This is a genomic window from Erwinia artemisiae (assembly GCF_051400835.1).
Lineage (GTDB): Bacteria > Pseudomonadota > Gammaproteobacteria > Enterobacterales > Enterobacteriaceae > Erwinia > Erwinia aeris.
Window position 1 is genome coordinate 56,397 of sequence record NZ_JBLFFM010000007.1, and the last position, 91,995, is coordinate 148,391.

Genomic DNA, 91,995 nt, shown 5'->3' on the forward strand with positions numbered 1-91,995 from the left:
GATCAGCTTTACCCAGCAGAACGAGCAGGAGGCTGACCGTATCGGCATTCAGGTCTTGCAGCGCGCGGGGTTCGATCCCCAGGCGATGCCCAACTTTCTGCAAAAGCTGTCCGACCAGTCCCGCTTCGCCTCTAAGCCGCCGGAAATTTTGCTGACCCATCCCCTGCCCGACAGCCGCCTGGCCGATGCCCGCAACCGCGCCAACCAGATGAAGCCCGTCGTGGTGCAGTCGTCACAGGATTTCTATATGGCGAAAGTGCGCGTGCTGGGCATGTACGCGACGGGAAAAAACCAGCTTGGTGACGATCTGCTGGAAACATTGAGTAAAGGCAACACGCGCGAGCAGACCGCCGCGCAGTACGGCAAGGCCGTTCAGTTCCTGCAGGCGAAAAGCTATGACAACGCCCGACGCATTATCGCGCCGCTGCTGGCCGCTCAGCCGAATAACGTCTGGTATCTGGATCTGATGACCGATATTGATATCGGCCTGAAGCAGCCGCAGCGCGCTATCGCCCTGCTGGAAAAAGCCAAAGCATCCAGCCCGGTGGTACAGCTCAACCTGGCTAACGCTTACGTCGAGGCGAAGCAGCCCGCCAGCGCCAGCAAAATCCTTTATCGCTATACCTGGACGCATAAAGACGATCCCAACGGCTGGGATCTGCTGGCGCAGGCGTCGTCCGCTCAGGGGCTGACGGATGAAGAAGAGGCGGCGCGGGCGGAAAGCCTGGCGCTGAACGGCCAGCTGGATCAGGCGATCCGCAGCCTGAGCGACGCCAGCGCCGCCGTGCCGCTGGGCAGCCTCAAGCAGGCCCGCTACGATGCCCGTATCGATCAGCTGCGCTATTTACAGCAGCGTTTCCGTCAGTATCAGAAAAGGTAAGCGAATGATGTCGAACGTTGAGATTTACCATAACCCACGCTGCTCCAAAAGCCGCGAAACGCTGGCGCTGTTGCAAAGTAAAGGGATTGAACCGGAAGTCGTGCTCTATCTGAAAAATCCGCCGACTGTCGCCACGCTGGAAAGACTGCTCCTTCAGGCGGGCTTCAGCTCTGCGCGCAAGCTGATGCGCAGCAAAGAGGCGCGCTATCAGGCGCTGAACCTGGACGATCCCACGCTTAGCGAAGCGGATTTGCTGGCGGCAATGGTCGCTTATCCGGAGCTGATTGAGCGCCCGATCGTGGTGGCTAACGGCAAGGCGCGGCTGGGCAGGCCGCCGGAGCAGGTGCTGGCTATCCTTTAAAGATCCAGCGCCTCTTTCACGAAGGGAATGGTCAGCTTGCGCTGGGCGCTGATCGAGGCGCGATCCAGCTTGTCCAGCGTCATAAACAGCGTGCGCATTTCCCGATCCAGCCTTTTTAGCAGAAAGCGGCCGACATCTTCTGGCAGTTCAAAACCGCGCAGCCGCGCCCGCAGCTGGAGCGCCTGAAGCTTGTCGTCATCCGACAGCGGCTGCAAACGATAGATTTGTCCCCAGTCCAGACGGGAAGCGAGATCGGGCAGCTTCAGGTTCAGCTGGCGCGGCGGGCGATCGCCGGTGATCAGCAGACGGGTGCGGCCCGTTTCCAGAATACGGTTATAGAGATCGAAAATCGCCATTTCCCAGGGTTCGTCGCCGGCGATGCACTCGATGTTGTCGATGCAGATCAGCGCCAGCTGTTCCATACCGTCTAGTACTTCAGGCACGAACCAGGTACGCTTGTCGAGCGGCACGTAGCCCACGGCTTCGCCACGCGCGGAGAGTTCCGCACAGGCCGCGTGGAGCAGATGGCTGCGCCCGCCGCCTTCACGCGACCAGAAATAGAGATAGCTGCCGTGCTCCTGCTGTAACGCCCCTTGCAGCGCGGCGATCAGCGACGGGTTATCCCCCGGCCAGAAGCTGGCGAAGGTTTCATCATCGGGCAAATAGAGCGGCAGTGAGAGCTGTGCCGGAGTGTTCAGAAGCACCTCAGTAATGGGTCGAAATCCGGCGGCAGTTTATCACAGTTCTTTAAGGATTATGAAACGGGCAGCGCCGCTGCCCGTCAGATCTTTACTCGCGATCCTGCGGATCCAGAATGACCTCTTCCGGGCGGATCAGCGTAATCAGCCGGAAGATCAGGCTCAGCCCGATGCCGACGATAGTCGCCAGCGCCATGCCTTTCAGCTCTGCCGCGCCAATATGCACCGTGGCGCCGCTGACGCCGATGATCAGGATCACCGAGGTCAGGATCAGGTTCTGCGCCTTGTTGTAATCCACTTTGGATTCAATCAGCACGCGGATACCGGAAGCGCCAATCACGCCGTACAGCAGCAGCGACACGCCGCCCATCACCGGCACCGGCACCGCCTGGATCGCGGCGGCCAGCTTGCCAACGCAGGAAAGCAGAATGGCAAGAATAGCCGCGCCGCCAATCACCCAGGTGCTGTAAACGCGGGTAATTGCCATCACGCCAATATTTTCGCCATAGGTGGTGTTAGGCGTAGAGCCGAACAGGCCGGAAAAAATCGTCGAGACGCCGTTGGCAAACATCGAGCGATGCAGGCCGGGATCTTTCAGCAGGTCTTTTTTAACGATGTTCGCCGTAACCACCAGATGCCCGACATGCTCGGCGATCACCACCAGCGCCGCAGGCAGAATGGTCAGCATTGCCGCCCACTCGAAGCGCGGCGTGTAGAAGGTCGGCAGCGCAAACCACGGTGCCGCTTCAACCGATGACCAGTTTACGATGCCCATAAACCAGGAAAGCGCATAGCCGACCAGCACGCCGATCAGGATAGGGATAATCGCCAGAAAGCCGCGGAACAGCACCGAGCCGAAAACGGTCACCGCCAGCGTCACCATGGAAATCAGAATGGTTTTGCCGTCGACCGCCGCGCCGTTAGCCGGCAGCAAACCGGCCATATTCGCCGCCACGCTGGCCAGCTCCAGCCCGATGACCGCCACGATAGCGCCCATCGCAGCCGGTGGAAACATCACGTCCAGCCAGCCCGTTCCGGCTTTTTTTACAATTAGCGCCACCAGGCAGAACAGCACGCCGCAAAGGATAAAGCCGCCCAGCGCCACCTCGTAGCCCAGCGGCAGCAGCAGCAGCACCGGCGAAATAAAGGCAAAGCTGGAGCCCAGATAGGCCGGGATTTTCCCTTTACAGATAAAAAGGTACAGCAGCGTGCCGATGCCGTTAAACAGCAGCACGGTGGCCGGATTGATATGAAACAGGATAGGCACCAGCACCGTCGCGCCAAACATGGCGAACAGATGCTGGAAGCTGAGTGGGATGGTTTGCAGCAGCGGTGGCCGCTCGCTTACGCCGATAGCGCGACGCGTCATGGTGAGTTACCCCTTATTTTTCACAATAAAAAACCGACTCTCTGGTCGGCTTGATCGCTGGCAGTCATGATAAAACGCGGGTTGCAGGCCGATGCCCGGCGCGGCCGTTGGGCAACGCGCGGCGATGCCGGACGCTGTCCGGCCCCGGACGGGCGGATAAAAGGCCTGCGGCTTTATCATTTCGTACCGAAGATCTTGTCGCCCGCGTCGCCAAGGCCCGGAATGATATAGCCTTTTTCGTTCAGTCCCTGATCGACGGAGGCGGTATACAGCTCCACGTCCGGATGCGCTTTTTCCAGCGCCGCGATGCCTTCCGGCGCGGCAACCAGCACCAGCACTTTAATACTGCTGCAGCCCGCTTTCTTCAGCAGGTCGATAGTGGCGATCATCGAGCCGCCGGTCGCCAGCATAGGGTCAACCACCAGCGCCATGCGCTCTTCGATATTGGAAACCAGCTTTTGAAAATAAGGCACCGGCTCCAGCGTCTCTTCGTCGCGATACACGCCCACGACGCTGATGCGCGCGCTGGGCACGTGCTCCAGCACGCCTTCCATCATGCCCAGGCCGGCACGCAGGATAGGCACAACGGTAATTTTTTTGCCTTTGATCTGGTCGATTTCCACCGGGCCGTTCCAGCCTTCGATAGTGACCTTTTCCGTTTCTAAATCCGATGTGGCTTCATAAGTCAGCAGACTTCCCACCTCCGAGGCGAGTTCACGAAAACGTTTGGTGCTGACGTCCTGTTCACGCATCAGACCCAGTTTATGTTTGACCAGCGGGTGTTTGACTTCCACGATCTTCATTGTTTTACTCCCGGAGTGTATGGCTGCAAAAAAAAATCGCGAGATTATAGCGCCATTTAGCAGCCAGTACCTATTACTTAATCCGACTTCTGCCGGATCCCTGCCATCCCCTTAAGGATTAGCGCAAAGTGAGCGCGGCGCAATGGTGGCGAAGATGAGGCTCGCAAACGTTTGCCTGCGCTGTTAGAATTGCCGCGCTTTATTACCAACCACCAACCGCAAACCGCGTGGGGATTTCGCAGTGACCGACAAAACCTCTCTCAGCTATAAAGACGCCGGTGTAGATATCGATGCTGGCAATGCTTTAGTCGACCGTATCAAAGGCGTAGTGAAAAAGACTCGTCGCCCGGAAGTGATGGGCGGACTGGGCGGTTTCGGTGCGCTTTGTGCGCTGCCGCAAAAATACCGTGAACCGGTTCTGGTTTCCGGCACTGACGGCGTCGGCACCAAGCTGCGTCTGGCCATGGACCTGAAGCGCCACGATGCCATCGGTATCGACCTGGTTGCGATGTGCGTGAACGATTTGGTGGTCCAGGGCGCCGAGCCGCTGTTCTTCCTTGATTACTACGCCACCGGTAAGCTGGATGTGGAGACGGCCGCCAGCGTGATTACCGGTATTGCAGAAGGCTGCTTACAGTCCGGCTGCGCGCTGGTCGGCGGCGAAACGGCTGAAATGCCCGGCATGTATCACGGCGAAGATTACGACGTGGCGGGCTTCTGCGTTGGCGTGGTGGAAAAGTCGGAAATTATCGACGGCAGCAAAGTCAAAGACGGCGACGTGCTGATTGCGCTGGGTTCAAGCGGCCCGCACTCCAACGGCTATTCGCTGGTGCGCAAAATTCTGGCGTTCAGCAATACCGACCCGGAAACCACCCTGCTTGAAGGCAAGCCGCTGGCGGATCATCTGCTGGAGCCAACCCGCATTTACGTTAAAAATATTCTCAGCCTGATTGAGCAGGTTGACGTCCACGCTATCGCCCACCTGACCGGCGGCGGCTTCTGGGAAAACATCCCGCGCGTGCTGCCGGACAACACCCAGGCGGTGCTGTCGGAGTCAAGCTGGCAGTGGCCTGCCGTGTTCGGCTGGATGCAGGAAGCGGGCAACGTCAGCCGCTTTGAAATGTATCGCACCTTTAACTGCGGCGTCGGCATGGTGATTGCGCTGGACGCCAGCGAAGCGGATAAAGCGGTAGAGCTGATGACCGCCGCCGGCGAAAAAGCCTGGAAGATTGGCGTGATTAAAGCCTCCGATGCCGAAGAGCGCGTGGTGATTAACGCATGAAGCGGCTCGTCGTGCTGGTTTCCGGCCAGGGGAGCAATCTCCAGGCCATTCTGGACGCCTGCCGGCAGGGACGGATCCACGGCAGCGTTGCTGCCGTGTTCAGCAACAAAGCCGACGCTTACGGCCTGACGCGCGCGCGCGAGGCGGGCGTGCCCGCTCATGCGCTGGCGGCCGCGCAGTTTGCCGATCGCGACGCCTTCGATCGCCAGCTGATGCTGGAAATTGACGCCTACGCGCCCGACCTGGTGATCCTGGCAGGCTATATGCGTATTCTGAGTGCGGATTTCGTGGCGCGCTACGCGGGCAGGATGCTGAATATCCACCCTTCCCTGCTGCCGAAATATCCTGGCCTGCACACGCATCGCCAGGCGATTGAAAACGGCGACGAAGAGCACGGCACCTCGGTGCATTTCGTTACCGAAGAGCTGGACGGTGGCCCGGTGATCCTTCAGGCCAAAGTACCGGTTTTTTCCGGAGATACGATCGATGAGGTCGCGGCGCGCGTGCAGCATCAGGAGCACGCTATTTATCCGCTGGTGGTCGGCTGGTTTGCGGATGGCCGCCTGAAAATGCAGGACGGCGCGGCCTGGCTGGACGGCGAGCAACTGCCGCCGGAAGGCTACGCCTGGGGCTAAAAGGGAAACCGGCGTTTCCCTTTTTTATTCAGCCATAGCGTCCCGTAATATAATCCTCTGTGCGTCGCTGGCGCGGCGCGGTAAAAATCCTGTCCGTTTCGTCAAACTCCACCACGCTGCCGTGATGCATAAACGCGGTATAGTCGGATACGCGCGCGGCCTGCTGCATATTATGCGTGACCAGCACCAGCGTGAAATGCTGTTTCAGCGTGCTCATCAGTTCTTCAATCACCAGCGTGGAGATCGGATCGAGCGCCGAGGTCGGCTCGTCCAGCAGCAAAATTTCCGGTTCGATGGCGATGGCTCTGGCGATCACCAGCCGCTGCTGCTGGCCGCTGGAGAGCGTTAAGGCATTCTGCCAGAGGTTGTTTTTTACCTCTGACCAGAGCGCCGCCGCGCGCAGCGCGCTTTCCACCGCCTCGTCCAGCACGCGCCTGTCGCGTACGCCCTGAAGACGCAGCCCGTACACCACGTTTTCATAGATGGTTTTGGGGAACGGGTTTGGCCGCTGAAAAACCATGCCGACTCTTCTGCGCAGCGCCGCGAGATCCTCATTGCCGCCCAGAATCGACTGCTGCTGCAGGCGGATATCGCCCGTAACGCGACAGCCGTCAATCAGATCGTTCATGCGGTTAAAGCAGCGCAGCAGCGTCGATTTACCGCAGCCCGACGGGCCAATCAGCGCGGTAATGCGGTTTTTGGGCACGCGCAGATCGATTGCCTTCAGCGCCTGTTTCTCGCCATACCACAGCGAAAGGTTCTCCACCTTCAGCGCGGTGTCCTGCTCGTTTGGCATTACGCTCTTCTCCATTAATTAATCAGCGCGCGGTAGCGTTCGCGCAGCCGGTGGCGCAGCGCCATCGCCAGCAGGTTCAGCGCCAGAATAATCAGCACCAGCAGCAGCGCCGTGGCGAAAACCAGCGGCCTGTCCGCCTGCGCGTGGGGATTCTGAAACGCCAGATCGTAGATTTGGAAGCCAAGATGCATAAATTTGCGGTCAAGATGCAGATAGGGAAAAACCGCATCCACCGGCAGCTCCGGCACCATTTTCACCACGCCAACCAGCATCAGCGGCGCGGTTTCGCCTGCCGCTCGCGCCACCGCCAGGATCAGCCCGGTCAGCATCGCCGGGATCGACAGCGGCAAAACCACATGCCACAGCGTTTCCGCCTGGGTTGCGCCCAGCGCCAGCGATCCCTGCCGCAGCGTCTGCGGAATGCGCGACAGCCCCTCTTCCGTGGCGACAATCACCACCGGCAGCGTCAGCAGCGCCAGCGTCAGCGACGCCCAGAGCAGGCCCGGCGTGCCGAAAGTGGGATCGGGCAACGCGTGCGCGAAGAACAGCCGATCCAGGCTGCCGCCGACCAGCCAGACAAAAAAGCCCAGCCCGAACACGCCGTAAACGATGGAGGGCACGCCGGCAAGATTGACTACCGCGATGCGCACAAGACGCGTAAGAAAACCGTTGCCGGCATACTCATGCAGCCAGATCGCCGCCACCACGCCAAGCGGCATCACCACCACGGACATCAGCAGCACCATTAAAATCGTGCCGAAAATAGCCGGAAATACGCCATCTTCGCCCAGGCTGCCGCCGGAAGCGCCGCTGACAAAATGCCACAGCTGCGAGCCAAAATGGCGCCACTTTTCGCCGTAGCTCATGGCGTTGGGATACCAGGCCGCCAGGATCTGCGTCAGCGGAATAAGATGCTGCGATCCCGTGACGTCGCGCAGCACCAGCACGGTGCCTTCGTTCTCCTGGCTCAGTCCGGTCAGCGCCTGCGCCTGCTGGCGAAACTGCCGCTGAAGCTCGGCGCTGTCCGCCTGCCAGATGCTCTGCGCCTGCGGCGTATAGCGCTGCTCCTGCTCCAGGCGCTGCCGTTTACGATCCAGCTGCTCCATTTCGCTGTTCAGCCGCGCCAGCGCCACATGGCGAATTTTTTCTGCCTGCCGCTGGCGCTGCCGCGTCTCTTTAATCCGCTGCTGTAGCACGCGCATCATATCGGCAGCCACCAGCGGCCTTCCGTTTTCGCGCAGGCCGTCAAACCAGCCGTAGGCCATACCGCCGACGCGACGTTGCAGGGCGATAACGTTGCCTGGCCGCTCCGTCGCGATAATATCGCTGCTGAGCAGGCTGTGAAAATCACTGTCGCTGAAGTCGCGGTTGCCGGTTTTAATCAGGTAACGCGTCACGTGTTCCGGCAGATTATCCGGCAGCGGCGCGCCGCTGGCCTCGAGACGCTCGCGCGGGACGCCCTGAGAGCTGGCGATTTCACCCAGCGTCTGCGGCGCATGATCCACCGTAAACAGCGTCACTGGCTGCGGCCAGAAGTAGCGCATGGCCGACCAGCCGAGCAGCGCGATCAGCAACAGAAACGCCAACAGGCTCAGCGCCACCGCGCCGCCGGTCAGCCATCGCCAGCGATGATTGCGGCTAACGGCGCTCATCCCTGCATTTCCTGCTGGCTGAAGCGCTGACGCAACCGCTGACGCACCAGCTCCGCCAGGGTGTTGACCACCAGCGTAAAGACCAGCAGCACCAGCGCGCTCAGAAACAGCACCCGATAATGGCCGCTGCCTGCAGCGGCTTCCGGCATTTCTATCGCCACGTTAGCGGAGAGCGTGCGTACGCCCTGTAACAATCCGCCTTCCGTCACCGGCGTGTTGCCCGTTGCCATCAGCACGATCATGGTTTCTCCTATCGCCCGGCCAAAGCCGATCATCAGCGCCGCAAAAATACCGGCGGACGCGCCCGGCAGCACGACGCGCGTTAAGGTTTGCCACTGCGTCGCGCCCAGCGCCAGCGATCCCTGCCCCAGCGACGGCGGCACGCTGAAAATGGCGTCCTCGGCCAGGGTGAAGATCAGCGGCACCAGCGCAAAGCCCATCGCCACGCTGGCGATCAGCAGGTTACGCTGCTGATAGCCGCCGCACAGGCTGTCGGCCAGGCTGACGCCCAGCACGCGGTGTTCCAGCATCGGCAGCAGCCAGAGGCAGCCCAGCGTCACCAGCAGCAGTACCGGCAGTAAAATCCAGATTTCACGCCCTTCGCCGCACAGCCGCCTGCGCCATTTTTCCGGCAGCCGTTGTGAAACGTGGCTGCACAGCAGCAGCGCGGCGGCCAGCGCCAGCGGCCACAGCAGCACGCCCGCCAGGCGATCCGCCAGCTGCGGCGCCAGCCACAGCCCGGCAATCAGCCCGATCACCACGCTGGGCAGCGCGCCCATCATCTCTATCGCCGGTTTTACCCAGCGACGCAGCGCGGGCGCCATAAACCAGGCCGTATACATAGCGGCGGCCAGCGCCAGCGGCGTGGCGAACAGCATCGCCAGTCCCGCCGCCTTCAGCGTGCCGACCACCATTGGCACCAGGCTGAACTTGCCCTGGTAATCGTCGTTGGCCGACGTGGACTGCCAGACGTAGTCCGCCTGCGGATAGTGCTCATACCAGACTTTTTGCCACAGATTGCGCCAGCTGATATCCGGCCAGGGGTTGCTGAGGTGATAATGCTGCCAGCTGCCCTGTCGCTCCACCAGCAGCCCGTCGCCGCGCGGCGCAAAGGCCGCGTTCAGCACGCCGGGATCGAGCTGGCTGCGCAGCACCACGCCTTCTTGCTTGCTGGCGAACAGCTTAAATTCGCCCGCCGGGTTTAAGGTAGCGAACACGCGGCGATGCGCCTCGCTTAACAGCAAAGGCTGGTTGCTGGCGTGATGGAAAGCACGGATAGCGTTCAGATGCGGGCCGGTCGCGCTGGCGATATCAAACCACTGTGTGATGCTGTCGTGGTCAGCCATCAGCAGCGTGCTGCCCCCGCTGAGCTGGGCCAGCCGTTCCGGCTGTTGCAGTAAGGTGTGGGATTCGCGCAGCGTCAGACCGCCGTCGGTGATGCGCCAGACGCGCAGGCTGTTTTTGGCAAGGCCGTACAGCAGCCGTCCATCGGGCGAAATCATCAGCTGGCTGACGTCCGGCACGCTGACGCTGAAGCTTGCCGTCGCCTGTAGCGGCTGAAAGCGGTAAAGCGTGATCTGCGTGGCGCTGGCCTCGGCCACCAGCCAGCGGTTTTCCGCCGTCTGCGCCAGCGCAATAACCTTCGCGTCGGGATTGCCGCCCAGCGGCTGGTCGCCCAGCGGAAACTTCCAGCGCGGCTCCGCTTCGCTGAAGTCGGGCTGCACCAGCGTCAGGCCGGCGGCGCTTTTCAGCAGGACGCTGTCGTTATCCGTCGCAACGGCGACGCGGCCCTGCGCCAGCCATAGCGCAGGCACTTTCGACTGATTCATTAGCGAAAGGAATTCCGCCCTGCCCTGCGCGTCAATACGCCATCCCCACTGCTGCTGCGCGTCCATGCCCATTGCTACGGCCGGCTGGTCCTGATCCAGCGCAATGCGGCTAACGCTGCTGAGCGTCGGCGACGAAAAAAGCGGCACCACCACCCAGATCAGCCAGACGAACAGCAGCAGCATCACCAGCAGAATCGCCAGTCCGCAGGCCATCACCACGCGTCGGGTCAGCCGATCGATAAACTGCCGCCGCCGATCGTTATAATGTGCAGGAATGGGAATTGGGTTCATGCCAGTCTTCGCTATAAAATGCGCTTAAGCGCCTTATGTTGCCCGTATGTGGCTAATAAGACAATCGGGATTCGCCATAGACAGGGCTGTCATACTCTCGTCATAATGCCCCGAGACAATGCCTGGTTTTTTACAGGATCTGTGGAACGGAGTAAAAATGGGTCAGGAAAAGCTTTATATAGAGAAAGAACTAAGCTGGTTATCCTTTAATGAGCGCGTTTTACAGGAAGCGGCGGACAAATCCAATCCCCTGATTGAACGGATGCGGTTTTTGGGCATCTACTCCAATAATCTGGAAGAGTTTTATAAAGTCCGCTTCGCCGATCTGAAACGCCGCATTTTGATTGGGGAAGAACAGGGTTCGCCCGACACGCCGCGCCATCTGCTGAAAAAAATCCAGGCGCGCGTGCTGAAAGCCGATCAGGAATTTGACGGGTTGTATAACGATCTGCTGCTGGAAATGGCGCGCAACCAAATTTTTCTGATCAACGAACGTCAGCTCTCTCCCAATCAGCAAAGCTGGCTGCGGCACTATTTTAAACACGAGCTGCGGCAGCACATTACGCCGATCCTGGTTTATCCCGACACCGATCTGATTGAGTTTCTGAAAGACGACTACACCTATCTGGCGGTAGAGATTATTCGCGGCGAAAAGATTGACTATGCGCTGCTGGAGATCCCGTCTGATAAGGTGCCGCGCTTTGTCAACCTGCCGCCGGAAACGCCGCGCCGCCGCAAGCCGATGATCCTGCTGGATAACATTCTGCGCTACTGTCTGGGCGATATCTTCCGCGGCTTTTTTGATTACGATGCGCTGAACGCCTATTCGATGAAGATGACCCGCGATGCGGAATATGACCTGGTCACCGAAATGGAGTCCAGCCTGCTGGAGCTGATGTCTTCCAGCCTGAAGCAGCGCCTGACCGCCGAGCCGGTGCGCTTTGTCTATCAGCGCGATATGCCCGACGCGATGGTGGAGATGCTCAGCAAGAAGCTGAACATCAGCAACTATGACTCCATCGTGCCCGGCGGCCGCTACCATAACTTTAAAGACTTTATCGGCTTCCCGAACGTCGGCAAGGCCAATCTGGTCAACAAACCGCTGCCGCAGCTGCGCCACATCTGGTTTGACCGCTTCCGCAACGGCTTTGACGCCATCCGCAATCGCGACGTGCTGCTTTACTATCCTTATCACACCTTTGAGCACGTGCTGGAGCTGCTGCGCCAGGCTTCTTTCGACCCTGCCGTGCTGGCGATAAAGATCAACATTTACCGCGTGGCGAAGAATTCACGCATTATCGATGCGATGATCCACGCGGCCTATAACGGTAAAAAAGTCACCGTGGTGGTGGAGCTACAGGCGCGTTTCGACGAAGAGGCGAATATTCACTGGGCGAAACGCCTGACGGAAGCGGGCGTGCACGTGATTTTCTCCGCGCCGGGCCTGAAAATTCACGCCAAGCTGTTTTTAATTTCCCGTCGTGAAAACGGCGAGATCGTCCGCTACGCCCATATCGGCACCGGCAATTTCAACGAAAAAACGGCGCGGATTTACACCGACTACTCCTTACTGACCGCAGATGCCCGCATCACCAACGAGGTAAGACGCGTCTTTAACTTTATCGAAAATCCTTACCGTCCGGTGAGTTTCGAGCACCTGATGGTGTCGCCACAGAACTCGCGTCAGATGCTCTATCAGCTGATTGATAACGAAATAGCCAACGCGCAGAAAGGCATTCAGGCCGGCATCACGCTGAAGATCAACAATCTGGTCGATAAAGGCCTGGTGGATCGGCTTTACACCGCCTCCAGCGTCGGCGTGAAGGTTAACCTGCTGGTGCGCGGCATGTGCTCGCTGATCCCCAATCTGGAAGGCATCAGCGATAATATCCGCGTGATCAGCATTGTCGATCGCTATCTGGAGCACGATCGCGTCTATATTTTCGATAACGGCGGCGACAAAAAAGTGTTCCTCTCCTCCGCCGACTGGATGACACGCAATATCGATTACCGTATTGAAGTGGCCTGCTGCATCCTTGACCCTATTCTGAAACAGCGGGTGCTGGATATTATTGGCATCCTCTTCAGTGATACGCTTAAGGCGCGCTTCGTAGACAAAGAGCTTAGCAACCGTTACGTTCCGCGCGGCAACCGCCGTAAGGTGCGCGCGCAGCTGGCTATTTACGATTACATTAAATCTCTGGAACAACCTGACTAACCACTATGCCAATATCCCAGAAAAGTACGCCCAAACCCCAGGAATTCGCCGCCATCGACTTGGGCTCAAACAGTTTTCATATGGTGATTGCCCGCGTGGTGGACGGCGCCATGCAGGTGCTCGGCAGGTTGAAACAGCGGGTGCATCTGGCCGACGGTCTGGATCACAACAACGTGCTGGCCGAAGAGGCGATTGAACGCGGCCTGAGCTGTCTGGCGCTGTTCGCCGAGCGTTTGCAGGGCTTCAGCGCGGCCAACGTTACCATCGTCGGCACCCACACGCTGCGCCAGGCGGTGAATGCGGAAGACTTTTTACGGCGCGCGGCGGACGTCATCCCCTACCCGATTGAAGTTATTTCCGGGCAGGAAGAGGCGCGCCTGATTTTTATGGGCGTGGAGCACACCCAGCCTGAAAAAGGCCGCAAGCTGGTGATCGATATCGGCGGCGGCTCGACCGAACTGGTGATCGGTGAAGATTTCGAACCCAAACTGGTGGAAAGCCGCCGCATGGGCTGCGTCAGCTTCGCCAATCTCTATTTCCCCGGCGGCGCCATCAGCAAAGAGAATTTCCGCCGCGCGCGGCTGGCCGCCACGCAAAAGCTGGAAACGCTCTCCTGGCAGTATCGCCTGCACGGCTGGCAGTACGCGCTGGGCGCGTCCGGCACCATCAAAGCCACGGTGGAAGTGCTCCAGGCGATGGGCGAGAAAGACAAGCTGATTACGCCAGAGCGGCTGGAGAGTCTTTATGACGAGGTGATTAAGCATAAGTCTTTCGACAGCCTGAGCCTGCCGGGCCTTTCCGACGAGCGTAAGGTGGTGTTTGTGCCGGGCCTGGCGATTCTCTGCGGCGTCTTTGACGCGCTGGCTATCCGCGAGCTTCGGCTTTCCGACGGCGCGCTGCGCGAAGGCGTGCTTTATGAGATGGAGGGCCGCTTCCGCCATCAGGATATTCGCAGCCGTACCGCGCAGAGCATGGCGAACCATTACGCTATCGACAGCGACCAGGCGCGGCGCGTGCTGGACACCACCGAACAGCTCTACGTCCAGTGGCGGGATCAAAATCCTAAGCAGGCGAATCCGCAGCTGGCCGCGCTGCTGAAATGGGCGGCGATGCTGCATGAGGTGGGGCTGACCATCAACCATAGCGGCCTGCATCGCCATTCGTCCTATATCCTGCAAAACACCAATATGCCGGGCTTTAATCAGGATCAGCAAACGCTGCTGGCGACGCTGGTACGCTGGCATCGCAAAGCGGTGAAGGTGGACGAGCTGCCGCGCCTGACGCTGTACAAGAAAAAGCAGTTTCTGCCGCTGGTGTTTCTGCTGCGGCTGGGCACGCTGCTGAACAATCAGCGCCAGGCGACTTCGACGCCCGATTCGCTGCTGCTGGAGACGGACGACGGCCACTGGACGCTGACCTTCCCCCGCGATTACTTTAGCCAGAACAATCTGGTTCAGCTCGATCTGGAACGCGAACAGAGCTACTGGAAAGAGGTGACCGGCTGGCAGCTGACGATCAAAGAGTCCGATGAATGAACCAGAAGCCCGACCATTACTACACCGAAAAGTATCAGCTTACCGCCCCGCACTCTGAAGTGGTGGCGGCCGTTAGTCAGATAGCGCCCGGCGGTCGGGCGCTCGATCTGGGCTGCGGCAGCGGGCGGAATTCGCTTTATCTCCATCTGAAGGGATTTGAGGTAACCGCCTGGGATCGCAATCCGGCGCGTCTTGAGCAAATTATTGCGGAAGAGCAGCTGAGCGGCATTCACACGGCGGTTAAAGATCTTAATAACGTGAGGTTTAACGGCGCTTACGAGCTGGTGCTCTCTACCGTGGTGATGATGTTTTTACAGCCGGAAGCCATCCCGCAGCTGATTGCCGATATGCAGGCCAGCACGGTACGGGGCGGCTATAACCTGATTGTCTCGGCGATGGACACGGAGGACTATCCGTGTTCGCTGTTCCCCTTCACGTTTAAATCCGGCGAGCTGAGCGAGTACTATCGCAAATGGCGGATCGTGAAATATAACGAGCATGTCGGCCAGCTGCACCGCACGGACGAGCACGGCAACCGCATTTCGCTGCGTTTCGCCACGCTGCTGGCGCAAAAAGAACGGGTGAAAGAGTAGCGGCTAGTCGGGCAGCCTCTGCGGAGGCGCCTCGTCCTTCTCCACCAGCGAATACAGCGGCTTTGCTTCGCCGTACAGCGCGCCCTGAAGGTAATCCACGCCCAGCTTGCGCAGCAGAGTGTCTGCCTCCTGCGTTTCCACATCCGCCGCCACAATCTGCATCTTTTTCAGCCGGGCCATAATGCAGGTTGATTCAATGATTTGATAATCCAGGCTGTTATTAAACATATTGCGGACAAACTCGCCGTTAAGCCGCAGCATATCCGCTTCGATCTGCTTTAACAGCGCGTAGCTGCCGTAGCCGTGGCCAAAGTTGCTGATAGCGACGCGGCAACCCAGATAGCGCAGCTGGTCGATGGCCCGATAGCCACCGCCGTGCGGCGTCAGCATCGGCGACTCTTCCACGTAAAAGATCAGCTGCCACGGCTCAACGCAGTAATCCTGTAACATCGCCTGTATCTCTTTCGCCAGCCCCGGCCTGCACAGGCTAAGGGTGAAAAGCTCCGTCGCAATGCGGATCCCGGGCAGCCTTGTCCGATGCTGGTTGATAAAAGAGAGGATCTGGCGCAACCGCCAGCAGTCCAGCTCCCAGGTTAAGCCGAACTCGTTGATGACCGCATAAAACTCTGTTGCCGGTACCGGTTCGCGATGGTCGTTTTCCAAAGCAAGCCAGACCGCGTGATAGTCGTCGCCGCGCACGCCGCAAATTCTCTGCGCAATCAGCTGGAAACCGTTGGATTTTAGCGCCTGCTGGATGGTATTCAGCAGCGCGATTTTTTTGCTGATGCGGTACTGCACCGGCTGCGTCATTTTCTGCTGCAGGTTCTCCGTTATGCCGCTGGTCAGCGAGAGCTCCGCCATGCCGCTCAGCTCGCCGAGCAGCTCATAAAGATGATTGACCGGCGGCAGGACGCTGCAATAGCTGACGCCGATACCGGGATGCACCGGCAGGCCGTCCCAGCTCAGGCAGTAATCTTTCAGCCGGGCCGTGATCTTTTCAATCCGCGCCAGCTGCCCGCTCCCTTCCAGCCGCATCACTAAATCGAAGCCGGGGAGCTGATAAACGTCTTCCTCCGGCTGAAGTTCAGGCTTCAAATGGGCGGCCAGGCTGCTTTTATAATGAATACGCAGGCGCAGTCCATAGATACGGCTCAGGCGATCCAGATCGGGGATAGTCAGAAAGCAGAGCGTGGAGCCGGGGCTGTTTGCCAGCGCCAGGCTTAGCGCGCGCAGATTAGGCAGATTCATGACGGGATCGTTTAACGCCGCCGCTTTGGTTCTGGCCAGCGTGCGGCGCTGGCGCGTGGTGATAGCCGCCATCAGCAGCAGGCTAAGGCTGAACACCAGCAGGTTGGCTGAAATAACCGCCAGCTGATAAGGCCCGGTATCCGGATGAAGAAAACGATCGCGCAGCTGATAAAGCACCATCAGCAGCAGCGCCCAGAGCAGGCCGGTAAAAAGATAGCCGAAACGCATCGCTGCCCAGAGCATTAAAGGCAGCATCAGGGGCAAACCGTATTCGGTGGCCAACAGATTCTGCCGGCCAGGCGCGACCTGTAGCAGCATGGTCAACAGAAACGCCAACAGCAGCGTCCATACCACGCCTTCCGTTTTGCTGACCTCGGGTGAAAACTGCTGGCGAAGGCGAAAGATCGTCAGCCGCAGATAGCCCGGGCTGCGCAGGCTGCGGACAACCAGATAGCAGACCGGCACCATAGTGACGCAAGCCAGCAGCACGGACTGAAAATTCAGCAACGTATGCAGCGAAAACGGTTCCCAGGGGAAAATCGAGCCTTTTAGCGGCACAAGGCCTGCCGTCGCCAGCCCCTGCATCATAAAAACAAACAGCGAGGGGATAAAAAAAGCCAGCCAGAACAGCCTGTTGGGCATCAGGCGCAGCTCGCCATAGCTGACGCCCCAGCGCCGTTTCACCTGAAGCCGGTAGCCGCTCCAGCCGCTTAACAGCACCAACAGCCAGGTGGCGGCGATCGCCGCCGCAGGCCCGGGCGCATAGCGGTTAAAATAGTAGAGGCTCAGCCCTGTTGCTATCCCCGGAAAAGCCTTCCAGTCATACACCAGCAGCATCGCTATAATCATAGCCAGCGGCAGATAGATCAGATAAACGTAGCCATCCAGCATCCAAAGGCGCACCGAAAGCTGCGTGGTGAGCGGCATCAGAATAGCCGGCAGAATAAGGGCAAGCCCCCAAGGGCTTTGACGGAAGCGGTTAAGGCGGGCCGTGATGATCATGATACTCGCTGGATAACAGGGCGATCACGCCCGAACAGGATAGGCCGGAGCAGACCGGCGCTGGCGTATCCGCAATACTATGCATATTCCTCCGGCTAAAATTGATCTTCATCATTTTCAATGCTTTTCTCTGCCAGAATCTCGCTGCCGTCAGGGAAGCTGAGAGGTAAACCCGCCGCGCCGCGCGTCTGAACAAAGCCCTCTCCTTCGGGCGATCGGCATTGACCTGGCGGCCGCGCTGTGTCTAAATTGTGCAATTGCCTACGGGCTAACTTCAGGAAACTTGCGTGAACCGCGCCATGCCATTCAGAAAACAGCGTAAAACAAGCCGTATGACCCGGATCGTTTTGCTGGTCAGCTTTATTATCCTGGCAGCACGCCTGCTTTATGTGCTGCCCGGGGCTATCGAACACCATAAACAAAAACAGCAGGAAACGACGGTCTCTGCCCCCGGCGCTAAATAGCGGCCTGGCCGCCTGAAAAAGTGCAACTTATTCCGTTCATCCGCCCAAATTAAGCAATACTTACTTCTTTGTCCGCTTTTGCCAGACACAAGGGAATTTTTATGTCTGTAGCTCAGTCACATGCTCAGCAGCTTGCTGAAATCCGTAACCGTATACTTAATCTTCTGCTCAACGACAACGACCTCGTGGATACGCTGCTCCGCAAACCGCTGAAACAAAGCGAAGCCGAAGCTGCAGCGCATCAGGAGCAGGTGCAGGAGCTGAGAGACTATCTGCCGCTGCTGCACGCGGCGGATATCGCCGACCTGCTGGAAGCGCTGCCGGAAGAGGAACGCCAGGCGCTCTGGCAGCTGGTCGGTACCAACCGACGCGGCGAAGTGCTGGTCGAAGCGTCTGAAAACGTCTGGGAAAGCCTGATCGAGGAGATGAGCGATCGCGATCTGCTCCAGGCGATCGAACCGCTGGATATTGATGAACAGGTTTATCTCGCCAAGTATTTATCGCGTGATTTAACGGGCCGGCTGCTGACCTCGCTCGATCCGGCGCAGCGTTCACGCGTGCTGGAAGTGATGGATTTCGACCGCGACCGCGTCGGGCGCATCATGGATTTTAAGCTGGTTACCGTACCGGCCGACATCAAGCTTGCAACCGTACAGCGCTATCTGCGACGGAAGAAAGTGATGCCGGAAGGCACCGATAAGCTTTTTATTACCGACGAAAACAATATGCTGCTGGGCGAGCTGACGCTGATGGATATTCTGCTGAACAAGCCCGGCAAGCGGGTTTTCGAGGTGATGAACGACAGGCCGGTGACCTTTCGGCTGGATGACAAGGCTGAAGACGCGGCGGGCGCGTTTGAGCGTTACGATCTGATCTCTGCCGCCGTTATCGATGCCAAAGGCAAGCTGATGGGGCGCGTCACCATCGAAGACGTTATCGACCTGGTTAACGAGGCGAACGACAGCAATATTCGTAAGATGGGCGGCGTAAACCCTGACGAGGACGTTTTTGCCCCGGTCAGGAAAGCGGTACGCACTCGCTGGACATGGCTGGCGGTTAACCTCTGTACAGCCTTTGTCGCCTCACGCGTGATCGGCCTGTTTGAGGATACGATTTCCCAGCTGGTGGCGCTGGCGACGCTGATGCCGATTGTAGCCGGGATCGGCGGCAATACCGGCAATCAGACCATTACCATGATCGTGCGCGCGCTGGCGCTACATCAGGTCGAACCGGGTAACTTTTCGTTTTTGATCGCGCGCGAACTGGGCGTGGCATTGATTAACGGTCTTTGCTGGGGCGGTATTATGGGCGGCGTCACCTGGGCGATGTACGGCAATCCGGCGCTGGGCGGCGTCATGATGCTGGCGATGGTGCTGAATCTGCTGCTGGCGGCGCTGATGGGCGTCCTTATTCCGCTGATTATGACCAAACTAAAACGCGATCCGGCAGTCGGCTCCAGCGTTCTGATCACTGCGCTGACCGATACCGGCGGCTTTTTCATTTTCCTGGGCCTGGCGACGATTTTTTTACTGCATAAGTAACGGTATCATCCGGGGCGCGCGCACAAAGCCTGTTCACTTTGTACCCGCGCCCCACGGCCACTCTTTTATCCTCGCCCGACATCCTCTGAAAAGACGCCACGCTGCCAGGACTTTAAGATTTGTGGTTCGCTTACCTGAAGATTATCCGCGATACCTGGACGCCAAAGTCCGCGTTCGGATTGGTAACCGAGTCGCCAGCCCGCTCCTGGAAAACAGCAACGGCAAGATCTCTTCTTTTCGGCAGACGAGAGATATCGGCCTCGGCCAACGCCGCCGGGATCTCATCATAGTGCAAATCCGTGCAGTAAACCGGCGAGCCAGGCTGCTGACGCCAGGAATCCGCCAGGCTGCCGGCGTCAAAAGCATCGAAGCCGGTATCATTCACCAGACGCATAATCAGCTGCCGACTCGCCTCATCATCGCCGGCAACCGGTATCGCAATGCGATCCGCCGCGCCTTGCGGCATGCCCTTTTCGGCAAAAGATCCCGAGCCGATGGCGTTCCAGGCTTTGATCACGGGTCGACCGATCTGCTCTGACACCCACAGGCTTTCTGGCTGGCCATTTTCGATAGCGTCGATTTTCAGATCCCGGTGCGGATAATAATTGGAGGTATCCGCCACCACAACGCCGGAAGGCAGCGCGCGAATAAGCGGCGCCACGTCCGGAATGCGGACGAGCGGAATAGAAAGGATCAGGACGTCAATATCGTTAACGGCCTCTTCTGTTCTTACCGCCTGGGCGCCCGTGGCAAGCGTTTCTGCCTCGATGGTTTCCGGCCCGCGCGAGTTGGCGACCTTCACCTGGTGCCCGGCGGCGGCCAGCTTACGGACCAGGGTTTTGCCTATATGACCTGTACCGAGAATACCGATTTTCAAAGGGGATGAAGGGGTCATGGTTCTCTCCTGTCTTATTGGCTGCCGCTCGGGGCAGCGTTCTCCAATACGGCGTGTCTTTGGCGATATCTACAGCCCGAACGCCGTGATTATTGTCATTGTGCAAACGGCGTTATGCCGTCACTGCCCGGTTGCGGGCAACGATATGCTCGTGGGTCAGCGGTTCGCTGGCAGACATAAACTCTTTCAGCAGCGCCTCGCGGTTTACGGGGGCACGTTCTTTATCTGCCGCCAGCAGCGCCTTCTTCAGCGCCGCTGCGCTAAGTTCTGTACAGTAGGCTGGCGTACCGGGCTGCTGACGCCAGGACTCCGCGAGGCTACCGGCATCCACGGCATCAAACCCGGTATCGCTGACCAGCGCCATCGCGATGCGTTTGGCTGTTTCATCATCGCCAGCGACCGGAATGGCAATCCGTTCGGTTACGCCCACAGGCATCCCCTTGTCAGCCAGGGTAGCCGCCAGCACGGCATTCCAGGCTTTAATCAGCGGCCTGCCTGCCTGCTCGCTGGCCCAAACGCTTTCCGGCTTACCTTGCGCGAGAGCGGGAATAGCATCATCCCGAAACGGATAGTAGTTAGAGGTATCGATAACCGGTACGCTGGCCGGCACGGTTTTCAACAGTTCGGCCAGACCCTGGTGAGCGGTAAAGGGCGTTGACAGGATAACGGCGTCGGCGCCTTTGACGGCCTCTTCCCGCGTCACCGCCGTTGCGCCAGCCTTGCGGGCGACCTCGGCGATGGTTTCCGGCCCCCGTGAATTTGCCAGCCTGACGCTATGGCCGCAGGCAGAGAGTTTGGCTGCCAGTGTGGCGCCGATATTTCCCGCGCCAATAATGCCGATATTCATAAATGTCTCCTGATTGCTGAGGGGTTATTCGGCTGCCGGATGGGCAAAGTCATTGAGCGTGTCGCGTAGCTGAACCAGCCCTGCTTCCGTCAGTTTGCAGGCCGATCTGATTTGATCGGTCACGGCCCACAGGGTGTCACGCAGCGCCTCTCCGCTCTCTGTCAGCGTGACCAGCACCCGACGTTCGTCTTTTGGATCGCGTCGGCGGGATACTTTCCCCGCCGCTTCCAACCGCTTCAGGAGCGGCGTAATGGTGCCCGTATCCATCCCCAGCCTGCCGCCCAAATCCCCTACCGATCGGGGCGTTCCGTTAAACAATTCCAGCATCACCAGATACTGCGGGAAGGTCAGCCCCAGCGGATCGAGGAAAGGTTTATGCATCCGGTTCATCCTGTTTGCCGCCCCGTAAAGGGCAAAGGAAAGCTCGGTGCCTATTTCCCGGCGTTGTTTGTTAATGGTCATCTCGTAATATCTGTTGGTTGATTATCTAGTGCACTAGATAATCCTGGCAGATTTTCCTGTCGCTTGCAAAAGGATCGCCAGGTAATTTGTGCGCTGTTGCTTCAGAACGGCCATAGTTGTCGCGGTATTTGCTTGATAGTAAAGGCATAGTGCGCTGGAAAGGCAGGCTGATTCAGCTGCGATCCTGATCGAAACGCCCCGGCACACCCTCACTTTCAGGTTGGCCCAATCTCATCGCTTATTGACCATCGGGCTACTCACGCCTCGCTGTTTATCCTCCCTATACTGCTTCCGTACCTGCTTAAAAGCCTTTCGCTACGCGGAAAAAGACTACAGAAGGAAGAAACGATGAAACTGACGCAAATCCGTAACGCCACGCTTATTCTTGAATATGCGGGGAAAAAATTTCTTATCGATCCTATGCTGGCGGACAAAGAAGCCTGGCCGGGCTTTCCCGGAACGGCACGTCCGCATCTGCGTAACCCGCTGGTGGCGCTGCCGGTTGCCGTGGATACCCTGCTGAACGTCGATGCGGTGATCGTGACCCATACCCATCTCGACCACTGGGACGATGCGGCGCAGCAGCTTATTCCTGACGACAAGCTTATTTTTACCCAGCACGATGCTGATGCCACGCTGATCCGCAGCCAGGGCTTTACCAACGTTCGCGTGTTGACGACGGAAAACAGCTATGAAGGCATTACTATCATTAAAACGGGCGGGCAGCACGGCAGCAATGAAGCCTATGCAAACCCGGAAATGGCTGCCATGCTGGGTGATGCCTGCGGCCTGGTGTTCCGCCACGCCGATGAAAAAGTGCTGTATATCGCCGGCGATACTATCTGGGTGAAACCCTATGAGGAAAGCCTGCAAAGCCACCGGCCGGACGTCGTGGTGCTTAATGCCGGTTTTGCTCAGGTCGACGGTTATGGCGCCATTATTATGGGCACCGAAGATATCCTGTGTACTCACCAAATGCTGCCAGAGGCGACGATCGTGGCTTCGCATCTGGAAGCCGTTAATCACTGCGTGCTGACCCGCGCGGAAATCCGTGAGTTTGCTCAGCAAAAAGGTATGCAACAGAGCGTGCGCGCGCCTGAAGATGGCGAAACGCTGGTATTCTGATGCTTTTGGGGAACCTGCTCAGTTCGGCGGGTTCCCAGCCCAGTCAGGAGAAAAAACGTGACCGTTCCTGTTGTTGCCGTGATTGCCACTGCCGGAGTCAGCACCTTTCACTTTTCCGTCCCCTGTATCGTTTTCGGCAAGGCGCTGCCCGAGCCGGATCGCTTCGATCTGCAAATCTGTGCGGAAACGCCCGGCAACGTTCTGTCCGATATTGGCCTGTTTATTAACGTAAAACACGGGCTGGCGCTGCTGGAAAAGGCCGATATTATCGTGGTGCCTTTCTGGGATCGTCCGGAAGAGAAACCCTCTCCGGCGCTGCTCAGCGCGCTAAAAGCAGCCTGGCGGCGCGGCGCAGAGGTGGTGGGATTATGTCTGGGCACCTACGTGCTGGCCTATGCAGGACTGCTGGAAAACCGACGCGCGGCTACGCACTGGGAATATGAAAAAGACTTCACGGAACGCTTCCCGCAGGTGCATCTTGATACCAACGCGCTTTATATCACTGATGAACGCCTGACCACTTCCGCCGGGACGGCTGCCGGCATCGACTGCTGCCTGAGTATCGTGCGCGATCGTTATGGCAGCGTGTTAGCCAACAAGGTCGCCAGGCGCATGGTGATGCCGCCCTATCGGGAAGGCGGACAGGCGCAGTATATCGAGCGTCCCGTCCCGGAAACCACTCGCGATAATGCGATTAACGAACTGATCGGCTATCTGCGCAGAAACCTCGAAAGACCGCACACTATCGATTCGCTGGCGGCCTTTTGCAATATGAGCCGCCGCACCCTGACCCGCCACTTTTTTGCCGCTACCGGCCTGACGCTGAGCGACTGGCTGATCGGCGAGCGGCTTCAGCGCAGCCAGGTGCTGCTGGAGTCGACGGATCACAGTATTGAGGTGGTGGCAGCCATGTCGGGATTTCAGTCGCCGGTATCGTTCCGACAGAATTTTAAACACCGGTTTGCCGTCAGCCCCAGCGAATGGCGTCGGGCCTTCAGAGGGCCGGACGCGCTGCTGTAGAGAGCAGGATGCCGCTGATGAGAAGCTGTTGCGCGCGCCTGCAAAGCTCTGGTTATGGCAGCGATAACGGCGACTTTCCGCTACGCCAGCGGGTAGCCGATGGCGTTAGCAGTATGGCGCTACTCCCGCCCGGCAGGACAAGATAATAAAGTCCAAATTGGGTCAACGATATGGCCTGCAACTTATCCATGCCTTGTTTGTTCGTTAATTAAACGGTAACGTCAGGAATCAACACGTATAACCGTTGCTTTACTCATCCGCATCCACTAACCAACAGGTGCTTTATGGATCACACCACCCGGCAATATCGGGACGCTGTCCACCCTTATCAGCGTAGCGCGCGCTAACGCCTGCGCGTAAACCCCCTTTCCCGCCCGGCAGGGTTTGCAAGATAGCGGCTCACGCCATAGCCTGCGGGAATGGGCTTCCATCCGCGACACACTGGCCCACACCTCTATGCAAGGAATCAAACGATGACCAGTCCTGTAGAGTCCTTCCCCATTCACATTCCCCAGACGCAGCTTGACGATCTGGCCCAGCGCCTGGCGCAAACCCGGTGGCCAGATCCGGAAACCGTAAGCGACAACAGCCAGGGGCCGAAGCTTGAACGTCTTCGCGCTCTGGTAGCGCACTGGCAAAAAGACTATGACTGGCGCGCCACTGAAACCCAGCTCAACCAGTGGAACAGCAGCCGCACTGAGATCGACGGCCTCGGCATTCACTTTCTGCATATTCGCTCGCCCCATTCTGACGCCCTTCCCTTGCTGATGACCCACGGGTGGCCAGGCTCTGTTCTTGAATTCAGGGCAATGATCGGCCCGCTTACCGACCCTACGGCCTATGGGGGGCAAGCCAGCGATGCGTTCCATTTGGTTATCCCTGCGCTACCGGGTTTTGGTTTCAGTGATAAGCCAACTTCCCCGGGATGGGGCGTGGGTAAAACCGCCAGCGCCTGGGTGCAGCTAATGGCGCGTTTGGGCTATGGCCAGCGCTGGGCTGCCCAGGGTGGAGACTGGGGATCGGCCGTGACCACCGCTCTGGGGCATATGCGCCCGCCAGGCCTGGTCGGCATTCACCTGAACATGGTGATGTATCAGCCGACCCAGGATGAAATCGCGCAGGCCACCCCTGAAGAGCAGCGCATGCTGGCTGATGCGCAACGCTACGACCAGGAGCTTTCGGGCTATATGAAGGTGCAAAGCACCCGGCCGCAGTCGGTAGGTTTTGCCCTGGCAGACTCCCCCGTGGGCCTGGCCGCATGGATATACGCGCTATTTCAGGACGCCTCCGACAGCGGCGGCGAGCCTGAGCGGGCAATCGACATCAACGCCCTGATCGATGACATCATGCTGTACTGGCTGCCTAACGCCGGACCAGGCTCGGTCCGCTTCTACTGGGAAGGAATACGTGAAATGCAACAGCAAGGTCCCGCTTCTGCCATCCCCACCCCTGCGGGCGTGAGCATGTTTCCGGGCGAGCTGCTTCGTCTCTCACGGCGCTGGGCGCAGGCGCGTTTCGAGGATTTGAGGTTCTTTGCGGAAGCTGAGCACGGCGGCCACTTTGCCGCGATGGAAAACCCGGCAGTGCTTACCGACCATGTGCGTGAGACTTTTCGCTTGCTGCGTTGAGCGGACAAGCGTGCCTGATACCCTGTCAGCATTAACTAACTGAACAGGGTTTCGAGGGGCTTTTCTGATGAGGCCTGCACTGCGCACCAAAACGATTGATGACGCAGAAAAACCACCGCCTGTTTTTATTCCAGGTATAAAAACAGGCGGTTAACTACAGTACTATTCCCACTCGATCGTCGCCGGCGGCTTGCCGGAGATATCGTAAACCACGCGGGAAATACCGTTGATTTCATTGATGATGCGGTTAGAGACGCGGCCCAGGAACTCATAAGGCAGGTGCGCCCAGTGCGCGGTCATAAAGTCGATGGTTTCTACCGCACGCAGCGAAACCACCCAGTCATACTTACGCCCGTCGCCCATCACGCCTACTGAACGTACAGGCAGGAACACGGTGAACGCCTGGCTGACCTTGTTATACAGATCGGCCTTGTGCAGCTCTTCGATAAAGATCGCATCGGCGCGACGCAGCAGATCGCAATACTCTTTCTTTACTTCGCCCAGCACGCGCACGCCCAGACCCGGTCCAGGGAACGGATGACGGTAAAGCATGTTGTACGGCAGGCCAAGCTCCAGGCCGATTTTACGCACTTCGTCTTTGAACAGCTCACGCAGCGGTTCAACCAGGCCCATCTTCATCTCTTTCGGCAGGCCGCCCACGTTGTGGTGCGACTTGATAACGTGCGCTTTGCCGGTAGCAGAAGCGGCGGATTCGATCACGTCCGGATAGATGGTGCCCTGCGCCAGCCACTTCACGTCTTCCAGCTTCAGCGCCTCTTCATCGAACACTTCCACGAAGACGCGGCCGATGATTTTTCGCTTGGCTTCCGGCTCGTCGACGCCCGCCAGCGCGTCCAGGAAACGTTTTTCGCCTTCCACGTGGACAATGTTCAGGCCAAAGTGATCGCCGAACATCTCCAGCACCTGCTCCGCTTCGTTCAGGCGCAGCAGGCCGTTGTCGACGAATACGCAGGTCAGACGATCGCCGATGGCGCGGTGCAGCAGCATCGCGGTCACGGAAGAGTCCACGCCGCCGGACAGGCCCAGGATCACCCTGTCGTTGCCCACCTGCACGCGCAGACGCTCAACCGCGTCTTCGATGATTTTTGCCGGCGTCCACAGCGCTTCACACTGGCAGATATCCAGCACAAAACGCTCCAGCATCCGCTGGCCCTGACGCGTGTGCGTCACTTCCGGGTGGAACTGCACGCCGTACAGGCGCTTCTCTTCGTTAGCCATAATGGCGAAGGGGCAGCTTTCGGTGCTGGCAACGGTCACAAAATCGGACGGGATAGCGGTAACTTTGTCGCCGTGGCTCATCCAGACGTCCAGCAGCGGTTTGCCGTCCGCGCTCAGGGAATCTTCAATGCCGCGAGTCAGCGCGCTGTCCACGCCAACTTCTACCTGCGCATAGCCAAACTCGCGCTCGCTGGAGCCTTCCACCTTGCCGCCAAGCTGCAGCGCCATGGTCTGCATCCCGTAGCAAACGCCGAATACCGGCACGCCCGCGTTGAAAACGTATTCCGGCGCGCGCGGGCTGTTGTGTTCGGTGGTGCTTTCCGGGCCGCCGGAAAGAATGATGCCGTTTGGATTAAACTGGCGGATCTGCTCTTCAGTGACGTCCCACGCCCAAAGTTCACAGTAGACGCCCAGCTCGCGCACGCGGCGTGCCACCAGCTGCGTATACTGCGAGCCGAAATCAAGGATCAGGATGCGGTGTTTATGGATATTTTCCGTGGTCATTGGGCTATTCCAGAGCGATAAACAAATACAGGGATTAAGTAAAATGCCCGGTCAGCGCCGGGCATCGGGCCGGGTTATCAGGAACCCATGCGGTAGTTTGGCGACTCTTTGGTAATGGTGACGTCGTGCACGTGGCTTTCGGTGATGCCCGCGCCGCTGATGCGAACGAATTCCGCTTTGGTGCGCAGAGCTTCGATGGTGCCGCAGCCGGTCAGACCCATACAGGAGCGCAGGCCGCCCATCTGCTGATGTACGATCTCTTTCAGACGGCCTTTATAGGCCACGCGACCTTCGATACCTTCCGGCACCAGCTTGTCCGCCGCGTTATCGGTCTGGAAGTAACGGTCGGAAGAGCCTTTGGACATCGCGCCCAGCGAGCCCATGCCGCGATAGGATTTGAACGAGCGGCCCTGATACAGTTCGATTTCGCCCGGCGATTCTTCGGTGCCCGCCAGCATAGAGCCGACCATCACCGCGCTGGCGCCAGCCGCAATCGCCTTGGCGATGTCGCCGGAGAAGCGAATGCCGCCGTCGGCGATAACAGGAATACCGGTACCTTCCAGCGCGGCGACCGCGTCAGAAACTGCAGTGATCTGCGGCACGCCCACGCCGGTGACGATACGGGTGGTACAGATGGAGCCAGGGCCGATACCCACTTTCACCGCACTTACGCCAGCCTCAACCAGCGCCAGCGCGCCAGCGCCGGTCGCGACGTTGCCGCCGAGGATCTGCAGGTCAGGATATTTAGCACGGGTTTCACGGATACGCTGCAATACGCCTTCAGAGTGGCCGTGAGAAGAGTCAATCAGCAGCACGTCAACGCCAGCCGCGACCAGCGCGTCCACGCGCTCTTCGTTGCCCGCGCCCGCGCCTACCGCTGCGCCGACGCGCAGACGACCTTCCTGGTCTTTACAGGCGTTAGGCTTGCGTTCGGCTTTCTGGAAATCTTTAACGGTGATCATGCCCAGCAGATGGAAAGCATCGTCCACCACCAGCGCTTTTTCGATGCGTTTTTCGTGCATCTTTTGCAGCACGACTTCACGCGCTTCGCCTTCGCGTACGGTGACCAGACGCTCTTTTGGCGTCATGACCGCCGAAACCGGCAGGCTCATATCGGTGACGAAACGCACGTCGCGGCCGGTGATGATACCTACCAGCTCGTTGTCGCCGTTAACCACCGGATAGCCCGCAAAGCCGTTACGCTCGGTCAGCAGCTTCACTTCGCTCAGCGCCGTAGTGGGCAGCACGGTTTGCGGATCGGTCACCACGCCGCTTTCATGTTTCTTCACCTTGCGGACTTCTTCCGCCTGGCGCTCGATGGACATATTTTTATGAATAAAGCCCAGCCCGCCTTCCTGCGCCAGCGCAATAGCCAGGCCCGCTTCGGTCACGGTGTCCATAGCCGCAGAGAGCATAGGAATATTCAGGCGAATGGTTTTGGTAAGCTGGGTACTGAGGTCGGCCGTATTAGGCAACACAGTCGAATGAGCGGGAACGAGCAGCACGTCGTCAAATGTCAGGGCTTCTTTAGCGATTCTTAGCATGGCAATATCTCAACCTCAGGGTGAATGAGAACTTGTAAAATATTGCCGCGGCATTATACAGGGCGTAATCGATTGCCTCCAGCATTATTTACGAAAAACTCTTGATCCCTCCCGTCAGGCATGTAGTATCGGTTAATTAACCCTCTGATTTAAAGTTTGATCTCTATCACATGTCGCTACCGCCAACCGCCAATATTTTTACCGTCAGCCGCCTGAATACCACGGTGCGCAAGCTGCTGGAAATGGAGATGGGCCAGGTCTGGCTGAGCGCCGAGATCTCTAACTTTTCCCAGCCCTCTTCCGGCCACTGGTATTTTACGCTGAAGGACGACGGCGCACAGGTACGCTGCGCGATGTTCCGCAACAGTAACCGCCGCGTAACCTTTCGTCCGCAAAACGGCCAGCAGGTGCTGGTCAGGGCCACCATCACGCTTTATGAACCGCGCGGCGACTATCAGCTGATTGCTGAAAGTATGCAGCCTGCCGGCGACGGCCTGCTTCAGCAGCAGTTTGAACAGCTGAAGCAAAAGCTGGCGAGCGAAGGCCTGTTTGAACAGAGCCACAAGCAGCCGCTGCCCGATCCTGCACGCCAGGTAGGCGTGATCACCTCTGCCACCGGCGCGGCGCTGCACGATGTGCTGCGGGTTTTACACCGCCGCGACCCTTCCCTGCCGGTGGTGATTTATCCCACGCCGGTTCAAGGGGCGGATGCGCCAGCCAGCATCGTGCGCGCCATTGAGCTGGCCAACCAGCGCGCAGAGTGCGACGTGCTGATCGTCGGACGCGGCGGCGGCTCGCTGGAGGATCTGTGGAGCTTCAACGACGAGCGCGTAGCACGGGCAATTTTCGCCAGCCGCATTGCTATCGTCAGCGCCGTAGGGCACGAAACCGACGTGACTATCGCTGACTTTGTGGCGGATCTGCGCGCGCCAACGCCTTCTGCGGCAGCGGAGCTGGTCAGCCGCAACCAGCTTGAGCTGCTGCGCCAGCTTCAGTCGCAGCAGACAAGGCTGGAAATGGCGATGGACTACTATCTTGCGCAGCAGAACCGCACCTTTACCCGCCTGCACCACCGTTTACAGCAGCAGCATCCCCAGCTACGGCTGGCGCGCCAGCAGACGACGCTGATGCGGCTCCACCGCAGGCTGGATGACGCCATGCAGCTGCGACTGCGCCAGGCCGCTCGTCAGCAGGAACAGGCTACGCAGCGGCTTGCCGCCACGCAGCCGCAGAACCGGCTTTATCGCGCGCAGCAGCAGCTTCAGCAGTGGCGCTACCGTTTACAGCAGGCGATGCAGGCGCAGCTCAACGGCGGCAAACAGCAGTTCGCCACGCTGGCGGCCCAGCTGGAAGGCGTCAGCCCGTTGGCGACGCTGGCGCGCGGTTTCAGCGTCACTACGGCAGCCGACGGTCAGGCCATTAAAAAGGCCGCGCAGCTGAAGGCGGGCGACAGGCTGAAAACCCGGCTGAGCGACGGCTGGGTAGAGAGCGAAGTCACGGCGGTCACGCCCGTTAAAAAAGCCCGCGCTAAAAAGGCGTGAGGCTTTTGGCAGACATATCGCTTCGCCGCCTTCGGGTTTCTCACCTCAGGCGCTGCTGAAGATATCCTGATGCGTACCGGTTCTTGCGAGTTTGAGATCGTTACCTACGACTTTGTAAATCAAGATCCAGTCGCCTTCGATATGCGCATCGCGGTAGCCGCGCCAGGTGCCCTGCAAAGGATGATCTTCATATTCAGAGGGGATCTTCCTCCCCTCGGCCAACAACGTGATTAATATTTTCAGTCGGGTCATATCTTTGCCGCGTCGTTGCTGTCTTTTTATATCTCCTTTGAAGGCACTCGCCAGTACCGGTTTTAACATCAGATCCCTGTGTCCTTAAACAGAGCGTCAGCGGATTCAAAGCGTTCTCCGTGGCCATTATCCAGCTCTTCCATAGCAGCCTGGGTAGCCACATTTGGGGTTTTTACCTCAAAAGGAAGACGGCCTTCGTCCGCCACGCGGATCATTACCATGCGGATTACATCCGATGTGCTGAGGCCCATTTTGTTAAGGGCAGCGACGGCTCGTTCCTTGATATCTTGCGGGATACGAGCCTTTACCAGTGCATCTGCGTTCATATTTACTCCTTCGGTCAAGGCTAAATGGTCGGGGTAGCTCCGCCTGATATTGTGGACACAACAAGACCACATTTCAAGCGTCCTTTTCGCCATTCAGCGTTGCCGTAAACAAATCTACCCTCTGAAGAAACCAAAAGAAAATCGCTGTTTTAAAAATGCGGGACGCGCCGCAGGCTTGTTTATTCGGGTACGCAAAGGATATTTACGATGGACCAGGGAGCATGGTATGCATTATGGCGTCATCTCTCCCTATATTCTGCGCAAAATCATTGATAACGGCTCCGGCCTGCGGCAGAGTTGCGCGCGTCAGACTCTGGCGCACGTGCAGATGCTGATGGCGGCGCAGCTGAAGGGCGGAGATTGCTGATTTATTATCTGGATAATCGTTTTAAAAACGCGTCAACTTGCTTAATAAATTCTTCAATCATATCCTGATACTCAAGATACGTATCTACGATTTAAGGGTATATGTCTCCCCAGTCTGGATTAAATAAGATCCAAAAAAATCGGATGTTCAAAAAATCAGATGCCATCCCGCTTTTTTTTGAGGTAGGCTGATAACCAATCAAGAAAACCAATAAGCGTCGGAGTATATTCCCTTGTGTCACCTGCGGAACCTCGCGTTAATTCATTCAGCGCTACTGCGGCCGTTTCATTATCTGGATAAGTACGCCGAAAATCATCGATATTACGAATTAAATTATCAAGATAATGCGGGCCGTCTTCGAGATAAATTTTGAAAGCAGCGTCAACAATCTCTGGATAACTGTCGCCATATTCATCGCTGTCCTGGCCGAAAAAGACGACGAAGAAATTGCTGACAGGGGTGAAGTTTTTCATATTTCAAAGTACCGGATAAGCTGTGGCGATGTAATAAGGCTTGTTGTTATATTGCTTTTTCTTCATAACAACCTCGATCCTGGTCGCACTTGCCGCCTGGGTTGCATCATATTTAACCACAACTCCTATCCTGGATTTAACGTCATAGCTGAAGACAAGATAATTTTCACTATCAGCACCGTTGCTCTTTGCCCATTGACGAATTTTAACCCGGTTGGCCTTAACGGCCTTACTTATAGCCTTTTCAGCAATTTCCAGAGAAGTAAATGAGCTGGCAGAATGCCCTGCTTTAAACGTGCCAGACTGTTTCCCTCTTAAGACCTTTTCCATTAATTCCTGCGCAGTTTTGCCAACGTGCTTTTTAATGGTGTGTCCGCCGCCCATGATACCTTTAACGGCCTCCTGGCTTATCAGCTTAACCTGACCCATCGTCACAGAAGCGACCCGAGCCGCACCAGCCACGGCGAACGGAATGACCATATCGACAGCTATCCCAACCTGCTCAGCCGTTTTGTTTGAAGCGCCGAGTTCTCTGGCAATACCCGCTGTGGCACGAGCGGTCACTGATGCTGTCTTTTTGCCAGTGTATACCTGATAAGCCGATGAACCGATCCCGTCCAGGCTGTGAGCGCCCACAATAATACAACCCGCCTTGGTCAAACCTGTAGGCTCGGGCACCAGACACAGAGCAGTCGCGCTGGCAAGTTCGAGTACGCTCCCCAGAAATCCTACTCCGCCCCATATGCGGTTGCTGATTGCATCCCCTGTAGCGGTTTCATCTGCCATTACAGCCGCAAGCTGTACCGGCGTCATCGCAATAGTTAAACCGTTTTCCATAACATGTCATTGTTCAATAATTATCCGATCCCAATAGTAATGGCCCTGGCCACATCAGGAAAACCAGTTCCGGCACTAACTCTATTTTTTAAGAAAAAAGACTGGTTTTGCATAAAATAGCCTGTCCAAATTGGGATTTCTGGCTGCCTTATCGCTCTGACGTCCTGCATTACTTTGACGAGAACCCAGGCTGCGGCGGCTCCTGCAGACATAGTGCGACTATGCCGCAGGCCCGTTTATGCGCGTACGCAAAGCAGCCACTATACTTTTTGGACATTTACGATGGACCAAGGAGCATGGTATGCATTACGGCGTCATCCCTCCCTATATGCTGAGCAAAATCATTGATAACGGCTCCGGCCTGCAGCAGAGCTGCGCGCGCCAGACTCTGGCGCACGTGCAGACGCTGATGGCGGAAACCTGGGTCAAACCGGACGGGGCAAAAACTGCCGCGCCGGGTCAGGTCCAGCGGGAAATCTATGATTCAGAGCAGACCCAAAATCTTCCCGGCACGCTGGTGCGCAGCGAAGGCCAGTCAGGCAATAACGACGTTGCCGCCAATGAGGCTTACGACTATCTTGGCGTCACCTACGACTTTTTCTGGCAGGCCTATAAGCGTAATTCCCTGGATAATCAGGGGCTGACGCTGAAAGGCACCGTGCACTATGGCAAAGACTATCAGAACGCCTTCTGGAACGGTCAGCAGATGGTGTTCGGCGACGGCGACGGCGAAATTTTCAATCGTTTTACCATCGCGCTGGATGTGGTCGGCCACGAGCTGGCGCACGGCGTAACGGAAACCGAAGCCGGCCTGATCTATTTTGAGCAGGCGGGCGCGCTGAATGAATCGCTGTCGGACGTGTTTGGCTCGCTGGTTAAGCAGTTCAGCCGCAAGCAGACGGCCGATCAGGCGGACTGGCTAATCGGCGAAGGGCTGCTGGCCGAAGGCATTAACGGCAAAGGACTACGCTCTATGTCGGCGCCGGGAACGGCCTACGACGATCCGCTGCTGGGCAAAGATCCTCAGCCTGCGGATATGAAAGGCTATATCCAGACGCGCGAAGACAACGGCGGCGTGCATCTGAACTCCGGCATTCCCAATCGCGCTTTCTATCTGGCCGCGAAGACGCTCGGCGGCTACGCCTGGGAGCTGGCCGGCTACGCCTGGTACGATACGGTATGCGATAAAACGCTGCCGCAGAATGCCGACTTTAAAACTTTCGCGCAGTATACTGTTAATCACGGTCAGAAACGTTTTAATAAATCGGTAGGTCAGGCCATTGAAAATGCCTGGAAGGAGGTTGGCGTGTTATGAATTCACTTCCGGAACTGAGCGACGACGCGATCATCGACGTGGCGCGCGAAGGCGGTTTTGCTTTTATCCCTAAACTGTCCAGCCCAAGACGCATCGCGCTGGCCCAACTGGATCCTCCGCAGCGGGAACATGTGTGCAGCGTATTGCGCCACGCGCTGCGGCTGGGAGAGCCGCCGGGAGAGCAAAGCCGCGCCGGAAGAGGCGATCAGCGCTATTACCGTATCGAAATCAGCTATGCCACGCAGCAGCAGGTCGGCAATCTGGTGATCCTAATTCCTGAGGATCTGGCGCCGCCCGAGCTGGTGCAGCTCTGGCACGATGGCCAGTAGCCAGAAAAAAGCCCCGCCATTGCTGGCGGGGCTTTTTATTATCGCGCTTATTTATCCAGCGCGTAAGCAATTACGTAGTCGCCGCGATCCGGAGACTGACGCGCGCCGCCGGCTGAAATCAGGATGTACTGCTTGCCTGTTTTCGGCGACTTGTAGCTAATGGGGCCGCCCTGACTGCCAACCGGCAGACGTGCTTTCCACACCTCTTTACCGGTAGCCGTGTCAAACGCGCGCAGATAGTAATCCTGCGTGCCCGCGATAAACACCAGGCCGCCCTGCGTAGCCAGCGTGCCGCCCAGCGTCGGCATCCCTACCGGCATCTGCGCGTGCATTTTGATGCCGAACGGGCCGGTATCCTGCACCGTACCAACCGGAACCTGCCACACCAGCTTCTGCGTTTTCAGATCGATAGCAGAGAGCGTACCGAACGGCGGTTTCTGGCAAGGAATGCCCAGCGGCGACATAAAGCGGTTTTTGTTTACCGCATAAGGCGTGCCTTTCAGCGGCACCGCACCCATGCCGGTGTTGATCGCTTCCCCGCCGTTGCTGCCGCGAGCGGTAGCGCCGGTATTGGCCGGGATCATCTGCACCCACAGGCCAAGACGCATGTCGTTGACGAAGATGTAGTGATTGTTCGGATCGGTAGACAGGCTGCCCCAGTTCATGCCGCCCAGCGAGCCAGGGAAGCTCAGGGCTTTGTCGGTGCCCGGCACGGTGTACAGGCCATCGTAGCGCATGGATTTAAAGGCCACGCGGCAGGCAAGCTGATCGAACGGCGTAGCGCCCCACATATCAGACTCTTTCAGCGTTTCCGCGCCAATCTGCGGCATGCCGACAGACTTAGGCTGCGTCGGCGTATACTGCTCGTTCGGGATATTGCCTTTTTTAACCGGTACTTCTTTCACTTCGGTCAGCGGCTTGCCGGTCAGACGATCCAGCACGTAGATCTGGCCCGCTTTGGTGCCAATCACTACGGCCGGTTTGCTGGTGCCATCCTTCATCGGGAAGTCGATCAGGCTTGGCTGCATCGGCAGGTCAAAGTCCCACAGATCGTTGTGCACGGTCTGGTAAACCCACTTCTCTTTGCCGGTAGTCGCATCAACCGCCAGAATGGAAGCGCCATATTTATGGTTCAGCGCGGTACGCGTTGCGCCATACAGATCGACCGACGAACTACCCATTGGCATAAACACGGTATTCATCGCAGGATCGTAGGACATCGGCGCCCAGGAGTTAGGCGTGCTGCGGGCATAGCTCTGGCCCGGCTGCAATTTTGCATTCGGATCGTCATTGCCCGTATCAAAGGCCCAGCGCATCTGGCCGGTAATCACGTCAAAGCCACGGATCACGCCGCCAGGCATATCGGTCTGGACGTTATCCGCAACGCGGCCGCCGACCACAACGGTGGTGCCCGCAAGCGTTGGCGCAGAGGTCAGCTGATATTTTGGATCCTGCGCTTCGCCCAGGCCCGCTTTCAGGTCAACCACACCGTGGTCGCCAAAGTTCTGGCACAGTTCGCCGTTGTCGGCGTTGATAGCCATCAGGCGCGCATCGATGGTATTCATCAGCAGACGACGCTGGCAGCTGTCGCCCGCAGGCAGCACGGCCTGCGGCACCGGCGTAGAGCCAGGCACTGAAGGCTGTTTCAGTGGCTGAGTGGCGTCAAAGTAAGCCAGGCCGCGACAGCGGTTCCAGACCTCTGCCTGCGCATTCACCACGTGTTCCCACATCTTTTTCCCCGTGTCGGCGTTGACCGCGATCACGTTGTTGTGCGGCGTGCAAAGGTAGAGCACATCGCCAATCTGCAAAGGCGTTTGCTGATCTTCCGCGCCGTTGCCGGTTGGGCTGTCAGGAATATCGCCGGTACGGAAAGTCCAGGCTATCTTCAGGTCTTTCACGTTGTCGCGCGTGATCTGGTCCAGCGCCACAAAGCGGCTGCCGCCCGGCGTATTGCCGTAGTTGTCCCAGTTTTTCTGTTCGGTCGCTTTATTTACCGGCACCAGCGGCAGTTCGCTGCCGTCGGCAACCGGCGCGTGCGGCTGGAACATCTGTACAAAGGTCGCCACCAGGCCTACAACCAGCACGGCAGCAGAAATATAAGCAGGCTTAGCCGCAGCAGATTTCCCTTCGTGCCTGCGCAGCGCGGGCAGCGTAATCACGGCCAGCAGCATCAGCCCGGCGATGGTCATCAGGCGCGAAACCAGCGGCCAGAAATCCAGACCGACCTCCAGCAGCGCCCAGATTACCGTGCCGATAAAGACCAGCGCGTAAACCGCAACGGCGGAAGATTTGCGGCGGAAAAACTGGATAGCGGCAATCACGGTCAAAATACCGGCGATCATGAAATACCAGCTGCCGCCCAGCGACAGCAGTTTTCCGCCACCAACCACGAAGAACAGGCCGGTTGCCAGCAAGATCAGGCCCAGCAGAACGCACCACAGGCCCAGCCATTTCGACGACCGGGCATTTGTTTGAGACATGGAAAAACACTCCTGGAAAACAGCGTTTAGCGTAATCTCAGGCTGCTTCTGCACCCATTTTAAACGGGCGCGGCGTAAAGCAACTCAACATTATGCTATAGACGCTTAACAAGGCGATACGGGTTGACCCCGTCCTGCGTTGGCGGCCTGCCGACCGCTAACGGCAAAATTGTACCACGCGGTTCATAAATAACTACACACAAAATTAACAAACTTCACACTCGTGCGTATTAAGCACATTTATTGGTACGTTATTTTAACTTTTACTAAACAATTTCGCGGGATAATAGTTCACGCCAGCTTAATAAGCAGCACGCGGCGGTACGAAAAAAGAAAGGGTTAAAGCGGATTCAGGGCGGGGAAATAAAAGCAGAGTTGATGAAAATGGCCTCGCCACTTAGCAGCAACCTGCATTCAGAGCGAAGCATTATTTTAATACGCTTACAGCGATTCAATCAGCGGCCTGAAGACAACCCGCTTTCTGGATATTAAGCCGTCGCCGTTAGGGCAAAAATAGTCGGTAGCGCCACAGGCCTTGAGGAGCTGTAGCGGCCGATCGCAATCAGGGCAGATAGCTTTGGCGGCAAAATCACGCTGGCAGCTGGCGCAGTACAGCCGTTCATCCTGGATGACAAGGGGATGCTGGCAAATCGGGCAATGTTCACTCATCGTTTTCTCCTGTTTTATTTGATAAGTATAAAACAAAGTTGCACCGCCGCATTTAAGAAGCAGCCTTTGTCGGGCAATAAGAAAAGAGGTAACCGGCTGGCGGCCCGCAAAGAGAAAAGCCGCTCGCCGACATCAATTCCGACCCCAAAAAAGCGAGCCCGACAGAATGCCGGGCCCGGAAAACACCGTTGTCAGGGCGATAAGGCATCGCCCCGCAAATCAGCGTTTGTTCTTTTTCAGATGGCTCAGCAGGCGTTTGCGCTTGCGCTGCTGGTTAGGCGTCAGCAGGTTGCGTTTACCGGCAAAAGGGTTATCCCCTTCTTTAAACTGGATGCGAATAGGCGTACCCATCACTTCCAGCGAGCGGCGGAAGTAGTTCATCAGATAGCGCTTGTAGGAATCCGGCAGATCTTTCACCTGGTTGCCGTGGATCACCACAATCGGCGGGTTGTAGCCGCCGGCATGCGCATACTTCAGCTTCACGCGGCGACCGCGCACCAGCGGCGGCTGATGATCGTCGGCTGCCATATTCATGATACGGGTCAGCATTGAGGTATTCACGCGACGGGTTGAGCAGTCGTAAGCTTCGGTAACCGATTCGAACAGGTTGCCTACGCCGCTGCCGTGCAGCGCGGAGATAAAGTGCACGCGGGCAAAATCGATAAAGCCAAGACGGAAGTCGAGGGTTTCTTTAACTTCTTCGCGCACTTCCTGCGACAGGCCGTCCCATTTGTTCACCACAATCACCAGCGAGCGACCGCTGTTGAGGATAAAGCCGAGCAGTGACAGATCCTGATCGGAAATCCCTTCGTGGGCGTCGATCACCAGCATCACCACGTTAGCGTCTTCGATCGCCTGTAGCGTTTTGATCACCGAGAACTTCTCGACCGTTTCGGTAATTTTGCCGCGCTTGCGCACGCCTGCCGTGTCGATCAGGATATATTCGCGGCCGTCGCGTTCCATAGGGATATAGATGCTGTCGCGCGTGGTGCCCGGCATATCGTAAACCACAACGCGATCCTCACCGAGGATACGGTTAGTCAGCGTGGATTTACCCACGTTAGGCCGACCGACGATAGCCAGCTTGATCGGCAGATCCAGCGGGTTGAAGTCGTCTTCCTCTTCTTCCTGCTCTGCGCCGCTCTCTTTCGCCGCCAGCTCCGCCCAGTAGGCTTCGTTCTCTTCTTCTTCCGTCAGCTCCGCCTGCGGCGCAACCTCATCCATCCACGGCAGCAGCACCATTTCCAGCAGGCCGGTAACGCCACGACCGTGCGAAGCGGCGATAGCATGGATTTCACCCAGCCCCAGCGAATAGAAATCGACCACGGCGGAATCCGGATCCATGCCGTCGGTTTTGTTGGCTACCAGAAAAGTGGGTTTCTGGCGTGAGCGCAAATGTTGGGCAATGGCCTGATCGGCAGGCATCAGGCCCGCACGCGCATCAACCATAAACAGCACCACGTCGGCCTCTTCGATCGCCAGCAGCGACTGTTCGGCCATACGGGTTTCCACGCCCTCTTCATTGCCATCGATACCGCCGGTATCAATGCAGATAAACTCACGCCCTTCGACCTCGGCGCGACCATACTTACGGTCACGGGTTAGCCCAGGAAAATCCGCTACCAGCGCATCTCGCGTGCGCGTAAGACGGTTAAAAAGTGTAGATTTTCCCACATTGGGACGCCCGACCAGCGCGACCACAGGTACCATATTGAAGCCTCATTACTAAAATTAAACGCCTGACCGCTTGCAACTTGATTACTGGCGCACACGCAGGCTGAAGGCGTAGAGGATACCACGCCTGTAAAAAAACGAAACGGCCCCTGAACAATCAGGAGCCGTTTCGACGTGCAGGCAGCGTATTAGCGCGTGAAAGCGTAGACTTCGCCGCCTTTCGCCTGGATCAGCAGCTTGTCGCTGGCGACCACCGGCGAGGTCTGGAAGCCAGAGCCGTCCACTTTCTGCTGCGCAACAAAACGGCCGTCGGTGGTATTCACCCAGTGCAGGTAGCCTTCGCTATCGCCTACGACCAGATAGCCATTATAAAGCACCGGCGCGGTCAGGTTGCGGTGCAGCAGATCGCTCTGACGCCACAGGGTTACGCCGCCATCGGTGCTCAAGGCCACTACGCGATCGTCCTGGTCAACCAGGTAGATGCGTCCCGCGTCCACGATCATATCGTTTACGGAGCCGATTTCGCGTTTCCACATCACCTGTCCTGAGCGCAGATCCAGCGCCGCCAGGCTGCCGTTATAGGCAAGCGCGTAAACCACGCCGTCAACGACGACCGGCGTGGTATCCACATCGGCAAGACGATCGATTTCCGTCGCGCCGCCCGGCTGGGAGATACGCTGCTGCCAGATAATCTGGCCCTGGTTCATCATCACCGCGCTGACGCGACCGTTGTCGCCGCCGACGATAGCCGCACCGAAGGCGGTAGCAGGCGCGGACTCACCGCGCAGCGACAGCGCCGGCACGTCAAGGTTAACCGTCCACTTTACGACGCCGCTGCTCTGATCCAGGCCCTGCAGCATGCCGTTGCTGGTATGCACCAGCACCAGACCGTCGCTGGCAACCGGGCGCGACAGCACTTCGCCAGCCGCTTTGGTCTGCCAGGCGATGGAACCATCGCTGCTGTTCAGCGCATAAACCTGGCCGCGCTCGCTGCCGACATAGACGTGACCGCCGTCGTAAGAGAGGCCGCCGGAAAGCAGCGCGGGCAGGTTCTTAGAGAAGAAGCCCGTTTTGGTCGACAGATCGACCTTCCACTGTTCTTTGCCGTCGCCCGCGTTCAGCGCTTTTACCACGCCGAAACGATCGGCGGCGTAAACGGTGTTCTCAGACCAGGCCGGATGCAGGTTGGAGTAGTAATCGCCCACGCCATCGCCTACCGACGTGCTCCAGACCTCTTCCGGGGTAAACTGATTTTCCACTTTCGGCAGCGGCGACATTTTGACCACGTCTTCTTCACCGCTGAACCATGAACATCCGCTGAGCAGCGTGACTGAAATCAGTGCCGGCAGCAGTATCTTACGCAATTCCATGAAATCCCTCTTAAGCCCGTTGCGGCAATTATTAACCTGGCAAATTATTCATTTTCATCTGCAGCATCTCTTTCAGCGCCGGCGAGGCGTTGGAAGCAATGCCTTTACTCCAGGCTTCGCGAGCGCCCTTGCTGTCGCCCTTGCTGAGCAGCGCTTCGCCGCGTACGTCAGCAATGATAGCCGTCCAGCCGTCGCCCTTGATCGCATCCAGGGTCTTCAGTACCGCATCCGGCTGCTTCTGCTGCAGCTGAATACGCGCCAGGCGCAGGTTCAACACCGCCTGCAGATTGGCGTCTTTGGTCGCCTTCAGGCCGCTTTGCAGCTGCGCGGCGGCTTTATCCAGCTCGTTGTTGTCAACATAGCGTTTTGCCACATCCAGCGAAGCCAGCGCGCCATAGGTGTTGCTGTTGCTGTCGGCGAATTTCGCCGCCGCCGTCAGCGTTTCCGGCTTGCTGGCGTCCAGCGCGCCCGAAACCTGCTGGTAGGTCGCCGAGACTTCGCGGCTGCTGGTGTCCTGATGGCTGCTCCAGTAGCGCCAGCCCGCCAGCGCGCCGATGCCGATAATCACGCCGATAGCCAGCGCCTTGCCGTTCTGCGCGAAAAAGCCTTTTAGCGCGTCGACCTGCTCGTTTTCGTTGCTATACACTTCCACGCAAACTCTCCTTAAATCGCGGCCGTCTGCTTCAGCATTGCTGCCAGCGTCGCTGCCGCCTCATGCTGCTCCAGCTTCTGCTGCTCGCCGTTGCGCAAATCTTTGATGACAACCTGATTGTTGGCCACTTCTTCCTCGCCCAGCACCAGCGCGACGCGTGCGCCCCACTTGTCCGCGCGGGCAAACTGCTTCTTGAAGTTGCCGCCGCCAAAATTGGTCATCAGCTTCAGAGACGGATCCGCATCGCGCAGTTTTTCCGCCAGCTGCATCGCCGCAGACTGTACGCCAGCCCCTGAAGCGATAACATAGACATCGACAATGCGCGTCGGTTCAAATTCCGGATTCACCGCCTGCACCAGCAGCACCAGACGCTCCAGCCCCATCGCAAAACCGACGGCCGGCGTAGCGCGACCGCCCAGCTGTTCGACCAGCCCATCGTAGCGGCCGCCAGCGCACACCGTGCCCTGCGCGCCCAGGCTGCTGGTCACCCATTCAAAGACGGTACGGTTATAGTAGTCCAGGCCGCGCACCAGGCGCTGGTTCACCGTGTAGGCGATACCGGCGGCATCCAGCAGCTGGCAAAGACCGTCAAAGTGTTCGCGGGAGTCAGCGTCCAGATAGTCGCCCAGCACCGGCGCGTCGTTCAGCAGCTGCTGGACGTCCGGGTTTTTGCTGTCCAGCACGCGCAGCGGATTGCTGTACATGCGGCGTTTACAATCCTCGTCCAGCACTTCTTTATGCTGTTCCAGGAAAGCCACCAGCGCATCGCGGTAGCTGGCGCGCGCCTCCAGCGAACCGATAGAGTTCAGCTCCAGACGGACGTGATCGGCAATGCCCAGCGACTTCCACCAGCGCGCGGTCATCATAATCAGCTCGGCGTCGATATCCGGCCCCTGAAGACCAAACACTTCCGCACCGATTTGATGGAACTGACGATAGCGGCCCTTCTGCGGACGCTCGTAGCGGAACATCGGCCCGATATACCACAGGCGCTGTTCCTGATTGTAGAGCAGACCGTGCTCGATGCCGGCGCGCACGCAGCTTGCCGTGCCTTCAGGACGCAGCGTCAGGCTTTCGCCGTTGCGATCGTCGAAGGTGTACATCTCTTTTTCAACCACGTCGGTGACTTCACCGATAGCGCGTTTGAATAACGGGGTCTGCTCTACAATCGGCGTGCGGATTTCGCTGTAGCCATAGCTGGCCAGCACCTGCTTAAGGGTTTGTTCAATACGCTGCCACACCGCGGTATCCACAGGCAGATAGTCGTTCATGCCGCGGATTGCCTGAATATTCTTCGCCACTGTTTTCTCTTCTTTCCTTTCGGGGGCGGACGCGCAAGCTGCGGCCCGCCCCGCCATTATTTATTTTTCAACCTGCTGCACATCGATACGACGGGATTCGTCCATCATCGCGGCTTTGGCACGAATACGCGCTTCCAGCTGGTCAATCATATCGTGGTTATCCAGACGCTCGCGCAGGCGCACGCCGTCCTCGTAAAACCCGCTTTTCTTGTTGCTGCCGGTGACGCCCAGCGTGGAAACCAGCGCCTCGCCCGGCCCGTTGACCACGCAGCCGATAATAGAAACGTCCATGGGCGTAATGATATCTTCCAGCCGCTGCTCCAGTGCGTTAACGGTGCCGATCACATCAAACTCCTGACGGGAGCAGGTTGGACAGGCGATAAAGTTAATGCCTCTGGAGCGAATGCGCAGCGATTTCAGAATATCAAAACCGACTTTCACCTCTTCGATTGGATCGGCCGCCAGCGAAATACGCAGCGTATCGCCAATGCCTTCCGACAGCAGCAGGCCCAGGCCAATCGCGGATTTCACCGCGCCGGCGCGCGCGCCGCCTGCCTCGGTAATGCCCAAGTGCAGCGGCTGCTCGATCTGCTTAGCCAGCAGGCGATACGACTCCACCGCCAGGAACACGTCCGACGCTTTTACGCTGACCTTGAACTGATCGAAGTTAAGACGATCGAGGTGATCGACATGGCGCATAGCGGATTCCAGCAGCGCCTGCGGCGTCGGCTCGCCATACTTTTCCTGCAGATCCTTTTCCAGCGATCCGGCGTTAACGCCGATACGGATTGGGATATTATTGTAACGTGCGCAGTCAACGACCTGCCGAATACGCTCTTCGTTGCCGATATTGCCGGGGTTGATGCGCAGGCAGTCAACGCCGTATTCAGCCACTTTCAGCGCGATACGGTAGTCAAAATGGATATCGGCAACCAGCGGGACGTTAACCTGCTGCTTGATAAGGCGGAACGCTTCGGCGGCATCCATGGTGGGAACAGAGACGCGAACGATATCAACGCCGACGCGCTCAAGCGCTTTGATTTGGTTAACCGTTGCGGCCACATCGGTGGTTCGCGTATTGGTCATGGACTGGACGGCGATAGGCGCGCCGTCGCCCACTGGCACCTGGCCGACGTAAATGCGCTTTGATTTGCGACGGATAATGGGTGCTTCGTTATGCATATTCTTTCTCCGAAATTACTCGCGACCAGAAGATGCGTTATTGCGCACCGACTGTCAGGCGGGCAACCTGGTTGCTACGGATAAAACGACTCAGATCGACCGGCTGGCCCTGATACTGGATCTGAACGGCGCCCGGCGCGCCAATCTTAAGACGATATGGCGCCGTGCCGGAAAGGCTGAGTTTACCACCACTACGCTGGATCCCGCTGAACAGTTTCTTGCCTGTCGCATCGGAAACTTCCAGCCAGCACTCTTTACTGAAGTTCATAACCAGCGCGTTGGCCTCGGCGGCTGGCGCGCTAACGCCTGCAGAAGCCGTCGGCATCTGGCCGTTGTCGGCCGGCACCTGCGAAGGCGAAACCGCAACCGGCGCGGCTGAGCCAGTAGCAGCGGCTGAAGTATTGGCTGCAGAGGCGGCTGAACCGGTCGCGGCGGCTGAAGTATTGGCCGCAGAAGAAGTGGCAGCAGCGTCAGGCGCGGCCGCGGTATCCGCAGGCGCGCTCTGGGCAGGCGCCGTCGGCGCCTCTTCGGCTGGTGACATGCCGTCCGCGCCGCTGTTGTTCAGCGGAATGGACTGGCTGTTATCGCCGCCTGCGCTGACATTCTGATCGGCCATTGAAACCAGATCGTCCTGCGCCGCCTTGTGGTTCTGCCACCACCATGCGCCGGTCAGGCCTACCACCACAAACAGCACCAGCCAGGTAAAAATCATCAGCCAGCCGTCGCGTTTTTTGCGGCGTTTGCCCAGGGAAAAACTCTGCATCGGCTCGACTTTAGCAGCCCGTACGGGTGCCTGTTTCGCCATCATCGGCAGCAGCTCTTCTTCCGGCACGTGCACCAGCCGGGCGTAAGAACGGATATAGCCACGCAGGAAGGTAGACGCCAGATCCGCAGGCGCCTTGTCCTCTTCAATATCGCGGACGGTGGAAAGTTTCAGGCAAAGGCGCTCCGCAACGTTCTGCTGAGACAGGCCCATTTGCTCACGGGCTACGCGCAGGCGCTCGCCTGTTGAATTTACTGCTGATTTATCTTGAGTGGCTTCAGTATTCATTAGCTAAAAAATGCAGGTACTGTATCGATTGTGGAAAATTTCGCGCCAGCTGTTCCCCGGCAAGCCGGATGCTCTCCGGATGCCCTGCCCGCGCGGCGAAGCGAATCTCTAACCACAAGCTCTGCGCCGAAGCGGCAAAGTTGTGTTGATAAACATCTAACAGGAGCCGCGATGAATCGCGCTCGTTCTTTCCAAATCGCCTTTCGGCTTCCGCCAGCAGCGCAGCGCCCTTTTCCGCATCGTTTTGCGTCGCTTCCAGCAACGCGGCTTTGGCCTTCTGCGCTTCACCCGCGCGCAGATAGCAATAGCCGGCATTCTCCAGGGCGTCGGCGCGACCCGGTATTCGGATCGCCTTACTGAACTGCTGCTGGGCCGCATCATACTGCCCTAAAAGACAGAGAAACGCACCGTAATTATTGATTACGTCACGGTTTTGTCCTGCCAGCGCCACGGCTTTTCGGTAATGCTCCTGCGCCGCGGCGTTGTCGCCCACGCGCTGAAAATAGCGCGCCATGGCAAGCCTGCAGCGATAGTCGTCAGGCGCCAGCTGCAGCGCCTGTCGTAAATTGCGTTCCGCCGGGGCCAGCTGATCCTGCGCCAGCCAGGCCAGGCCTAATTGTAGTCGCGTCCCGGCCAGCTCGCTGCGCGGTGTCGTCAGGCTACAGCCCGCAAGCAGCAGCGCGACCAGCCAAAATGATAATCCCTTATTCATCATCGCCTCCTTAGCGGAAGCGATGTTACGCCCTTTTACTCAGCGGACAAGCCGCGAGCCTGGCTTTCAGAGCGCTTTCACAGAAATCGCTTCGCCGGCCATTTTTTTACGCATCGTGCGGCGCGTGCGGTCGATGACTTCACCAGCAAGCTGGCCGCAGGCGGCATCAATATCATCGCCGCGGGTCTTACGCACAATAGTGGTAAAACCATAATCCATCAACACTTTAGAGAAGCGATCGATGCGACTGTTCGAACTCCGGCCATACGGCGCGCCCGGGAAGGGGTTCCACGGAATAAGGTTAATCTTGCACGGCGTCTCTTTCAGCAGCGCGGCCAGCTCATGCGCGTTATCGGTGCTGTCGTTGACGTGATCCAGCATGACATACTCGATGGTCACGCGGCCCTGATTGGCGTTGGACTTGGAGATGTAGCGCGCGACGGAAGCCAGGAAGGTTTCGATATTATATTTTTTGTTGATCGGCACGATTTCGTCGCGGATAGCGTCGTTTGGCGCATGTAGCGAAATCGCCAGCGCTACGTCGATCATATCGCCCAGCTTGTCCAGCGCGGGAACGACCCCGGAGGTGGACAGCGTCACGCGGCGTTTTGACAGCCCGAAGCCGAAATCGTCCAGCATGATTTCCATCGCCGGGACAACGTTATTCAGGTTGAGCAGCGGCTCGCCCATGCCCATCATCACCACGTTGGTGATAGGACGCTGGCCGGTTACTTTCGACGCGCCGATAATTTTAGCCGCGCGCCAGACCTGGCCGATAATTTCGGATACGCGCAGGTTGCGGTTAAAGCCCTGCTGCGCGGTCGAGCAGAATTTACACTCCAGCGCGCAGCCGACCTGTGAGGAGACGCACAGCGTGGCGCGATCTTTCTCCGGAATATAAACGGTTTCCACCTGCTGGCCACCGACCGTGATCGCCCATTTGATGGTGCCGTCCGCCGAGCGCTGCTCTTCCGCCACTTCCGGCGCGCGGATTTCGGCCAGCTCTTTCAGCTTGCCGCGGAAAACCTTGTTGATGTCGGTCATCTCATCGAAATCATCACAGCAGTAGTGATAAATCCACTTCATTACCTGATCGGCACGGAACGGCTTTTCGCCCAGGCCAACAAAAAATTCGCGCATTTGCTGACGGTTCAGATCGAGCAGGTTGATTTTTTCTTTTTTTGGCGTGGTGATAGCAGATGACGGGGTGACAATTTGTTCAGACATAATATTCTCTGGCCTCGTTGTTACACGTTATGGCGCTGGGGAGGTTAATAAGAAGTATAAATGAAACGCCCCCGCTGAGCAGGGGCGCATTATTGTACAGGCAGAGCGTCTGCGGATTAAAGGGCGTTATGAAAATAAATTGTAAACGCGCCGCATTCCCCTGCCATCAATAATCAATAATTAACGAGTGCGTGGGCACACTTCGCCTTCGCCAAAGAAGAAGGCGATTTCGCGAGCGGCAGACTCGGCAGAGTCAGAACCGTGGGTCGCGTTCTCGGTGAAGCTGTCCGCGTAGTCGGCACGCAGCGTACCAGCCAGCGCGTTGTCCGGGTTAGTTGCGCCCATCAGATCGCGGTGACGCTGTACGGCGTTTTCGCCTTCCAGCACGGAAACCACTACCGGGCCAGAGGTCATGAATTCAACCAGGCCGTCGAAGAAAGGACGGCCCTGGTGTTCTGCGTAGAAGCCTTCAGCCTGCTCTTTGGTCAGGTGCAGCATTTTGGTGCCAACGATTTTGAAGCCAGCGCTTTCAAAACGGTTAAAAATGGCACCAATTACGTTTTTTGCCACCGCGTTTGGTTTTACGATAGAAAAAGTACGTTCGATAGTCATAGTGACCCCTGTTTGATGTCGAGTTTGGCCGGTGAAAAGGCTCCCCGGCCGGGAAAATGGCGCCGATTATAGGGGGCATAAGCCCGCATTCCTATCGGATATTCAACAAATCGTTAAAAAAGTCGCTTAAGCGCCTACAGACCGGCAACCTTAGTGCGCAATCGCGCAAAAATGCTTCAGCTCGCCGCCCGGCGTGGAGAAAACCCGAGAAGATCTTGAGATGCCCGTCAGGATAACCGACACTCAGGGCAACTATTCCTGTTGCGAGGCCGCTATGACTTGCTCTTTGTTTGTGACCGCCGACTGGCTGGCGGAACACTATGCCGATGATGATATTCAGGTACTGGACGCGCGTATGCTGCCGCCGGGCCAGGAGAAGGTTCGCGATATTCAGGCGGAGTACCGTGCGGGCCATCTCCCGGACGCGCCTTTTTTCAATATCGAAGCGCTTTCCGACCCTGCCAGCCCTTATCCGCATATGCTGCCGCGAGCGGAAGCTTTTGCCGTGGCGATGCGCGAGCTGGGCGTCAGCAGCGAAAAACATTTAGTGGTTTACGATGAGGGTAATCTCTTCTCTGCGCCGCGCGCCTGGTGGATGCTGCGTCAGTTCGGCGTAGCCTCGGTTTCCATTCTGGCCGGCGGACTGAGCGGCTGGCGCGAAGCCGGTTACGAGGTGGCTACCGGCGACGTCGCGCTGCCGGAAGCGGAGTTCGAGGCCAGTTTCGATCCGGCCGTGGTGAAGCGGATCACCGACGTGATGGTCATCAGCCATGAAGGCGGCGCGCAGATTGTCGACGCCAGAGCCGCCAACAGGTTTTACGGTGAAGTGGACGAGCCGCGTCCGGGCCTGCATCGCGGTCATATTCCCGGCAGCCTGAACGTGCCGTGGAACGAACTGGTGGAAAACGGTCAGCTGAAGTCGCCGGAGGCGCTGACGGCCATTTTCCAGCGTCAGGGCGTGAAGCTCGACGAGCCGGTGGTGGCCAGCTGCGGCTCCGGCGTGACGGCGGTCGTGCTGATCCTGGCGCTGACGTCGCTGGGCGTGGAAAACGTCACGCTCTATGACGGCTCCTGGGGCGAATGGGGTAGCCGCGACGATTTGCCGATCGCTACCCGATAAACAGCCGCCCCGGCGGCCGGAAGGAAAGCCTTATTAAGACGGGCGATGGCGATCGATATTCAGCGCGGCTATTTACACTGGCCGCGCTGTTTTAACGCCATCAGCAAAGCAGAAGTCGCCCGGCGCTTTACAGGATCCTGTCCTGCTTAAGCGAGCGCAGGAAGCTGCCCCACCGCCGTTCATAAAAGGGCGTGATATGCGCGGTAAAGAAGTGGCTGATATTGTCATTATCCACTACTTCGCAAATATCTACCGGCTCATCCTCTAACAGCGTATCGGTCGCCACGCTGCCCGCCGCCTGAATGATATTTTCGATATCACCGTCGGCTTCAATGCCAATTAGCAAATTAGGCTTCGCGTCCGCCGCTTCTTTAATATGCGCTACCCATGCGCGCCGCACCTGCTTATGTTTAGCAAACAGCTCCGTCAGCGAGGCGATGGTTTGCGCAGGCGGTTCGGCAATTTCCGACAGCAGCAGCGAAGCGCCGCCTTCCAGCACCGTTTGCTGGCTCAGGGCGTTGCCCTCTTTCCCCAACAGGCTGCTGATTTCCCCCGGCGAAAACTCCTTGCCGACGGGCAGTTTGGGATTCAGAAACAGCGTTTCGCCCTGAGTCATGGCAAACAGCGTGCGTACCGGCATCACCAGAAAAGGCTGTTCTTCGGTGACGGCCTGCTGTAGCGCCTGCTCTGAGGTGAAAAAGGGAATAATGCTGGTGCCGTCCTCTTTTTCCCAGTGCTGCAGCTCCGCATCGGCCTGCTCCACGCTTTCGCCAGGCACCCAGACGCTGGCTTCCATCAGTAACGTAAAGAACTCCGGGCGGTGCGCAGGCTCGGTCGCCGCCAGTTTCAACACCTCTTCCAGGCGCTGGTTGATTTCGTTCATTGCTTGCTTCCAGTCAAAGCGCCGGGCGCAGCGCCCGGCTACACGTTCTATTTCAGCAGCAGATTCGCCACGGTACGTACGCCCAGTCCGGTCGCGCCGGCAGACCACTGATCCACCGCGCCTTTACGGTAGGTCGCTGAGCAGTCGATATGCAGCCAGCCCTGCTGATAGTGCTTCACAAAGTGCGACAGAAACGCGGCGGCCGTGCTGGCGCCTGCCGTATGCGAAGGCGCGGCAATATTGTTTAAATCGGCAAAGTTAGAAGGCAGATAGCCGCGATGGAACTCGGCCAGCGGCAGTCGCCAGAAAGGTTCGTTCTCGCTGGCGGCGCTCTCCAGCAGCGACTGCGCCAGCGCGTCATCAAAGCTGAACAGCGCGTGATAATCGTTGCCCAGCGCCGTTTTGGCCGCGCCGGTCAGCGTCGCCGCGTCGATCATCAGCTGCGGGTTCTGTTCGCTGGCGTCGATCAGGCCGTCCGCCAGCACCAGGCGCCCTTCCGCATCGGTGTTCATCACCTCTACGCTTTTCCCGTTGCGGTAACGAATAATATCGCCCAGACGGAAAGCGTTGCCGCTGACCATGTTGTCGGCGCAGCAGAGATACAGCTTCACGCGCTTATCCAGTCCGCGATCGATAGCCAGCGCCAGCGCGCCGGTCAGCGTGGCGGCACCGCCCATATCCGACTTCATTGAATCCATCGAGCCGCTGGGTTTCAGGCTGTAGCCGCCGGTATCAAAGGTGATGCCTTTGCCCACCAGGCAGGCGAAGACCGGCGCTTTCTCATCGCCCGTCGGGTTATAGTCCAGCGCCAGCAGCGCCGGGCTGCGTGTTGAGCCGCGTCCTACCGTATGCAGACCGCTGTAGCCCTGAAGACGCAGATCCTCGCCTTTGGTAATGCGGTAGCTGGCCTTTTCGCCCGCCACGCCGCAGAGCAGATCGACCGCGCGCTGCGCCAGCTGTTCCGGGCTAAGCTCTTCCGCCGGAAGGTTGATGGTGTCGCGCACCCAGTCGATGATTTTCAGACGATGATCGAGCTCGGCCCGATCCGCCTCGCTCAACGCGGCCCATTCAACTTTTCTTTCGCCTTTCGGCCCGCGATAGCCCTGCCAGAAGGCCCAGCTTTTTTCCAGGTCCCAGTCGCCCTGCAGGCTGACGTGACGAATGCCCTGCCCGTCGATTTTGCGCGCCGCGCGCTGAATGGTGGTCAGCACATCGCCGCCGTTAAGGTGGATGGTCATGCCGCTGTCGTTGCTGGTCAGGGTCGCTTTTTCGCCCCAGCGCGCATCCGCCGCTGTCGTCGACAGCGTAATGATCATTGGCGTGGTTGTCATAACCTGGCTCCTTGTTAAAAATTTGTTATATCGACCTTGCAACGGCCGACGGCAGCGATAACGCTGCCTGTTCGTTTTAAGATTAACAGATTAAGCATAACGGGCTAAACAGCCCGTAGAACGGAAAAGATTAGCGCGAAGACGCCGCTCGCCATTGCGGAGATAAGTCACGCAGGCGGGTAATGGATTTACGCACCAGCTCGATAGCGTATTCGATCTCCTCGCCCGTGGTAAAGCGCCCCAGCGAAAAGCGCAGCGAACTGTGCGCCAGCTCTTCACTCAGGCCCAGCGCGCGCAGGACATAGGAAGGTTCAAGGCTGGCCGAGGTGCAGGCGGAGCCGGAGGAGAGCGCCAGATCTTTCAGCGCCATAATCAGCGATTCGCCATCCACGTGCGCAAAGCTGACGTTAAGGATATTCGGTGCGCTCTGCTCCAGGCTACCGTTAAGATACACCTCGTCGATTTCGCTCAGGCCCGCCCACAGGGTTCTGCGCAGCAGGTTAAGCCGGGCGCTTTCGCTGCTCATCTCTTCCTTTGCGATACGGTAGGCCTCGCCCATGCCGACGATTTGATGCACGGGCAGCGTGCCGGAACGCATGCCGCGCTCGTGACCACCGCCGTGGATCTGCGCGGCGATACGGATACGGGGCTTTCTGCGCACGTAAAGTCCGCCGATGCCTTTCGGGCCATAGAGCTTATGCGCGGAAAAAGACATCAGGTCGACTTTCAGCTCGCTGAGATCCACCGGCAGCTTGCCGACGCTCTGCGTGGCGTCAACGTGGAAGAGAACGCCGCGCGACTGGCACAGTTCGCCGATAGCTGCAATATCCTGCACCACGCCGGTTTCATTATTGACGTGCATAATGGAAACCAGGATGGTGTCGTCGCGCATCGCGTCCTGCAGCTGTTGCAGCGTGATAATGCCGTCGGCGTGCGGGGCCAGGTAAGTTACCTCGAACCCTTCGCGCTCCAGCTGGATACAGGTATCCAACACGGCTTTGTGCTCGGTCTGGCTGGTGATGATGTGTTTGCCTTTCTCCTGCTGGAGTTCGGCCGCGCCTTTGATGGCCAGATTATCGGATTCGGTTGCGCCAGAGGTAAAAACGATTTCGCGGGGATCGGCACCAATCAGTTCGGCAACCTGGTTGCGGGCGACGTCGACCGCTTCTTCCGCCTGCCAGCCAAAGCGATGGGAGCGGGAAGCCGGATTGCCAAAAGTCCCGTCAAGGGTCAGAAACTGCACCATTTTTTGCGCTACGCGGGGATCGGCGGGCGTGGTGGCGGCGTAATCAAGGTAAATCGGGACTTTCATTGCGTTGAACTCCGTACAGTTAAGTATGTCATTCAATGCGGTCTGCCGCGTCGGTGACCATCGTCCCCGACACAGAGTGGTATGAGGACGACGGCTTTCGCCGCCGCTTTAATCAGGCTCGCAGATTGACGTTAATCGTTTCATGCAGGCGGCCGGCCGGCACGCGCGCTTTTTCAGTGTTGTTCTGACGATCGGCCACATCCAGGATTTCCTGGTTGTTCACCAGTTCCGCCAGCGTAATGTTGTTCAGGAAGTCGCTGATACGCTCGCTCAGGTCGCGCCACAGCACGTGGGTCAGACAGCGTTCGCCGCCCTGACAGCCTTCTTTGCCCTGACACTTGGTCGCATCCACAGACTCATCCACGGCGGTGATCACCGCGCCAACCGCAATCTCGCCGGACGCTTTGCCCAGCAGATAGCCGCCGCCTGGCCCACGTACGCTGGCCACCAGACCGTTTTTACGCAGGCGAGAGAAAAGCTGCTCCAGGTAGGACAGCGAAATGCCCTGACGCTCTGAAATATCAGCTAAAGGTACTGGCCCTTCGTGCGAGTGCAGCGCAACATCAAGCATAGCGGTAACGGCATAACGGCCTTTGGATGTCAGTCTCATGGCGTAAACGACCTCGGTTGTTCGTGAACATTTGATGGACGAAGTCTGCCATTCCTGAGTGTTTTGGTCAACTATTTAACCGAGTAATTCACTCAAGTATTTAACCTGGTAATTTACTCAACTATTACCGCTGCTTTTTTGCGCGCCTCGACTACTTCTCGCTCTTTGGCTTTTCCAGCGAAGAGAGCATGCCGCGCAGAATATTCAGCTCGTCGCGCTCCGGACGCGCCCGCGTATAAAGGCGGCGCATCTTGCTCATCACCTGGCCGGGATTGCCTTCACGTATAAAGCCGCTTCTCACCATCATCTGTTCCATATGCTGGTAAAAGCGCTCAAGGTCGTCGACCAGCGGATAAGGCGACTCTTCGTAGTCGGGCTGCGTGGTTTCCTGCGATTGCAAAAACGCCATGCGCACTTCATAAGCGATGATCTGTACCGCCATCGCCAGGTTGAGCGAGCTATACTCCGGGTTAGCGGCAATGGCTACGTGATAGTGGCACTTTTGCAGCTCTTCGTTGGTCAGGCCCACGCGCTCGCGGCCAAACACCAGCGCAACCGGCGCCTGCTGCCCTTCCTGCACGCTCTTGATGCCGCACTCGCGCGGATCGAGCATTGGCCACGGTAGCGAACGCGAACGGGCGCTGGTGCCAACCACCAGACTGCAGCCGGCCAGCGCTTCATCAAGCGTGTCAACAATGTGCGCTTCGCCAATCACGTCGCTGGCGCCAGCGGCCAGTGCGATAGCCTGCGAGTCAGGTTTGACCAGCGGATTGACCAGATAAAGGTTGGTCAGGCCCATGGTTTTCATCGCGCGAGCGACGGATCCCATATTGCCGGTGTGAGAAGTTTCCACCAGCACGATTCGGATGTTATGCAGCATAGGAGTTCAGGTCTGTGAGATAATTTGCCAATGTTAACATATTTTCAGGACTTTTACCGAGCCCCCTGCTATAATCCGCGCCGTTTTCCGTTCTTTAACATCCAGTGAGAGAGACCGATGCATCCGATGCTCAACATCGCCGTGCGCGCTGCGCGCAAGGCCGGTAATTTAATTGCCAAGAATTATGAAACGCCAGACGCCGTTGAAGCCAGCCAGAAAGGCAGCAACGACTTCGTTACCAATGTTGACCGCGACGCCGAGCGCCTGATTATTGAGGTGATCCGCAAGTCTTATCCAAAGCACACCATTATTTGTGAAGAAAGCGGTGAGCTGCCCGGAGAAGACAAGGATGTGCAATGGGTTATCGATCCACTGGATGGCACTACTAACTTCATTAAGCGCCTGCCGCATTTCTGTATTTCTATCGCCGTACGTATCAAAGGCCGCACCGAAGTGGCCGTGGTTTACGATCCAATGCGTAACGAACTGTTCAGCGCCGTACGCGGCCAGGGCACCCAGCTGAACGGCTATCGCCTGCGCGGCTCCACCGCTCGCGATCTGGATGGCACCATCCTGGCGACCGGTTTCCCGTTCAAGCTGAAGCAGCACGCCACGCCGTATATCAATATCGTGGGTAAACTCTTTACCCAGTGCGCGGATTTCCGTCGCACCGGTTCTGCCGCGCTGGATCTGGCTTACGTTGCCGCCGGCCGCGTGGACGGCTACTTTGAAATCGGCCTGAAGCCGTGGGATTTCGCCGCGGGCGAGCTGCTGGTACGTGAAGCAGGCGGCCTGGTGACCGACTTCGTTGGCGCGCATGGCTATATGCACTCCGGCAACATCGTCGCCGGTAACCCACGCGTGGTAAAAGCGATGCTGGCGACCATGCGCGACGAGCTGAGCGAAGCGCTGAAGCGCTAAATCACTCTCAAGAAAGGGCTGAACGTTTGTTCAGCCCTTTTTTATTGCCGCGCATTTAAAAAAGCGGTCGTATCCCGCCGGATAACGCAGGCTGCGCGCTCAGCCACAGCATTACGCCGGTTGCCAGCAGCAGCAGGCCGCCTGTCAGCGACAGCGTTGCCCAGATAAAAGCGCGATCGCTCTGCGCGTTTTCTCGTCGACTCAGCTTCAGCGCCAGCGCGCGCGAAACCTGCACCAGCACGGCCATAGCCGTTACCGTAACGGCCGTTCCCACCGCCATCGCCAGTGCGGAAAGCACGCCCCATGCGTAAACGCCGATCACTTTAGAAAACAGCAGCATCATAATCGCGCCGGAGCACGGCCGCAGCCCCATTGACAGCACCACCAGCGCTTTGGTTTTACCGCTGACCGCCTTATCCAGCATTCCGCTATCCGGCACGTGCTGATGCCCGCAGCCGCAGTGTGCGCCGTGCCGATGGCCCTGTTCTACAGGCATCAGGCGGCTAACGGCAAGGCGGGGCTTTTTCAGCAGGCGCACAATTCTGCCGCCCGCTCGCCAGCACAACCACAGCCCCAGCCCGACTACCAGCAGATAACTGCCCTTTTCCAGCCAGTAGCTGCCCACATGCAGCTGGCGGGAAGAGAGCTGTAGCACCACCAGCATTATCGTCACCAGCGCAATCGCCACGCCGCCCTGTAGGAGGGCTGCGGCCAGGGTCAGCCGGATGCTGGTGTTCATCTTCGTGGGATGCGTAGCCAGAAACGTTGCGATCACTACTTTGCCGTGGCCCGGCCCAAGCGCGTGCAGGATGCCATAAATCAGGCTGAACCCCATCAGCGTCAGGCCGACCTGATGCGGCCGGCTCGCCACCTGCTGCAGCAGCGCCGTCATCTCCACATGCAAATTGCGCTGCCAGACCACGCTTTGCAGCAATAATTGCGGCCAGTACAGCCAGGCCGCCGCGCCCGCTGCGATAAATATCAGCAGCAGCAGGTAAAGCGGCCACGCCTGAAGCCAGCGGCTGCGGGATCGCTGCGCTACGGACATCACTGACATAATAAGGTCACCGTTTGGGCAAACTGACGGCCAAGATCCATATCGGCAGGCGGCGCATCGGCTTTATCCAGCGACAGCGCATAGGTCTGGAGCGAAGCGTTGGGATTGGGCGTTTTAAGCGTCAATCGGCAGCGCTGCGCCAGCTCTGGCGGAAGATGCAGCGATTGTTCGGATGCAAAAGTCATATCGACAAAGTAAGTCGGATCGAAAATGGAAAAGGTGTAGCGCTGTCCGGCCAGCGGCTGCGGTTCGTCCAGCGGCAGAATAAACTCCAGCACGGCTTTGTTTCCCTCTCGCGACAGCCGGTATTCCGGCGGTAAGTTGCCAAATTTCACCGGCTTGCCTTTATGCCAAAACTCGGCGAAATAATGCTGCGCCATCACGTTGGCCATCACTTCCGCCGCCAGTTTTTTCCAGACCACCGAATCCGGTTTGGCTTTGCCCGCGTCGTACAATAAATCGGCGGAGGTGATCTCATCCATCACCCAGTGCATTTTCAGGCCGGTCAGCCGATCGTCCTGCTGCACCAGCGTGGCCTGCATAGCGATAAAGCTATGGGGATGGCTCCATGCTTGCGGCATTACCATCAGCAGCGCTATGCACAGCAGCCTGATAAAAATGTTATAACGTAACAATACCTGCTCCTTATCCAACCGGTGAAAAAATCTGTGACCTGCCTTAAAAGCTACAAAAAAATCTGCTGGCTGTCGGTTTAGTCCGACCGGGTCACGCTATTCTTAGCGGGGTGACTTTTATCGGGACAGCAGATCATGACTCAACCTCTAATCGGGCCAGCTGCTTTCTCCAGTCCGCAGCGACGCTGCCATCTGCTATTACTGCTTTATCTGCCAGGCAGCGTCACGCTGGAGCTATTGTGCCAGCTCAACGGCGTGGATCCTTCCGTGGCCCGGCAAGATATAGCGGAGGTCACGGCAGAAATCCAGCGCTATCACCGGCTGTCGCTGCTACAGCACGCTACTGACGGCTATCGGATTGACGGTGCGGAACTGGATCGGCGGCTGTGCCTGCTGCACTGGCTTAAACGCGCGCTGCGGCTAAGCCCTGATTTTGTTCGGCAGCATTTTTCTCCGGCGCTGAAGCAGCAGCTGCAAACGCTGCGGATAGAAAAAGCCCTTTATGATGACCATAACCTGAATGCGCTGGTTCACCACTGCGCGCAGGGTTTGTCACGAGAGTTTACGCCGCGCGACTGTCAGTTTCTGGCGCTGTTTATGCAGCATTCGCTGGGTCGCCAGGCGCCCCTGTCATTTAATGAGGCCCAGCAGGCCTGGCTGGCAAAGCGTCGGGAATATCAGGTAGCGCAGGAGATTGTGCAGCACTGGCAAAAACGCTGTAAGGCCGCGCCGGAGGCGAATATTGCCTGCTTGCTTGCCCTGCTGTTCAGCCAGCTTCATACGCCCACCCTCGCCGGGATCCGTCATGACTATGAGCAGCAGCTGCTTGCCGATATTTATCGGCTGATTGAGCAATTTCAGATGCTTTCCGGTCACCGTATCGGCAACGTGCAGGGCCTGTGCGAACAGCTCTATACGCACATGGCGCAGGCGCTGGAGCGATCCCTGTTTGGTATCGGCATTGATAACAGCCTGGCGGAAGAGGTTCTGCAGCTTTATCCACGGCTGTTGCGTACCACCCAGGCGGCAATAGTCAGCTTTGAACAGCGCTACTCGCTGCGTTTTTCTGAAGAAGAGATGGGGCTTATTGCTATTATTTTCGGCGCGTGGCTGATGCAGGAAAACGTGCTGCAAGAAAAACAGGTACTGCTGCTAACCGGAAAAGATGCCGCGCTGGAAAAAGAGCTCGAACAGCAGCTCCGCGAACTGACGCTGCTGCCGCTGAACATCAAATATCTGGACGTGGCGGAATATCAGCGCAGCAGCGCCCCAAAGGGTATTGCGCTGGTGATTACGCCCTATGCCACGCCGCTGCCGCTCTACTCTCCGCCGTTAATCCATGCGGAACTGCCGCTACAGCCGCATCAGCAGGATCGTATCAGGCTGCTGCTGGAGTCCTGACCCACGCCTGCGAAAAGCAGGTTAGACTTGCGGACAAAGCGCCTGTTTTGCATAAAATCAATGCCCAATGGCTTTGAATACCTTGTTGCCTGATTTTTACTTTTTGCCTGTTGAGAGGCCGCCGCCCGTGCGGTTAACTGTGTCGCCTTTTGTGAATGATAAGGATTGTGCCATAAGGTTTAACGGCTACATTATCGTCAAGCATAAGTGCTGAGGTACTTCCCCCAATGCGCTACGCGCAAAGGGGGAGTATTTTAGCAAAGCCGCAGTGCGATTAGGTTTTCGCGGCAATGCGAGCGCTCTTTTCCGGCCGCAGAAACAGCGCCGGCACCACCAGCAGCGCCATCACCCAAAATATATCGCCGTGCAGATGCTGGAACAGCGCCCCGCAGACTATCGTCATTACCGCAATGCCGCCGCCCATCGCCAGCGCCGAATATACGGACTGCAGACGAATAACCTCGGCGCCTTCCCTGGCGGCGATAAAGCGCATCGCCGCCAGGTGACAAATGGTAAAGCTGCCGCAGTGCAGGATCTGCGCTATGATCAGCAGCGGCAGCGCCGTGGTTGAGGCCATCAGGCTCCAGCGGATCAGCGCACATACGCCGGAGAGCAGCAGCAGGTCCCGTGCGGTCCAGCGCCCAAAAAGCCGGTTGCTGGAGGCAAACACGATAATTTCTGCCACCACGCCCAGCGACCAGAGGTAGCCCACCACGCTCGCCGAATAGCCTGCATCCTGCCACCAGATAGCGCTAAAGCCATAATAGGCCGCGTGCGCGCCCTGCATCAGGGTGACGCAGAGCAGAAAGCGCCAGGATGATTTCAGCAGCCGCTGCCAGTCCTGCCAGCCCGCACGTGCGACAACCTTGTCGCTCCCCTGCGGCGGGGTGGCCGGGCGAAGCAACATCCCGCCGAGCATCGCCGCCGTTCCTGCACAGAGCAGCCACAGGATCGCCTGGTAAGAGAAAGCGTTAACCAGCACGCCGGTCAGCGCCGAGCTGATAACAAACGCCAGCGATCCCCACAGCCTGACCGGGCCGTAAGCCATTGCAATCTGCCGTTGCCAGGTGGCGGCCAGCGCGTCGCTCAGCGGCACCAGCGGAGAGAAAAACAGGTTGAAGCCAATCATGACCAGCAGTAGCCAGACCCAGAACGCGCTAAACCAAAAGCCCAGGGCAAACAGCAGCGACAGCCCCGCCAGCAGACGCAGCACGCTAATCAGGCGCGAAGGCGTCGTCACGCGGGAAGCGATAAGCAGGCTGCCGGTAAAGCGGGAAACCATGCCGACGCCTAATAAAAGGCCGATTTTTTCCGCATCAAGCCCGATGCCTTTCAGCCAGACGGCCCAGAACGGCAGCCAGACGCCGTAGGTAAAGAAGTAGGTGAAGTAGCCCAGCCCCAGCCACCACGCAGAACGGATTGCCATTTTTCCTCCGGCAATGTACAGACGAAAAAAACGGGACGTAGCGTCCCGTTTCGTTGTCGCGCCGGAAAATTCTCCGGCGTTCTGAAGCGGGATACAGCATCCCGCAGGCTTATGGCTTTTACGCGTACACCGGGAAGCGGGCGCACAGTTCCAGCACCTGCTTTTTCACGCGTTCGATGGTCGCTTCATCGTTGATATTGTCAAGAATGTCGCTGATCCAGCCGGCCAGCTGGCGCACTTCCGCTTCCTTAAAGCCGCGACGAGTCACCGCTGGCGAGCCAATACGGATGCCGGAAGTCACAAACGGGCTTTTCGGATCGTTCGGCACGCTGTTTTTGTTAACGGTGATGTTGGCACGGCCCAGCGCCGCATCAGCTTCTTTACCGGTCAGGCCTTTGCTCACCAGATCGATCAGGAACAGGTGGTTATAGGTGCCGCCGGAAACGATGTCGTAACCGCGCTCCAGCAGGACTTCCACCATCGCTTTAGCGTTTTTGGCAACCTGCTGCTGATAGACCTTAAACTCCGGCTCCATCGCTTCTTTCAGCGCTACCGCTTTACCGGCAATCACGTGCATCAGCGGGCCGCCCTGGCCGCTAGGGAAGACGGCGGAGTTCAGCTTTTTATAGAAATCTTCATCGCCGCCCTTCGCCAGGATCAGGCCGCCGCGTGGGCCCGCCAGGGTTTTATGGGTGGTGGTGGTTACGATATGCGCATGCGGAACCGGGTTCGGGTAAACGCCTGCGGCAATCAGACCGGCGACGTGCGCCATGTCGACAAACAGGTAAGCGCCGATGCTGTCAGCGATTTCACGCATTTTCGCCCAGTCGCAGATGCCGGAGTAGGCAGAGAAACCGCCGATGATCATTTTCGGCTTGTGCTTCTGCGCCTGCGCGGCCAGATCGTCATAATCGATTTTGCCGGTCTCGTCGATGCCGTAAGGCACCACGTTGTACAGCTTGCCGGAAAGGTTAACCGGGGAGCCGTGGGTCAGATGGCCGCCGTGCGCCAGGTTCATGCCCAGAATGGTGTCGCCCGGCTGCAGCAGCGCGGTATAAACGGCAAAGTTAGCCTGAGAACCGGAGTGCGGCTGCACGTTGGCGAAATCGGCGCCGAACAGCTCTTTAGCGCGATCGATCGCCAGCTGCTCTACGATATCAACATACTCACAGCCGCCGTAGTAGCGCTTGCCCGGATAGCCTTCCGCATATTTGTTGGTCAGCTGAGATCCCTGCGCCTGCATGACGCGCGGACTGGTGTAGTTTTCCGAAGCAATCAGTTCAATATGCTCTTCCTGACGCACTTTCTCCTGCTCCATTGCCTGCCACAACTCGGCATCATAATCGGCAATATTCATATCACGCTTTAACATCCGCTTCTCCTGACTCAGCTAACAATCTATTCGGCATTGAACGGCCCTTTTGGGCGAAGGCCAACAGTGTAAACCGTTTTGCCTGCTCAGGGATAGCCGGAAAGCAGGGTTTTTACGCAAACGATTGGCTCCAGCGCTGGCAAGGGTTAGTTCTCTTTTTCCCTGGCGTGGCGGCTCGTCTGTTTCATCATCATCTACGTGCAGGTTTTTCAACATCGTCCTTTTTTTATGGTAATAAATGCCCTTGTCTGGTTAAAGGTTATTTACAGCGTGACGCGTTTCGCTATAAGATGCATTTAAAATGCAACTTATAAAAATCCTCAGGAGTTCGCCATGTTAGACGCCCGCACTATCAGCACCATCAAAGCGACCATCCCGGCTTTGCTGGCTACCGGCCCCGCCCTTACCGCCCACTTTTACGATCGGCTGTTCAGCCATCATCCGGAGCTGAAAGACATCTTCAATATGAGCAACCAGCGCAACGGCAATCAGCGTGAAGCGCTGTTCAACGCTATCTGCGCCTATGCGGGCAATATTGAAAACCTGCCCGCTATTCTGCCGGCGGTTGAGAAAATCGCGCAGAAGCACACCAGCTTTGCCGTGCAGCCTGAACATTACCAGGTAGTGGGCGAACACCTGCTGGCCACGCTGGATGAGATGCTCAGCCCCGGCCAGGAAGTGTTGGATGCGTGGGGAAAAGCCTATGGCGTGCTGGCAGACGTGTTTATTAAGCGTGAAGAAGAGCTGTATGAGGCGTCGGAACAAAAAGTGGGCGGCTGGCGGACGCCGCGCGCGTTCCGCATCAGCGAGATTACGCCACAAAGCGAAGTAATAAAAAGTATTGTCTTCAGCCCGGTTGATGGTCAGCCGGTAGCCGATTATCAGGCCGGGCAGTATCTGGGCGTCTGGCTGCGGGAAAAAAGCTTTGCTAATCAGGAGATCCGTCAGTATTCCCTGACGCGTTCGCCAAACGGCAAAGATTACCGGATTGCGGTGCGGCATGAGGCGGGCGGAACGGTTTCCGGCTGGCTGCACGATCACGCCAAAGTGGGCGACGAGGTGCGCCTGGCAGCGCCTGCCGGAGATTTCTTCCTGAATGTCACGCCGCAAACGCCGGTCACGCTGATTTCAGCGGGCGTCGGTCAGACGCCGATGCTGGCGATGCTGCACGTGCTGGCGGAACAGCACCACCCTGCGCCGGTACGCTGGCTGCACGCGGCGGATAACGGCAAAACCCACGCTTTTGCTGGTGAGGTTGTAGCGACGGGCCAGCAGCTGGCGCAGTTTTCACAGCATATCTGGTATCGGGATCCGCAACCCGACGATAGCGATCGCTATCAGACGCCGGGCCTGATGGATCTGCTGCCGATCGCAGAGCAGCTCAGCGATCCGGCCATGCACTTCTATCTTTGTGGCCCGGTCGGCTTTATGCAGCATATCGCTGAACAGCTGGTGAGCATGGGAGTAGCCGTTGAGCGCGTGCACTATGAGGTATTCGGCCCGCATAAAGTGCTGTAATACGCAAAAGGCCGGATAGTCCGGCCTTTTTTACCTGAAGGCAGGCGACTCAGATCGCTTCTTCATCTTCTTCGCCGGTACGGATACGCACCACGCGCGCCACGTCGAAGACAAAAATTTTGCCATCGCCGATTTTCCCGGTCTGGGCGGTGCGCATAATCGTTTCCACGCAGGTATCCACAATATCGTCGGCGATAACGATCTCGATTTTAACTTTCGGCAGAAAATCGACCATATATTCCGCGCCGCGATAAAGTTCGGTGTGCCCTTTCTGGCGGCCAAACCCCTTCACTTCGGTCACGGTCATCCCGGTGATGCCGACTTCAGCCAGCGCCTCGCGCACATCATCCAGTTTGAACGGTTTGATAATTGCATCGATCTTTTTCATGGCAGACCCTTGTTGTTCCCTCGCCAGCCGGAGGGTAAGCGTATTCAGTATATGTGCAGCAGACAGGATCCGCCGCGCGGTCTGTCACTTTTGCCGGGCAGATAAACTATCATATCTGCACCGCGATGCGGCACAAAAAAACTATTCTTTAAAATCAGAGGCATCCAGCTCATGGCGCGACAGCAGCTTGTAGAATTCCGTGCGGTTGCGTCCGGCCAGGCGCGCCGCGTGCGTCACGTTGCCTTTGGTCATTTGCAGCAGCTTGCGCAGGTAGTTCAGCTCGAACTGGTTTCTGGCCTCGACAAAAGTTGGCAGCGCCGTGTTTTCGCCCGCCAGCGCCTGCTCCACCAGCGCTTCGCCTATTACCGGCGCGGAGCTTAACGCCACGCACTGCTCGATGACGTTAACCAACTGGCGCACGTTGCCCGGCCAGCTTGCGGCGATCAGGCGCTTCATCGCATCGGTAGAAAAGCTGCGGACAAAGGGCTTATGCCTTTCGGCGGACTGCTTCAGCAAATGGTTCGCCAGCAGCGGAATATCTTCCGCGCGTTCGTGCAGCGCCGGCAGGCGCAGCGTCACCACGTTCAGACGATAATAGAGATCCTCGCGGAACTCTTTTTTCTCCATGGCCTTCGGCAGATCGCGATGCGTGGCGGAAATAATACGTACGTTAATATCCAGATCGCGATTGCTGCCCAGCGGCCGCACCTTGCGCTCCTGCAGCACGCGCAACAGCTTGACCTGGAGCGCCTGCGGCATATCGCCGATTTCGTCTAAAAACAGCGTGCCGCCTTCTGCGGCCTGAAACAGCCCTTCGCGCTGGCTCACCGCGCCGGTAAAAGCGCCTTTTGCGTGGCCGAACAGCTCGGACTCCAGCAGCTGCTCCGGCAGCGCGCCGCAGTTAATCGCGATAAAAGCCTTGCCGGCTCTCGGGCTGGCGGCATGAATCGCCTGCGCCAGGATCTCTTTTCCGGTTCCGCTCTGGCCGTTGATCAGCACGCTGACGTCGGACTGCGCCACCATCCTGGCCTGGTCCAGCAGCCGCAGCATCACCGGGCTGCGGGTAACAATGCTTTCCCGCCAGGCGTCGTCGCTGGCCGGCGCGCGATGTGCCAGAGCCTGATCGATGGCGCTATAGAGCGCGTCGCGATCCACCGGCTTGGTTAAAAAGCTGAATACGCCCTGCTGCGTGGCGGAAACGGCTTCGGGGATCGAGCCGTGAGCGGTAAGAATAATCACCGGCATGCCGGGATGGCTTTTCTGCACCTCGGCAAACAGCGCCAGACCGTTCATTTCATCCATGCGCAGGTCGCTGATGACCAAATCAATGCGCTCGTTTTGCAGCGTGCGCAGCGCCTCCGGCCCGCTTTCGGCGGTGGATACGCTAAACCCTTCGCTGCCCAGGCGCATCCCTAACAGCTTTAACAGGCCGGGATCGTCATCCACCAGCAGCAGGTTTGCCGATTTTTTTATCATCGCTGCGCTCCTTTTTCCGCGTCGTTTTTCTCGCTGTGGCCGTCGCTGCCGTCGGGCGAACGGCGCGTGGAGAGCTGACGTTCAATATCCGTTAGCGTGTCCAGCTTGCGTCGGGTGACTTTAAGCTCGCTGTTCAGCGTCGCCTGCTGCTGGCGCAGCGCGTCCAGCTGGGCATCGCTGGTCTGCTGCAAATGATGGTAGCGGGTGCGCTCCTCGGAGAGCTGCAGCTGCGCCATTTGGTTATCGCGCCACAGCTGAAGCAGCGGGCGCACGGCGGCGGGATAGTCGCGGCTGAAGGCGTCCAGCTGGAGCATATACTGACGCCGCTCGACGGGCGTGACGTTACCGTTGGCCATCAGCACCGCCTCTTTGAAAGCGCCCTGCCAGCTGTCGCCGCCCTGCTGGCGTGCCTGAGCGCGCGCGTCAGCGGCAGAAAGCCGCGCCGCGCAGTCTGTCGCCCGCAGCCAGTAAAGCGGATTGCTGGTTTTGCTCTCTTCCACGTCCCAGATCCGGGCGCAGTCCACCAGCCGGTAGTCCACTATCTTTGCTTCCGGTTCTACGGGCGCGCTATGACCCACGATTTTAGCGCCGGGCGCGTCGCTCGCGCAGGCGGCCAGCAGGCCAGCCAGCAGCGCGGCTGCCGTGTATTTGCCCAGCTGCATAACCGATCCCGCAGCCGGAAAAAAGAAAGGTAATCGCATTATTTGTTCTCGCCAATGGAGTTAAGTTCGATGCGAAAGCAGACGTCGGCCTCTTTACTGGCGGTCAGCTGTAGATCGCCCAGCAGGCGATGCACGCAGTCTTTGGCGATGCTCAGGCCCAGACCGCTGCCTTTTACCGCGCCTTTGCGCTGCTGGCTTCCCTGAAAGAAAGGCTCAAAAATCATCGCCCGCTCCGCATCCGGTATCGGCGTGCCGCTGTTGGCGACCTCGATGATGACCTTGCGGCCCTGCGGCCAGCTGCGGATCCAGATGGTACCGGATTCATCGCCGTAGTGTATCGCATTCGAGTAGAGATTATCGATCGCCCTTGTCAGCAGGGCTTCATCCGCCCGGCAGGCGGTGGCGGTCAGGGCAATATCGGTCTGGATCAGGCGCTTGCGTGCCGTGAGGTTGTGGCTGCTGACGATGCGCTCGATCAGCGGTTGCAGCTCCACCGGCTTCAGCACCACCTGCGCCTCTGAAAGCTTGCGGTTATAGTCCAGCAGCTGTTCAATCAGCCGTTGCAGATGGCGGCTGCTTTCGTCGAGGATGGCGACCACCTCGCGCTGATCGGTGGTCAGCGGGCCGGCGACTTCATCCGCCAGCAGCGCCGTCCCTTCACGCATGCTGGCCAGCGGCGTTTTCAGCTCGTGAGAGATATGGCGCAGGAATTCATGTCGCTGCGATTCAAGCCAGGCCAGGCGCTCGCTAAGCCATAAGATCCGCTGGCCGAGAGAACGCAGCTCGCGCGGGCCTTTCAGCGCGAGATTGTGCCCGGCCGAACGCCCTTCACCCAGCCGGTTGATCATGCGCTCGACCGCCTTGACCGGCCCGATGATCATGCGGGTAAACAGCACCACCAGCCCTAAACTGAGCAGAAACAGGATCAGCGCCTGCCAGCCGAAATACTGGCCGCGTTCGGCTATTTCGCGCTGCAGCTGTAGCCCACGTGAAAATACTGCATCACGCGTGGACTGCACCAGCCGGCCGTTGACGGCGGAAAAACGTTCCAGATTGTCGGAAGCCGTCTTAACAGGACTGCTGTTGTCGCACGCTATTTTCGCCAGTCCGGACAGCAGCTGCTGCAACGACTGCGTTAGCCGATCGTCGGGCACCGCCGCCGCCTGCTCTTCCAGCATGCGGGCATATTTGGTTCGTTGAGTCTGATAAAGGTTCGCCAGCATCGGATCGTCCAGCACGCAGTACTGGCGGTAGCTTCGTTCCAGTTCAAGCGCGGTGCGCGCCATCGCCTCGCTGCGGCGCACATCGGTCAGCGTATTGCGATTGATATCGGCCGCCTGATTGCTCAGCGCGGAGAGGCTTTCCCACGCCTGCCAGGCGAGCACCAGCAGCGGCAGCAGCACCAGCAGAAAGGCCATCAGCACCAGCTGGCGCAGCGATCGGGGAAACAGACGCCATTTTTTCACGGGAAGCTCTCCTGTTTTTAGTCAGCCCGATGCTAACGGAGTGTGCTGCGAGAGGAAAGCCTTAGTGTAAAACGAAAAACGGCAGGCTCAGGGAGCCTGCCGTCATGCGATGCGATGCCGGGATCCCGACATGCCTGAATAGGTGGTGCCTAACTCAACGTTGCGCCCTGAGTGTGATAGAGCCGGAGCTGTATCGGTCTCGCTGGACGGCAGGCACCGTATTGTGCGTCATTCGGAACGTTATGAAGCGCTTGACCGCTTGCGCAGGGCTGTCATAACCAGGTGAATGAGCCGCTGGGCCTAGTATAGCAAATTCCATGCCATGTTTGGAATTAAATTATAACGCTTTATTTTAAATAGCTTTTTAAAAACAGTACGGCGCAATGGCGTCAGAAGAGTTCGCCCGGCTGGCAGAAAGTGTCGCCGTTCGGGAACAGGATTAGGATTAACCTCAGGAACACAGCATAATCAATAAGTTAAATGTCGCCATTAAGAGACACCCGATTGACGGCCTGTCGCTATTTTGCAACGGTTGTTCACCATCGGCTCAGAAAACATAAAAAAAGGCAGCCGAAGCTGCCTTTAAGGTTGAGGCTAAACTTAACCAAGCTGCTTACGCGCGTTGCGGAAAATCCGCATCCATGGGCTGTCTTCGCCCCACTCTGCCGGATGCCAGGAGTTGCTGACCGTGCGGAAAACGCGTTCCGGGTGCGGCATCATAATGGTGACGCGGCCGCTTTCGTTGGTCACCGCCGTGATCCCGTTCGGCGAGCCGTTCGGGTTAGCCGGATACTGCTCGGTCACCTTGCCGAAGTTGTCGACAAAGCGCAGCGCCACCAGGCCTTTATGCTCCAGCGTGGCCAGATGGGCCTCGTCGCGCACTTCCACAAAGCCTTCGCCGTGCGAAACGGCAATCGGCATCTGCGATCCCGCCATGCCGGCCAGCAGCAGCGACGGGCTGGCCGCCACTTCCACCAGGCTGAAACGGGCCTCGAAGCGCTCTGACTGGTTACGCACAAAGCGCGGCCAGGCTTCGCTGCCGGGGATCAGCTCGCGCAGGTTGGACATCATCTGACAGCCGTTGCAGACGCCCAGCGCCAGCGTTTGTGGACGATGGAAGAAGGTTTCAAACTCGTCGCGCACGCGATTGTTGAACAGGATGGATTTGGCCCAGCCTTCGCCCGCGCCCAGCACGTCGCCGTAGGAGAAACCGCCGCAGGCCACCAGCGTCTGAAAATCCGCCAGATCGCGACGGCCAGCCAGCAGATCGCTCATATGCACGTCGACCGCATCAAACCCGGCGCGATGGAAAGCCGCCGCCATCTCGACGTGGGAGTTAACGCCCTGCTCGCGCAATACGGCCACTTTTGGCCGCGCGCCCGTTGCGATATAAGGCGCCGCGATGTCTTCTTCCGGCCGGAAGGTCAGCTTCACGTTCAGGCCCGGATCGAGATCGTTTTTCTTCGCTTCATGTTCCTGATCGGCGCACGCCGGATTGTCGCGCAGGCGCTGCATCTGCCAGGTGGTTTCTGCCCACCAGGTACGCAGAGTGCTGCGGCTTTCGCTGTAGACTGCCGAATTGCCGGAGGTGATCACAAAACGATCGCCAGGCAGCGCGCGGCCCAGCATGTGCACGCAGTCCGCCAGTCCCTGAGCGGCAAAAACCTGCTCTACGTATTCACGATCGGCCGCCGCAATCTGAATGACGGCGCCCAGCTCTTCGTTAAACAGCGCGGCCAGCGCATCGCTGCCCAGCGCGGCGATATCCGCCTCAACGCCGCAGTGGCCGGTAAAGGCCATTTCCGCCAGCGTCACCAGCAGGCCGCCGTCGGAGCGGTCGTGATAGGCCAGCAGCTTCTCTTCCGCCACCAGCGTCTGCATGGCCGTGAAGAAGCCCGCCAGCCGCTGCGCATCGCGCACGTCGGCAGGCTTGTCGCCCAGCTGACGATACACCTGCGACAGCGCCGTCGCGCCCAGCGCATTCACGCCCTGGCCAAGGTCGATCAGCAGCAGCGCATTGTCATGGTTGGCGGTTTGCAGCTGCGGCGTCACGGTGCGGCGCACGTCTTCCACGCGGGCAAAAGCGGTGATCACCAGCGAAAGCGGCGACGTCATTTCGCGCTGCTCGGTGCCCTGCTGCCAGCGGGTTTTCATCGACATGGAGTCTTTGCCGACCGGGATAGTGATGCCCAGCGCCGGACAAAGCTCCTCGCCTACCGCTTTAACGGCTTCATAAAGCCCGGCGTCTTCGCCTGGATGGCCTGCCGCCGCCATCCAGTTAGCGGAAAGCTTGATGCGCTTTAACGAACCGATCTGCGTGGCGGCGATATTAGTAAGCGCCTCGCCTACCGCCAGGCGGCCGGAAGCGGCAAAATCCAGCAGGGCTACCGGCGCGCGCTCGCCCAGCGCCATCGCCTCGCCGTAATAGCTGTCGAGGCTGGCGGTGGTCACGGCGCAGTTGGCGACCGGGATCTGCCACGGCCCCACCATCTGATCGCGCGCAACCATGCCGGTAACGGTACGGTCACCGATAGTGATCAGGAAAGTTTTTTCCGCCACGCTCGGTAAATGCAGCACGCGTTTAACGGCATCGGCAACGGTAATGCCTTCCCGCGCCAGCGGCTCGCCTTTGGCTTTCAGCGTGACGGCTTCACGGGTCATCTTCGGCGTTTTGCCCAGCAGCACGTCCAGCGGCATATCGATCGGCTTGTTATCGAAATGGCTGTCGCTCAGCGACAGGTGCATCTCTTCCGTGGCTTCGCCGATAACGGCGTAAGGCGCGCGCTCACGCTGGCAAAGCGCAGCGAACTGCGCCAGTTTGTCCGGCGACACGGCCAGCACGTAACGCTCCTGCGACTCGTTACACCAGACTTCCAGCGGGCTCATGCCCGGCTCATCGCTGAGGATATCGCGCAGGTTGAAGCGGCCGCCGCGTTCGCCGTCGCTGACCAGCTCCGGCATGGCGTTAGACAGACCGCCCGCGCCCACGTCGTGGATAAACAGGATCGGGTTCTCTTCGCCCAGCTGCCAGCAGCGGTCGATCACTTCCTGACAGCGGCGCTCCATCTCCGGGTTGTCGCGCTGTACCGAGGCAAAGTCGAGATCCGCATCCGACTGGCCGGAAGCCATAGAAGAGGCTGCACCGCCGCCCAGGCCGATATTCATCGCCGGGCCGCCCAGCACGATCAGCTTCGCGCCCACCGTGATTTCGCCTTTCTGCACGTGATCGGCGCGAATGTTGCCGATACCGCCGGCCAGCATAATCGGCTTATGGTAGCCACGCAGCTCGACACCGTTGTGGCTGTTAACTTCTTCTTCATAGGTACGGAAGTAGCCGGTCAGCGCCGGACGGCCGAACTCGTTGTTAAACGCCGCGCCGCCCAACGGGCCTTCAGTCATGATATCCAGTGCGGTAACGATGCGGTCAGGCTTGCCGAAATCCTCTTCCCACGGCTGTTCAAAACCGGGAATACGCAGGTTGGAGACCGAGAAGCCCACCAGGCCCGCTTTGGGCTTCGCGCCGCGTCCGGTTGCGCCTTCATCGCGGATTTCACCGCCGGAACCGGTTGCCGCACCGGGCCACGGCGAAATCGCCGTCGGGTGGTTGTGGGTTTCCACCTTCATCAGGATATGCGCCTCTTCCTGATGGAAATCGTAGCGGCTTTCCGCATCGGCATAGAAGCGGCCAACCTGCGAGCCTTCCATCACCGCCGCGTTATCTTTATAGGCGGACAGCACGTGATCCGGCGTTTTCTCAAAGGTGTTTTTGATCATTTTGAACAGCGATTTTGGCTGCTGTTCGCCGTCGATGATCCAGTCGGCGTTAAAGATTTTATGACGACAGTGCTCTGAGTTCGCCTGGGCGAACATATACAGCTCAATGTCGTTCGGGTTGCGCCCGAGTTTTTCAAAAGCCTGCTGCAGATAGTCGATTTCGTCTTCCGCCAGCGCCAGGCCCAGCCTGCGGTTGGCAAGCTCCAGCGCCGTACGGCCTTCGCCCAGCACGTCCACGCTGGTGAGCGGAGCCGGTTCATGATGCGCGAACAGCCGTTCGGCCTGCGACAGATCGCTGAGCACCACTTCCATCATGCGGTCATGCAGCAGCGCGCCCAGCTGCGTCCACTGCGCTTCGGTCAGCTGCGGCGCTTTGATGTAGAAGGCCAGCCCGCGCTCCAGGCGCGTCACCTGCGGCAGATCGCAGTTGTGGGCGATATCGGTCGCCTTGGAAGACCACGGGGAAATCGTTCCCGGACGAGGCGTCACCAGCAGCAGGCGACCTTCGTGGGTATGTTCGGCGAGAGAAGGACCATATTTCAGCAGGCGCTGTAAACGGGCTTTTTCAGCCTCGTCAAGCGGCGCGCTGACATCGGCGAAATGGACGTACTCGGCGTAAATGTCACTCACCGGCAGGTGAGCGTCCTGAAAGCGGGCCAGCAGTTTGTTAATACGAAATGCCGACAGAGCGGGCGAACCACGCAGAATTTCCATCATTAAAGATCTCTCGTCAGAGCGCCAGGCGACGCTTCTTTGGGCGCAACAGGGGAAAACGGGCGCCATTATAAAGAATCCCCATCTGTTACGAAACCGTTTGCGCAGAATTAATCGGCACAGGGAATTGCCTGAAAAGCGCACAATTCCGCACAAATCTGGTTGCGCCGCCGCAGGGAGTTGCGCAAAATGCCCCACGCTCAGGGACCATTAAAGACCACAAATACTGCCGTTACAGACAGAATCCTGAGAGAAATCGAGAGATAACCATTTGAAACGCCTGAAAATTAATTATCTGTTCATCGGGCTGGTGACGGTACTGCTCGCGCTTGCGCTGTGGCCGTCGATCCCGTGGCACAGCAGCGGGCTGGACCGAACGGAACAGATAAAAGCACGGGGAGTGTTGCGCGTCAGCACGCTCAATTCGCCCCTGACTTACTACACAGTGAATAAAGCACCGGCCGGTATGGATTACGAGTTGGCGAAACGCTTTGCCGATTATCTGGGCGTAAAGCTGCAAATCACGGTGCGTCAAAACCTCAGCGAGCTGTTTGACGACCTGGAAGAGGATAAAGCAGACGTGCTGGCGGCGGGGCTAATCTACAACAGCGATCGCCTGTCGCGCTTTCGCACCGGCCCGACCTACTATTCCGTTTCCCAGCAGCTGGTTTACCGGATGGGCAAGCCGCGTCCGCCGAATCTGGGCGCGCTGAAGGGCCGCCTGACGGTTGCGTCCGATTCCGCGTTCGCTTCGACGCTGCGCGATATCCGGCAAAATCAGTATCCCGATCTGGACTGGGCCATCTCTACCGATCAGAGCCCGAATGCCCTGCTGGAAGCGGTGGCGGACGGCAAGCTCGACTATACGGTGGGCGATTCGGTGTCGATCGCGCTGCTACAGCGGATCCATCCGCAGCTGGCGGTGGCTTTCGATATCACGGATGAAGAGCCGGTGACCTGGTATATGGCGCGCGACGAAGATGACAGCCTGTATGCGGCAATGCTGGACTACTTTAACCAGATGGCGGAAGAAGGCGCGATGGCGCGGCTGGACGAGAAGTATCTGGGCCACGTCGGCACCTTCGACTATGTCGATACCCGCACTTTTCTACGCGCCATCGACAGTATGCTGCCTGCTATCCGCCCGCTGTTTCAAAAATACGCCAGCGAGATCGACTGGCGGCTGCTGGCGGCTATTTCCTGGCAGGAGTCGCACTGGAACCCGCAGGCCACCTCGCCTACCGGCGTGCGCGGTATGATGATGCTGACCCGCAATACGGCGGACAGCGTCAACGTCAGCGACAGAACCGATCCGGAACAGAGCATTCGCGGCGGCAGCGCGTATCTGGTGAAAATGATGGAGAAGGTGCCGCCGACCATCCCGGAAGATGAGCGCATCTGGTTCGCGCTGGCGGCGTATAACATGGGCTACGCGCATATGCTGGACGCGCGCAGGCTGACCGAAAAGCAAAAAGGCAATCCGGACAGCTGGGCCGACGTCAAGCAGCGGCTGCCGATGCTGAGCCAGAAACGCTATTACAGCCAGACCACCTACGGCTACGCGCGCGGCCAGGAAGCCTACAACTATGTGGAGAACATCCGCATTTACCAGCTGAGCCTGGTGGGCTATTTACAGGATCAGGAAAGGAAGCTGGCGCAGCAGGCGGCAATGGAAGCGCAGCTGGGTAAAGGCTATCCGGCCGTGGAGCCGCAGGTGGCGATGAACTGAATGTGGGCGCGGCGAACGGCGGGGAAGTAAAAACACCCTGAGCGCGGCACGGGCGACATTTTATGCGTCTTTAAGCCAGGCCACGTTCTCTGCTCTTTTCTGTAAAAGGGCGCTGTTATCCAGCGCCCTTGTTTATTCTCCTTTCAGCAGCTCCGCGCGCAGCCTGTCGCGCAGCGCCTTTTTCTCCGCCCGACGATGGCGGAAGAAATCGCTTAGCATAGCCGCGCACTCTGCCGCCAGCACGCCCTGCTCCACGCTGACCTGATGATTCATGCCCGCATGGCCTAAGATATCCAGCAACGACCCCGCCGCGCCGGTTTTCTCATCCCGCGCGCCAAACACCAGCCGCCCCACTCTGCCGTGCACCATCGCGCCCGCACACATCACGCACGGCTCCAGCGTTACGTAGAGCGTGGTATCCAGTAGCCGGTAGTTTTCCAGCACCTTGCCGCCCTGCCGCAGCGCCATAATCTCCGCATGTGCGGTCGGATCGTGATAGCCGATAGGCCGGTTCCAGCCTTCGCCGATAACGGTATCGCCCTGCACCAGCACGGCGCCGACGGGCACTTCGCCTTCTTCCCAGGCACGGCGCGCCAGCGTTAAAGCATGGCGCATCCATTTTTCATCAATTTGGGTATCGCTCACCTGAGCCTCCAGCAAAAAATCGCGGGGCAGTATACCCGTTTACTCCAGCTGTTGCAGTTCGCCCTGCGGCGTCACCCGCCAGCGATGCTGGCAGAAGAAAAGCAGCGGGTTATCCTGCTTGCTGTCGCTGTAGCCACTGTAAAGCTGTAAAGGCGTGCCGATACGTTTTTCCAGCTGCGCCACCTTTTCATGTCCCAGGCAGCGCATTGTCAGCACTCGTCCACCGTAGCCGCGTGACATCTGGCTGGCGATCGTTTTTACCTTCGGCAGAAAAGCGGAGTCAAAATAGACCAGATCCACCAGCGACTGCGGCGAGCCGGTAATCAGCCAGACGTCAGCGTCAGCGCTGTTCAGGTAGTCGGTCAGCCGCTGCTGCACCACCGGGAAAGCGGTGACCCGTTGCCGAAACCACTGCGCAAAGGCTTTTTCGCGCACCAGCAGCTTCTTTTCGCTGTGGCCAAACGTAATCGCCCACAGCAGCAGACTCATCGGCCAGCGCGAAGCGCGCCCCTTGAGAAGCAGGCCGGCGCCGATCACGGGCAGCAAAGGCGCCACCAGCAACAGGTTGAGCGGCTGACGCCATAGCAAATAGCGCATAAAAGTGCCGAACATATCCTGCTGATGCAGCGTGCCGTCGAGATCGAAAAATACCACACGTCGTTCCTGACCAGTTATCAAACCTTTCTCCTCGGGGAAAACCCACAAACCAGACGCGTTTCGCGCCGTCATAACGCTGTTAATAATAGTGGACGCTGAGACAGCAATGTCAAAACTGCGCGCGGTGCGGGTAAATCCGCTTCAGCGCATACTCGCCTGTAATGCCGCGCGTAAGAAGCCGCCGTGTTCGGCAAGCAGCGTAGCGGCTTTTGTTGCGTCAACGCCGCTCAACACCATCAGGATAGCGGTTTTTACTTCATATGCCGTTTGCCGAAGCGCCCGTTCCGCCTCTTCCCGCTCGCAGCCCGTCGCCTGGCAAACCATCCGGCAGGCGCGATCGACCAGTTTGACGTTGGTCGCCTGCATATCCACCATCAGGTTCTGATAGACCTTGCCGATTTTCACCATCGCGCCGGTGGAGATCATATTCAGCACCAGCTTCTGCGCCGTTCCCGATTTTAGCCGCGTCGATCCGGTGAGCGCCTCTGGCCCCACGACCGGCGAAATGGCGATGGCCGCTTCATGCGCGATGGGCGAGTCCGGGTTACAGGAGATTGCTGCGGTGCGGCAGCCGGACTGGCGGGCGAAACGCAATGCACCAATGACATAAGGCGTGCGTCCGGAAGCAGCCAGGCCGACCACCATATCCTGCGGCGTCAGCTTCAGCGCCTGCAAATCGCTGACGCCCAGCTGTTCATCATCCTCGGCGCCTTCGACCGCTTTCAGCAGCGCGCCTGGCCCGCCCGCGATTACCCCTACCACCAGCCCATGCGGCACGCCGAAGGTCGGTGGACATTCGGAAGCGTCCAGCACGCCGAGCCGCCCGCTGGTACCCGCGCCCATATAGATAAGCCTGCCGCCTTCCTGTAACGAAGCGGCTGCCGCGTCTACCGCCTGCGCCACCTGCGGCAGCGTCCTGCGCACCGCTGCTGCAACGGTGGCGTCCTGATCGTTAAATTTCGTCACCATCTCCAGCGTGGAGAGACTGTCGAGGTCCATCGTGTCTGCATTACGTGTTTCTGAAATCAGTGCGCCAAGATCCATGCTATCCTCACAAATGAATTTTTAATTCTGTATTCGGCTTAATTGCTGAATATTATATTCATAACCGTTTTCCGAAGGGTCTTTTTTACTAAGCTGGCCGCCTTTTATAAGGGTAGCTGACGTGCTGAAGCGTGTTCAGACCGTTTTAAGGAGGAGCCGATGAGCTCACTATTACGTATTCGCCAACTCTATCCCACGCTGGCGCTGAACGAGCGACGCCTCGCTGACTTTTTACTGTCGCAGCCGGATAAGGCGCGGCATCTCAGTTCGCAAAAGCTGGCGGAAGAAGCGGGCGTCAGCCAGTCCAGCGTGGTGAAGTTTGCGCAGAAGCTGGGCTACAAGGGATTTCCGGCACTGAAGCTGGCGCTGAGCGAATCGCTGGCGAAAAAAGACGCTATTACCGTGCATAACCTGATCTTAAGCGACGATCCGTTAAAAGTCGTGGGCGAGAAGCTGCTGGCGGAAAAACAGTCCGCTATCCGCGCCACGCTGGATATCAACAGCGAGGAAAAGCTAACGGAAACGTTGCAGCTGTTAAAGGAAGCGAATCGCATTGTGCTGGTAGGTATCGGCGCGTCGGGGCTGGTGGCGAAAGATTTTTCGTGGAAGCTGATGAAGATTGGTATTCACGCCGTGGCCGAGCAGGATATGCATGCGCTATTGGCCAGCGTGCAGGCGTTAAATCCGGGCGATGTGCTGCTGGCAATTTCCTATACCGGCGAACGCCGCGAAATCAACCTTGCCGCTCAGGAAGCGCGGCGTGCCGGGGCCAGCGTGCTGGCCTTCACCGGCTTTACGCCGAACACGCTGCAACAGTGCGCCACGCATTGCCTTTATACGGTGGCCGAAGAGCAAACCACCAGCAGCGCGGCAATCTCTTCGACCTCCGCCCAGCTGACGCTGACCGACCTGCTGTTTATGGCGCTGGTGCAGCACGATCCCGAACGCGCTTCCAGCCATATCCGCCACAGCGAGGCGCTGGTGAAGAAGCTGGTTTGAGGCTCGCGCCAGCGGTAAAGCAAGATAGTGCTGTCTGGATAGTTCAAAGGCGCAACAATGGAATTTATCTTGTTTTTCAAACAGATAGGTAAGACCCCGCACTTAACTTTAAGCGGGCTGTTTTGATTTTTCTTTATAGATCAGTTATAAACGAAGGCTAATTTTCTCAGTTGGCAGTACTAAAATTACTCCCCTGAAGGCAGGCGCAATGATTATCCATAAAGGAAATGGCGGCAGTATCCCCAGCAAATGTTATCAGGTATTTATTCAGTTAACGTTCATTCGTAACGGTTTAACCTCCCTTGTGCCAAGGACTCTATTCTAAATGAGCGAATTACCTTCCTCCCGGAAATACACAAGAAATGAGCAAGTCACCAGGGTAATATTTTTTGGTTCTCTGGCATTACTCTTATTGATACTGCCTTTCGGATTTGTTCATGAAAAGGCCAGCAGAGTTTCATTCTATCTTTGTAGCTATCTTTGCGCCGCTGGCATTTTACTGAACTTTAAAGATATCCGCTCAACGCTTTTTAATTCCAAAATAATCCTTCCCGGCCTGCTATTGGCAATCATGTTTACAGTATGGTCACTGTTCGCATCGTATAACAAAATTCCCGGCGTGGATAACGGCCTCTTATTCACCCCGGCTAAACGCTGGTTTTTAGCTACGCTTATCGCTTTGTTTACCCTGTGGGGCGTAAAAAAAGAGCTGATCAGTAAGACGCTACTTTATAAATTAACGTGGGTTTCGTTATCTTTTGCCTTTATCCTTTCCAGCGTTTACGGCATCTGGCAGCATATAAACGGCGTCGACAGGATCGTTCTTGGTATAAACCGCGCTACGCTTACCGCCTATGCTTATAGCGCGCTGGCGTTGGCTATGATGACCATGCTTAATCAAATAAATTCGCTATCCGTCAGGTTTACCGCCATCATCCTTACCTGCCTGCTCTCTATATATATCATTCTACTGACTGAAACCCGTTCTGCCATGTTTATCCATACGCTTCTGTCAGTGGCGATTATGATTAGTGCGCTCTGGCGCGGTAAACTCATCAAACCTTTACCGGTGATAGCCATCGTTATAGCTTTTGCGGCCATCGCTACCTTTGGTAAGAGCATCATCTATTCACGCGTTGATACCACTCAGCAGGAAATAACACGATTCAGTCAGGGTGATGACCACACATCCCTGGGATCTCGTTTTACCCTGTGGCAATCGGGCCTTGTGGCTATTCAGGAAAATCCGCTGGGTCAAACCCAGGTCACCAGAAACACTATAATACGCAACTGGATCACCACAAACCATCCTGATTCATTTGCGCTGGAATATATTGATGTTCACTTGCACAATGAATTCCTACAGTACACCTCGCTATTTGGCGTTTTTGGCTTCCTTATCCTTTTATTCTTTTTTATAAAATTGATTTTTGATAATGGTACAGCAGGTATCTTTAGTAACCCTGTCTCGATTATGGCAATCTCTGCGTTGCTGTATGGCATGACAGATGTGCTGTTGACCTCTATAGAGTATATAGTACTGCTCAGCACACTGATTTTGTTGGCCAGCCTCAACAGCAATAAAAAAGTAATAGCGGATAAAAGATGAGTAATATAGCCATTTTCGTGATCAATTTGCCTGTCTCTACAGACAGGTTACAATCTATGCAGAGACAGCTGGCTGCTATAGGTAAAGAATTTTTTACTATTAAAGCTGTCGACGGTTCGAAAATAGCCGATGACGAGTTCTTCTTCTATAAAAGAGAGGTGAGCTACGCCATCACTAAAGGGGAAGTGGGCTGCGCAATGAGCCATTTGAAGGCTTATAAGCAGCTGGTGGACTCTGACTATGATCTAGCCTTAATTCTGGAAGATGATGTCACCGTTCCCGCCGATATTGGGAAACATTTGGAGAGTATCGCTAAAAATAACAGTGACAGGCATAGTACCGTCACTCTGCTTTCTGATATTAACCAATATCAGAACAAGCAGCTTTATTCTACAGATAATACGCATCATGTTCATAAAGTACTTAATGCAGCCTTCTCGCACGGCTATGTGATCAATAAACCGGCGGCAAAAAAGATGCTGGCCAACCTCTTTCCAGTCTGGTGCGTCGCAGATCAATGGACAACGTTTCAAGAGTTTGGGTTAATTGATCTTCACGGGGTAGTGCCATCATTGATAAATACCTATGAACCGTTGGAAAAAGTAACAACCATTGGGGACAGAAGCTCAGAATTGGTAAGGAAGGAGAAAAAAATAATATGGCGAAGAATAAGGAATTCACGCCCTGTAATGTTAAAGATCAAGAAAAGTTTGTGGCTGGCTTTTGTCAGGCCGTTTATTTCTATTAAGAAAAAAAATTAACTATAAAATCACACTTGGGGTAGTGAGCAGACCACTACCCTAGTGTGCCATGTACCTTTAAAAAATATATTCCCAGGATATCCTCAGAATTACAAGGCCCTTGAAATTATTTTAGAATGATATTCACTATTATAATTTAAAAACAAATGGTTATTTCTATAAATATATTTTTAACTACATCAAAAATTGTAATATAGCGCATTATATAAATACAATTTGCCACTCCAGCCGAATGCACTTAATAAAAAAATACCCAACAAATTAATTTTAAATCACATGATCGTCTTTAGCGATTTGGAGCTGTAGGCCATATAATATCTTGCGCAACGTTAACATCGATTCTACTCACCAGAACCCGAAACGCCTTCCACTTAGCGAGCATCTTTTCTTCAGCATCGGTTACAATACCAAGTGATTCAGCGTCCCGAATAATCTCAATATTCTCATTTGCCTCTCTGAGAAAGTCTGCCTTTTGAATAGTTGCTTTTTCCACATAATCTACCGGAGAAGATATAATGCTTCCATTATCAACCATCCAATTACCAAGCCTGTCAAAACCTTTGGGAAGCTCGGTGCTATTCATCTCAATAACGCTTAAATCATCAGGAACTATTGCCGAAGCATCCTGGTTAAAGTCCCTGACCACACCTTTTTTATCGTAAGCTATTTTGATCGTATCCTTTTCAAAAGAAGACAAACTGTCATACCAGTCCCGACCAGTTTCATCCTGATAAAAAACAATCGAAACATTATTTACATTGATGAAATGAAAAATATCGCTATTGTTTTCATTCTGAACGGGAAAGTATTTAATAAAATTCTTCAAGTGTAACATCAGGCAACTCCTACATTATACCAATTTCCATTGATTAAAATTTGCGGGTAACGGTAGTTTACAGCGGTATAGTTTGTTTTCTGTTGCACGCCTACCACTACCGTACCATCAGGGGCATTTGCAAACGTATTATCATTATTGTTATTAGTTGCACTGCCCCAGCCAGCAAGTCTGAATGAAGACACCCTTGAATTAAGCTGACCGCTTGCCCAATCATATAGCCACCCTCCCCATCGAGATCCATAAACATTACCATCCGATGCCAGCTGCGAGGCGCCGTTTCCGGCATAGACACTGCTCATAGACAATATGTCCTGAGCAGATGAAATCCTACCGTTTGCTGAAAAATTACGCTCTGTACGTAGATCGCCAGAGGCGTAATTAACAGCAAGCGGCCTTAAATTATTCCATCCGCCTCGGGGATCGCCATCTTTTGTTAACATCAGATAATAATTTTCACCATCAAATCGCCAAAAAACGCCCTTGTTATTAGCAATAATCCGATAATTATCTACTGAGTTCGACCAAACTTCGCCTTTTATCTCACCACCGGTAACAGGAAACGCCCCTACTTCTGCCGCGCTAAGCCCGTTTTTTAACGCCAGGCTACCCAAACCAAGATTGCCGCGCGCCTGCGCTACGTTATTTACATCCGCAAGGTTTTTGCCGGTCTGCAAATACCGGCCATCCAGCTGAGCAGTTGCATTATTTAACAAGGCTTTTAACAGTGTGGCCTGTAATGCCGCTGTGTCGCCATCGTCCAGCACATCATTACCGGATTTATCTGCCATAAAGCTGGCTACGACGGAAGCAATCGTTGAGGCCTGTCGCCAGACCTTATTCAGCTGTTCGCTTCTGGCGATGCCGGTTTGAAAGCCGTTTGCCGTAGCATCCAGCGCTTCGTAATCCGCCTGTGACAGCACGTTTGCGCTTTCGCCCGTAGCAAAAGGTTTAAAGTCATTTTTTGCCATCGTTATTCTCCATTAATTTCATAATTTACCGTGACGCCAGCGGGCTTGATCGCCAGATAGCCCTGCTTAATAATTTCTTTGGTAATGGTCGACAGGTTTTTTGCCGTCACATATACCGTTACGGTCATATCCTGATTATCGGTAAAGGTGATATTGATATCCTGCTTCGTATAGATTTCTTGCAGAATTGCGGGCAACGTGTCAGCCGTGCCGTCCCACTTATTGGCGCCGATTTTAGCGCGCAGCATCGTGCGATAATCCTCATCATCTACTTTGATAATGCCCGAATCGGGTTCATACCTGTCTTTCCAGCTGCCAAGGTCGAAGCCCAGCGAGGCCTTATCAAAGGTAAAAAAGTAATCTTCAATCGGTGCGTTAATACTTCTGGCTCGCCCGATCCACTCGCCTAAAATATCAAGCTGCGCGCCGGTAGCATTGTCTAAATCTAACGCCGTTACGATTTCGCTAAAGAGATCGATAATTTCTTTTTGCGGCCGCGTGGTTAAATCAATATGCTCGACGTATTTCGCTTTTCCGCGATGGTAGTTGGTGATCAGATCGGTATAGTTCATGCGGTCACCGATATCGTAATATTATCCGCCTCGCAGCTGGCAAATTCGTTATAGCCGATAGCGATATTGCCTGAGGAAAGCGCGGCTTCGCTTTTTCCTGCCAGCAGGGTCAGGATGTCGTAGTACTGGCTGTCCGTACTGTCCTGCCCTGTCGTCAGGTTAGCGGGCGAATAAAGACGGCTGAGCAGAACGCTGTTGCCGATCCCCAGATTATTGATATAGGCCGCCAGCGCCTTTTTAATTTTCTCCGCGATGGGGCTGGTGTAGCCCGTCAACGCTTTCAGCTCCAGCGACAGATAAACCGGCACCGGCACCGGCCGCGAAAAGCGGATCGCCTGCGGCGTGCCATAGCTGTCGGCAAGCGTTATCGTGGTATTGCCAAACGTGCCTACGCCCAGCGATTTCTTTTTGCGAATAACGTCGGCGATCGTATTTGCGTCACCACCCTGCACCACTGCCGAAATAGTATGGCCGGGCAGCCCATTCGCATCCTTATCATCGCTGTCGTTCTGGTAAAGCTTATGTCCAACGACGCCTGCGATATTTGAAATTGCGCCGTCCAGCGCGTCAAAAGTGGTCAGCGCCGTCAATGAAACGCTTTGCGCCTGGCGCAGCCGCAGTTCCGCATCCGTTTCGGCAACGCTTCCCGTGGCCGCCGCGTTCAGGTTGGTCACCGTCTGCCAGCCGCGCGTCGGCGTGTTGATTTGGTTAACGGAACCACTTACCGCCGCTATCGGCCCGGTTTCCGCGCAGGTGGCCGTCACGGTGACCAATCCCGTGGTGGCAATCGTTACGCTTGCGGGCAGGTTCCAGATAACGTTATTACTGTCCCTGACCGAGCCGTTAACAATGGTGGTGCCCGGCGTGCCGCTCAGCTGTAAATCCACCGTTGAGTTGGTCGCGGGTTTACGCACGATACCGTTGATTTTTACATTGCGCGTCAGCGCGTCGCCCACCGCGGTGGACGGCGAAAACGAGTTGTAACAGGTTATCGCCATGTTATTGGCATCGTGGATAGCCAGCGCCATAATCGCTATCATCTGGCCGTCTTTGCTGTCCGGTTCCAGATAGGCGTCGGTGCCATAAATTTGTCGGAAATAGTCGGTCAGCGCGCTGAGGATTGTCTGGTAATCAGGCGCGCCGATCCCCTGGGCCGTTATCGTTGCCGATAACCCCAGCCTGTCTGTCTTAAGAGCCATTATGCCTCGCTTGTTACTGTCGTCGTGCCGTACAGCGTTTCCACGGTTACCGTGAAAATTGCCCGGCGGGATGAAGAGTCGAACGTGGTATTGAAAGAGAGAATGGACTTAACGTCCTGGGTGGCAAGGATGCGCTGGCGCAGAACCATTTCCGCCGTCGCGCTGTGCTGCTTGCCGGTCAGCGATTGCAGCCAGGGCGTGCCTTCCGTGGTATCCAGAAACCATTGCCCATACCATAATTGCAGCCGCGTTTTAATCGCCTGTGCCACGCACGCCGGCGAGTTAACCAGGAAAGCGCTGTCCCCTTTGCCAAAGGCGTAATCGCCGTCCTGCTCTTCTCTGCGATATCTCATTGCGGCCCCCTTGTGTAGCTGCTGCCGCTCTGGATGCCGCCATGAACGTGATCGATCTGGCTGATGCCGCCAGCGGTCTGATCGCCGGTCGAGGTAATATCGCCATTGACGTGCAGATTGCCGTTAAGCGTTAGCCGCGTAGTGGTGATATTGACCTCACCGCTCTGTTTCAGCTCGATAAAGGCCTGGCCTTCATCCGTACGGATTTGCAAAGCCTCCGTGCTGATAGCGCTGATTTTTTCCTTCTGGGACTGCGGCCCGACCAGCGCGAAAGCGTCGGACAGATCGTGCTGACGCGGATCGACCGGTTCCTGCACGTCGCCGTTTTGCCACCAGAAGTCGATGCAGCGATCGCTGAAGATCACCAGGCATTCATCGCCCTTTTTAACGGGAAAGGTGATGGTACAGCCGCCGCCGCGGGGAAAAATCACGGGAACGTCGACCAGCAAAGGCAGCGCCTGAGAAACCGGCTGGCCGCTGGCATTGCGCACGCTGCCCTTAATGGCCGGCTGCACCACGCAGGTTACAGTGTCGGGATCGAAGGATTGAATAATGCCGGGTAAGGCTACGCGTAGCGTTGTGGACACCATGTCCGCTAAAGCCCGATACGCCTGAGCTTCCCCGCCAATCACTGACTGGATAGAAACGGGCATAAAAACTCCAAAAAAAAACCGCCTCAGGCGGATGGTTGAATTAGTGCGGCGCAGCGGGCGCCTTAAGGGCGGTCTGTTTATCCCGCACGATGCAGGTCAGTGTCATATACCAATTCTTATCACGGGTATCACCTTCGTAAGTGATACCTTTAACGATATAGACGCCGTCGGCCGCGATATCGGCAGGCGGCTGCGCGTTCTTTTGCTCGCCCTGGGGCGCCGCCTGCGGCTGCGCTTTGTTCCCTTTTGCCGCCGCCTCTCTTTCTTCGGCGGCCGCGCGGTTGACCGATTCCATGGCATTACGCATGCTGTTAAGCGCAGCCTGATTGATATGCACCAGACCATGCAGACGAAGCGTTGGGTCGATCAGGCATTTGATGTTGACCCCTTCCGTGGTCAGTTCGGGCGCGCCGATCATGCCGGTCTGGCTGTTCAGCACCACAATGCGTTCGAGATAGCTTTCTTCCGGCACCATTTGCAGTTTGCCGTCGACAAACTGCCAGGTCGCGCGGCACTGCGCGGCAACGTTATCCATCACCTGGCTGGCCGTCTGATAGAGTACCCGCCCTCTGGGGAAACGCGTGGGCGGCATGGTGCCGGTGGCGCCAGCGGTCACGCCGTAAGGATTAAAGCTGCGCAGGGTTAACCTGTGGATGGCGCTGGCATCGTAACCTGCGGCGACGGTAGTGTTGACCGTTGCCTCCATTGCGGCCTGATGACCATCGATAGCCTGAATTTTCAATACGCTTTCCGGACTAGCCTGCGTAGATTCTTTGGATCCGATCTTATCAATAAACGCATAGCGGATTTCGCCGCTAAAGATTTCGCCGTAATTTGGGCCTCCTGATTTAACCGGCGGGTTTTCGATCGCTTTTCCCACCATATAGTCAGGTATAACCGGCTCCTCTTCGTTCTTATCCGGCAGGACTCCCGTATAGCCCGCGATAAGGCGCAGCTTTTTATATTTGCCGCTCACGATCGCGTTGCGGGTTTCCGCACTCAGGTTATAAATTTTAATCTCCGCAGTGCTGCCCTTGCTTTGCACATGAGTAACAATTTTGAAATCGACCTTTAAATCGCCCAGGATAATCGACGCTTTACTGGCATCTTCCAGCAGCAGCTCACAGTAGCGCATCCAGTTAACGCTCATGCCGCCTCCGTGATAATGCAAAGATGCGCGGTGTAACCGAGATCGTACTGACCCGGCGCGGTATTGCCGCTGCTGTCGGAAAACAGCCACAGGCCAAAGCCCAGCTGCAGATAAGCATACTGCGCCACCAGGTCGGCGCCGGTCACCAGCGGAATGCCCGCGATAATATCCCCGCCGTCGCTGTTTTGCAGATCGAGAAACCAGCCGCTCTCCCGCCAGATAATGCGCATTTTATAATCGCTATTATTGATGGAAATATCGAACAGCTGATTATCGGGCGTCAGCGGAATTTCGGTAATAGTCATCAGCTGCTCCCCCTCGTGAGAACCACATTCGCCGGGCCGGGCCTGGCGACTTTCTTACCGTTATTCTGCACGGCAGAGGTCTTCGCGCCCTGCGCCATATTCTCCTTTTCCGCGCTGCTGAGCGTTCGCGTCTGCGTAATCATCAGCTCGGTCAGGCTTAACGAGGCGAACAGCACGTGCTCCGTAGAGGCATCCGTTGTCACGGAAATCGAGGTAATCAGCATATTGTTGTACAGCCGCTTGCCGGTCACCACGGTCAGCGGCTGCCTGCTGGTCATCAGCTCCCGCAAATTCTGGTAGCTTTCTGCCGGGCTTAACGATGCCTGGATACCGAATTGTGTTGTATCCATAAAGTCCACCAGCGAACCGCCGCCGGAAAAGCCTACCTCCATAGTCAGCTCCGCAGGCGAGAGATAAGCATGATCGGCGATGGTGGCGCCCGCTTCGACAGGATGCGTGGTGACGTTCAGTTTGTCGGTGTGGCTCTCTTTCATTACCACATTGGGAATAAGCAAACCGATTTTACGTTTGCTTTGCATTAATAGCGTGGGGAAACCTTTTATCATACCGGCATATTCCTTACGGTCTGGACGAATTGCGAGTTCACATCGAACTGGCTTTCCGCCACTCTCTGGGCCGTCAGGTGTGGCTCGCCACCCTGCACATAAATATTGGTTTCCTGCTGGATGCCCACGGTGCTGTCCGTTCGGCTCTGCGCTATTTCACTTTGCCAGGGTAAACGGCCGCCCATGCTGAAAGGCAGCGCGCCTGTCAGATTGTCATTGGCAGACCACGTCATCACGTTCGCCAGCATCCGGGCCTGCTGCGGGTTCAACGGGCTGTTTGGATCCGCCAAACCTGGCAATGAGATGTCCGACACGGCGGCCTGTGTCTCTCCGGCCATTTTTTTCACAAAGCGCCAGATGGGACTGTTGGCCAGCTTATTAGTGATATCGGTAAAGAAGTTATCGAAATAGTTCTTCACCTTATCCACGGCGGCGGTCATGCCCGCCGACCAGTTACCCGTCACAAAATCGGTAATAGCCTGTAGCCCGCCCTTCCAGTCAAGCGTGCCCGCCGTAAGCTGGCCGAATTTCTCCAGCAGCCAGTCCAGCGCCTTTTTGGCCGCGTTGATGCCTGGCGCCCACTGGTCCCAGTCAATCAGGGTTTTTCCGCCCTCCTGCCAGGTTTTATAGCTGTCGTAAAGCGTGAAAAGCAGCGCTACCAGCGCCACGACTATTCCTATGGGCGAGAGTAAAAAAGCGCTGTTCAGCGCCAGCCAGGCCGCCGTCATTACGCCAAGCGTGACGATCAGCTCCTGCGAACTGCTATCCAGCGAGTCCCACCAGCCGCTTAAATCGGCCACCGCCTGGATCAGACGCAGCATGACCCTTTCCCCCACTTCAGCAAGCAGCAGCAGCAGGCTTACCGCGCCATCAAGCACGCGCTCGACGTCAGGCGCGTTGTCGGTCAGCTTCTTCGTAAAGTTATCGAAGATCTCCCCAAGTCCGTTGTTCAGCCGGCTGCTGCTGTTGGTTTGCAGCAGTTCGACAACCTCATCAAACTTGCGCCTGGCCGTCATAAAGTGGTCGGCGCCGGAGACGGCCTGCGTCATATTGACGCCGAGAGAGTCGGAAAGCTGGTTATAGTCGCCGATAAATTTCCCCAGCCCTCTTTGCATGGCGGCCAGGATATCGGGCGCAAGTCCCAGACTATTGGCGGTCGCCAGCGCCTGCTCTTCCGGCATAGCGCCAAGCCTGCTGCTGGCCTCGCTGAAGAGTTCGCTGTCCGTTTTTTTCTGGCCGCTGGCGTCGCGCGTTGCCACGCCCAGCTTATTCAGGCGCGCTTCCGCGCCCGGCTTATTAATGAGGGTCTGGAAAGCTTTCGCTATGGCATCGTTGCTGAGGCCGGTCTGGGCCGCGCCGTATTCCAGCGCGTTGAGATCGCCCGCTGGCGTACCGGCATTCTGCGCACGGACGCCAAGCTGCTCCAGACGGCTGGCGAAGCGGTTGATGTACTCCACCAGCGCTTTACCCGCCTGCTCTACCGTCTGTTTGATCTTTTGCAGATCGAGCGCCTTTGCCGCCTGTTCGTTGTTTTGCCAGCCCGGCGCCTCAACAAACTGCCTGACTTTTTGCCAGCTGGCGGCCTCCGCCGTCAGCTGTGTATCCAGCACCATCAGAAAATTTTTTGTATTTTCAGCGTTCATTGGCCTGTTTCCATTGCTCAATGCGGTGTTGATTATCCGCTTTCAGATCCAGCCAGTCGTTCAGGCGGGCAATATCCGCCAGATCCACTGAGCCATCCTTGAGCGCGGTGTAGCTGATAAGCCCGGCATCCACCGGGCGCATCAGAAAATCTTCCCCGTCAGGAAGCGTTTCCAGTGTCAGCCCGCTGCCGGGACCTCGCTCCTGCTGACGGGGAGTTCGGGCAAAAAACTGCCCAGCGAATCCTCCACTACCCGCAGCACCAGCTTCAGCATGGTGATCAGATCGAGGTCATCGAACATCAGCACGCCCTGAGAGAAGATCGGCACCCAGCTTTTTGCCTGCTGGCGCGAGACTACTGCCAGGCAGGGATGCAAAATCGCATTGGTGTCTTCCTCGCTCATGTCGGCCAGAGAGTGCGCAATAGCGGGCAGAGCTTTTTCCAGCACCTGGAAATAGTCGCCCTGCGCCGCCGCCGATTTCACCGTGTTAATGTCGGAGAGCAGCCCGGCCAGCAGCGGCAGCAGCTTTCGCGAGACTTTAAGCTGTTGAAAAACGTCCAGCTTAGCGATACGGAACGTGGTTTCGTTGAGTGTGAATTCCATCGATTAATATTCCCCCATCACCACATCGATTTTGATGCAGTCGAAGATCCAGGCGGTGGTGCCGCCCTCTTTGGCGAATTTACGATCGGGCAGCTTCTGGAAGGCCACGCCGCGCGCGGTGATGACTTCACCCGAGGCGCTGTTGCGGATCACGATAATATTTTTCCCCCAGCTGGCAGAGCTTGCGCTCTGCGCGTTATAGGCCAGCGAAAGCTTTTTATTCACCGGCGAGGTTTCCAGCAGGTTAACCGTAATCTGGCCGGACGTGCCCGGCAGCAGGGTATTCATCCCTTCGCCGTCAATCCCCAGCTTCATGCTGTTTTTATTTTCCTTCATGGAAACGGTAATGCCCTCTTCCGAGCTGCCGGAACCGCTTCCCAAATCAAATACCGCGCCCGGGCCAATAAAAGAGGCGGTAACATCCATAAATGAATAGGCAGACATATTTTTTTCCTTAGCGAACAACGTTAATTTGGACATCGGCGTAGTGCACGGCACCGGCCAGTTTGCAGGCAACCTGCATCAGCGGCGCTTTACGCGCTTCGCGATCGGCCTGCGACTGCAGCGCCAGCGGCTGGGCATAGACGTAATAGCCTTTGGTGAGCATGTCGCCGGCAGCCAGCTGGCCAATCTCGCCGCCGTTCCAGACGCCCGGCGCGATCAGCCCGTTGGTCACGGCCTGATCCATAGATGCTTCCACATTGCCCATCAGCCGGGTAATGCCCGCTTCGGTCTGCGGAATTTTGCTGGCAGAGGTGTAGAGCAGGTTATACAGGTTGGTCTGCACGAAGTTTTGCAGCCAGTCCAGCCCGTGGCGCTCATCAAAGAAGTCGCCGTTAGCCATGACGCCCTGTTGCAGAATGGCGCTGTCGTTGGCGAAAAGGACATAGACGTTGGCCCTTTTGCTTTCCAGCGCGGCGGCCTGCCTGGCGTTCAGGGTTTCATAAGCGATGCCCGGCTCCTGCTTAAATTTCAGCGTCAGCGTGGTGTTGCTGCCGTTGAAATTAACGGTAAAGGCACGGGCGAACGCGGAAATCGCGGCAAAGCGGCTGCGGGTGGAATACTGCACAAAGGTGCGCGCATAGCCTGCCGCTTTCAGCCGGGCGGCGACGTCCGTGGTGGAAGTTGCATCCAGCACCGCTGCGCTGCCGGTGGTAACGGCAAAGACACGGCTTTGACCGGCTGATTCGATAGCCGCCGCCACGCCGAGTACATCTTCGTCGCTGATAACGTCGTCTGCGGCGGTGGCCACGGCCAGGCCGTACCAGTTAGCATATTCCAGCGCGGCGTTGACGGCTTCGACCAGCGTTTCTGTCTTACCCTCTTCGTCCGCGGCGAGCGTTTTAGCCCAGCGGCCGATATAAAGCTGCTGCGGCTGCGGCGACTGCGCAAACCAGACGGCTGCCGCCTGATATTCCGGGGAATCCAGGCCAAAGTCGGCCCCGATATCGGCGGCGGCGGTATAAAGACGCAGGCGTTCCGTCAGGGGGATCACCGTGGCGCTTCCCATAATCAGCATTGAGCCAAAGTTACGACCGGAAGCGGCAACGGGTGACATCAGGACGTCAACATTCACGATGCCGGATAAAGGCAATCCTTGAGGCATATTTTATTCTCCAAAAAATTGAACGGGTGTTTCCACCAGTGAGTAAATTCCGTAGAGACGGAATATTTTACGAACAACATTGACCGTTAATTCATAACGGCGGGTCTGAACGTTATTAACCGTTTCCAATACGGTGGTGATATCGCTGTAATCTCTCACGCCAAGCGAAAGCTGTTTTAAAGCGGCAAGGTTTTGCGTCAGCGTATTTCCGTCGCGAAAACGAGCGGCATAAAGCTGGGCGGAAGGGCCATAGAAATGCAGTCGGCATTCCATCCGTTCATCCCGCCACAGCTGGACATTGTCCTCCTGTTGGTTAGTCAACACGGGCGTACCTTCGGCGGCGATTTTCATCACCATAAAAGCGCAGCCGCTTTCGCCGGTCGGCAGCCATGCAGGCGGCGACGCGCCGTCGTCAACCGCCACCCGATCGGCAGCCAGGCCGGTAAGCCCCTGGATCCACGTGCTGAGTTGTTCTTCCAGCGCGGCGTCCCTGGCTGGTTCGTCATTAAGCGGCGTCAGCCAGCCGGCTGTTTTACTGGTATTCGTCACCAGCACACCTCCTGTTAGTTATTGCAATGAAAAGCAAATTGCAGGCAGCAGAAAAGCGGATGAAAAGATTTCATCCGTCGGGATATAACGCTTATTAAGGCTGACACTGCTGGCGAATATAATCCTGTAATCCCGCTATCTGAATGCGGGCCGTCGCTATTCTTTCTCTGAGAGTGAAATAATACCGTTGAGCGGCGTCAGTAAGTCGGGGGCCGGCTGCATCAGCCACGCCGACGGCGCGGGCCGTGGAGGCGCTGTGGCAGCTGGCGGCGAGCTGCAGCCTGCGCTGGCCAGCAGCAACATCATGCTCAAGCTGGCCAGCGTTTTCCCTGGCCTGTTGCAGTTGCGAAACATATTTTTTATCCATAGCGGCCGCGGCGTTAAGCCGTTGCTGTAGCGTATTAACCTGCTCCTGCTGCTGCCGAAGCTGATTACGGGTATCCACATAGTGGGAATGATAAAAAAGCGCGGTTTTTACTGCGGCCAACATAACAACCGACAGAAAAATAAAGATTAGCCATTTAGCGTTCATTCATTTCATCCGTCCTCTCCTTTTATTTATCAGAAATAGGCCAGCTTGCGGTTTACGCCGTTAATTTTAACGGTGATATAGCCTGCAGGCGTTGCGGTCGCCGCCGGCGCTTCCGCTACTGCCGTCGTCAGCGTCGCCAGGCTGCCGTCAAAGCCATAACCGGCAGTGCCGTTATGAAAATTCATCACCGTAGAGAGCGTGACGCGTTTAGTGGTATCCAGATCGGTGACTTCTGAGAAGTCGGCGCTGAACAGCGAGCACTCTCCCGCTTCAAAGCGCGACGGGCCGGTGGTTTTCAGATTGACCATCACGTCGCCGCACTGCGCCTTGAGCTTGATCCAGACTTCGCCGTACAGGCCTTTGCTGTCGCTGGTTCTGACAATGCAGTCAACCACGCCCGAATCCCCTTCATAATGCAGGTTGCCGCCAACGGAGCTGGCGCCGCGATAAAGGTTCAGGTAGGCCTTACCGCAGACGTTGGTCAGCAGCGGCGCATCGGCAGGCTGCGTAACGGTATCCCTTAGCGTTTTGCCGTGCATTTCCAGATGCCAGTGCTGGTTGGCATGAGGGAAAAAGAATTTGCCGACGCGGAACCATTTATCCTCATCCGTCGTGTTGCTGACGCGGTAGCCGGAATACCAGCCGGCCTTCAGGGAACCGGTCATCTCCGAACCGTAGTTTTCATCGCGACGCCAGCCGTATTCAAAGCCTGACAGCCACGGCGTACCGGATCTGCTCAGGTCGACTTTGGCGCCGGACTGAAGGCTGAGGGCGCGCATCGTGGCCCTGGTGTAGTTCAGCTTCAGCGGATTTTCAGAAGACTCGATGCTCAGCGCGTCGATAATCCACTGGCCGTTGCTCAAATCGCCGGGGAAACGCGTGTGTTCAATCCAGACGTTGCGGATCAGTCCCTGGGTGACGCGCGGCATATAAAGCGTGGCGTCGCTGTATCCTTTCTGGAAATTACAGTTCGACAGCTCGACCGCCGTCGAGTGATCCCAGACGCCAATAACAGAATCCGACCACTGGATATCAAACACTCGCGCATAGGTGGTGTTGCTGTAAATCTGATCCAGACGCGTATCCAGCGTATCGAGCAATTTGAAAGCGGCGCCGCCGATATTCTCAATGCGGCAGCAGGTAATATTGACGAACTCGCCTTCAATCACGGTATTTTCAAAAAAGGGCTGCGTGTTGCTGACCATTTCCGGCGTAATCACGCCCGTATTGGTTTCGGTGTCCGCCGTGGCCTGACCGTCCCAGAAGATGCCGCGGATAGCGGTGCGGCGCGCCTTCACTTTAAATACCGTCGCGGCGGACTGGTCGGAAACAATAATGGTGCGCGGTGACACGCCATATTCGCAGTCGTCACCGTACAGGCTGAAATAGTTGATTTCGCCTTCGCCGGTAAGATCGACCGGGTTTACCAGGAATTTCCCGGCCGGGAAGCGAATACCCACGCCGTGGATCGGATTTTTGCTGGTATCGCTAATCGGCGATGAAAAAGCCTGTCCCCATTTATACATATTGATGCAGGCGTCATGGTTGACTTTACCATTGTCCGCATCGAAATTACTGTCGCCGCGCAGACGCTTGCCGCCGAAATGATAGATATTAATATCTTCGACGTTATCAATAATACGCTTCCAGTAATAGCCGCCGCCCGTCGCTACCGCCACGGAGCCGCCATCATCCTTTGATGCTGCTATCGACGCATCAATAAATCCGACGAAACGCCCGCCGCCCTGAAAGGTGGAATCTTTATCGTAATAACGTTTCAGCATGGCGATATCGCCAGAGGCGGAAGGTTTGGTGGTGCGCAACTCTGCAAATGAATTAACTTCAATCATCTTGATTTCCTTGGGTTGTTGGTTAGTTATTTTTATGGTTATGGCATAGCGAAACGCCACGGTTTTTAGCGAAGAAAATAAAAAAGGACGTTTTTATTTTTTCAGAAAAAGAGCGGCTTCTCTTTTTCTGCGTGGCAGCAGCACGTCAGATAACTGACCGGCCCTTTTCCATAACAGCATGGCTTCTGCGGCGCCCTCATAATCGCCTTGATTTAATTTCTTTAACAGCGTCGAACTATTAAAAGCGCTGACGCCAATATTGAATACCAGACTACATAAAGCATCGTACTGATTTTGCGTCAGACTGACGCTGACTTTTTCATTAATAAAATGCTCAACATGCGAAATATCCGCAAGCAGCAGCTTATTACTTTGCTCAGGCGTAATGACCATGCCGTCCGCTATCGTTTTACTGGCAACCAGGCCCGTATGCCCGACGCCGATAGTTAATATGCCGCGGCTATCCCGATAGGCCGTAAGTTTTTCACCTTCTTCCTGCTTGATAAAGCTGATACCGTCAGGGCTGATTTCCATCTGGCTCTCCCGTTCTTTTGTTGATCCAGCGCTTTAACTTTTCGCTGATATAGTCATTACCCACGTAGCCAATATAAACGGCAAAAACCTGGGCGGCGGCCTCGGGCATATTCCAGTTCAGCAGCGCGCCAATTACCTGCAGCGTCGGCGCCGCAAAGAAAGCCAGGGCGCTGCACGACACCGCGTCAAGCACACGCTTGCTCCAGGGGGTTCGGGCACAAGCGCTGCGCAGCAGGGAAAACATGGCGGCGATGCCGGCATAGCCCCATTCTGTTTTATGGCTGTAAAGCCAGAGTCCGACACTGGCCCAAAAGCCTGGCTCCTGAGGAAACATGCTTTATATCTGGCCTCCTGTATCATTACGGCGCAGGGAAAGCTTGCTCCCTACATCGTTTTTTGAGATGTATTTTAAAGTTTTTTTGATCGTTTGATTATTTACATGCTGCCAGATTATTGCGGGCTATTCGTTACGAAAACCTTTTGCTTTTTTATTTCTGCCTGCCTGCCACTAATCCATGCTGCTACATTAAGGGGTTTATTTCGTAACGAAAACCATTTTTTTTAATATCTTTTGCAGCCGGTTGTTTATATCCATGATGCTATATTACCGCGGGAAATTCGTTACGAAAACCTTTCCTTTTTCATTTCTCCCTGCCTGTCACTAATCCATGCTGCTACATTAAGGGGTTTATTTCGTAACAAAAACCATTTTCTTTAATATCTTTTGCAGCCGGTTGTTTATATCCATGATGCTATATTACCGCGGGAAATTCGTTACGAAAACCTTTCCTTTTTCATTTCTCCCTGCCTGTCACTAATCCATGCTGCTACATTAAGGGGTTTATTTCGTAAC

General features: G+C 57.0%; 86 protein-coding genes and 1 pseudogene (1 of these 87 cut by a window edge). 24 read left to right on the plus strand and 63 right to left on the minus strand.

The genetic code is table 11. The features are described 5' to 3' along the window. A protein-coding gene (gene bepA / locus ACMGEE_RS15745; RefSeq protein WP_436830326.1) for a beta-barrel assembly-enhancing protease crosses the window boundary here: on the plus strand, window positions 1–880 show its 3' portion. The gene continues 575 nt to the left of window position 1, outside the view; 880 of the gene's 1,455 nt are visible here — the last part of the coding sequence; the start codon falls outside the window, past its left edge; its stop codon occupies window positions 878–880. A 7-nt stretch (window positions 881–887) separates the two neighbouring features. Then, on the plus strand, window positions 888–1,241 hold the full coding sequence (gene arsC / locus ACMGEE_RS15750; protein WP_253461249.1) for an arsenate reductase (glutaredoxin): 354 nt from the start codon (window positions 888–890) through the stop codon (window positions 1,239–1,241). Here arsC and hda read toward each other — a convergent pair. The 3 genes from hda to upp form a co-directional block, all read right to left on the minus strand. After that, window positions 1,238–1,945: a DnaA inactivator Hda gene (gene hda / locus ACMGEE_RS15755; RefSeq protein ID WP_125289556.1), complete on the minus strand. Its 708-nt coding sequence runs from the start codon at window positions 1,943–1,945 to the stop codon at window positions 1,238–1,240. The two genes, arsC and hda, sit on opposite strands and share 4 nt — an antisense overlap. A gap of 85 nt (window positions 1,946–2,030) precedes the next feature. Next, on the minus strand, window positions 2,031–3,308 hold the full coding sequence (gene uraA, locus ACMGEE_RS15760; protein ID WP_301252008.1) for a uracil permease: 1,278 nt from the start codon (window positions 3,306–3,308) through the stop codon (window positions 2,031–2,033). 176 nt (window positions 3,309–3,484) lie between these two features. Then, window positions 3,485–4,111 (minus strand): uracil phosphoribosyltransferase, encoded by a 627-nt coding sequence (gene upp, locus ACMGEE_RS15765; protein WP_125289554.1) that lies wholly within the window; start codon window positions 4,109–4,111, stop codon window positions 3,485–3,487. 241 nt (window positions 4,112–4,352) lie between these two features. On the opposite strand from upp, the gene purM reads away from it, so the two are divergent. Together purM and purN are read left to right on the plus strand one after the other, a co-directional pair. After that, window positions 4,353–5,393: a phosphoribosylformylglycinamidine cyclo-ligase gene (purM, locus tag ACMGEE_RS15770; protein WP_253459391.1), complete on the plus strand. Its 1,041-nt coding sequence runs from the start codon at window positions 4,353–4,355 to the stop codon at window positions 5,391–5,393. Continuing rightward, complete coding sequence (gene purN / locus ACMGEE_RS15775) at window positions 5,390–6,028, plus strand: phosphoribosylglycinamide formyltransferase (protein WP_253459388.1); 639 nt, start codon at window positions 5,390–5,392, stop codon at window positions 6,026–6,028. Before purM ends, purN begins: the two co-directional genes overlap by 4 nt. 28 nt (window positions 6,029–6,056) lie before the next feature. Here purN and pstB read toward each other — a convergent pair whose 3' ends face one another. From pstB to ACMGEE_RS15790, 3 genes are read right to left on the minus strand one after another with little or no spacing between them, the layout of a single operon-like run. Beyond that, window positions 6,057–6,824: a phosphate ABC transporter ATP-binding protein PstB gene (gene pstB / locus ACMGEE_RS15780; protein WP_253459385.1), complete on the minus strand. Its 768-nt coding sequence runs from the start codon at window positions 6,822–6,824 to the stop codon at window positions 6,057–6,059. A 14-nt stretch (window positions 6,825–6,838) separates the two neighbouring features. Beyond that, entirely contained in the window at window positions 6,839–8,476 is a 1,638-nt protein-coding gene (pstA, locus tag ACMGEE_RS15785) for a phosphate ABC transporter permease PstA (protein WP_301730793.1), read from the minus strand. Beyond that, the gene (locus ACMGEE_RS15790) at window positions 8,473–10,596 is read right to left on the minus strand and encodes an ABC transporter permease subunit (RefSeq protein ID WP_301730794.1); all 2,124 of its coding nucleotides are present in this window, start codon (window positions 10,594–10,596) and stop codon (window positions 8,473–8,475) included. The genes pstA and ACMGEE_RS15790 overlap by 4 nt, the downstream gene beginning before the upstream one ends. 157 nt (window positions 10,597–10,753) lie before the next feature. Between ACMGEE_RS15790 and ppk1 the strand changes: the two genes are divergently transcribed. From ppk1 to tehB, 3 genes are read left to right on the plus strand one after another with little or no spacing between them, the layout of a single operon-like run. Next, on the plus strand, window positions 10,754–12,814 hold the full coding sequence (gene ppk1 / locus ACMGEE_RS15795; protein ID WP_253459378.1) for a polyphosphate kinase 1: 2,061 nt from the start codon (window positions 10,754–10,756) through the stop codon (window positions 12,812–12,814). Between the two features lie 5 nt (window positions 12,815–12,819). Next, window positions 12,820–14,349, plus strand: coding sequence for an exopolyphosphatase (ppx, locus tag ACMGEE_RS15800; RefSeq protein WP_253459376.1), 1,530 nt, complete (start codon window positions 12,820–12,822; stop codon window positions 14,347–14,349). Then, window positions 14,346–14,942: a tellurite resistance methyltransferase TehB gene (gene tehB, locus ACMGEE_RS15805; RefSeq protein ID WP_301730796.1), complete on the plus strand. Its 597-nt coding sequence runs from the start codon at window positions 14,346–14,348 to the stop codon at window positions 14,940–14,942. The genes ppx and tehB overlap by 4 nt, the downstream gene beginning before the upstream one ends. A 3-nt stretch (window positions 14,943–14,945) precedes the next feature. Here the strand turns inward: tehB and ACMGEE_RS15810 are convergent, their stop codons facing one another. Further along, window positions 14,946–17,192: a sensor domain-containing phosphodiesterase gene (locus tag ACMGEE_RS15810; RefSeq protein ID WP_253459372.1), complete on the minus strand. Its 2,247-nt coding sequence runs from the start codon at window positions 17,190–17,192 to the stop codon at window positions 14,946–14,948. Between the two features lie 299 nt (window positions 17,193–17,491). On the opposite strand from ACMGEE_RS15810, the gene ACMGEE_RS15815 reads away from it, so the two are divergent. Beyond that, window positions 17,492–17,656: a YfgG family protein gene (locus ACMGEE_RS15815; RefSeq protein WP_301289830.1), complete on the plus strand. Its 165-nt coding sequence runs from the start codon at window positions 17,492–17,494 to the stop codon at window positions 17,654–17,656. Between the two features lie 101 nt (window positions 17,657–17,757). Further along, window positions 17,758–19,197 (plus strand): magnesium transporter, encoded by a 1,440-nt coding sequence (mgtE, locus tag ACMGEE_RS15820; protein WP_125289544.1) that lies wholly within the window; start codon window positions 17,758–17,760, stop codon window positions 19,195–19,197. A gap of 130 nt (window positions 19,198–19,327) precedes the next feature. Here mgtE and ACMGEE_RS15825 read toward each other — a convergent pair whose 3' ends face one another. The 3 genes from ACMGEE_RS15825 to ACMGEE_RS15835 all read right to left on the minus strand — a co-directional run bounded on the left by ACMGEE_RS15825 (window position 19,328) and on the right by ACMGEE_RS15835 (window position 21,320). Beyond that, entirely contained in the window at window positions 19,328–20,092 is a 765-nt protein-coding gene (locus ACMGEE_RS15825) for an NADPH-dependent F420 reductase (protein WP_436830327.1), read from the minus strand. Window positions 20,093–20,204: 112 nt separating this feature from the next. Then, window positions 20,205–20,939 carry an NADPH-dependent F420 reductase gene (locus ACMGEE_RS15830; RefSeq protein WP_370734369.1) on the minus strand — a complete coding sequence of 245 codons (735 nt, stop codon included), beginning with the start codon at window positions 20,937–20,939 and terminating at the stop codon, window positions 20,205–20,207. A gap of 24 nt (window positions 20,940–20,963) precedes the next feature. Then, window positions 20,964–21,320 (minus strand): MarR family winged helix-turn-helix transcriptional regulator, encoded by a 357-nt coding sequence (locus ACMGEE_RS15835; RefSeq protein WP_253459366.1) that lies wholly within the window; start codon window positions 21,318–21,320, stop codon window positions 20,964–20,966. Between the two features lie 429 nt (window positions 21,321–21,749). On the opposite strand from ACMGEE_RS15835, the gene ACMGEE_RS15840 reads away from it, so the two are divergent. From ACMGEE_RS15840 to ACMGEE_RS15850, 3 genes are all read left to right on the plus strand, one after another. Then, the gene (locus ACMGEE_RS15840; protein ID WP_436830328.1) at window positions 21,750–22,526 is read left to right on the plus strand and encodes an MBL fold metallo-hydrolase; all 777 of its coding nucleotides are present in this window, start codon (window positions 21,750–21,752) and stop codon (window positions 22,524–22,526) included. Between the two features lie 57 nt (window positions 22,527–22,583). Further along, window positions 22,584–23,546: a GlxA family transcriptional regulator gene (locus ACMGEE_RS15845; protein WP_301252016.1), complete on the plus strand. Its 963-nt coding sequence runs from the start codon at window positions 22,584–22,586 to the stop codon at window positions 23,544–23,546. A gap of 473 nt (window positions 23,547–24,019) precedes the next feature. Continuing rightward, complete coding sequence (locus ACMGEE_RS15850) at window positions 24,020–25,174, plus strand: epoxide hydrolase family protein (RefSeq protein WP_301252018.1); 1,155 nt, start codon at window positions 24,020–24,022, stop codon at window positions 25,172–25,174. A 162-nt stretch (window positions 25,175–25,336) separates the two neighbouring features. Here the strand turns inward: ACMGEE_RS15850 and guaA are convergent, their stop codons facing one another. Further along, a complete protein-coding gene (gene guaA / locus ACMGEE_RS15855) occupies window positions 25,337–26,917 on the minus strand; it encodes a glutamine-hydrolyzing GMP synthase (RefSeq protein WP_253459358.1) in 1,581 nt (526 codons plus the stop codon). Window positions 26,918–26,994: 77 nt separating this feature from the next. Then, entirely contained in the window at window positions 26,995–28,461 is a 1,467-nt protein-coding gene (gene guaB, locus ACMGEE_RS15860; protein ID WP_253459355.1) for an IMP dehydrogenase, read from the minus strand. Between the two features lie 170 nt (window positions 28,462–28,631). Here guaB and xseA point away from each other — a divergent pair, with 170 nt between their 5' ends. Next, the gene (xseA, locus tag ACMGEE_RS15865) at window positions 28,632–30,002 is read left to right on the plus strand and encodes an exodeoxyribonuclease VII large subunit (protein WP_436830329.1); all 1,371 of its coding nucleotides are present in this window, start codon (window positions 28,632–28,634) and stop codon (window positions 30,000–30,002) included. A gap of 45 nt (window positions 30,003–30,047) precedes the next feature. Here xseA and ACMGEE_RS15870 read toward each other — a convergent pair whose 3' ends face one another. Then, window positions 30,048–30,323 (minus strand): type II toxin-antitoxin system YafQ family toxin, encoded by a 276-nt coding sequence (locus tag ACMGEE_RS15870; protein ID WP_253459350.1) that lies wholly within the window; start codon window positions 30,321–30,323, stop codon window positions 30,048–30,050. After that, window positions 30,323–30,580 (minus strand): type II toxin-antitoxin system RelB/DinJ family antitoxin, encoded by a 258-nt coding sequence (locus ACMGEE_RS15875; protein ID WP_253459348.1) that lies wholly within the window; start codon window positions 30,578–30,580, stop codon window positions 30,323–30,325. The genes ACMGEE_RS15870 and ACMGEE_RS15875 overlap by 1 nt, the downstream gene beginning before the upstream one ends. Before the next feature lie 226 nt (window positions 30,581–30,806). On the opposite strand from ACMGEE_RS15875, the pseudogene ACMGEE_RS15880 reads away from it, so the two are divergent. Further along, window positions 30,807–30,917: pseudogene (locus ACMGEE_RS15880) on the plus strand (protealysin propeptide domain-containing protein); the annotation flags it as partial. 185 nt (window positions 30,918–31,102) lie between these two features. Here the strand turns inward: ACMGEE_RS15880 and ACMGEE_RS15885 are convergent. Both ACMGEE_RS15885 and ACMGEE_RS15890 read right to left on the minus strand, forming a co-directional pair. After that, complete coding sequence (locus tag ACMGEE_RS15885) at window positions 31,103–31,420, minus strand: contact-dependent growth inhibition system immunity protein (protein ID WP_301252029.1); 318 nt, start codon at window positions 31,418–31,420, stop codon at window positions 31,103–31,105. A gap of 3 nt (window positions 31,421–31,423) precedes the next feature. Beyond that, a complete protein-coding gene (locus tag ACMGEE_RS15890) occupies window positions 31,424–32,257 on the minus strand; it encodes an RNase A-like domain-containing protein (protein ID WP_253459342.1) in 834 nt (277 codons plus the stop codon). 301 nt (window positions 32,258–32,558) lie between these two features. Here ACMGEE_RS15890 and ACMGEE_RS15895 point away from each other — a divergent pair, with 301 nt between their 5' ends. Next, a complete protein-coding gene (locus ACMGEE_RS15895; protein WP_253459339.1) occupies window positions 32,559–33,572 on the plus strand; it encodes a M4 family metallopeptidase in 1,014 nt (337 codons plus the stop codon). After that, window positions 33,569–33,901 carry a protealysin inhibitor emfourin gene (locus tag ACMGEE_RS15900; protein WP_369895804.1) on the plus strand — a complete coding sequence of 111 codons (333 nt, stop codon included), beginning with the start codon at window positions 33,569–33,571 and terminating at the stop codon, window positions 33,899–33,901. The genes ACMGEE_RS15895 and ACMGEE_RS15900 overlap by 4 nt, the downstream gene beginning before the upstream one ends. Window positions 33,902–33,948: 47 nt before the next feature. On the opposite strand, the gene ACMGEE_RS15905 is transcribed toward ACMGEE_RS15900, so the two are convergent. From ACMGEE_RS15905 to ndk, 11 genes are all read right to left on the minus strand, one after another. Next, window positions 33,949–36,381, minus strand: coding sequence for a glucose/quinate/shikimate family membrane-bound PQQ-dependent dehydrogenase (locus ACMGEE_RS15905; RefSeq protein WP_436830330.1), 2,433 nt, complete (start codon window positions 36,379–36,381; stop codon window positions 33,949–33,951). Between the two features lie 441 nt (window positions 36,382–36,822). After that, window positions 36,823–37,050: a zinc ribbon domain-containing protein gene (locus ACMGEE_RS15910; protein WP_253459330.1), complete on the minus strand. Its 228-nt coding sequence runs from the start codon at window positions 37,048–37,050 to the stop codon at window positions 36,823–36,825. Window positions 37,051–37,269: 219 nt separating this feature from the next. Further along, window positions 37,270–38,760 (minus strand): ribosome biogenesis GTPase Der, encoded by a 1,491-nt coding sequence (gene der / locus ACMGEE_RS15915; protein ID WP_301252036.1) that lies wholly within the window; start codon window positions 38,758–38,760, stop codon window positions 37,270–37,272. Window positions 38,761–38,912: 152 nt separating this feature from the next. Continuing rightward, window positions 38,913–40,094 (minus strand): outer membrane protein assembly factor BamB, encoded by a 1,182-nt coding sequence (gene bamB / locus ACMGEE_RS15920; protein ID WP_253459324.1) that lies wholly within the window; start codon window positions 40,092–40,094, stop codon window positions 38,913–38,915. 31 nt (window positions 40,095–40,125) lie between these two features. Then, window positions 40,126–40,746, minus strand: coding sequence for a YfgM family protein (locus ACMGEE_RS15925; protein ID WP_253459321.1), 621 nt, complete (start codon window positions 40,744–40,746; stop codon window positions 40,126–40,128). Window positions 40,747–40,757: 11 nt separating this feature from the next. Further along, window positions 40,758–42,047 carry a histidine--tRNA ligase gene (gene hisS / locus ACMGEE_RS15930; RefSeq protein ID WP_253459318.1) on the minus strand — a complete coding sequence of 430 codons (1,290 nt, stop codon included), beginning with the start codon at window positions 42,045–42,047 and terminating at the stop codon, window positions 40,758–40,760. A 60-nt stretch (window positions 42,048–42,107) separates the two neighbouring features. Further along, window positions 42,108–43,229 carry a flavodoxin-dependent (E)-4-hydroxy-3-methylbut-2-enyl-diphosphate synthase gene (ispG, locus tag ACMGEE_RS15935; protein ID WP_125289527.1) on the minus strand — a complete coding sequence of 374 codons (1,122 nt, stop codon included), beginning with the start codon at window positions 43,227–43,229 and terminating at the stop codon, window positions 42,108–42,110. A 37-nt stretch (window positions 43,230–43,266) separates the two neighbouring features. Next, window positions 43,267–44,280, minus strand: a complete 1,014-nt coding sequence (rodZ, locus tag ACMGEE_RS15940; RefSeq protein WP_301730810.1) for a cytoskeleton protein RodZ — start codon at window positions 44,278–44,280, stop codon at window positions 43,267–43,269. Beyond that, entirely contained in the window at window positions 44,270–44,992 is a 723-nt protein-coding gene (gene pilW, locus ACMGEE_RS15945; RefSeq protein WP_301252041.1) for a type IV pilus biogenesis/stability protein PilW, read from the minus strand. Before pilW ends, rodZ begins: the two co-directional genes overlap by 11 nt. 66 nt (window positions 44,993–45,058) lie before the next feature. After that, window positions 45,059–46,219 (minus strand): dual-specificity RNA methyltransferase RlmN, encoded by a 1,161-nt coding sequence (gene rlmN / locus ACMGEE_RS15950; RefSeq protein WP_253459309.1) that lies wholly within the window; start codon window positions 46,217–46,219, stop codon window positions 45,059–45,061. Window positions 46,220–46,399: 180 nt separating this feature from the next. Next, a complete protein-coding gene (ndk, locus tag ACMGEE_RS15955; RefSeq protein ID WP_125289523.1) occupies window positions 46,400–46,831 on the minus strand; it encodes a nucleoside-diphosphate kinase in 432 nt (143 codons plus the stop codon). Window positions 46,832–47,105: 274 nt separating this feature from the next. Between ndk and sseA the strand changes: the two genes are divergently transcribed. Next, entirely contained in the window at window positions 47,106–47,951 is an 846-nt protein-coding gene (gene sseA / locus ACMGEE_RS15960; RefSeq protein ID WP_253459307.1) for a 3-mercaptopyruvate sulfurtransferase, read from the plus strand. 127 nt (window positions 47,952–48,078) lie between these two features. On the opposite strand, the gene sseB is transcribed toward sseA, so the two are convergent. The 5 genes from sseB to trmJ form a co-directional block, all read right to left on the minus strand. Then, on the minus strand, window positions 48,079–48,834 hold the full coding sequence (sseB, locus tag ACMGEE_RS15965) for an enhanced serine sensitivity protein SseB (RefSeq protein WP_253459304.1): 756 nt from the start codon (window positions 48,832–48,834) through the stop codon (window positions 48,079–48,081). A gap of 47 nt (window positions 48,835–48,881) precedes the next feature. Then, the gene (gene pepB, locus ACMGEE_RS15970) at window positions 48,882–50,165 is read right to left on the minus strand and encodes an aminopeptidase PepB (protein WP_436830331.1); all 1,284 of its coding nucleotides are present in this window, start codon (window positions 50,163–50,165) and stop codon (window positions 48,882–48,884) included. A gap of 130 nt (window positions 50,166–50,295) precedes the next feature. After that, on the minus strand, window positions 50,296–51,477 hold the full coding sequence (locus tag ACMGEE_RS15975) for an IscS subfamily cysteine desulfurase (RefSeq protein ID WP_436830332.1): 1,182 nt from the start codon (window positions 51,475–51,477) through the stop codon (window positions 50,296–50,298). Between the two features lie 112 nt (window positions 51,478–51,589). Next, complete coding sequence (iscR, locus tag ACMGEE_RS15980) at window positions 51,590–52,087, minus strand: Fe-S cluster assembly transcriptional regulator IscR (RefSeq protein ID WP_253459294.1); 498 nt, start codon at window positions 52,085–52,087, stop codon at window positions 51,590–51,592. A 151-nt stretch (window positions 52,088–52,238) separates the two neighbouring features. Beyond that, complete coding sequence (trmJ, locus tag ACMGEE_RS15985; protein WP_253459291.1) at window positions 52,239–52,967, minus strand: tRNA (cytosine(32)/uridine(32)-2'-O)-methyltransferase TrmJ; 729 nt, start codon at window positions 52,965–52,967, stop codon at window positions 52,239–52,241. A gap of 117 nt (window positions 52,968–53,084) precedes the next feature. Here trmJ and suhB point away from each other — a divergent pair, with 117 nt between their 5' ends. Continuing rightward, window positions 53,085–53,888, plus strand: a complete 804-nt coding sequence (gene suhB, locus ACMGEE_RS15990) for an inositol-1-monophosphatase (RefSeq protein WP_253459288.1) — start codon at window positions 53,085–53,087, stop codon at window positions 53,886–53,888. A gap of 55 nt (window positions 53,889–53,943) precedes the next feature. Here suhB and ACMGEE_RS15995 read toward each other — a convergent pair whose 3' ends face one another. Beyond that, complete coding sequence (locus ACMGEE_RS15995) at window positions 53,944–54,945, minus strand: nickel/cobalt transporter (protein WP_436830333.1); 1,002 nt, start codon at window positions 54,943–54,945, stop codon at window positions 53,944–53,946. Beyond that, window positions 54,936–55,532, minus strand: coding sequence for a DUF1007 family protein (locus ACMGEE_RS16000; RefSeq protein ID WP_301730876.1), 597 nt, complete (start codon window positions 55,530–55,532; stop codon window positions 54,936–54,938). The genes ACMGEE_RS15995 and ACMGEE_RS16000 overlap by 10 nt, the downstream gene beginning before the upstream one ends. Before the next feature lie 183 nt (window positions 55,533–55,715). On the opposite strand from ACMGEE_RS16000, the gene csiE reads away from it, so the two are divergent. Further along, window positions 55,716–56,981 (plus strand): stationary phase inducible protein CsiE, encoded by a 1,266-nt coding sequence (csiE, locus tag ACMGEE_RS16005; RefSeq protein ID WP_301252045.1) that lies wholly within the window; start codon window positions 55,716–55,718, stop codon window positions 56,979–56,981. A 274-nt stretch (window positions 56,982–57,255) separates the two neighbouring features. Here csiE and ACMGEE_RS16010 read toward each other — a convergent pair whose 3' ends face one another. Together ACMGEE_RS16010 and glyA are read right to left on the minus strand one after the other, a co-directional pair. After that, the gene (locus ACMGEE_RS16010; protein ID WP_436830334.1) at window positions 57,256–58,407 is read right to left on the minus strand and encodes a 3-phenylpropionate MFS transporter; all 1,152 of its coding nucleotides are present in this window, start codon (window positions 58,405–58,407) and stop codon (window positions 57,256–57,258) included. A 118-nt stretch (window positions 58,408–58,525) separates the two neighbouring features. Further along, window positions 58,526–59,779, minus strand: coding sequence for a serine hydroxymethyltransferase (gene glyA / locus ACMGEE_RS16015; protein ID WP_436830335.1), 1,254 nt, complete (start codon window positions 59,777–59,779; stop codon window positions 58,526–58,528). Window positions 59,780–60,112: 333 nt separating this feature from the next. On the opposite strand from glyA, the gene hmpA reads away from it, so the two are divergent. Beyond that, on the plus strand, window positions 60,113–61,297 hold the full coding sequence (hmpA, locus tag ACMGEE_RS16020; protein WP_370734378.1) for an NO-inducible flavohemoprotein: 1,185 nt from the start codon (window positions 60,113–60,115) through the stop codon (window positions 61,295–61,297). Window positions 61,298–61,346: 49 nt separating this feature from the next. Here the strand turns inward: hmpA and glnB are convergent, their stop codons facing one another. The 5 genes from glnB to purL all read right to left on the minus strand — a co-directional run bounded on the left by glnB (window position 61,347) and on the right by purL (window position 69,780). Beyond that, window positions 61,347–61,685 carry a nitrogen regulatory protein P-II gene (gene glnB / locus ACMGEE_RS16025; RefSeq protein WP_125289509.1) on the minus strand — a complete coding sequence of 113 codons (339 nt, stop codon included), beginning with the start codon at window positions 61,683–61,685 and terminating at the stop codon, window positions 61,347–61,349. A 141-nt stretch (window positions 61,686–61,826) separates the two neighbouring features. After that, on the minus strand, window positions 61,827–63,161 hold the full coding sequence (glrR, locus tag ACMGEE_RS16030) for a two-component system response regulator GlrR (protein ID WP_253459270.1): 1,335 nt from the start codon (window positions 63,159–63,161) through the stop codon (window positions 61,827–61,829). Continuing rightward, on the minus strand, window positions 63,158–63,823 hold the full coding sequence (gene qseG / locus ACMGEE_RS16035; protein WP_253459268.1) for a two-component system QseEF-associated lipoprotein QseG: 666 nt from the start codon (window positions 63,821–63,823) through the stop codon (window positions 63,158–63,160). Before qseG ends, glrR begins: the two co-directional genes overlap by 4 nt. A 38-nt stretch (window positions 63,824–63,861) precedes the next feature. After that, entirely contained in the window at window positions 63,862–65,289 is a 1,428-nt protein-coding gene (locus ACMGEE_RS16040; protein WP_301252049.1) for a sensor histidine kinase, read from the minus strand. 600 nt (window positions 65,290–65,889) lie between these two features. After that, a complete protein-coding gene (gene purL / locus ACMGEE_RS16045) occupies window positions 65,890–69,780 on the minus strand; it encodes a phosphoribosylformylglycinamidine synthase (RefSeq protein ID WP_436830336.1) in 3,891 nt (1,296 codons plus the stop codon). A 268-nt stretch (window positions 69,781–70,048) separates the two neighbouring features. Here purL and mltF point away from each other — a divergent pair, with 268 nt between their 5' ends. Then, the gene (mltF, locus tag ACMGEE_RS16050) at window positions 70,049–71,506 is read left to right on the plus strand and encodes a membrane-bound lytic murein transglycosylase MltF (RefSeq protein ID WP_253459260.1); all 1,458 of its coding nucleotides are present in this window, start codon (window positions 70,049–70,051) and stop codon (window positions 71,504–71,506) included. 132 nt (window positions 71,507–71,638) lie between these two features. Here the strand turns inward: mltF and tadA are convergent, their stop codons facing one another. The 3 genes from tadA to murQ form a co-directional block, all read right to left on the minus strand. Continuing rightward, window positions 71,639–72,151: a tRNA adenosine(34) deaminase TadA gene (tadA, locus tag ACMGEE_RS16055; RefSeq protein WP_301252051.1), complete on the minus strand. Its 513-nt coding sequence runs from the start codon at window positions 72,149–72,151 to the stop codon at window positions 71,639–71,641. A gap of 39 nt (window positions 72,152–72,190) precedes the next feature. Next, on the minus strand, window positions 72,191–72,829 hold the full coding sequence (gene yfhb, locus ACMGEE_RS16060) for a phosphatidylglycerophosphatase C (RefSeq protein ID WP_253459257.1): 639 nt from the start codon (window positions 72,827–72,829) through the stop codon (window positions 72,191–72,193). Between the two features lie 120 nt (window positions 72,830–72,949). Next, window positions 72,950–73,852 (minus strand): N-acetylmuramic acid 6-phosphate etherase, encoded by a 903-nt coding sequence (gene murQ / locus ACMGEE_RS16065; protein WP_301730821.1) that lies wholly within the window; start codon window positions 73,850–73,852, stop codon window positions 72,950–72,952. A 159-nt stretch (window positions 73,853–74,011) separates the two neighbouring features. On the opposite strand from murQ, the gene ACMGEE_RS16070 reads away from it, so the two are divergent. The 3 genes from ACMGEE_RS16070 (at window position 74,012) to ACMGEE_RS16080 (ending at window position 77,221) form a co-directional block, all read left to right on the plus strand. After that, the gene (locus tag ACMGEE_RS16070) at window positions 74,012–74,851 is read left to right on the plus strand and encodes a MurR/RpiR family transcriptional regulator (RefSeq protein WP_301252053.1); all 840 of its coding nucleotides are present in this window, start codon (window positions 74,012–74,014) and stop codon (window positions 74,849–74,851) included. 325 nt (window positions 74,852–75,176) lie between these two features. Beyond that, window positions 75,177–76,460 (plus strand): O-antigen ligase family protein, encoded by a 1,284-nt coding sequence (locus tag ACMGEE_RS16075; RefSeq protein WP_436830337.1) that lies wholly within the window; start codon window positions 75,177–75,179, stop codon window positions 76,458–76,460. Beyond that, on the plus strand, window positions 76,457–77,221 hold the full coding sequence (locus tag ACMGEE_RS16080; RefSeq protein ID WP_301252059.1) for a glycosyltransferase family 25 protein: 765 nt from the start codon (window positions 76,457–76,459) through the stop codon (window positions 77,219–77,221). Before ACMGEE_RS16075 ends, ACMGEE_RS16080 begins: the two co-directional genes overlap by 4 nt. Window positions 77,222–77,507: 286 nt before the next feature. On the opposite strand, the gene ACMGEE_RS16085 is transcribed toward ACMGEE_RS16080, so the two are convergent. The 19 genes from ACMGEE_RS16085 to ACMGEE_RS16175 all read right to left on the minus strand — a co-directional run bounded on the left by ACMGEE_RS16085 (window position 77,508) and on the right by ACMGEE_RS16175 (window position 91,476). After that, window positions 77,508–78,056 (minus strand): tail fiber assembly protein, encoded by a 549-nt coding sequence (locus ACMGEE_RS16085; protein WP_301252060.1) that lies wholly within the window; start codon window positions 78,054–78,056, stop codon window positions 77,508–77,510. Then, complete coding sequence (locus ACMGEE_RS16090) at window positions 78,056–79,027, minus strand: phage tail fiber protein (RefSeq protein ID WP_370734381.1); 972 nt, start codon at window positions 79,025–79,027, stop codon at window positions 78,056–78,058. The genes ACMGEE_RS16085 and ACMGEE_RS16090 overlap by 1 nt, the downstream gene beginning before the upstream one ends. 2 nt (window positions 79,028–79,029) lie before the next feature. After that, on the minus strand, window positions 79,030–79,599 hold the full coding sequence (locus ACMGEE_RS16095; RefSeq protein ID WP_301730827.1) for a baseplate wedge 1 family protein: 570 nt from the start codon (window positions 79,597–79,599) through the stop codon (window positions 79,030–79,032). Next, window positions 79,596–80,798 carry a baseplate J/gp47 family protein gene (locus ACMGEE_RS16100; RefSeq protein WP_436830338.1) on the minus strand — a complete coding sequence of 401 codons (1,203 nt, stop codon included), beginning with the start codon at window positions 80,796–80,798 and terminating at the stop codon, window positions 79,596–79,598. Before ACMGEE_RS16100 ends, ACMGEE_RS16095 begins: the two co-directional genes overlap by 4 nt. Then, window positions 80,798–81,151 carry a contractile injection system sheath initiator gene (locus tag ACMGEE_RS16105; protein ID WP_436830339.1) on the minus strand — a complete coding sequence of 118 codons (354 nt, stop codon included), beginning with the start codon at window positions 81,149–81,151 and terminating at the stop codon, window positions 80,798–80,800. The genes ACMGEE_RS16100 and ACMGEE_RS16105 overlap by 1 nt, the downstream gene beginning before the upstream one ends. Next, entirely contained in the window at window positions 81,148–81,804 is a 657-nt protein-coding gene (locus tag ACMGEE_RS16110; RefSeq protein WP_369895829.1) for a Gp138 family membrane-puncturing spike protein, read from the minus strand. The genes ACMGEE_RS16105 and ACMGEE_RS16110 overlap by 4 nt, the downstream gene beginning before the upstream one ends. A 40-nt stretch (window positions 81,805–81,844) precedes the next feature. Beyond that, window positions 81,845–82,954, minus strand: coding sequence for a hypothetical protein (locus ACMGEE_RS16115; protein WP_370734384.1), 1,110 nt, complete (start codon window positions 82,952–82,954; stop codon window positions 81,845–81,847). Next, window positions 82,951–83,259 (minus strand): phage baseplate plug family protein, encoded by a 309-nt coding sequence (locus ACMGEE_RS16120; RefSeq protein ID WP_253459228.1) that lies wholly within the window; start codon window positions 83,257–83,259, stop codon window positions 82,951–82,953. The genes ACMGEE_RS16115 and ACMGEE_RS16120 overlap by 4 nt, the downstream gene beginning before the upstream one ends. After that, a complete protein-coding gene (locus tag ACMGEE_RS16125; RefSeq protein ID WP_436830340.1) occupies window positions 83,259–83,825 on the minus strand; it encodes a phage baseplate protein in 567 nt (188 codons plus the stop codon). The genes ACMGEE_RS16120 and ACMGEE_RS16125 overlap by 1 nt, the downstream gene beginning before the upstream one ends. After that, a complete protein-coding gene (locus ACMGEE_RS16130; RefSeq protein ID WP_436830341.1) occupies window positions 83,822–85,468 on the minus strand; it encodes a phage tail tape measure protein in 1,647 nt (548 codons plus the stop codon). The genes ACMGEE_RS16125 and ACMGEE_RS16130 overlap by 4 nt, the downstream gene beginning before the upstream one ends. Continuing rightward, window positions 85,458–85,610 (minus strand): DUF6889 family protein, encoded by a 153-nt coding sequence (locus tag ACMGEE_RS16135; protein WP_125289489.1) that lies wholly within the window; start codon window positions 85,608–85,610, stop codon window positions 85,458–85,460. The genes ACMGEE_RS16130 and ACMGEE_RS16135 overlap by 11 nt, the downstream gene beginning before the upstream one ends. A gap of 35 nt (window positions 85,611–85,645) precedes the next feature. After that, complete coding sequence (locus ACMGEE_RS16140) at window positions 85,646–86,071, minus strand: phage tail assembly chaperone (RefSeq protein WP_125289488.1); 426 nt, start codon at window positions 86,069–86,071, stop codon at window positions 85,646–85,648. Window positions 86,072–86,074: 3 nt separating this feature from the next. Beyond that, window positions 86,075–86,515, minus strand: coding sequence for a phage structural protein (locus ACMGEE_RS16145; RefSeq protein ID WP_125289487.1), 441 nt, complete (start codon window positions 86,513–86,515; stop codon window positions 86,075–86,077). Window positions 86,516–86,525: 10 nt separating this feature from the next. Beyond that, window positions 86,526–87,677: a DUF3383 family protein gene (locus tag ACMGEE_RS16150; RefSeq protein WP_253459219.1), complete on the minus strand. Its 1,152-nt coding sequence runs from the start codon at window positions 87,675–87,677 to the stop codon at window positions 86,526–86,528. Between the two features lie 3 nt (window positions 87,678–87,680). Then, window positions 87,681–88,226, minus strand: a complete 546-nt coding sequence (locus ACMGEE_RS16155; RefSeq protein WP_436830342.1) for a phage neck terminator protein — start codon at window positions 88,224–88,226, stop codon at window positions 87,681–87,683. 94 nt (window positions 88,227–88,320) lie between these two features. Beyond that, the gene (locus tag ACMGEE_RS16160; RefSeq protein ID WP_436830343.1) at window positions 88,321–88,758 is read right to left on the minus strand and encodes a lysis protein; all 438 of its coding nucleotides are present in this window, start codon (window positions 88,756–88,758) and stop codon (window positions 88,321–88,323) included. A gap of 29 nt (window positions 88,759–88,787) precedes the next feature. Beyond that, on the minus strand, window positions 88,788–90,608 hold the full coding sequence (locus ACMGEE_RS16165) for a putative phage tail protein (protein ID WP_301252076.1): 1,821 nt from the start codon (window positions 90,606–90,608) through the stop codon (window positions 88,788–88,790). Window positions 90,609–90,701: 93 nt separating this feature from the next. Next, window positions 90,702–91,142 (minus strand): lysozyme, encoded by a 441-nt coding sequence (locus tag ACMGEE_RS16170; RefSeq protein ID WP_369895837.1) that lies wholly within the window; start codon window positions 91,140–91,142, stop codon window positions 90,702–90,704. Next, entirely contained in the window at window positions 91,126–91,476 is a 351-nt protein-coding gene (locus tag ACMGEE_RS16175; RefSeq protein WP_125289483.1) for a phage holin, lambda family, read from the minus strand. The genes ACMGEE_RS16170 and ACMGEE_RS16175 overlap by 17 nt, the downstream gene beginning before the upstream one ends. Window positions 91,477–91,995 lie beyond the last annotated feature (519 nt).

Excerpts from the sequence above, each read along its gene's own strand:
- qseG (WP_253459268.1), bottom strand. The coding sequence starts at position 63,823 with ATGCAGCTGGGCAAATACACGGCAGCCGCGCTGCTGGCTGGCCTGCTG.
- ACMGEE_RS15905 (WP_436830330.1), bottom strand. The coding sequence starts at position 36,381 with ATGTCTCAAACAAATGCCCGGTCGTCGAAATGGCTGGGCCTGTGGTGC.
- ACMGEE_RS15835 (WP_253459366.1), bottom strand. The coding sequence starts at position 21,320 with ATGCATAAACCTTTCCTCGATCCGCTGGGGCTGACCTTCCCGCAGTAT.
- ACMGEE_RS16090 (WP_370734381.1), bottom strand. The coding sequence starts at position 79,027 with ATGGCAAAAAATGACTTTAAACCTTTTGCTACGGGCGAAAGCGCAAAC.
- ACMGEE_RS16165 (WP_301252076.1), bottom strand. The coding sequence starts at position 90,608 with ATGATTGAAGTTAATTCATTTGCAGAGTTGCGCACCACCAAACCTTCC.
- glnB (WP_125289509.1), bottom strand. The coding sequence starts at position 61,685 with ATGAAAAAGATCGATGCAATTATCAAACCGTTCAAACTGGATGATGTG.
- ndk (WP_125289523.1), bottom strand. The coding sequence starts at position 46,831 with ATGACTATCGAACGTACTTTTTCTATCGTAAAACCAAACGCGGTGGCA.
- xseA (WP_436830329.1), top strand. The coding sequence starts at position 28,632 with ATGTCGCTACCGCCAACCGCCAATATTTTTACCGTCAGCCGCCTGAAT.
- ACMGEE_RS15890 (WP_253459342.1), bottom strand. The coding sequence starts at position 32,257 with ATGGAAAACGGTTTAACTATTGCGATGACGCCGGTACAGCTTGCGGCT.
- uraA (WP_301252008.1), bottom strand. The coding sequence starts at position 3,308 with ATGACGCGTCGCGCTATCGGCGTAAGCGAGCGGCCACCGCTGCTGCAA.
- ACMGEE_RS16105 (WP_436830339.1), bottom strand. The coding sequence starts at position 81,151 with ATGAGATATCGCAGAGAAGAGCAGGACGGCGATTACGCCTTTGGCAAA.
- ACMGEE_RS16115 (WP_370734384.1), bottom strand. The coding sequence starts at position 82,954 with ATGAGCGTTAACTGGATGCGCTACTGTGAGCTGCTGCTGGAAGATGCC.
- ACMGEE_RS16070 (WP_301252053.1), top strand. The coding sequence starts at position 74,012 with ATGAGCTCACTATTACGTATTCGCCAACTCTATCCCACGCTGGCGCTG.
- ACMGEE_RS16120 (WP_253459228.1), bottom strand. The coding sequence starts at position 83,259 with ATGACTATTACCGAAATTCCGCTGACGCCCGATAATCAGCTGTTCGAT.
- csiE (WP_301252045.1), top strand. The coding sequence starts at position 55,716 with ATGACTCAACCTCTAATCGGGCCAGCTGCTTTCTCCAGTCCGCAGCGA.
- ACMGEE_RS16000 (WP_301730876.1), bottom strand. The coding sequence starts at position 55,532 with ATGGTAATGCCGCAAGCATGGAGCCATCCCCATAGCTTTATCGCTATG.
- glrR (WP_253459270.1), bottom strand. The coding sequence starts at position 63,161 with ATGATAAAAAAATCGGCAAACCTGCTGCTGGTGGATGACGATCCCGGC.
- rlmN (WP_253459309.1), bottom strand. The coding sequence starts at position 46,219 with ATGTCTGAACAAATTGTCACCCCGTCATCTGCTATCACCACGCCAAAA.
- ACMGEE_RS16110 (WP_369895829.1), bottom strand. The coding sequence starts at position 81,804 with ATGCCCGTTTCTATCCAGTCAGTGATTGGCGGGGAAGCTCAGGCGTAT.
- ACMGEE_RS16135 (WP_125289489.1), bottom strand. The coding sequence starts at position 85,610 with ATGCGCCCGGTGGATGCCGGGCTTATCAGCTACACCGCGCTCAAGGAT.
- hmpA (WP_370734378.1), top strand. The coding sequence starts at position 60,113 with ATGTTAGACGCCCGCACTATCAGCACCATCAAAGCGACCATCCCGGCT.
- ACMGEE_RS15910 (WP_253459330.1), bottom strand. The coding sequence starts at position 37,050 with ATGAGTGAACATTGCCCGATTTGCCAGCATCCCCTTGTCATCCAGGAT.
- ACMGEE_RS15885 (WP_301252029.1), bottom strand. The coding sequence starts at position 31,420 with ATGAAAAACTTCACCCCTGTCAGCAATTTCTTCGTCGTCTTTTTCGGC.
- ACMGEE_RS15840 (WP_436830328.1), top strand. The coding sequence starts at position 21,750 with ATGAAACTGACGCAAATCCGTAACGCCACGCTTATTCTTGAATATGCG.
- ACMGEE_RS15850 (WP_301252018.1), top strand. The coding sequence starts at position 24,020 with ATGACCAGTCCTGTAGAGTCCTTCCCCATTCACATTCCCCAGACGCAG.
- ACMGEE_RS16175 (WP_125289483.1), bottom strand. The coding sequence starts at position 91,476 with ATGTTTCCTCAGGAGCCAGGCTTTTGGGCCAGTGTCGGACTCTGGCTT.
- upp (WP_125289554.1), bottom strand. The coding sequence starts at position 4,111 with ATGAAGATCGTGGAAGTCAAACACCCGCTGGTCAAACATAAACTGGGT.
- ACMGEE_RS16085 (WP_301252060.1), bottom strand. The coding sequence starts at position 78,056 with ATGTTACACTTGAAGAATTTTATTAAATACTTTCCCGTTCAGAATGAA.
- bamB (WP_253459324.1), bottom strand. The coding sequence starts at position 40,094 with ATGGAATTGCGTAAGATACTGCTGCCGGCACTGATTTCAGTCACGCTG.
- ACMGEE_RS15895 (WP_253459339.1), top strand. The coding sequence starts at position 32,559 with ATGCATTACGGCGTCATCCCTCCCTATATGCTGAGCAAAATCATTGAT.
- glyA (WP_436830335.1), bottom strand. The coding sequence starts at position 59,779 with ATGTTAAAGCGTGATATGAATATTGCCGATTATGATGCCGAGTTGTGG.
- ACMGEE_RS15790 (WP_301730794.1), bottom strand. The coding sequence starts at position 10,596 with ATGAACCCAATTCCCATTCCTGCACATTATAACGATCGGCGGCGGCAG.
- ACMGEE_RS16010 (WP_436830334.1), bottom strand. The coding sequence starts at position 58,407 with ATGGCAATCCGTTCTGCGTGGTGGCTGGGGCTGGGCTACTTCACCTAC.
- pstA (WP_301730793.1), bottom strand. The coding sequence starts at position 8,476 with ATGAGCGCCGTTAGCCGCAATCATCGCTGGCGATGGCTGACCGGCGGC.
- arsC (WP_253461249.1), top strand. The coding sequence starts at position 888 with ATGTCGAACGTTGAGATTTACCATAACCCACGCTGCTCCAAAAGCCGC.
- sseB (WP_253459304.1), bottom strand. The coding sequence starts at position 48,834 with ATGAACGAAATCAACCAGCGCCTGGAAGAGGTGTTGAAACTGGCGGCG.
- guaA (WP_253459358.1), bottom strand. The coding sequence starts at position 26,917 with ATGACCACGGAAAATATCCATAAACACCGCATCCTGATCCTTGATTTC.
- ACMGEE_RS16145 (WP_125289487.1), bottom strand. The coding sequence starts at position 86,515 with ATGTCTGCCTATTCATTTATGGATGTTACCGCCTCTTTTATTGGCCCG.
- pepB (WP_436830331.1), bottom strand. The coding sequence starts at position 50,165 with ATGACAACCACGCCAATGATCATTACGCTGTCGACGACAGCGGCGGAT.
- purN (WP_253459388.1), top strand. The coding sequence starts at position 5,390 with ATGAAGCGGCTCGTCGTGCTGGTTTCCGGCCAGGGGAGCAATCTCCAG.
- ACMGEE_RS15810 (WP_253459372.1), bottom strand. The coding sequence starts at position 17,192 with ATGATCATCACGGCCCGCCTTAACCGCTTCCGTCAAAGCCCTTGGGGG.
- pilW (WP_301252041.1), bottom strand. The coding sequence starts at position 44,992 with ATGAATAAGGGATTATCATTTTGGCTGGTCGCGCTGCTGCTTGCGGGC.
- ACMGEE_RS15900 (WP_369895804.1), top strand. The coding sequence starts at position 33,569 with ATGAATTCACTTCCGGAACTGAGCGACGACGCGATCATCGACGTGGCG.
- ACMGEE_RS15870 (WP_253459350.1), bottom strand. The coding sequence starts at position 30,323 with ATGTTAAAACCGGTACTGGCGAGTGCCTTCAAAGGAGATATAAAAAGA.
- pstB (WP_253459385.1), bottom strand. The coding sequence starts at position 6,824 with ATGCCAAACGAGCAGGACACCGCGCTGAAGGTGGAGAACCTTTCGCTG.
- ppx (WP_253459376.1), top strand. The coding sequence starts at position 12,820 with ATGCCAATATCCCAGAAAAGTACGCCCAAACCCCAGGAATTCGCCGCC.
- murQ (WP_301730821.1), bottom strand. The coding sequence starts at position 73,852 with ATGGATCTTGGCGCACTGATTTCAGAAACACGTAATGCAGACACGATG.
- ACMGEE_RS16125 (WP_436830340.1), bottom strand. The coding sequence starts at position 83,825 with ATGATAAAAGGTTTCCCCACGCTATTAATGCAAAGCAAACGTAAAATC.
- ACMGEE_RS16095 (WP_301730827.1), bottom strand. The coding sequence starts at position 79,599 with ATGAACTATACCGATCTGATCACCAACTACCATCGCGGAAAAGCGAAA.
- ACMGEE_RS16130 (WP_436830341.1), bottom strand. The coding sequence starts at position 85,468 with ATGAACGCTGAAAATACAAAAAATTTTCTGATGGTGCTGGATACACAG.
- ACMGEE_RS15995 (WP_436830333.1), bottom strand. The coding sequence starts at position 54,945 with ATGTCAGTGATGTCCGTAGCGCAGCGATCCCGCAGCCGCTGGCTTCAG.
- ACMGEE_RS16140 (WP_125289488.1), bottom strand. The coding sequence starts at position 86,071 with ATGGAATTCACACTCAACGAAACCACGTTCCGTATCGCTAAGCTGGAC.
- suhB (WP_253459288.1), top strand. The coding sequence starts at position 53,085 with ATGCATCCGATGCTCAACATCGCCGTGCGCGCTGCGCGCAAGGCCGGT.
- ACMGEE_RS15830 (WP_370734369.1), bottom strand. The coding sequence starts at position 20,939 with ATGAATATCGGCATTATTGGCGCGGGAAATATCGGCGCCACACTGGCA.
- ACMGEE_RS16080 (WP_301252059.1), top strand. The coding sequence starts at position 76,457 with ATGAGTAATATAGCCATTTTCGTGATCAATTTGCCTGTCTCTACAGAC.
- ACMGEE_RS15975 (WP_436830332.1), bottom strand. The coding sequence starts at position 51,477 with ATGAAAGTCCCGATTTACCTTGATTACGCCGCCACCACGCCCGCCGAT.
- ACMGEE_RS16170 (WP_369895837.1), bottom strand. The coding sequence starts at position 91,142 with ATGGAAATCAGCCCTGACGGTATCAGCTTTATCAAGCAGGAAGAAGGT.
- ispG (WP_125289527.1), bottom strand. The coding sequence starts at position 43,229 with ATGCATAACGAAGCACCCATTATCCGTCGCAAATCAAAGCGCATTTAC.
- ACMGEE_RS16075 (WP_436830337.1), top strand. The coding sequence starts at position 75,177 with ATGAGCGAATTACCTTCCTCCCGGAAATACACAAGAAATGAGCAAGTC.
- ACMGEE_RS16150 (WP_253459219.1), bottom strand. The coding sequence starts at position 87,677 with ATGCCTCAAGGATTGCCTTTATCCGGCATCGTGAATGTTGACGTCCTG.
- rodZ (WP_301730810.1), bottom strand. The coding sequence starts at position 44,280 with ATGAATACTGAAGCCACTCAAGATAAATCAGCAGTAAATTCAACAGGC.
- ppk1 (WP_253459378.1), top strand. The coding sequence starts at position 10,754 with ATGGGTCAGGAAAAGCTTTATATAGAGAAAGAACTAAGCTGGTTATCC.
- ACMGEE_RS15875 (WP_253459348.1), bottom strand. The coding sequence starts at position 30,580 with ATGAACGCAGATGCACTGGTAAAGGCTCGTATCCCGCAAGATATCAAG.
- der (WP_301252036.1), bottom strand. The coding sequence starts at position 38,760 with ATGGTACCTGTGGTCGCGCTGGTCGGGCGTCCCAATGTGGGAAAATCT.
- ACMGEE_RS15825 (WP_436830327.1), bottom strand. The coding sequence starts at position 20,092 with ATGACCCCTTCATCCCCTTTGAAAATCGGTATTCTCGGTACAGGTCAT.
- ACMGEE_RS16100 (WP_436830338.1), bottom strand. The coding sequence starts at position 80,798 with ATGGCTCTTAAGACAGACAGGCTGGGGTTATCGGCAACGATAACGGCC.
- trmJ (WP_253459291.1), bottom strand. The coding sequence starts at position 52,967 with ATGCTGCATAACATCCGAATCGTGCTGGTGGAAACTTCTCACACCGGC.
- purL (WP_436830336.1), bottom strand. The coding sequence starts at position 69,780 with ATGATGGAAATTCTGCGTGGTTCGCCCGCTCTGTCGGCATTTCGTATT.
- mgtE (WP_125289544.1), top strand. The coding sequence starts at position 17,758 with ATGTCTGTAGCTCAGTCACATGCTCAGCAGCTTGCTGAAATCCGTAAC.
- ACMGEE_RS15815 (WP_301289830.1), top strand. The coding sequence starts at position 17,492 with ATGCCATTCAGAAAACAGCGTAAAACAAGCCGTATGACCCGGATCGTT.
- ACMGEE_RS16160 (WP_436830343.1), bottom strand. The coding sequence starts at position 88,758 with ATGAACGCTAAATGGCTAATCTTTATTTTTCTGTCGGTTGTTATGTTG.
- iscR (WP_253459294.1), bottom strand. The coding sequence starts at position 52,087 with ATGAGACTGACATCCAAAGGCCGTTATGCCGTTACCGCTATGCTTGAT.
- guaB (WP_253459355.1), bottom strand. The coding sequence starts at position 28,461 with ATGCTAAGAATCGCTAAAGAAGCCCTGACATTTGACGACGTGCTGCTC.
- tehB (WP_301730796.1), top strand. The coding sequence starts at position 14,346 with ATGAACCAGAAGCCCGACCATTACTACACCGAAAAGTATCAGCTTACC.
- sseA (WP_253459307.1), top strand. The coding sequence starts at position 47,106 with ATGACTTGCTCTTTGTTTGTGACCGCCGACTGGCTGGCGGAACACTAT.